This window comes from Streptomyces sp. NPDC047974 (assembly GCF_040653375.1).
Classification (GTDB): Bacteria; Actinomycetota; Actinomycetes; order Streptomycetales; family Streptomycetaceae; genus Streptomyces.
On the sequence record NZ_JBEZNU010000006.1, the window covers coordinates 29678 to 142763 of the forward strand.

The following is a 113086-nucleotide window of genomic DNA, read 5'->3' on the forward strand; positions in this document are numbered from 1 at the left end:
CACCGACGGTGGCGCGTCCACCGACGGTGGTGCCTCCACGGACGGTGGCGCTTCGACCGATGGTGGCGCGTCCACCGACGGTGGTGCCTCGACCGACGGTGGTGCCTCGACCGACGGCGGCAACTCCTCCAGCGGTTCCGGTTCCAACGGTTCCAACGGGAACGGCAACGGCTCGAACGGGAACGGCAACGGGGGCAACGACTCCGGCTCCACGTCGGACTCGGGCGCCACCAGCACCACCGGTGGTTCCTCCACGACCGGTGGCGACACCGGCAACTGCACCGTCGACCTCGACGGCGTCGAGTGCGTCGAGACCGGCACGACCGGCTCCAACGGCTCGACCGGCTCCAACAACAACACCGACACCCAGCAGGCCGGCTCCCAGCCGGTCCAGCAGGGCGAGGCCAAGGAGGAGCTCGCCGAGACCGGTGCGGCCGAGACGTCCTTCCTGATCATCGGTGCCGCCACCATGATCGCCGGTGGCATCGGCTTCCGCTTCCTGCCGCGCCTGGTGGCCGGCGGTCGCGGCGCGGCTGCCTGAGTCGCGTAGGCGCTAGCACGACGAAGGGCCGGGGAGGCTTGCTCCCCGGCCCTTCGCCCTTCCGCTTTCCGGCTCGTGCTCCGCTCAGACCGTGCGGACCGCCGCCAGCAGCGCCAGCGTGCCCAACAGGGCGATCACCAGCGTCAGCACCATCGCGGGGGACAGGCCCTGCGGTGCCAGGCGCTCACGATTGGCCCGGCAGACGGGGCAACGACCCTCGGCGACCGGGGCCGCGCAGTTGGCGCACACCAGTCGGTCGTAGGTCATACGCTCTCCTCCTCCCGCACGGGGCTCACACCAGGACAACGTCCGGCACCATCCGGACGTTCCCCCTACCACTGTGCCAGCTCCGCGGGGTTCCGGCGCGCCCCGGCCGCAAACGCCCCCGCCCCGCCCCCGAGGGCGAAAAAGGATAAAGCACGCAAGCCAGGACCGCGACTGCGCGGGGCTTCCCGGTTCGCGTAAGGTCACGCACACCTACTCCCGGCCGACCGTGGTGCATCCGTGATCCGATTCGACAACGTCTCCAAGTCCTATCCGAAGCAGAACCGCCCCGCGCTCCGGGAAGTCTCCCTGGAGATCGAGAAGGGGGAGTTCGTCTTCCTCGTCGGTTCCTCCGGCTCCGGAAAGTCGACTTTCCTCCGGCTGATCCTGCGGGAGGAGCGCGCCAGCACTGGGCAGGTGCACGTCCTCGGCAAGGACCTCGCCCGACTCTCCAACTGGAAGGTGCCGCACATGCGGCGCCAGCTCGGCACCGTCTTCCAGGACTTCCGCCTGCTGCCGAACAAGACGGTCGCGCAGAACGTCGCCTTCGCCCAGGAGGTCATCGGCAAGCCGCGCGGCGAGATCCGCAAGGCCGTCCCCCAGGTGCTCGACCTGGTCGGCCTCGGCGGCAAGGAGGACCGCATGCCGGGCGAGCTGTCCGGTGGTGAGCAGCAGCGCGTCGCGATCGCCCGCGCGTTCGTCAACCGCCCGATGCTGCTGATCGCCGACGAGCCGACCGGCAACCTCGACCCGCAGACCTCCGTCGGCATCATGAAGCTGCTCGACCGCATCAACAGGACAGGGACCACCGTCGTCATGGCGACCCACGACCAGAACATCGTCGACCAGATGCGCAAGCGCGTCATCGAGCTGGAGAAGGGCCGTCTCGTCCGCGACCAGGCGCGCGGCGTCTACGGCTACCAGCACTGACGGCGGGGGAACCAGAACACCATGCGCGCTCAGTTCGTGCTCTCCGAGATCGGCGTCGGCCTCCGGCGCAACCTGACGATGACCTTCGCCGTCATCGTCTCCGTGGCCCTGTCGCTGGCCCTCTTCGGCGGTGCCCTGCTCATGCGCGAGCAGGTCAACACGATGAAGGACTACTGGTACGACAAGGTCAACGTCTCGATCTACCTCTGCACCAAGGCCGACGCGACCAACGGGGACAAGTGCGCCAAGGGCGCGGTCACGGCGGACCAGAAGAAGCAGATCGAGGCCGATCTGAAGAAGTTGAGCATCGTCGAGAACGTCTACTACGAGTCGGCCGAGGAGGCCTTCAAGCGGTACCAGGAGCAGTACGGCGACACCGCCATCGCGTCCGTCATCACGCCGGACCAGATGCCGGAGTCGTTCCGGGTGAAGCTGAAGGACCCGGAGAAGTACAAGGTGGTCGCCACCGCCTTCGAGGGGCGCGACGGCATCGAGTCGGTCCAGGACCAGCGGAACATCCTGGAGACGCTCTTCAACATGATGCGCAGCGTCAACTACGCGGCGGTCGCGCTCATGCTCCTGATGCTGGTGATCGCGCTGATGCTGATCATCAACACGGTCCGCGTCTCGGCCTTCAGCCGCCGCCGCGAGACCGGCATCATGCGGCTCGTCGGCGCCTCCAGCTTCTACATCCAGATGCCGTTCATCATGGAGGCCGCCTTCTCGGGCCTCATCGGCGGCGCCTTCGCCTGTGTGCTGCTCGTGGCCGGCCGGTACCTCCTCGTCGACCACGGTCTGAACCTCGCCGAGCAGATGCCGCTGGTGAACTTCATCGGCTGGGACGTGGTCTTCGCCCAGCTGCCGCTGGTGATCGTCATCGGACTGCTGATGCCGTCCGTGGCCGCGTTCATCGCGCTGCGCAAGTACCTGAAGGTGTGAGAAGAGACCCCTGACGGCGGATGGCGTCCTCGGGCCAAAGCCCCTGTGGCGCCGCCGCCCTGTCCTAGAGTGGGCGCCATGCCGGCCGGCCGCGCACCCCTCTGTCTCCGGCCCCGCGGTGTCGTCCGCGGGGCCGTTCTCACGCTCGTCTTCGCCGGGGTCCTCGCGACCGGCGCCGCGACCGGCGCGCTGCCCCGGGAGGACGACGCCGGGCGGGAGCCCCGTACCGGCGCCGGGGACCGGGCCGTCTTCGACCGGGCGGCGCTGCACCGCTTCGCCGCCGAGGCCGTCGCCGACGGCAAGTCGGGCAAGCAGGCCGCCGAGGAGTTCGTCAGCCGCAGCGGCGACCGCTGGGGCGCGGTCTACGACCGGCGGGAGTACGCCGAGTTCGAGCGGTCCCTCGACGGCGCCTACACCGGCGTCGGCCTCTCCGCGGGCGCGGCGGAGGACGGGGTCCGGGTCACCCGGGTGCGGTCCGGCGGCCCCGCCGAGCGGGCCGGGGTGCGCGTCGGGGACCGGCTGCTCGCGGTCGGCGGGCGCGTCACCGACGGCCGGTCCGCCTCCGAGGTCGTCTCCCTGCTGCGCGGCGACGGCGTGCCCGGCTCCACCGTGGCCCTCCGGATCCGGCGCGGCGGCATGACCTGGACCCAGGTCCTGCGCCGGGAACGGCTCACGACCGAGCCCGTCACCGTCTCCCGGCCCGACGCCCGGACCGTCGTCATCCGGGTCGCCGCCTTCAGCAAGGGTGTCGGAGCCCGGGTGCGGGAGGCCGTCAGGGCCGCCCCGGCCGGCGCGGGCGTCCTGCTCGACCTGCGCGGCAACTCCGGCGGCCTGGTCGACGAGGCGGCCTCCGCCGCCTCCGCCTTCCTCGACGGCGGGCTCGTCGCCACCTACGACGTCGAGGGCGAGCAGCGGGCCGTGTACGCGGAGCGGGGCGGCGACACCGGCCGGCCGCTGGTGGCGCTGGTCGACGGCGGCACGATGAGCGCGGCCGAGCTGCTCACCGGGGCGCTCCAGGACCGGGGGAGGGCGGTCACCGTCGGGTCCCGGACCTTCGGCAAGGGCTCGGTGCAGATGCCGAGCACCCTCCCGGACGGTTCGGTCGCCGAGCTGACCGTGGGCCACTACCGCACCCCCGCCGGGCACGAGGTCGACGGGCGCGGCATCGCACCCGACCTGCCGGCCGGGGAGGGGGCGGAGGAGCGGGCCCGCACGGTATTGAGTGGCCTCGGAGGGGGCTCGTAGTGCGAAAATGACCGCACTATGGCTAAGGGACTCGTCAACGTGCAGGGCAAGCCTGCCAAGAAGGCCCAGGACAAGGGGCCCGAGCGCAAGCTCATCGCGCAGAACAAGAAGGCGCGCCACGACTACCTCATCCTCGACACGTACGAGGCGGGCGTGGCGCTCATGGGCACGGAGGTGAAGTCGCTCCGGATGGGGCGGGCCTCGCTCGTGGACGGCTTCGTCCAGATCGAGGGCCACGAGGCGTGGCTGTACAACATCCACGTGCCCGAGTACATGCAGGGCAGCTGGACCAACCACTCGGCGAAGCGGAAGCGGAAGCTGCTGCTGCACCGGGCGGAGATCGACAAGCTGGAGCAGAAGGCGTCGGAGACCGGTCACACGATCGTGCCGCTCGCGCTGTACTTCCTGGGCGGCCGGGTGAAGTGCGAGATCGCGCTCGCCAAGGGCAAGAAGGAGTTCGACAAGCGGCAGACGCTGCGGGAGAAGCAGGACACCCGTGAGACGGCGCGGGCGATCGCGTCGGCGAAGCGGCGCCAGCGCGCCCAGGAGCGTTAATACGCTGGCAACCGGGCCCGCCGGTCACGTACCATGGGCCACGCACCCCACCGAGGGCGCACGGATTGAAAAAACAACATGGGGATGATCGGTTTCGACAGCGGATGTCGAAGCAGGGGAAGCGTGTCGAGGAAGCGGCAATGATCTCGTAAACCACGCGCCGAAACCAATAATCGCCAACACCAAGCGCGATTCCTTCGCCCTCGCTGCCTAAGTAGCGACTTGCGAAGTGTCAGCCCGGGGCTGTTCCCGACCCGGATCCTGGCATCATGAAGGGGACTAAACCTTGATCCCGGTCACGGGGTGAAGAGGGAAATCAAACAGTGACTGAGCCCGTTCCGGACTTGTCTGGGTGATTCGGAGGGCTGAGAAAATCGCACCGGACTGCACACGGAGAAGCCCTGGTTCCGCACCGTTGGACGCGGGTTCGATTCCCGCCATCTCCACTCATCCCATGTGGGCAGAGGCCCGGTGGTCGCGCGAGCGACCGCCGGGCCTCTGTCGTGTCGGCCACCCTCGGCGTCAACCGTGAGTCGGCCGGGTGCGGCGGCCGACGCCGGTCGTCGCGCACAGGGCCAGGGCCAGGGCCGCCGCCGTCACCGGCAGGAGGAAGCCGGCGACGGGGGACGGGGCGTGGTCGGCGGTCCAGCCGGCGGTGGCCGAGCCGGCGGCGACGCCCGCCAGGAGGGCGGTCACGGCCAGCGTCATGCCCTCGTTGAGCTGGGAGGGCGGGGTGAGCCTCTGGACCAGGCCCATGCCCGTGACCATCGTCGGGGCCGTCGCCATGCCCGCCACCAGCAGACCGGCCGCCAGGGCGAGCAGGGAACCCGTCAGTGCCATCAGCAGCGGGGCCGCCATCAGCAGCGTCATCGCCGCCAGGCACAGGCGCAGGCCGGCGGTGCGGCGGGCCCGGCCGTAGAGCAGGCCGGCCGCGCAGGAGCCCGCCGCCTGGAGGGCGAGCACCGGGCCGGCGGCCGGGCCGTCGACGTACGCCAGCGCCGTCACCTCCATCGAACCGAAGATCGCGCCGGTCGCGAGGAAGACCACGAGCAGGGGGACCATCCCCGGTGCCCGCAGCGGCGAGCCCGCCGCCGTGCGCGGGGCGACCGGCGGCTCCGTCGAGCGCTGGGCGGCGAAGAGCAGGACGCCGGCCGGCAGCAGGACGGCCGCCACCAGCGTCCCCGCCTCGGGGAAGAACGCCGAGCAGGCCACCGCCGCCAGCACCGGGCCCAGCATGAAGCACAGCTCGTCGGCGGCCTGTTCGAAGGAGTTCGCGGTGTGCAGCGCGGCCGCGTCGCCGCGCAGCAGGTGCGCCCAGCGGGCCCGGGACATGCCGCCCGTGTTCGGGGTGGTCGCGGTCAGCGCGATCGCGCAGAACAGCGCCCACGCGGGCGCGTGCCCCCGGACGCACAGCAGCAGCGCCAGCTGGCCCAGGGCGGCGACGGCCGCGGCGGGGACGGCGACCCGGGCCTGACCGTGCCGGTCGATCAGCCGGGCGATCCAGGGCGCGGTCAGCGCGCCCGCCGCCAGGCCGGTCGCGGTGACCGCGCCGGCCAGGGCGTAGGAGTCGTACCCGGCCGAGATCATGATCACCGCGCTGATGCCGGACATCCCCGAGGGCAGCCGGGCGATCAGGTTCCCGGCGGTGAACGCGCGCGTACCGGGGAGGGTGAAGAGCCGCAGGTACGGATTGCGGGGCGGCGTGGCGGGGCGCTCGCGGTAGCGGGGGGCGAGGCCCGGGCCCGCCGGGGTGGGGACGAGGAGCTGAGGGGGCATGGAACCAGGCTCCGGCCCGGCCGCCCGGACCGTCCAACACCCATCGGGTCGCGATTCACGCACCCGTGTTGTTGAATGCGGCGGGTGGCCACACCGTACGACATCGAACCCCGGCTGCTGCGCGCCTTCACCGCCGTCGCCGAGGAGCTCCACTTCACCCGGGCCGCCGGCCGGCTCTTCGTGGCCCAGCAGGCCCTCAGCCGGGACGTCCGGCGCCTGGAGCGGGAGGTGGGCGCCCAGCTGTTCGTACGGACCACCCGGCAGGTCGCGCTCACCCCGGACGGCGAACGGCTCCTGCCGTACGCCCGCCGGGTCCTCGACGCCCACGACGCGCTCCGCGACGCCTTCCGGGCCGGCGCCCGCCCCCTCCTCGTCGACCTGAACTCGCCCGGCCTCGTCCAGGACCGCATCCTGCGCCGCGCCCGCGAACTCGCCCCCGACCAGGAGCTGATGGCCCGCTTCGAGTCCGGGCTCACCGGTGCCGCGCGGGAGATCCTGGCCGGCCGGCTCGACGCCTCCTTCGGCCGCTACGGCGGGCTCGCGCCCGGGCTCCGGGCCCGGCTCGACGCGCGGTTCGTGCGGTACGAGCCGATGGCCGTCGTGCTGCCCGAGGACCACCCGCTCGCCGCCCTCCCCGAGGTGCCGCTCGGCCGGCTCGCCGGCGAACGCCTCTACGCCGGCGCCGGGAACGACCGCACCCCCGAGTGGACCGACCTCGCCACCCGGCTCTTCGCCGGCCGCGGCATCCACCTCGCGCCGCCCGCGCCGCTCGCCGTCGGCAAGGAGGAGTTCCAGCGGATCATGGCCAAACACCGGCACCCGGTCCTCGCCGTCGTCGGCTTCCCGCCCATGCCCGGCTGCGTCCTGCGCCCCCTCGTCGACCCCGTGCCGCTCTCGCCCGTCAGCCTCGTCTGGCGCAAGGGCCTGCGCCACCCCGCCCTCGACGCCCTCCACGAGGCCGTCGCCGAACTGGCGCGGCGCGAGGGCTGGCACGACCGCCCGGCCGGCTCCTGGCTCCCGGAGGGGGAGCCGGGGCTGCCGCTCACAGGAACCGGGGCGGGCGGGTGAGAGCACGGTTCCGTCGGCGTCACCTCACGGCACCGGACTGAAACGAGGTACTCCTAGCGTTCGTTCCCAGGAGGATCCGGAACCGGATCCCACACCCTGGAGGTGCGAGATGGGCGGGCGCTGGATCGACGTCTGGGAGCCGGAGGACGAGACCTTCTGGCGGGAGAAGGGCGAACGGATCGCCCGGCGCAACCTCGCCTTCTCCGTCCTCTCCGAACACATCGGCTTCTCCGTCTGGAGCCTGTGGTCGGTGATGGTCCTCTTCATGGGGCCCGAATACGGCGTCGACCCCGCCGGCAAGTTCTTCCTCATCGCGACCGCCACCTTCGTCGGCGCGCTGATCCGCATCCCGTACACCTTCGTCGTCGCCCGCTTCGGCGGACGCAACTGGACGGTCTTCAGCGCCCTGCTGCTCCTCCTGCCCACCGGCTTCGCCTACGCGGTGATGGAACCGGGCACGTCCTACTCCACCTTCGTCCTGGTGGCGGCGCTCACCGGCGTCGGCGGCGGCAACTTCGCCTCCTCGATGACCAACATCAACGCCTTCTTCCCGCTCCGGAAGAAGGGCTGGGCGCTCGGCCTCAACGCCGGCGGCGGCAACATCGGCGTCCCCGTCGTCCAGCTCGTCGGCCTCCTCGTCATCGGCACCGCCGGCGCCCTGCACCCCAGGATCGTCCTCGGCGTCTACCTGCCGCTGATCGTCGTCGCCGCCGTCTGCTCCGCGCTCTTCATGGACAACCTCACGCCCGTGAAGAACGACACCGGCGCCTTCCGCGAGGCCGTGCGGGCCCGCCACACCTGGATCATGGCCTTCCTGTACATCGGGACCTTCGGTTCCTTCATCGGCTACAGCTTCGCCTTCGGCCTCGTCCTCCAGACCCAGTTCGGCCGCACGCCCCTCCAGGCGGCCTCGCTCACCTTCATCGGCCCCCTCCTCGGCTCCCTCATCCGCCCCTTCGGCGGCTCCCTCGCCGACAAGCACGGCGGCGCCCGCATCACCCTCGCCACCTTCGCCGCCATGTCCGCCGCGACCGGCATCGTCATCTGGGCCTCCGTCATCGAGTCGCTCGCCGTCTTCCTCGTCGGCTTCATCGCCCTCTTCGTCCTCAGCGGCCTCGGCAACGGCTCCACCTTCAAGATGATCCCGGCGATCTTCCTCGCCCAGGGGCACCGCAAGGGCCTGAGCGGCGAGCCCGCGGAGGCGTACGGACGGCGGCTCTCCGGCGCCTCCATGGGCCTCATCGGGGCCGTCGGCGGCCTCGGCGGCCTCGGCATCAACCTCGCCTTCCGGCAGTCCTTCCAGACCGTCGGCAGCGGCACCGCCGCCTTCGTCGCCTTCCTCGCCTTCTACGCCGCCTGCATGGCCGTCACCTGGGCGGTATACCTTCGGCGCCCGCCCGTCGTCCCCGACACCGCCGAGTCCGCCGAGGAGCCGGAGTCCCGGCCCGGATACGCGAAGGTGTGAGCGGCGGTGCAGGGCGCGTACCGTAACGGCCAGGAAATACGCGTGAACCCCGACTGTCACGCGTCCGCGCCACTCTCGATGCCCATGGACCAGCACGAACACGGACCCCTGGCCGGCTTCACGGTCGGCGTCACCGCGGCCCGGCGCGCGGACGAACTCATCGCCCTGCTGCGCCGGCGCGGCGCGGCCGTCGTGCACGGCCCCGCGCTGCGGATCGTCCCCCTCGCCGACGACACCGAACTCCTCGCCGCCACCAAGGACATCATCGGCGACACGCCGGACGTCGTCGTCGCCACCACGGCGATCGGCTTCCGCGGGTGGGTCGAGGCGGCGGAGGGCTGGGGGTACGGCTCCGAGCTCCTCGACGCGCTGCGCGGGGTCGAACTCCTCGCCCGCGGGCCCAAGGTCAAGGGCGCGGTGCGGGCCGCCGGGCTCACCGAGTCCTGGTCGCCCTCGTCCGAGTCCATGGCCGAGGTCCTCGACCGGCTCCTCGCCGAAGGCGTCGACGGGCGGCGGATCGCCGTCCAGCTCCACGGCGAACCCCTCCCCGGGTTCGTCGAGGCGCTCACCGAGGCCGGGGCGACGGTGGTGGGCGTGCCCGTCTACCGCTGGATGCCGCCGGAGGACCTCGGGCCGCTCGACCGGCTCCTCGACGCGGTCCTCTCCGGCTCCGTCGACGCGGTCGCCTTCACCAGCGCGCCGGCGGCGGCCTCGCTCTTCTCACGGGCGGCGGAGCGGGGGGTGCGGGAGCGGCTCGTGGAGGCGCTGCGGCACGAGGTGCCGGCGATGTGCGTGGGGCCCGTGACGGCACTGCCGCTGCAGGCCGAGGGCATCCCCACGCACCAGCCCGAACGGTTCCGGCTCGGGCCGCTCGTGCAGCTCCTCTGCACGGAGCTGCCCGCGCGGGCGCGGGTGCTGCCGGTCGCCGGGCACCGCGTCGAGATCCGGGGCCACGCGGTGCTCGTCGACGGCTCGCTCCGGCCCGTGCCGCCGGCCGGCATGGCCCTCCTCGGGCTGCTGGCCCGCCGCCCGGGCTGGGTCGTCTCGCGGGCGGACCTGCTGCGGGCGCTGCCGGGCGCCGGGCGGGACGAGCACGCCGTGGAGACGGCGATGGCGCGTCTCCGCGCCTCCCTGGGCACCCCCAAGCTCATCCAGACCGTCGTCAAACGCGGCTACCGCCTCTCGGTGGACCCGACCAGCTGATCCCGTCGCCCCCGGCGGGCGTCCCGCCCGGGGTACCCCCTCCGGGGGAGGAACGCGTGGCCACGACGGAACGGCGGCGGGTACCTTGCCCGGATGGATGTCGTGGTGGGGGTTCGGGCGGCGGAGGCCGAGGACGCGGGGGCGCTCGCGGAGGCGCTGGGGCGCAACCGGGGGCACATGCGGGCCACCGAGCCGTACCGGCCCGAGCGGTACTACACCGCCGAGGCGCAGGCCGAGCGGCTGGCCGACGGCGGCCGACGGTGGTTCGCCGTCGAGGGGGAGCGGATCGTCGGGGCCGCGATCCTCTCGGGCATCGTGCTGGGGCCGTTCCGGAGCGCGTCGCTCGGGTACTGGGTGGACGGGGAGCGCACCGGGCGCGGCATCGCCTCCCTCCTCGTCGCCGAGGTGCTGCGCGCCTCGCGCGACGAGCTCGGGCTGCACCGGATCGAGGCGTCCACCCTGCTCGACAACCACGCCTCCCAGCGCGTCCTCGCCAAGGCCGGGTTCGAGCGGATCGGGACCGCGCCCCGATACCTGCACATCGCCGGCGCGTGGCGCGATCACCACCTCTTCCAGCGGATCCTGCACGATCGGCCGCCGCCCCTCGCCTGACACGGCGGCCACCGGTGGCGTACCTTTGACGGCTGCCCAGTGCACGTCAGAAGGGGGCCTTAGTGGCCGCGCAGGAAGCCGTCGACACGGTCAGAGACCGTGAGATCGGCGTCGAGCAGGAACATCTGGACCAGGTCTACCGCCGCCTGGAGGAGAAGATCCACGAGGCGGAGTTCCTGATGAACGACGCCGCGCAGAAGGGACACGTCGGCACGCCCGGCGCCCTCGCCGAGCGCGACGCCCAGGTCTTCCGCGCCGGGGTCCACCTGAACCGGCTCAACAACGAGTTCGAGGACTTCCTGTTCGGGCGGATCGACCTGCTGGAGGGGAAGGACGGCGTCAAGGGGCCCGACGGGGCCTACACCTCCGTGGAGCCCGCCGACGACGCCATCCGGGCCGACGGCACCGCCGACATCGGCGAGACCCTGCACATCGGCCGCATCGGCGTGCTCGACGCCGACTACTCGCCGCTCGTCATCGACTGGCGCGCGCCCGCCGCCGCGCCCTTCTACCGGTCCACGCCCGTGGAGCCGGGCCGGGTCGTGCGCCGCCGGGTCATCCGGTCGAAGGGCCGCAGGGTCCTCGGCGTCGAGGACGACCTGATGCGCCCCGAGCTGAAGGCGAGCCTCGGCGGCGCCGAGCTGCCCGTCATCGGCGACGGCGCGCTGATGGCCGCCCTCGGGCAGGCCCGCGGCCACACCATGCGGGACATCGTCTCCTCCATCCAGGCCGAGCAGGACCTCGTCATCCGCGCGCCCGCCGCCTCCGTCACGTACGTGGAGGGCGGGCCGGGCACCGGGAAGACGGCCGTGGCGCTGCACCGGGCCGCGTACCTGCTCTACCAGGACCGCAGGCGGTACGCCGGCGGCATCCTCATCGTCTCGCCGACGCCGCTGCTCGTCTCGTACACCGAGGGCGTGCTGCCCTCCCTCGGCGAGGAGGGGCAGGTCGCCATCCGGGCGCTCGGCAACCTCGCCGAGGACGCCGCCGGAGCCGTGGCCGACGCGTACGACGAGCCCGCCGTCTCCCGCGTCAAGGGCTCCTCGCGGATGCTCGCCGTGCTCCGCAAGGCGGCCCGCGGCGCCCTGGACCGGCCCGACTCGCCGAAGCTGCTCCGCGTCGTCGCCTTCGGGCGCCGCCTCGAACTGGAGGAGGCCGACCTGCGGCGGATCCGGCAGAACGTGCTCTCCGGCACCGCCCCCGTCAACCTGCTGCGGCCCCGCGCCCGCCGGCTGCTCCTCGACGCCCTCTACTCCCGCTCGGGCGCGGCCGGCCGGCACAGCGACCCCGAGCTCGCCGCCGAGCTGCGCTCCTCCTTCGACGAGGACGTCTCCACCGAGGACTCCTTCCTCGGCTTCCTCGACGCCTGGTGGCCCGAGCTGGCGCCGCGTCAGGTCCTCGACGCCATGGCCGACGAGAAGCGGCTCGGCCGCTGGGCCCGCCGGGTGCTCAACCCGGGCGAGGTCCGCCGGGTCGCCCGCTCGCTGCGCCGCCCGGGCCTCTCCGTCCACGACGTGGCCCTCCTGGACGAGCTGCACACCCTGCTCGGCGCCCCCGCCCGGCCGAAGCGGAAGCGGGAGTACGACCCGCTGGACCAGCTCACCGGCCTGGAGGAGCTGATGCCGGTGCGCGAGGAGACCCAGCGGGAGCGGGCCGAGCGGCTCGCCGCCGAGCGCACCGAGTACGCCCACGTCATCGTCGACGAGGCGCAGGACCTGACGCCCATGCAGTGGCGGATGGTCGGCCGCCGCGGCCGGCACGCCACCTGGACGATCGTCGGCGACCCGGCGCAGTCCTCCTGGTCCGATCCGGACGAGGCGGCCGCCGCCCGCGACGAGGCGCTGGGCTCCCGGCCCCGCCGCCGCTTCGAGCTGACGGTGAACTACCGCAACCCGGCGGAGATCGCCGAGCTGGCCGCCAAGGTCCTCGCCCTGGCGATGCCGGGCAAGGAGTCGCCGAGGGCGGTCCGCTCCACCGGTGTCGAGCCCCGTTTCGTCGCCGTCGGCGCGGGCGGCGGCCTGGCCGGAGCCGTACGGTCCGAGGCGGAGCGGCTGCTCGCCGAGGTCGAGGGCACGGTCGGCGTGGTCGTCGCCATGGACCGCCGTGCGGAGGCCGCCCGCTGGCTCGACGGCCTGGGCGACCGGGTGGTCGCGCTGGGCTCGCTGGAGGCGAAGGGCCTGGAGTACGACGCCACCCTCGTCGTCTCCCCGGCCGAGATCGCGGACGAGTCCCCGGCCGGCCTGCGCGTCCTGTACGTGGCCCTCACCCGTTCGACGCAGGCGCTGACGGTGCTCTCGGGCGAGCGGGACCTGCCGGACGAGGCCGGGGTCCCGGACCTGCTGCGGGACTGAGGCCAGGCCCCTCCGGGGGTGATTTCCGGTCAACACGCGCCGGGGGAATCACCTTCGGGGAGGGTTTGTTAGCCTGGTCGTGACACCGGCTCGATCCAAGCCCCCGGGCCCAACCTTCGTCCCTCAGAGGGACCACTTGCCGCGAGGCGAGCATGGCGGGTCGGTGTCACTTAGACGTACATACGAAGTTGAGGCCCCGGTCGTCTTCCGATGACCGGGGCCTCTTCTGTTGTTCACGAGACTCTCGTATGGTGGAAACTACTTTCCGAAAACAAAATGACCGCATTACCTGCTACCCGTGGGTAGGTGCGACGATCGGAGGGCGCCGCCAGGGCAACCAGCCGGGGCGGGGTAGCAACGAAGCTAGGGAAAGCAGAGGAATCCGGCCATGGCAACGGCGCCCAGCGTCTCGTACTCGATGACGGTCCGGCTGGAGGTGCCCGCGAGCGGCACCGCGGTCTCGCAGCTCACGGCGGCGGTCGAGTCCCACGGAGGATCCGTCACCGGCCTCGACGTCACCGCTTCGGGTCACGAGAAGCTCCGGATCGACGTCACCATCGCCGCGACCTCCACCGCGCACGCCGACGAGATCGTCGAGCGGCTGCGGGACATCGAGGGCGTCGTCCTCGGCAAGGTCTCCGACCGTACGTTCCTGATGCACCTCGGCGGCAAGATCGAGATGGCGTCCAAGCACCCCATCCGCAACCGTGACGACCTGTCCATGATCTACACCCCGGGCGTCGCCCGCGTGTGCATGGCGATCGCCGAGAACCCCGAGGACGCCCGCCGCCTCACCATCAAGCGCAACACCGTCGCGGTCGTCACCGACGGCTCCGCCGTCCTCGGCCTCGGCAACATCGGCCCGATGGCCGCCATGCCGGTCATGGAGGGCAAGGCCGCCCTCTTCAAGCGCTTCGCCGACATCGACGCCTGGCCGATCTGCCTGGACACCCAGGACACCGACGAGATCGTGGCGATCGTCAAGGCCATCGCCCCCGGCTTCGCGGGCATCAACCTGGAGGACATCTCCGCGCCGCGCTGCTTCGAGATCGAGGCCCGGCTCCGCGAGGCCCTCGACATCCCGGTCTTCCACGACGACCAGCACGGCACCGCCATCGTCGTCCTCGCCGCCCTCACCAACGCCCTCCGGGTGGTCGGCAAGGGCATCGGCGACGTCAAGGTCGTCATGTCGGGCGCCGGCGCGGCCGGCACGGCCATCCTCAAGCTGCTGATCGCCGCGGGCGTCAAGCACGCGGTCGTCGCCGACATCCACGGCGTCGTGCACGCCGGCCGCGAGGACCTGGTGGCGGCCCCGGCGGACTCCCCGCTGCGCTGGATCGCCGACAACACCAACCCGGAGGGTGTCACCGGCACCCTCAAGCAGGCCGTCGTCGACGCCGACGTCTTCATCGGCGTCTCGGCCCCGAACCTGCTGGGCGCCGAGGACGTGGCCGCGATGGCCGAGGACTCCATCGTCTTCGCGCTCGCGAACCCCGACCCGGAGGTCGACCCGGCCGCCGCCCGGCAGACCGCCGCCGTGGTCGCCACCGGCCGCTCGGACTTCCCGAACCAGATCAACAACGTGCTGGTCTTCCCGGGCGTCTTCCGCGGTCTGCTCGACGCGCAGTCCCGCACGGTCAACACCGAGATGATGCTGGCCGCCGCCAGCGCCCTCGCGGACGTCGTCACCGAGGACGAGCTGAACCCGAACTACATCATCCCGTCGGTCTTCAACGACAAGGTCGCGGGCGCCGTCGCCGGGGCCGTCAGGAACGCCGCCAAGGCGGCGGCCGCGGGCGCCTGAGCGTGTCGCGATTCGCGGAGTCGTAAACCCGCCTTTAGGGTGGCTTTTCGGCTCCGCACCGTTTGCGGGGAGTCGACGCTACGTCACCACCAGGGGCCTCGGGCGCTTTTCGTGTGACCCCAGAGGGTGCCGGATTGGCGTTCCCGCCGCTGGTGGGGGCAGGATGCTCCCCCGAGGACTTCGTCCAGGGGGGAACCCCCAGGGCGCGAGGGATCCACGAGAGGCAGACCCGAGTCCGGGGACTGTCCGAGGCCCCTGGCAGCATCGGCTTCGATCTCACGCCTCACAGGCAAGAAGAACACGGGAGTAACAACATGAACCGCAGTGAGCTGGTGGCCGCGCTGGCCGACCGCGCCGAGGTGACCCGCAAGGACGCCGACGCCGTGCTGGCCGCCCTCGCCGAGACCGTCGGTGAGGTCGTCGCCAAGGGCGACGAGAAGGTCACCATCCCCGGCTTCCTGACCTTCGAGCGCACCCACCGTGCCGCTCGCACCGCTCGTAACCCGCAGACCGGCGACCCGATCAACATCCCGGCCGGCTACAGCGTGAAGGTCTCCGCGGGCTCGAAGCTCAAGGAAGCCGCCAAGGGCAAGTAAGCGGCCTGTAGGCGCACGAAAAGGGCGGCCACCCCCTCCGGGGTGGCCGCCCTTCCGTATGCCCTTCCCAGGCCCCCTGGAGGGCTCAGACGAGCGCGCTGCCCGGCAGCTCGACCTTGGCGCCGAGCTCCACGAGCTTCTCCATGAAGTTCTCGTAGCCGCGGTTGATCAGCTCGATGCCGTGGACCCGGCTGGTGCCCTGGGCGGCGAGTGCCGCGATCAGGTACGAGAAGCCGCCGCGCAGGTCGGGGATGACCAGGTCGGCGCCCTGGAGCTTCGTCGGGCCGCTGACGACCGCCGAGTGGAGGAAGTTGCGCTGGCCGAAGCGGCAGTCGGAGCCGCCGAGGCACTCGCGGTACAGCTGGATGTGGGCACCCATCTGGTTCAGCGCCGAGGTGAAGCCGAGCCGGGACTCGTACACCGTCTCGTGGACGATGGAGAGGCCGGAGGCCTGCGTCAGGGCGACGACCAGCGGCTGCTGCCAGTCGGTCTGGAAGCCGGGGTGCACGTCGGTCTCCAGGTGGATCGCGTTCAGCGAGCCGCCCGGGTGCCAGAAGCGGATGCCCTCGTCGTCGATCTCGAAGGCGCCGCCGACCTTCCGGTAGGTGTTGAGGAAGGTCATCATCGAGCGCTGCTGGGCGCCGCGCACGTAGATGTTGCCCTCGGTGGCGAGCGCCGCGGACGCCCAGGAGGCCGCCTCCAGGCGGTCCGGGAGCGCCCGGTGGGTGTAGCCGTCGAGCTTGTCGACACCGGTGATCCGGATGGTCCGGTCGGTGTCCATCGAGATGATGGCGCCCATCTTCTGCAGGACGCAGATGAGGTCCTCGATCTCCGGCTCCACGGCCGCGTTCGAGAGCTCGGTGACGCCCTCGGCGAGGACGGCGGTGAGCAGCACCTGCTCGGTCGAGCCGACCGAGGGGTACGGGAGGCGGATCTTGCAGCCGCGAAGGCGCTGCGGGGCCTCCAGGTACTGGCCGTCGGCGCGCTTCTCGATGGTCGCGCCGAACTGGCGGAGCACGTCGAAGTGGAAGTCGATGGGCCGGCCGCCGATGTCGCAGCCGCCCAGGCCCGGGATGAAGGCGTGGCCGAGGCGGTGCAGCAGCGGGCCGCAGAAGAGGATCGGGATGCGCGACGAGCCGGCGTGGGCGTCGATGTCGGCGACGTTGGCGGACTCGACGTGCGTCGGGTCGAGCACCAGCTCGCCGGGCTCCTCGCCGGGGCGGACCGTCACGCCGTGCAGCTGGAGCAGGCCGCGCACGACGCGGACGTCGCGGATGTCCGGCACGTTGCGCAGTCTGCTGGGGCCGCTGCCGAGCAGGGCGGCGACCATCGCCTTGGGCACGAGGTTCTTCGCGCCGCGAACGCGGATCTCGCCCTCCAGCGGGGTTCCGCCATGGACGAGCAGTACATCGTGACTGTCTGTGCCGGTCATGAATCTCGCGTTCCGGAGTCGTCGGTCGGGTGGCCAGAGAAAAGGGTAAGGGGCCATTGGACCCTGATCGGGCCGGTCGGGGTGCCTGTCAGATGTAATGAATTCGGCACAACACCCTCCGTTCCCGCGATCTTGCGGAGCGTCACCGTCCGGTTGTCCCGGGCGGGCGGTCCGGGCGGTCCTGTCCCGCCCCTTCCCACCTGCGAGGCTCGCCCCCGCCTTCCCCGGTTTCCCGGGATTCCGCCCGAGAACCCCCGCACGCGCCGAAGATGCGAGATCATGTGTCGCATGACCGAGGTGTCCTCGCTCACAGGACGGCTGCTCGTGGCCACGCCCGCCCTCGCGGATCCGAACTTCGACCGCGCGGTGGTGCTGCTGCTCGACCATGACGACGAGGGCTCGCTCGGCGTCGTCCTCAACCACCCGACCCCGGTCACCGTCGGCGACGTCCTCGCGCCCTGGGCCGGTCTCGCCGGCGAGCCCGGCGTCGTCTTCCAGGGCGGGCCCGTCTCCCTCGACGCGGCCCTCGGCCTCGCCGTCATCCCCGGCGACGAGGGCCCGCTCGGCTGGCGCCGGGTCTTCGGCGCGATCGGCCTCGTCGACCTGGAGGCCCCGCCCGAGCTCCTCGGACCCGCCCTCGGCGCGCTGCGCATCTTCGCCGGGTACGCGGGCTGGGGCCCCGGCCAGCTGGAGGCCGAACTCACCGAGGGGGCCTGGTACGTCGTCGAGTCCGAGCCCGGCGACGTCTCCTCGCCCACCCCCGAGACCCTCTGGCGCCAGGTGCTGCGCCGCCAGCGCGGCGACCTCGCCATGGTCGCCACCTACCCCGACGACCCTTCGCTCAACTGACGGCCCCGGGGTTCAGTACCCTTGGTTCCCATGAGCACTCTCGAGCCCGAGCGCGGGGCAGGTACGGGAACCCTCGTCGAGCCGACGCCGCAGGTGTCCCACGGTGACGGCGACCACGAGCGCTACGCCCATTACGTCCAGAAGGACAAGATCATGGCGAGTGCCCTCGACGGCACTCCCGTCGTCGCACTCTGCGGGAAGGTCTGGGTGCCCGGGCGCGACCCGAAGAAGTACCCGGTCTGCCCGATGTGCAAGGAGATCTACGAGTCCATGGGCTCGGGTGGCGACAAGGACAAGGACAAGGGCGGCAAGGGGAAGTAGTCCCGGCCCACCCTCGTCGGGGACGGCCCCCGTCGTGCGCACCAGCGGTGCGCGCGACGGGGGCCGTTCCGCGTTTCCGGGGCCCCGCGGCGGGCGCGAAGTGGTCGAGACCTCTTGTCGTGATCGCCGGGCGCGCCTAACCTCACCGCTGTTGTTGTGCAGCACGAAACGCCCGTTGCGTATGTTGCAACGCACGCTCGGAGGGGAACCGCCATGAAGCTTCCTGCCCGGATCACCGCCCCCGTCGCCCTGCCGCTCGCCGCCCTCGTCCTCGCCGCCTGCGCGCCCCAGACCTCCGCCCCCGCCGCCGGCGGGGACGAGAAGACCGGCACCCTGCGCGTCTGGCTCTTCCAGGAGGTCGCCCATCAGCCCAAGGAGAAGGTGGTCGACGCCGCCGTCGCCGCCTTCGAGAAGAAACACCCCGGCGCCGACGTCGAGGTCGAGTACATCCCCGTCGAGACCCGCGCCCAGCGCGTCAAGGCGGCCTTCAACGACCCGAAGTCCGCCCCCGACGTCATCGAGTACGGCAACACCGACACCGCCGGCTACGTGAAGGACGGCGGACTCGCCGACATCACCGCCGAGTTCACCGCCTGGGACCAGGCGAAGGACACCGACCCCACCGCCCGGAAGTCCGTCACCGTCGGCGGCAAGGTCTACGGCGCCCCGCTCTTCGTCGGCGTCCGCGCCCTCTACTACCGCACCGACGTCTTCCGGGAACTCGGCCTCGCCGCCCCCAAGAGCCAGGACGAACTCGCCGCCACCGCCCGCAAGATACGCAAGGCCAGACCCGAGCTGTACGGCATCGCCGTCGGCGGCGCCTACACCTACGGCGCCCTCCCCTTCGTCTGGGCCGCCGGCGGCGACCTCGCCACCGAGGACGGCTCCGGCGCCTACAGGGCCGCCCTCGACTCCGACGCCGCCGTCAAGGGCCTCACCGCCTACACCTCGCTCCTCCGCGACGACAACTGCCCCGCCGCCACCTGCGCCCAGATGGGCGGCAACGCCACCGTCACCGCCTTCGCCGCCGGCAAGGCCGGCATGGCCATCGTCGGCGACTTCAGCCACGCCGCCGTCGAGGCCGGACAGGTCAAGGGCAAGTACGCCGTCGTCCCGCTGCCCGGCGCCACCCCCGGCTCCGTCGCCCCCGCCTTCGCCGGCGGCAACAACATCGGCGTCCTCAGGTCCACCTCGCACCGCACCCTCGCCGTCGAACTGACCAAGGAACTCGCCGGCAAGGAGAGCCAGGCCGCGCTCTTCGACGCCATGGGCTTCCTGCCCACCTTCACCGACGTCCGCGCAGCCGCCGCCGCGCGCAAGCCCTTCGTGAAGCCCTTCATCGACACCCTCGCCGCCGGCACCAGGTTCGTGCCCGCCACCGCCGCCTGGGGCCGCATCGACTCCTCGCTCGTCGTCCCCACGATGCTCCAGGAGATCGCCAGCGGCCGGAAGGACGTACCGACCGCCGCCCGCGACGCGGCGAAGAAGATGGACGCGGCCTTCGCCGAGGCGGGCCGAGCCGGATGACGGCCACCCTCACCGAACGCCCGCCCCGGAGCCGTACCGACAAGACCGGCGGGGCCCGCACCCGCGCGTCCCGCACCGGCACCTCCGCCTGGACCCCCTGGCTCTACCTCCTGCCCGCCCTCGCCGTCCTCGGCGCCCTCCTCGTCTACCCCGTCTACCAGCTGGGCCTCATCTCCTTCCTGGAGTACACCCAGGCCCAGGTCAGCGGCGGCGAACCCACCTCCTTCCGGGGCCTCGGCAACTACACCGCCCTCCTCACCGACCCGCAGTTCCGCCAGGTCCTGCTCGCCACCGTCGTCTTCGCCGCCGCCTGCGTGGCCGGCACCCTCGCCGTCGGCTGCGCCCTCGCCGTCCTCCTCACCCGCGTCCGGGCCCTGCCCCGGCTCGCCCTGATGCTCGCCGCGCTCGGCGCCTGGGCCACCCCCGCCGTCACCGGCTCCACCGTCTGGGTCTTCCTCTTCGACGCCGACTTCGGCCCCGTCAACAAGCTCCTCGGCCTCGGCGACTTCTCCTGGACCTACGGGCGGTACAGCGCCTTCGCGCTCGTCCTCCTCGAAGTCGTCTGGTGCTCGTTCCCCTTCGTGATGGTCACCGTCTACGCCGGGATCCGGGCCGTCCCCACCGAGATCCTGGAGGCCGCGGCCCTCGACGGCGCCTCCCCGTGGCGGATCTGGCGCACCGTGACCGCGCCACTGCTCCGCCCGATCCTCGCCGTCGTCACCATCCAGTCCGTCATCTGGGACTTCAAGGTCTTCACCCAGATCTACGTCATGACCAACGGAGGCGGCATCGCCGGCCAGAACCTCGTCCTCAACGTCTACGCCTACCAGCAGGCCTTCGCCTCCTCCCAGTACAGCCTGGGCGCGGCCATCGGCGTCGTCATGCTGCTGATCCTGCTCGCGGTCACCCTGGTGTACCTGCGGATGCTGCGCCGGCAGGGGGAGGAACTGTGACCGCCTTCCGGATACCCGGCGTCCGCCGTCCCGGGCGGCTGCTCGCCGAGGCGACGGCCCTCCTGACCGCCGTCGTCGTCGCCTTCCCGCTGTACTGGATGGTGCTCTCGGCGCTCAAGCCGGCCGGCGAGATCCAGTCGACCGAGCCCCGGCCCTGGACCCTCTCCCCGTCCCTCGACTCCTTCCGGCGGGTCTTCGAGCAGCAGGACTTCGGCCGCTACTTCCTGAACAGCCTGCTGGTGGCCACCGCCGTCGTGCTCGCCTCCGCCGTCGTCGCCTTCCTCGCGGCGACCGCCGTCACCCGCTTCCGCTTCCGCTTCCGCACCACGATCCTGATCATGTTCCTGGTGGCGCAGATGGTGCCGGTCGAGGCGCTGACCATCCCGCTCTTCTTCCTCATGCGGGACGCCGGCCTCCTCAACACCCTCGGCTCGCTCGTCCTGCCCCACCTCGCCTTCTCGCTGCCCTTCGCGATCTGGATGCTGCGCGGCTTCGTCCGGGCGGTGCCGGAGGCGCTGGAGGAACAGGCCAGGATCGACGGCGCGAGCCACGCCCGCTTCCTGTGGACGATCCTCTTCCCGCTGGTCCTGCCGGGGCTCGTGGCGACCAGCGTCTTCTCGTTCATCTCGACCTGGAACGACTTCCTCTTCGCCAAGTCGTTCCTCATCAGCGACACCTCGCAGTCCACCCTCCCGATGGCGCTGCTGGTCTTCTTCAAGCCCGACGAGAACGACTGGGGGGGAATCATGGCCGGGTCGACCGTGATGACGATCCCGGTGCTCGTCTTCTTCGTACTCGTACAGCGCCGCCTGGTCTCAGGGCTGGGCGGGGCGGTGAAGGACTGACGCGATGGCAGACACGGACCTGATCCCCGCACCCCTGACGATCCGGTACGAGGGTGGCGCCCCCGGGTACGTCTCCCTCGACGAGCGGACCACCCTGGACGCCGGCCCCGGCACCGAGGGCACCGCCCGCTGGCTGCGGTCCGTCCTCGGCGCCGCCACCGGCCTCCCCTTCGCCGACGGCACCGGCCCGCACGCCATCCGGCTGCGGCTCTCCCCGGAGACGGAGGAGGAGTACGGCTCCGAGGGCTACCGGCTCTCCACCGAGGACCCGGAGGCCGCCGTCACCCTCGACGGCGGCGGGCCCGCCGGGCTCTTCTGGGGCGCCCAGACGCTGCGCCAGCTCCTCGGCCCCGACGCGTACCGGCGGGCGCCCGTCCGGCCCGGCGCGGACTGGGACCTGCCGTGCGCGACCGTCGCCGACCGCCCCCGCTTCGGCTGGCGCGGCCTCCTCCTCGACGTGGCCCGGCACTTCACCGCCAAGGAGGACGTGCTGCGGCTGCTCGACCTGATGGCCGCGCACAAGCTGAACGTCTTCCACTTCCACCTCACCGACGACCAGGGCTGGCGCATCGAGATCGAGCGGTACCCGCGCCTCACGGAGACCGGCGCCTGGCGGGCCCGCTCCAAGCGCGGCCACCGCGCCTCGCCGCTCTGGGACGACACCCCGCACGGCGGCTTCTACACGCGCGACGACATCCGCGAGATCGTCGCCTACGCCGCCGAGCGGCACATCACCGTCGTCCCGGAGATCGACCTCCCCGGCCACTCGCAGGCCGCCATCGCCGCGTACCCCTGGCTCGGCAACACCGACGTCGTCGACACCGCCGCCCTCACCGTCTGGGACACCTGGGGCGTGAACCCGAACGTCCTCGCCCCCACCGAGGAGGTGCTCCGCTTCTACGAGGGCGTCTTCGAGGAGGTCCTGGAGCTGTTCCCGGCCACCTTCGTGCACGTCGGCGGCGACGAGTGCCCCAAGGACCAGTGGAAGGAGTCCCCGGCCGCCCAGGCCCGGATCGCGGAGCTCGGCGTCGGCGACGAGGACGGGCTCCAGTCCTGGTTCATCCGCCACTTCGACCGCTGGCTCGCCGACCGGGGCCGCCGGCTCATCGGCTGGGACGAGATCCTGGAGGGCGGGAACCGAGCCGAAGGGCGCGCCGCCGCCGAGGGCGACGAGGAGGAGGGAGCGAGGCACGAGCGACCGCGCGACGAGGAGCGTCGGCGGCGGGTACGAGCGCCCGGAGGCGAGGTGACGAGGTGGGGCCTGTCCGAGGGCGCGGCCGTCTCGTCCTGGCGCGGCTACGGCGGGGGGATCGCCGCCGCCGAGGCCGGGCACGACGTCGTCATGTGCCCCGAGCAGCAGGTCTACCTCGACCACCGGCAGGACGGCGGCCCGGACGAGCCCGTGCCGATCGGTTTCGTCCGCACCCTGGAGGACGTGTACCGCTTCGAGCCCGTCCCGCCCGGCCTCTCCGAGGCCGCCGCCCGGCACGTCCTCGGCACCCAGGCCAACGTGTGGACCGAGGTCATGGAGAACCGCGACCGCGTCGACTACCAGGTCTTCCCCCGCCTCGCCGCCTTCGCCGAGGTCGCCTGGTCGGAGCTGCCCGCCCCCGACGAGCGCGACACGGCCGGATTCCTGCGCCGCATGGAGACCCACTACCGGCGCCTCGACGCCCTCGGCGTCGCCTACCGCCCGCCCACCGGACCCGAGCCCTGGCAGCGCCGCCCCGGCCTGCTCGGCCGCCCGAAGGACGGGCCGCCCCCGATCGTGTGAGCCAGGTCGCTTCCCGGGGTCACCCGGGAGCGGCGAAACGGGAGTTACCTTCTCTGTCAGGGCGTCCGGCGCGTCCGGGGTGTCCGCGGACAACCCGGACGCGCCGGGTGTCCCGGGCGGAGGGTCCTGCGCGGCCCCTCGCTCCGGACGGCTCGGAAGATGTGCCAGAGTTGCCACGTCCGGCCTGTGAGCACGTACGGTACGCCCACACACAGGCGCGCCGTGCGCCCGCTCGCACGCGCGGCGGCCGGGCACAGTCGGGGACGGACCGGGACAACCGGGAAGGGGCAGCGGGTTGACCACGCACGCACCACAGACGGCGCAGTCCGTGACGCTGCCCGCCTCGCTCGACGAGGCCGTGGCCGCGCTGACCGCCATGCCGGCGGCCGTCCCCGTCGCCGGCGGCACCGACCTCATGGCCGCCGTCAACCGCGGTCAGCTCCGCCCCGCGGGACTCGTCGGCCTCAGCCGCATCAACGAGATCCGCGGCTGGCAGTACCAGGACGGCCACGCCCTCCTCGGCGCCGGCCTCACCCACGCCCGCATGGGCCGCCCCGACTTCGCCGCCCTCATCCCGGCCCTCGCCGCCGCCTCCCGCGCGGCCGGACCGCCCCAGATCCGCAACGCCGGCACCCTCGGCGGCAACGTCGTCACGGCCGCCCCCACCGGCGACTCGCTGCCCGTCCTCGCCGCCCTGGAGGCCGACCTCGTCGTCGTCGGCCCGCTCGGCAACCGCGAGATCCCGGTCTCGCACCTCCTCGCCGGCCGTGACCTCCTCGCCCCCGGCGAGCTCGTCGCCTTCGTCCGGGTGCCGCTGCTGCACGCCCCGCAGGTCTTCCTCAAGGCCACCGGCCGCACCGGCCCGGCCCGCGCCTCCGCCTCCGTCGCCGTCGTCCTCGACCCCGCCCGGCGCGGCGTCCGCTGCGCCGTCGGCGCGGTCGCCCCGATGCCGCTGCGCCCGCTGGAGGCCGAGCGCTGGATCGCCTCCCTGGTCGACTGGGACAACGACCGGGCGCTCGCCCCGGAGGCGCTGACGGCCTTCGGCGAGTACGTGGCCGCCGCCTGCGTCCCCGATCCGCCGGGCGGGGAACAGCTGTCGCCCGCCGTCCTGCACCTGCGGCGCACCGTCGCCACTCTCGCCCGCCGGGCACTGGGGAGGGCCCTGTCGTGAACACCGGCAACAACGAGCCGAACGAGACCGTGGCACCCGCCGCGCCGGGCGGCTGGGAGCCGATCCCGCAGAGCGAGGGGTACGACGAGGGCGCGACCGCCTTCGTGCAGCTGCCGCCGGAGTTCATGCTGGACGGGATCCCGCTGGAGGCCCCCGGCCACGGCTACACGCCGCCGATGATCCTGCCGCTGCAGCCGCGCGCGGAGGGTGTGGAGTTCTTCGCGCCCGCGCCGGAGCCCGGGCCCGCGCCGGAGTCGTTGCCGCACGGGTACGGCGAGGACGGCGCGGGCGCGCCGGCGGCCCGGCCGTACATGGAGCAGCACGACCCGCACGCGACGGCGGAGTGGCACTTCGGCGCGACGGGGCAGTGGGAGGTTCCGGCGGAGGGGCTCCAGGAGTTCCCGGCGGAAGGTCTCCAGGAGTTCCGGGGGGAGGAGCTCCAGGAGCTCCACGAGTTCCCGGCCGAGCCGGTGGTGTCCGAGCCGGTCGTCCACGAGCCGGTGGTGTCCGAGCCGGTCGTGTCCGAGCCCGTCTCGTACGAGCAGGCCCCGCCGACCCTGCCGGGCGGTGCCCCGGCGCCGTGGGCGGTGCCGGACGCGATGGCGGAGCCCGTAGCCGAGGCCGTGCCGGAGCCGGAGCCGGAGCCGGAGTCCGAGCCCGAGCCCGAGCTCATCGAGGAGTCGGAACCGGAGCACGAGCCGGAGCTGATCGAGGAGCCGGAGTCCGAGCCCGCGCCCGAGGCGGTCGCGGAGCCCGCGCCCGAGGCGGTCGCGGCGGTGCCCTCGTACACCTCCGTCGACAGCGACGAGCACCCGCACACCTCCTACGTGCTGCGGGTCAACGGCGCCGACCGGCCCGTCACGGACTCCTGGATCGGCGAGTCGCTGCTCTACGTGCTGCGCGAGCGGCTCGGCCTCGCCGGGGCCAAGGACGGCTGCTCGCAGGGCGAGTGCGGGGCGTGCAACGTCCAGGTGGACGGGCGGCTCGTCGCCTCCTGCCTGGTGCCGGCCGCGACCGCCGCCGGGTCCGAGGTGCGGACCGTCGAGGGGCTCGCGGTCGACGGCGAGCCGTCGGACGTGCAGCGGGCGCTCTCCCGCTGCGGCACCGTCCAGTGCGGCTTCTGCATCCCGGGCATGTGCATGACCGTGCACGACCTGCTCGAAGGCAACCACGCCCCCACCCCGCTGGAGGCCCGCCAGGCCCTCGCCGGCAACCTCTGCCGCTGCTCCGGCTACAAGGGCGTGCTCCAGGCCGTGGAGGACGTCGTCGCCGAGCGCGCCGCCACCGCCGCCGAGCACGCCACCGCGGGCGAGGACGACGCCTCGGCCCGTATCCCGCACCAGCACGACGGAGGCTCGGCGTGAGCAGCGACGCGACGACCGCCATCCCCACCCTCCCCTTCGCGGAGGCCGCCGGGGCCGCGCCGGAACCCGAGACCCCGCGCCAGGGGCTCGGCGCCTCCCTCCCGCAGGCCGACGCGCGCGCCAAGGCCGAGGGCACCTTCCCGTACGCCTCCGACCTGTGGGCCGAGGGCCTGCTGTGGGCCGCGATCCTGCGCTCCCCGCACGCCCACGCCCGGATCGTCTCGGTCGACACCTCCGCCGCCGAGGCCATGCCCGGCGTACGGGCCGTGGTGACGGCCGCCGACGTGCCCGGCGCGGCCACCTACGGCCGGCGCGTCGCCGACCGCCCCGTCTTCGCCGACGGCCTGGTCCGCCACCACGGCGAGGCGATCGCCGCGATCGCCGCCGACCACCCCGACACCGCCCGGCTCGCCACCGCCGCCATCGTCGTCGAGTACGAGCTCCTGGAGCCCGTCACCGACCCCGAGAAGGCCTTCGCCGCCGAGGCCCTCCACCCCGACGGCAACCTGATCCGGCACATCCCGCTCTCCTTCGGCGACCCCGAGGCCACCGGCGAGGTCGTCGTCGAGGGCCTCTACCGGGTCGGCCGCCAGGACCCCGCCCCCATCGGCGCCGAGGCCGGACTCGCCGTGCCGCGGCCCGACGGCGGCGTCGAGCTGTACACCGCCTCCACCGACCCGCACACCGACCGCGACCTCGCCGCCGCCTGCTTCGGCCTCACCCCCGACCAGGTCAAGGTCGTCGTCACCGGTGTGCCCGGCGCCACCGGCGACCGCGAGGACCCCGGCTTCCAGATCCCGCTCGGCCTGCTCGCGCTGCGCACCGGCTGCCCGGTGAAGCTCACCGCCACCCGCGAGGAGTCCTTCCTCGGCCACGCCCACCGCCACCCCACCCTGCTGCGCTACCGCCACCACGCCGACGCCGAGGGCCGGCTGGTGAAGGTCGAGGCGCAGATCCTCCTCGACGCCGGCGCGTACGCCGACTCCTCCTCCGAGTCGCTCGCCGCCGCCGTCGCCTTCGCCTGCGGCCCGTACGTCGTCCCGCACGCCTTCGTCGAGGGCTGGGCCGTCCGCACCAACAACCCGCCGTCCGGCCACGTCCGCGGCGAGGGCGCGATGCAGGTGTGCGCCGCGTACGAGGCGCAGATGGACAAGCTCGCGGGCCGCATCGGCGTCGACCCGGCCGAACTGCGCATGCGGAACGTCCTGGCCACCGGCGACCTGCTGCCCACCGGCCAGACCGTCACCTGCCCGGCGCCCGTCGCCGAACTCCTCGCCGCCGTACGCGACTTCCCCCTCCCCGCCCTCCCCAAGGACACCCCCGAGGAGGACTGGCTGCTGCCCGGCGGCCCGGAGGGCGCGGGCGAACCCGGCGCCGTGCGGCGGGGCGTGGGCTACGCGCTCGGCATGGTGCACATGCTCGGCGCCGAGGGCACCGACGAGGTCTCCACGGCCACCGTCCGGGTCCTCGACGGCGTCGCGACGGTCATCTGCTCGGCGGTGGACACCGGTTCGGGCTTCTCCACCCTCGCCCGCCAGATCGTCCAGGAGACCCTCGGCCTCGACGAGGTCCACGTCGCCCCCGTCGACACCGACCAGCCCCCGGCCGGCGCCGCCACCCACGGCCGGCACACCTGGGTCTCCGGCGGCGCAGTCGAACGCGCCGCCAAGATGGTCCGCACCCAGCTCCTCCAGCCGCTGGCCCACAAGTTCGGCATGTCGACGGAGCTGCTCCAGATCAGCGACGGCAAGATCACCTCGTACGACGGCGTCCTCTCGACCACCGTCGCCGAGGAGATGAACGGCAAGGAGCTGTGGGCCACCGCCCAGTGCCGCCCGCACCCCACCGAGCCGCTCGACGAGTCCGGGCAGGGCGACGCCTTCGTCGGCCTCGCCTTCTGCGCGATCCGCGCCGTCGTGGACGTCGACATCGAACTCGGCGCCGTCCGCGTCGTGGAGATGGCCGTCGCCCAGGACGTCGGCCGGATCCTCAACCCGGCCCAGCTCGCCACCCGCATCGAGGCCGGCGTCACCCAGGGCGTCGGCGCGGCCCTCACCGAGAACCTGCGCACCGCCCGCGGCCTGGTCCGCCACCCCGACCTCACCGGCTACGCCCTGCCGACCTCCCTGGACGCCCCCGACATCCGCATCGTCAAGCTGGTGGAGGAGCGCGACGTCGTCGCCCCCTTCGGCGCGAAGGCGGCCAGCGCCGTCCCCGTCGTCACCTCCCCGGCCGCGGTCGCCGCGGCCGTCCGCGCCGCCACCGGCCGCCCGGTCAACCGCCTGCCGATCCGGCCGCAGGCGGCGGTCGCGGCGACCCCGTAGTCCCCCCCCGGGGCGTCAGGCCGTGGGCATCGCCACGATCCCGCCCCCGCTCACGAGGAAGACCCGGTTCCCGGCGGCGGCCATCGCCCAGGGGCCCGGGTCGTCCCGTTCGTAGGTCCAGAGGCGGTCCTGCCCGGACGCGGAGAAGGCCGAGACGCCGGCGTAGGAGCCGTTCCCCTCGACGATCCAGATCCAGTCGCCCTGGACGACCGGAGCCTGCCGCGACGGGGTGGGGTTGAGCAGGGGAGTGGTCCACCGGCGGGCCCGCCGGCCGTCCTTCGCGTACCGGTACACCAGGCCCTGGCAGGTGGCCGTCAGGCCGTGCGCGTCGAGCACCGGCGGTCCCCAGTCGCCGGCCCCCCGCTCCGCCTCCCAGCGCACCGCGCCGTCCGCCAGGGCGAAGGCCGTGAGCCCCGGACCGCCGGTGTACAGGGTGTCGCCCTCGACCGCCGGCTGGAGCGCGCCGTTCTGCCCCGAGACCTCCCAGGCGGTCCGGCCGTCCGCCGTGTCCAGGACGGTCAGGGAGCCGTCCGTGCCGGAGACCGCCAGCCGGCCGGGGCCGACGGCGGCCAGCGGACCCGTGGTGTCCCTCGGGTCCTCGCCCGAGTCCACCGTCCACCGGATCCGCCGCCCCGCCGTGTCCACGGCCCGCAGCTTCCCGCCGGTGGTCAGGAAGTAGATCCCCTCGGGCGCGGCGGCCAGCAGCAGCGCGACCTCCGCCCCCGGCACCGACCAGGACTCGGCGCCGGTCGAGGCGTTCCGCACGGAGAGCCCTCCGGAGGCGTCGGCGCACACGAACTCGTCCTCGTTCACCGGGAGATGGCCGGCCCGGGGGGTGAGCTCCGGCCGGGCCCACTTCATCGAACCGTCGACCACCCGCAGCGCGACGAGTCCGCCGCCCAGGGCCGCGAGGACCACCACGTCGCGCAGGACCACCGGCGTCGGGACGTGCCCCGTGGAGGCCATGGCCAGCGGTCCCCACAGCGGCGCCGGAGGGGTGCCCGCGCTCTTCCCCTCCAGGAGCGCCGCGTCCGGCGCGTCGCCCGCCGCCGCCGTGTCCGCCTCCTCCCGGCCGCGCAGCCACCAGGCCGTCCCGCCGCCCCCGGCGAGCAGCAGCGCGCCGCCCGCGCCCGCGGCGGCGAGGACGCGCCGCCGGGTCGGGCCGGTCGGCCCGGCGTCCTCGGGCGCCGCCACGACGATGCTCCCGGTGAGCCGGCGCACCTCCCGCTCCCGCCGCTCCGCCTCCTCGTGCAGCGGCCCCCGCCGCCAGGCGTTCCTCGCCCTCCGGCCCCCGGAGCCCGCCGGCGCGAACGCCCCGGCGATCTGCGCGGGCGTGGGGCGCAGCGCCGGATCGTGCCGGAAGCAGGGGGTGACCAGCGGGTGCAGCGCGGCCGGCAGCCCGCCGAGGTCCGGCTGCTCGTGCACGACGGCGTACTGCACGGCCGCCACGTGCGGCCCGTCGTAGGCGCGCCGGCCGGTGGCGGCGTACACGAGCACCGCGCCCAGCGAGAACACGTCGGCGGCGCCCGTGACCCGCCGGCCGAGGACCTGCTCGGGCGCGCCGTAGCCGGGGGTGACGGGGGTCTGGCCGGTGGTGGTGAGGGTGAGGCCGTGCTCGGGTCGGGCGATGCCGAAGTCGATCAGCCGGGGCCCTTCGGCGGTGAGCACGATGTTCGCCGGCTTCACGTCCCGGTGGACGAGTCCGGCCGCGTGGACGTCGCCGAGCGTCCGGGCGAGCGCCGCCGCCAGGAGCCGTACCGTCGGCTCGTCGAGCGGACCGTACCGGGCGACCGCCTCTTCGAGGGTCGGCCCGGGCAGGAACTCGGTGGCGATCCACGGCCGTCCGCCCTCCACCTCCGCGCCGAGGACCCGTGCCACGCCGGGGCTCTCGACGGCCCGCGCGGTGTGCGCCTCGCGGACGAAGCGGCGGCCGAGGTCCTGGTCGTGGGCGAGTTCGGGGCGGAGCACCTTCACGGCGGCGGGCCGGCCGTCCCGCCCGGCCGCGAGGTACACCTTGCCCATGCCGCCCTCGCCGAGCACGCCGACGAGGCGGTACGGCCCGAGCCGGAGCGGGTCGCCGAAGCCGAGGGGGTTCACGGGCGGTCACGTCCTGTCGTCGAGGGGCGGGGGGTGCGGAAGGGGCGGGTCACGCCAGGGGCAGGGCGATGAGGGACCCGGCGCCGACGCCGAACATGCGCTGCCGGTCCGGGAGTCCGACGACGTGGTCGGCGTCCGTCCGGTACACCCAGGCCCGGCGGCGGGTCTCCAGGTCCACCGCGGTGAGGCCGAGCCGGGACCGGTAGAACAGGTGCCCGGGGCCCAGGACCAGGGACTGCTCCGGAACGGACACCGGCGGGTTGTCCTGCTGCGGGGCCTCCTGCCACAGCGGCTTCCCGGAGTCCGCGGCGACGGCGAACGCCCCCGCGCGCGCCACCGAGTACAGGGTGCCGTCGCGGAGCTCCGGGGAGGCGTACGTCTCCAGTCCTCCACCGCTCACCCGCCACGCCTCGCGCCCGTCGTCGAGCCGGTGGGCGACGAGGTCGAGGCCGCCGGAGTAGACGTGGGTGCCGTCCAGGCAGATGCGCTCGGGCGGCAGGGCGAGCGGCTGCTTCCAGCGGACGGCGCCGGTACGGGCGTCGCGGACGACGAGCAGCACCCGGCCTTCCCCCAGCGTGTCGGCGGTCCACTCGACGGCGACGAGCCGGCCGTCGCGGACCGCCGCGGCCGTCACGGGCGGGACGTCCTCCCGCGCCGGCTCGACCGGCCGGGCCCGCCACAGCTCCCGGCCCGTGCGGAGGTCGACGGCGACGACGAGGGTCTCGCCGAGGTCCGCGCGGGTGCCGGTGGCGCCCCCGAGGTACAGGATCCCGTCGGCCGCGCACAGCAGCCGGGTCGCCGCCAGGTTGGCGTTGAGGCCCCGGACCGGGACGCCCGGCCGGCGGAGCGCGTACCGGCCCGTGTCGATCGCGTGGACGGCGAAGCCGTGGTGGTCGTCCTCCGGCTTCCGGGGGACGGCGTACACCTCGCGCCCGTCGGTGGCGAGCGCCCGCCAGGTCGTGTCGACCGTGCAGACGCCCGTCGTCGTGCCCGACGTCACGTCCGTGAAGGCGACGCCGAGCCCGGCGAGGACCGCGACCCGGTCGCCGGCGACCAGCGGGAAGGAACGTTCCTGGTAGGTCCGGGGCACCAGCATGTCGGTGCTCCAGAGCGAGTCCGGGGCGTCGCCGAGCAGCGGGGCCTTCGGCAGCCGGTCGCCGGCCGGCCCGCCGGCGTCCCGGGTCGCCGCCCAGAAGGCGACGCCCGCGCCGGCCGCGGCGAGGCCGCCGCCGAGCGCGAGGAAGCGGCGCCGGGAGGGGCGGGGCGGATCCGCGGGGCGGAGGGGCGCGGCGGTGTGGGTCTCCGCCGCGTACGGGTCCTCCGCCGGCGCCTGGAGGCGGTCCGGGGCCGGCAGCCAGACGTCGGTGGCCCGGCGCGCGATGTCGGCGAGCACCACGGGCGGCAGGTGGTCGGCGAACTCGCCCCGGCCGTCGTGCAGTCGCCCGATGAGCGCCGCCGTGGTGGGGCGGGCCGCCGGGTCCTTCGCCAGGCAGGCGGCGAGCAGGGGGTGGAGCGACGGCGGGAGTCCGGACAGGTCCGGCTCGGCGTGGCGCACCCGGTAGAGGAGGTCGGCGGGCGCGCCCGTACCGAACGGGCCGTGGCCGGCGGCCGCGAAGAGCAGCACCCCGGCGAGCGCGAACACGTCGCCGGCCGGGGTGTGTTCGAGACCGCCCGCCTGCTCCGGGGACATGTACGCGGGCGTGCCGGCCGCCGCCCCCGTGCGGGTCATCCGGTCGTCGCCGGCCGCCCGGGCGATGCCGAAGTCGATGATCTTCGGCCCGTACGCGGTGACCAGCACGTTCGAGGGCTTCAGGTCCCGGTGCACCACGTCCGAGGCGTGCAGCTGCCCGAGCGCCCCGGCGAGCGCGGCGCCCAGCGCCCGGACGGTCGGCTCCGGCAGCGGCCCGCCGAGCCGCACCGCCGTGTCGAGCGGCGGCCCGAGCACGTACTCGGTCGCCAGCCAGGGCGTCTCCGCCAGCGGATCGGCGTCGACGACGGCCGCGCCGTGCCGCCCGCCGATGATCCGCGCCGCGTCCGTCTCCAGCCGGAACCGCCCCCGGAACACCGGATCGGCGGCGAGCCGCGCGTGCAGCGTCTTCAGCGCGACGACCCGGCCACCGGGGGACCGGCCGAGGTACACCGTCCCCATGCCGCCGGAACCGAGACGGGCGAGCAGCCGGTACGTACCGATCGCGGCGGGATCGTCGTGGGCGAGGGGCGACAGCATGGCTTCAGATCCGAGGAGTGGAGGGTGCGGAGGGGAGGCCGGCGTCGGGGAGCTCGACCGCGAGGAGTTCGGCGGACTGGCGGGCGAGGGCGGCGACCACCCGGCCGGGCAGCCGGCCGGGCGCGAGCAGGGACGAGGCGGAGTCCAGCACGGTCGCGTGCCGGGCGGGCGGTGCGAGGGCGGACAGCAGGGCGGCGGCGGTGGGCCGGTGCGCGGGATCGCGGGCGAGGCAGGAGAGCACCACGGAGCGGAGGGCGGAGGGGAGTTCGGCGCCCTCCGGGGCGGTGTGGCCGGTGGCGGCGTACGCGAGCACGGCGCCGAGCGCGAAGACGTCGCCCGGAGGGCGGGGCCGCCCGCCGGCGGCCTGCTCGGGCGCGAGCGCGCCCGGGTCGAGCCCCGGAAGCCCGGCGCGCGGCACCCCGTCGGGCCCGGCGGCCCGGACGGCTCCGTGACAGGTGAGACGGGGCCCGTCGGCGGTGAGGAGCACGGCGGCGGGGGAGACCCCGGCGTGCGTCACCCCCTGCGCGTGCGCGGCGGCGAGCCCCTCGGCGAGCGCCGCCCCGACCGCCCGCACGGTCGCCTCGGGCAGCGGCCCGCCATGGACGGCGAGGGCGACGGGCAGCGGCAGCGCGGGCCGGAACGGAGCCGCGTACCAGCCCTGCCGCTCCCCCGAGACCTGCCGCACCGGCTCGAACCAGGGCGCGGGCAGCAGCCGCGCCGCCTCCGCCTCGGCGGTGAACGCGACCGGATCGCCCTCGGGCAGCGCCACGCTCAGCAGTACGGTCTCCCCGTCGGCGCCGCGCGCGACGAACCGCCGGCAGGGGAGGACGGGGGAGCCCGGCGGATCGAGCCGGGTGATCAGCCGGTACGGACCGATGCGTCCCGACGCCCCGGCACCGGGCACCTCGTGCGCGCGCGCCGTCCCCACCTGTGCGTCCCCCCGCCGTTCCCGCTGCCCGTTCCGGCTGCCCGTTCCCGCTGCTTGTTCCGGCCGCCTGTGACGGCGGCGGGACGAGCCTACCGAGGAGAGGGAACGGCCCCGGCGCCAGTCCGCCGCGATCTCCGTCCGCGAGGTCGACGGAAAGGTCGACGGAGAGGCCGACGGAGAGGCCGACGGAGAGGCGACGGCCCTAGCCGTCCGGGTCAGGAGCGCGGCCGGGGGGGGATCGTCCGAACCGGCACCCGCCCCGAGGGCCCGATGAACACGAGCCGGGCGAAAACCCCACGACTGCCTTGGAGCAGTGGAGCAGTGGAGCAGTGGAGCAGTGGAGCAGTGGAGCAATGGAGAAGTGGAGAAGTGGAGAAGTGGAGACCGTGGTCGGATTCGAACCGACGTCACTCGCTTTGCAGACGAGCCCCTGAACCACTCGGGCACACGGTCGTGTTGGTGTGGCGACAACGACGACGTTAGGGGGCCCCGGGGGAGGGCTCAAGGGGGATCGGGGTCGTGCCACGGGACTGCAATGCCGCTGCCACACGCCGTTCACGGAACGGGGAGCGGACTTGATGAACTCGGTGCGAGGGAGGGTGGCTGATAGCGGGAGTAAACGTTCCGGCGGATGCAGGGAAAGCCCTGTTGGGGCGTGGAGGCCTGGAATTCCTTACCCGGCCGGATTTCGACGCGTACGTCTGTACGTCCCTGTGTGCGTGCGTAAACTCCGGAGCCTCACTGGTGGACGGGGGGACGACGTGTCGTTCGAGGACGAGTGGGCCACGGCGAAGGGTGCGGCCGCGATGCGGCTCAACCAGGCGCCGAACGACCCGGGGCGCTGGAGTCCCGGCGTCGACCTCTCCGTGAAGCAGGACCATCTCGGTGCGATCGGGCACGCCGCGTACGAGCTGCACGGCCGGCTCGCGAAGGACGGGAACCATGCGCGGATGGACGGCTACGAGGCGGCCACCGAGCTCTCGGCCCACGGGTTCCGTACGGGAGCGGCCCTGACCACCGTCCAGGAGACCTGGGGCTTCCAGCTCCGCACGCTGCTGCACGCGGTCGCGCACATCTCCAACCACCTCGACTACAGCGTGTCCTCGCACGCGAAGGACGACGTGGAGATCGGCGCCTCCCTCTCCGTGTCCAAGATCAGCGAATACTTCAAGTAGGGGACGGGACGGACGGACGGTGCTCACTTTTGACAACGTGTACCACGCGCCCCTCGGCAAGTTGAAGGACGCGACGGACCGCTGGGCCGAGACGAAGCGCAAGCTGGACGAGCTCGCCGAGGACGCCCGCCGCACGATGGCCGACCAGACCAGGGCGGAGGACTGGCGGGGCCTGAACGCCGTGGTGACGAAGCCGTTCATCGACAAGACCGCGCAGGAGTTCAGGGACGCGGCCAAGGCGGCCGACGGAATCCGCAAGATCCTGCAGGACGGCTACGACACGTTCAAGCAGGCCCAGGGCGAACTGAAGAAGATCGTGGACGTCGAGGCGCCGGGGCAGGGGCTCGTCGTGAAGGCCGACGGGACGGTGGAAGTCCGTCATTCAGTGATGGAGGACACCACTGCCCGCAACGATCCGGAGTTCAACCAGGCTCTGCGGAACGAACGGGCCAGGATCGAAGCCATGAAGGAGCGCATCAAGGCCGTCGTCGATCGTTGCGACGACGCCGACGTGGCATGCGCGAACGCCCTGCGCGCCAACATCACGGGCGATCACCACAACTTCAGCGCTCCGAAGTACGGCAGCCTGGACGCCGAGGAGGCCGCCCGGGCCGCCGAGCTGGCCCGGAAGGGCCGGAACCTCACGCACGCGGAGCTGGAACAGCTCAACGAACTGCTCGCCGACAACCAGAAGGTGGGGGAGTTCTCCCGTACCTTCTACGACCGGCTCGGCACCAAGGGCGCGCTGGAGTTCTACGGCGATCTGGCCTCCGACACCGGCGGACAGGGCTCGGGCGAGCGGGACAAGGAGCGCCTGGCGGACGTCCAGGCCCTCCAGAAGAACCTGGGCCTCAACCTCGCGAACGCCACGCGCGGGGACGAGGGATGGGCCAAGGAGTGGTCGGCCGAGATGCGCAAGCTCGGCACCGAACGGCTCCCGCTCCCGTCACGTCCCGATGGCACCGGCCCGTACGGCTACCAGCTGCTCGGCGGCATCCTGCGGTACGGCGACTACCACCCGAAGTTCCTCGTCCCGATCGCCGAGCACGTCACCCAGCTCCACGTCAAGGAACCGGACCTCTTCAACCCCGACGGCAAGATGATGGGCCCGAGGTACCAGAACACGTACAACCCCTCCGGAGGCAATGGGCACGGCTACGACCCGGTGCTCCCCGTGCTGGAGGCGCTGGGGCACAGTCCGGAGGCGGCGAAGCAGTTCTTCTCGGCCGATCCGACGTCGTACGAGAGGGACGGGAGCGCGGGCGGGACGCTGGACCTGGGGAAGGACAAGGGCGGTGTGGACATCAAGGGCTATCTCGACGTCTTCGCCAACGAGAAGTACGCGTCCTTCTCGGACCACGTCACGGGGGACGACGCCTCGAAGGCCAAGGACTACATGCCCGACGCGCTGGGGCACGCCCTGGAGGCGGCGACCCTCGGGCACGCCTGGGACGACGCGAGTGCCGGGCTCCACCGGGACGCGACGACGGCCGAGATCATGGCGGACGTCGTGGAGACGTACGGGGGCGATGCCGAGTTCGTCAAGAAGCATCACTCGGCTCTGGCCGACAGCCTGGGCACCATGGGGGCCGGATACGTCGACGACCTGAACTGGGCGCTGAACGACAACAAGCCGGACTCCCCCTACGCGCCCGATGTCGAGGGCAAGTCGCTGAAGGACACCTCCGACATCTGGGCGAGCCACCCCGAGTTCGGCGGGAGCGGCGCGACCGATTTCCTGAGCGTCCTGGGCCAGTACCCGGACGCGTACGCCACGATGTCCACGGCAGACCGGCTCTACACCGCGAGCATGCTGGAGGCCCAGGTCGGAGCAGATGGACGGATCGACGGGCCAGGAGCCCGGGAGGTCGCGCGCACCGGGGCCCATCTTCAGGGGGTCCTCGACGAGTCGCGTGCGGGGCAGATCAAGGCCGAGGGTGAGAAGGCCATCGAGGACTACGAGAGGGCGCAGGAGGAGCGCGGCGCGTGGGTGCAGTTCGGAGCGACCGCCGCCATCGCGGCGGGCGTCGCCTTCGTCCCGGCCACCGCTGCCGCTGCGGGAGCCGCCGCGATCCTCGTCCCGCTCGCGGTCGACACGGGCGCGGGGGCCATGGAGACGCTGGCCGGCGTGGTCGTCGGCGACTGGTCCGAGAAGGCCAAGGAGGACCACAAGGACGCCACGGAGGACGGGGTCGCCGAGGACAGGAAGGCCGTCTACACGGCCGGCAGACACAGCGCCGAATCTCCGATGGAACACTTCGTCGCGCACCACAGGAACCAGGTGAGCGGAGACCTCAGGCAGGACCTCATCGAGGCCGTGGACGGTGGCTACGCCAAGGGCAACTCGCTCGCCGGACAGGTCGGCCACGGAGCGGAGACGGGGTGATCACGTGAGACTGCCGGGGATTTCCGTGGGAAGGGTGCTCAAGGGCGCCGCCTCCGGGTTGGCCGTGTGCCTCCTCGCCGCCGCCTGTGGTGGGGAGGAGGAACCGGAACCGGAGCGCGTCAGGGCTGAGCAGCAGTGTGATGACACCCTGTCGCCGGACGCGGCTCGCGCTCTGGAGACGGTGCTGAACACGAAGCGCTTTTCGCACGATCCGAGGGGTGGGCTGGAGCGGGCCACGGGCGAGCTGGTCGAGGACTACCCCGAGTCCTGGAGGAGAATGCCTGGGCATTCCCTGTGCCGTGCCTCTCCCCCGACAGGCATGGAGGAGGTCGAGATCGAGTTCCGCCTCCTCCGCCGGGACAGCGATCTTCCGGGGGACCAGCATGCGGCAAGTCTGCATCCGTACGGCATGGGAGTGGAAGCCCTGTCCGGGCCGAGAGCGGCGCAGCTCTACGTCAGGTGCTTCAGCCCTCGGCTTGAGGGGTCCGACAAGCGCCCCGCCCTCATCATGGCGGAGCTTGACTTCCGCAGGTCCAAGCTCCCCGACACCGTCCCCATCCGCGAAGCCCACCTCACCGTCCTCCACTCCGTCACCCTCGCCGTCGTCCGGAAGCTCGGCTGTGAGAACGACGCGGGGCTGACGGAGAAGCCCGTTCTCAAGCCGCTGCCCGAGTAGGGGCGTAGGACCAAAGGGGGAAGGGGGCATCCGACCCACGACAGGGGTCACCTGGTTGTACGGCCCTTACTCTGGGGGGATGAGCGCCCTTGAACCCCGTGAGGCCGGCACCGACGCCGGGACCGTAGCCGCCGTCGACGTACCCCGCGGCTCCGTCCTGGACGGGGCCCATCGCGCGCTCAGCATCGGGATCGTCTCCGTCGTGCTGCTCATCGCGTTCGAGGCGACGGCCGTCGGGACGGCGATGCCGGTGGCCGCGCGGGAGCTGGACGGCATATCCGTGTACGCCTTCGCGTTCTCCGCCTACTTCACGACCAGCCTCTTCGGGATGGTCGTGGCGGGGCAGTGGTCCGACCGGAACGGGCCGCTGGTGCCGCTGACGGCGGGGATCAGCGCCTTCGCGGCGGGGTTGCTGCTGTCGGGGACGGCGGGGGCCATGTGGGTGTTCATCCTCGGGCGGGCCGTGCAGGGGCTGGGCGGCGGGCTGGTGATCGTCGCGTTGTACGTGGTGGTCAGCCGGGCGTACGAGGAGCACCTGCGGCCCGCGATCATGGCGGCCTTCGCCGCGAGCTGGGTCGTGCCGTCGGTGGTCGGGCCGCTGGCCTCCGGGACGATCACCGAGCATCTGGGGTGGCGGTGGGTCTTCGTCGGGATCCCCGTCCTCGTCGTGCTGCCGCTGGCGCTCGCGCTGCCGGCGATCCGGCGGACCGCGTCCGGGCCCGCCGACCCGTCGGCGCCGCGCGCGCCCTGGGACCGGCGCCGGGTCCTGCTGGCGCTGGCGATATCGGCGGGCGCCGGGCTGCTCCAGTACGCGGGGCAGGAGCTGCGCTGGCTGTCGCTGCTGCCCGCCTCCGTGGGTGTGGCCCTGCTGGTGCCGGCCGTGCGGGGGCTGCTGCCGCGCGGCACGGTGCGGGCGGCGCGCGGGCTGCCGGCGGTCGTGCTGCTGCGGGGCGTGGCGGCCGGGTCCTTCATCGCCGCCGAGTCCTTCGTGCCGCTGATGCTCGTGACGCAGCGCGGGGTCAGCCCGACGCTGGCCGGGTTCTCGCTGGCCCTGGGCGGGCTGACCTGGGCGCTTGGATCCTGGATCCAGTCGCGGCCGTGGACGGAGCCGTACCGGGAACGCCTCGTCGTGCTCGGGATGCTGCTCGTCGCCCTCGCGATCGCCGCCGTGCCGAGCGTGCTGCTGCCGGCCGTGCCGGTGTGGGTGGTCGCGATCGCCTGGGGCTTCGGCTGCCTCGGCATGGGCCTGGTGATCGCCTCGACGAGCGTGCTGCTGATGAAGCTGTCGCCTCCGGAGGAGGCGGGCGCGAACTCCGCCGCGCTCCAGATCTCCGACGGCCTGTCGAACGTGCTGCTGCTCGCCGCGGGCGGCGCGGCCTTCGCCGCCCTCGGCGGCGGGGCGGTCGGGCACGCCGCCGCCTCGGTCGCGGACCAGGCCTCCCACCCCGGCGCCTTCGCCGTCGTCTTCCTGCCGATGGCGGGGGTCGCGGCGGCGGGGGCGTGGGTGGCGACGCGGCTGCGGGGAGCGATGCCGGAAAGCCCGTGACACCGCGTGGTACCACGCGGTACCATGAGGTATGGCTGGTCTGAATGTCAGGTTCACCGAGGAAGAGCTGGACGCGCTGCGCGAGCGGGCGGAGGCCGAGGGGCGCAGCATGCAGTCCTTCGCCCATGACGCTGTGATCCGGGCCGTCAACGAACACTCCCGCCTCTTCAACGAGGCGGCCGAGCACGTTCTGAAGGTCAGCGAGGAGCTGAACCGGAGGCTCGCGTGACGTACTACCTCACCCTCCCCGAGCTGCTGAACCTCGCTGCCAGGCTCGGGACGGACGAGGTGCGGGACTACGGTCTGCTCGACTCCGCCTTGGCGCGCCCGCAGTCCAGCGTGTTCGGCCAGGACGCCTACCCCGACGTGTGGCAGAAGGCCGCCGCGCTCATGGAGTCACTGGCCCGCAATCGCGCCCTCGTGGACGGCAACAAGCGCATCGCCTGGTACGCGACCTGGGTCTTCCTGCACATGAACGGGCACCCGCTCGACGCGGACTTCGATGTCGACGAGGCCGAGGCGTTCGTCCTGGACGTCTGCCAGGGGGCCCTCGACGTCCCCAAGATCGCCGCGCAGCTCCCGAGGTTCGCGCGCTGAGCCGGCGTTGAAACGGGGCTGAGTCGACGTCGAACCGCGGCCGGGCCGCCCCGCCGATGTGAGACTCGCCGCACGCCCCGAGGTCAGAGCGTCGGCCGTCCCGTGTTCGATCGAGGTTCCGTCCGCCCCGCCGGTAAGGTGGCCCGGTTGTCATATCTGGACGAGCGTCTGGACGAGCGTCGAACCGTGACCGGAGATCGTGACTACCACCACCGCCACCTCCTCTCATCACCTCTCTCCCGCCTTCCCCGGCCGTGCCCCCTGGGGCACCGCCAACAAGCTGCGAGCCTGGCAGCAGGGCGCGATGGAGAAGTACATCCAGGAACAGCCCCGTGACTTCCTCGCCGTCGCCACGCCCGGCGCCGGCAAGACCACCTTCGCCCTGACCCTCGCGTCCTGGCTGCTGCACCACCACGTCGTGCAGCAGATCACCGTCGTCGCCCCCACCGAGCACCTGAAGAAGCAGTGGGCGGCCGCCGCGGCGCGGATAGGGATCAAGCTGGACCCGGAGTACAGCGCCGGGCCGCTCAGCAAGGAGTACGACGGCGTCGCCCTCACCTACGCCGGTGTCGGCGTACGGCCCATGCTCCACCGCAACCGCTGCGAGCAGCGCAAGACCCTCGTCATCCTCGACGAGATCCACCACGCCGGTGACTCGAAGTCCTGGGGCGAGGCGTGCCTGGAGGCCTTCGACCCGGCCGCCCGCCGGCTCGCCCTCACCGGCACCCCCTTCCGCTCCGACACCAACCCGATCCCCTTCGTGACGTACGAGGAGGGCAACGACGGCATCCGCCGCTCCTCCGCCGACTACACCTACGGCTACGGGAACGCGCTCGGCGACGGCGTCGTCCGGCCGGTCATCTTCCTCTCCTACAGCGGCAACATGCGCTGGCGCACCAAGGCCGGCGACGAGATCGCCGCCCGGCTCGGCGAGCCGATGACCAAGGACGCGGTCTCGCAGGCCTGGCGCACCGCGCTCGACCCGCGCGGCGACTGGATGCCGAACGTGCTGCGCGCCGCCGACCGGCGCCTCACCGAGGTCCGGAAGTCCATCCCGGACGCGGGCGGCCTCGTCATCGCCTCCGACCAGGACTCGGCCCGCTCCTACGCCAAGCTGATCCGCGAGATCACCGGCACGAAGGCGACGATCGTCCTCTCCGACGAGGCGGCCGCCTCCGACCGCATCGACGAGTTCAGCGAGTCCACCGACCGCTGGATGGTCGCCGTCCGCATGGTGTCCGAGGGTGTCGACGTGCCCCGCCTCGCCGTCGGCGTGTACGCGACGACGATCTCGACGCCGCTGTTCTTCGCGCAGGCCGTCGGCCGCTTCGTGCGATCCCGCAGGCGCGGCGAGACCGCCTCCGTGTTCCTTCCCACCATCCCCAGCCTGCTCGGCTTCGCCAGCGAGATGGAGGTCGAGCGCGACCACGTCCTCGACAAGCCGAAGAAGGCCGGCGAGGACGAGGACCCGTACGCCGAGTCCGAGAAGGAGCTGGCGGAGGCCGAGAAGCAGCAGGACGAGGACACCGGCGAGCAGGACATGCTGCCCTTCGAGGCGCTGGAGTCCGACGCCGTCTTCGACCGCGTCCTCTACAACGCCGCCGAGTTCGGCATGCAGGCCCACCCCGGCAGCGAGGAGGAGCAGGACTACCTCGGCATCCCCGGCCTCCTCGAACCCGACCAGGTGCAGCTCCTCCTCCAGAAGCGGCAGGCCCGGCAGATCGCGCACAGCCGCAAGCGACCGGACGAGGAGGCGGACCTGCTGGAGCTTCCGGCCGAGCGGCGGCCCGTCGTTTCCCACAAGGAGCTCCTCGAACTGCGCAAGCAGCTCAACACCATGGTCGGCGCGTACGTCCACCAGAGCGGCAAGCCGCACGGCGTGATCCACACCGAGCTGCGGCGCGTCTGCGGCGGCCCGCCGAGCGCGGAGGCGACCGCCGGACAGATCCGCGAGCGGATCAAGAAGGTCCAGGAGTGGGCCACCCGGATGCGGTGAGTCCCGGTTCTCCCGGGCACGGCACAGGGCACGGCACAGGGCATGGCGCAGGGCATGAGAGAGGCCCGTACGACGGCGGTCGTACGGGCCTCTCCGCCGTTCCGTGCGAAGCGGTACGGCACCGGGGCCGGCCCCCACGGACGGCCATCCGGCACCCTCCACGCTACGGGCACGACATAGCCGTATCTGTCAGCCAAAGTCCCGAGGAGGGCCGACGAAAGTCCTGAACCGTCTGCATCCGGTCGCCCGCGCCCGGATTCTGGACGAGGTCTTCCGCTGAGCGGAGCGGGTCGCTACTGTCCCGGCACAAAGCAACCGCCCCGTGGCAGCGCCGCCGCGGAGCGCAGCCGGTGTATCCCCTTCCTGCCGGCGGCCTCTGACGTGCGTCGCCGACGGGACCGGCGCCGCGAACCCCGTGGGAGCCCGCCGCCACTTTCTCTTTCGAAGGAGAGGGCGTCGTGACCGCGGAGACCTCCCAGACGCTCGACAGGGGACTCAGAGTCCTCAAACTGCTCGCCGACACCGACCACGGCCTGACCGTCACCGAGTTGTCCAACAAACTCGGCGTCAACCGGACCGTGGTCTACCGCCTGCTCGCCACCCTGGAGCAGCACGCCCTCGTCCGCCGCGACCTCGGCGGCCGGGCCCGCGTGGGCCTCGGCGTGCTGCGCCTCGGCCGCCAGGTCCACCCCCTGGTGCGGGAGGCGGCCCTGCCCGCCCTGCGCTCGCTCGCCGAGGACATCGGCGCGACCGCGCACCTGACGCTCGTCGACGGGGCGGAGGCGCTCGCCGTCGCCGTCGTCGAGCCCACCTGGACGGACTACCACGTGGCCTACCGGGCCGGCTTCCGCCACCCGCTGGACCGGGGCGCCGCGGGCCGCGCCATCCTCGCCGCCCGCCAGGGCACCCTCATCGAACCCGGCTTCACCCTCACCCACGGGGAGCTGGAGGCCGGCGCGAGCGGGGCCGCGGCGCCGCTCGTCGGCGTGACCGGCATAGAGGGCAGCGTCGGCGTCGTCATGCTCGCGGACGCCGTACCGGAGCGCGTCGGCCCCCGCGTCGTCGACGCGGCCCGGGAAGTGGCGGACGCACTGCGCTAGCGCCCGCCCGCCGGAGGGGTACCCGTAGGACGTACGGGTACCCCTCCGGCGCGCGTCCGGTCCTACCGGAGCAGCAGCTCCGCCCCCGCCGTGCGGCCGTGGTGGACCGACCGCCGTGTGCCCCGAGACCGTGGCCGCCGCCACGCCCGGCGCCCTGGCCGGTCCGGTCGTCGTGCGCGGCGCGGGCAGGGCGCGCAGCAGCGCGGCCCTCGTCGGGCGCGAGGACGCCCGCCGGCGGCTCCTCGGGCCCGCCGGCGCCCTCCGCCACGGAAGGCGGCCCCGCGCCCGCCGGACGGGCAGCAGCACCGGCCCCGCGCCCGCCGGACGGGCGAGCACCACCGGCCTCCTCGGCCGGTCCTGCACCACCGGCCGCCCCGGCCGGCCCTGCACCGGCGGCCCGCCCCGCCGGCGGAAGGCCGGCAGCAGCACCGGCCCCCGGGCCCGAGGCGTACGTCCCCGCTTCCCGGCTTCCCCGCTTCCCGGCTTCCCGGCTTCCCGGCTTCCCGGCTTCCGGGCTTCCGGACCCGGCCGGCCAGGTCCACACCCCGCCCTCGAAGGCCGAGCCCGGCGCCAGGGCCGTCGGCGCCGCCTCCGGCCCGCCCCCGCCGGCGCCACCGCGTGCCGGGCGAACTCCGCCCGGTGCCAGATCCCGTACCCGCCCCACACGGGCGCCAGGACCGTCTCGTACGCCCCCGCCGCCCGCTCGCGAGCGTCCCCCGGCCGCAGGCCGCCGGGATCGTGCCGGACGCCCTACGGGACGGGCCCGTCGGCCCGGCGGCGCGGCGGCGTCCTGCGCGGCCGTCCGCCGCGAGCCGCGCGGCTTCCTCGGGCGGGAGCCGGGCCGCGCCCGCCGCTGAGCCCGGCCCAGTAGATTGGACGCGTGCTCTCGCGTCTCTCCCGTATGCCCCGGTCCCGTGTGCTCGCGGCGTGCGCCGTTCCCGTCGTCGCGCTGGTCGCCGTGGCGGGGCTCGCGCCGCTGCCGTTCGCCATCGCCCAGCCCGGGACCACCGCCGACGTCCTCGGCAAGGACCAGGGGCGGGAGATCATCACGATCACCGGCGCCCCGGTCCGGCCCACCAGCGGGCAGCTGCGGATGACGACGATCCTCGCCACCGGGCCCGGCACGGACGTCGACCTCGGGGACGTCGCCGACGCCTGGTTCCGCACCGACCGCGCCGTGCTGCCGCACGACTCCGTCTACCCGCCGGGGAAGTCCGACGCGGAGATCGAGAAGCGGAACCTCGGGCAGATGGAGGAGTCCCAGGACGCGGCCGCCATGGCCGCCCTGGACTACCTGGACCTCGATCCGGCGAAGGTGAAGGTGGAGCTGCACCTCGCCGACGTCGGCGGGCCCAGCGCCGGCCTGCTCTTCGCCCTCGGCGTCGTCGACAAGCTCGACGGCGACGGCGACGGCGGCGAGCTCACCGGCGGCAAGGTCGTCGCCGGTACGGGCACGATCGCGCCGGACGGGAAGGTCGGGGCGGTCGGCGGCGTCTCCCTCAAGACCCAGGCCGCGTCCCGCGACGGCGCCACCGTCTTCCTGGTCCCGAAGGACGAGTGCTCGGACGCGCGGGCCGAACTCCCGGACGGCATGCGGCTCGTGCCCGTGACCGCGCTCACCGACGCCGTGAGCTCGCTCCGGGCGCTGGGGCAGGGCCAGGAGTCGAAGGTTCCGAGCTGCTGAGGGGGACCCGGTCCATGCCGCGCCAGGCGGGGAAGACCGCCGGGGAGAGCGTCACCAGGAAGTAGAGCGCGGCGACGCCCAGCAGGGTCGCCGTCAGCCCCGCCGACTCCACCACGAGGCCCGTCACCAGGCCGCCCAGCGGCGTCGCCATCAGCACCCCGGCCGTACTGGCCCCCGCGACCCGGCTCCGCAGCTCCTCCGGCACCCGCTCGTACATCACGGTCGCCAGGACCGGGTTGAGCACCCCGGCCCCGAGCCCGGCCGCCACCGCCGTCACGAGCAGCGGCGCGAGCGTCTCCGTCGTCGCCGCCACCACGAACAGCGGGGCGCCGGTCATCAGGAACCCGACGGTGAAGACCTTCCGGCGCGGGAAGCGGTGCCCCACGGCCCCGTACAGCAGCGCCGCGGCGAGCGCGCACCCCGCGAAGACCGCGACCAGCAGGCCCTGGGCCGCCGGCCCGCCCAGGTGCTCCCGGGCGTGCAGCGGAAGCAGCACCGAACTCCAGCTCAGGGAGAGTCCGTTGGTGACCATCACCAGGAGCATGATGCCGAGCATCAGCCGGTCGCCGAAGAGGTACGCGTACCCCTCGCGCAGGTCCGCCCGGTAGCGCTCCGGGGACAGCGGCGGCCCGTCGCGCCGCGGCTCGGCCGCGGGCAGGCCGCGCAGGCCGAAGGCGACGAGCAGCGCGGAGACGCCGAAGGTCGCCGCGTCGAAGAGCAGGACGGTGTCGGCGCCGACCGTCGCCACCAGCACGCCGGCGAGCGCCGCGCCGCCCATCCTGGCCCCGCGCGACACCGCGTCGTACAGGCTCGCGGCCCGGGCCAGCGGGATCCCGGCCCGCTCCGCGAGATCCGGCACCAGGACGTAGCGGGCGGTCTCGCCGGGGGCGTGGAAGAGGCCGCTGACGGCCATCAGCGCGCAGAGCATCCAGTAGGCGAGGTGCCCGGTGTGGTGCAGCAGCGGGATCGCGGCGAGCGCGAGCGCGCAGACCAGGTCGGACGCGACGCTGACCCGCCGCCGCCCGATCCGGTCCACGAGCGGCCCGCCGGCGATCGCCGACAGGACCACCGGAAGCGCCGCGCAGAACGCGACGAACCCGGCCTTGCCGGGGCTTCCGGTGGTCTCCAGGGCGAACCACGGCACGCCGATCAGGGTGAGCGAATTCCCCGCGATCGAGATCGTGTTGGCGGCGAGGGCGGTGAACAGGGGGCGTCTGCTCTTCCGGTGCGTCGGGTGGAGGACGTCGGCGTCCATCGTCTCGCGGTCCCTTCCGTGGGAGTGGTGGCGGCGCGGTGGGGCGGGAGGCGAGCCGGTGCGGGTGCGTCGGGGTGGGGGAGGAGCCCCGCTCACCCCTCCCGCTGCGGAAACGCGTGCAGGTGGAGTCGTACGCGCCCGGCGTCCGGGGCGTCCGCCGAGGGCGAGTTCCGGTACTCGTCGATCAGCGCGTGCAGCCGCTGCCCGAGCTCGCGCGCGGCGGCGGGCGGGAGCCGCAGCGTGAAGTCGCTCATGTCGGTCGCGCCGGCCCATTCGGGCCACTCGTGTCGGGTGGCGATCCAGGTGGACAGTTCCTGGGTGTGGTTGGTCGCGACCTCGTGGAGGAGGAGGTCGGCGGCGCCCCGCACCTCGGGGTCGGTGTTCCGGTCGAGGGACGCGTCCCAGCTGATGCCCTGCTGCGCGGCCCTCCACCACCGCTCCCGCCCCTTCCCGAGGGTCGGGTCGTCCTCGACGAAGCCGTGGGCGGCGAGCTGGCGCAGGTGGTAGCTGGTGGCGCCGCTGGACTCGCCGAGGCGTTCGGCGAGCCGGGACGCGGTGGCGGGGCCGTGGTGCCGCAGGGAGCGGAGGAGCTGTATGCGCAGGGGGTGGGCGAGGCCGCGCAGGGAGCGCGGGTCGAGTACCCGGGTGACGTGCTTCTGCGGGGCCTTCGCGGCCTTCTCGGGCTCGGGCATGCCCTGAGCGTAGAGTTGCAAAGAAGTCGTTGCAAGGATTTCTTTGCAACTACTTCCCCCCGGGGGCTACTCCGGCTCCCCGCCCGCCGCCTGCTCCACCAGCGGGATGATCCGCAGGGGCACCGCGTTCTCCATCACGATCGCCGTCGACGCCCGCACGATCCCCTCGAAGGCGACCACCTTGTCGATCACCCGCTGGAGGTCCGCGTTCGACCGCGCCACCAGCCGGCACAGCATGTCCCCGTGGCCCGTCGTGGTGTGCAGTTCCAGGACCTCCGGGACCGTCGCCAGGTGCTCCCGCACGTCCGCGCCCTGGCCCTGCTTGATCTCCAGGGTCGCGAAGGCCGTCACCGGGTAGCCGAGCGCCGCCGGGTCCACCTGCGGTCCGAACCCGCGGATCACCCCGCTCGCCTGGAGCCGGTCCAGGCGCGCCTGGACGGTGCCGCGGGCCACCCCGAGCCGCCTCGACGCCTCCAGGACCCCGATGCGCGGCTCGCGCGCCAGGAGCACGATCAGCCGGCCGTCCAAATGATCGATCGCCACGACACCCTCCGAGTGGTCACGATGTACAAGTCGCCCGGCCATACTCCCTGGTCGCTGTGCAGATTGCCCACCCTGGCAGCGAACTATTGCGCACCTTGCGGGTCGGCGGGACGCTGAGGCCATGACTGAGACCCTTGACCACACCCCTTCCACCGCGCGCGAGGCCGACCCCTTCCCGGTGAAGGGCATGGACGCGGTCGTCTTCGCCGTGGGCAACGCCAAGCAGGCCGCGCACTACTACTCCACCGCCTTCGGCATGAAGCTGGTCGCCTACTCCGGACCGGAGAACGGCAGCCGGGAGACCGCCAGCTACGTCCTCACCAACGGCGCCGCCCGTTTCGTGTTCACCTCCGTCATCAAGGCGAGCACCGACTGGGGCCGCTTCCTCGACACGCACGTCGCCGAGCACGGCGACGGCGTGATCGACCTGGCCATCGAGGTCCCCGACGCCCGCGCCGCGTACGCCCACGCCGTCGCGCAGGGCGCCACCGGCCTGGTGGAGCCGTACGAGCTCAAGGACGAGCACGGCACCGTCGTCCTCGCCGCCATCGCCACCTACGGCCAGACCCGCCACACCCTCGTCGAGCGCTCGGACTACACGGGCCCGTACCTCCCCGGGTACACCGCCGCCGCCCCGATGGTCGAGCCGCCGGCCAAGCGCACCTTCCAGGCGATCGACCACTGCGTCGGCAACGTCGAGCTCGGCAAGATGAACGAGTGGGTGACGTTCTACAACGACGTCATGGGCTTCACCAACATGAAGGAGTTCGTGGGCGACGACATCGCCACCGAGTACTCCGCCCTCATGTCGAAGGTGGTCGCGGACGGCACCAAGAAGGTGAAGTTCCCGATCAACGAGCCGGCGATCGCGAAGAAGAAGTCGCAGATCGACGAGTACCTCGAGTTCTACAACGGCCCCGGCGTCCAGCACATCGCCCTCGCCACCAACGACATCGTCGCCACCGTGCGCGCGATGCGCGCCGCCGGCGTCGAGTTCCTGTCCGTCCCGGACGCCTACTACGACACCCTCGGCGAGTGGGTCGGCGACACCCGCGTGCCGATCGACGAGCTGCGCGAGCTGAAGATCCTCGCCGACCGCGACGAGGACGGCTACCTGCTGCAGATCTTCACCAAGCCGGTCCAGGACCGCCCGACCGTCTTCTTCGAGATGATCGAGCGCCACGGCTCCATGGGCTTCGGCAAGGGCAACTTCAAGGCCCTCTTCGAGGCCATCGAGCGCGAGCAGGACAAGCGCGGCAACCTGTAAGGCCGGCCGGCGCGTCCGGGACGGGGCACGGGGCCCGTCCCGGACGCGCGGTCAACTCGTCGTGTCCTTCGCCGGTCTCTCCGCGGAGTCCTTCGCCTCCGGCGAGGCCGTCCGCCCCGGAGAGTCCTGCGCGGCCTCCGTCCGAGCCGCGGGCTCCGTCCGAGGCGCGGGCTCCGTCCGAGCCGCGGGCTCCGTCCGAGCCGAGGCCTCCGTCCGAGGCGCGGCCTCCGCCCGGAGCGCGTCCTTCGCCGGCAGCGCGTCCTTCGGCACCGCATCCGGGTCCGGCTCGCCCAGCTCCGCCGACGCCGCCCGGGCCCGCGGCGCGTGCAGCGGCGAGAACGCCGGGTGGATCCGCAGCGCCTCCTCCAGGTGCCGGCGCGCCTGGCCCGTCCGTCCGAGCGCCCGCTCGATCTCGCCCAGGTGGTACATGAACGAGGCGCTCCGCAGCCCCTCGTCCGTGGCCCTGCGGGCGTACGGCAGCGCCTCCTCCGGCTCGCCCGCCCGGTGCAGCGCCCAGCCCAGCGCGTCCGCCACCGCCACCGACCGGTGGCCCTTCGCCCAGGCGCCCTTCAGCCGGGCCACCGCCGCGCCCGGATCGCCGTGGTCGGCGTCGAGCAGCCCCAGGACGACGTCCGCGGCGGCCCAGCTCCCCTCCCGCAGCCGCCGGTACGCCGCCTGCGCGTCCCCGTCCAGGCCCAGCGACTCCGCCAGCTCCCCGGACTCCAGGACGTACTCGGGCAGCGGCTGACGGGCCAGCGCCACCCGCCAGTCCCGCTGCGCCTCGTCGGTCCGGCCGAGCGCCGCGAGCGCCCGCGCCCGGCCCGCCAGCGCCGGCCCGTGGTCCGGCACGAACCGCAGCGCCGTCCCGTACCGCTCCAGGGCCTCGGCCGGCTCGCCCCGCTCCCACGAGAAGCGCCCGAGGCGCGCGTACGCCTCCGCCTTCTCCGGGTCCGTCGCCGCCAGCGCCGCCGCGTCGAGGGCCGTGGCGTCGGCGTCCTCCCGCCAGCCCCGGTCCCGGTAGACCTGCGCCGCCCGGCCCCGCACCACCGCCCCGCCGTGCAGCTCCTCCAGGCGCTCCATCGCCTTGCGGGCCGCCGCGTAGTCGCCGAGGCCGTTGTACGCGTCGATGAGGAGCGGGTACGCGTTCCACCGCTTCGGCGCCGCCTTCCCGGCCCGCTCGCCCCACTCCTTGGCGGCCTTCCAGTCGCCCCGCGCCCCCGCCAGCGCCGCGAGCCCCAACTGCGCGTCCACGTTCCCCCGCCCGGCCGGCAGCTCCGCGAGCGAACGGTTCAGCGCCCGCTCGGCCCTCGGCAGGTCCCTCGCGTCCCCGAGCCGGGTACCGCGCTCCGTGTAGGCCGCACCGAGCACCGCCCACGACGCGGCGTCGCCGGGGTGCTCCGACAGCCACGCCTCCCGGTCGCCGATCAGCGCCACGAGGTCCGGCAGCGCCGCCGGCGCCCCCGCGTGGGCCGCGCTCGCCGCCCGCTCGGCGGGCCCCGGCGGCCGCGGCGGCCCGTCCCCGCCGAGCAGCTCCGGCAGGTACAGCAGCGCCGTCGCCGCGAGCACCGCCGCCACCCCGGAGGCGAGCACCACCCGCGACACGTTCTGGCTCTTCATCGCGCTCATGCGCCTCACTGTGCGCCCGCCCGCGCTCGTACGAAGAGCACACGAGCCGCCCGTCCCGGCGGGTTCACACCATCGGCCCCCGGTGCCACGCTGGGACCATGGACGATCTCCAGACGCCCCACCCGGACACCACCCCGGATCCCCGTGCGGCCCTCCTCGCGGACCTCCGTGCCGGGCTCCCCGCCGACGCCGTCCTCACCGACCCGGACGTGACGGCCTCCTACGCCCACGACATGGCGAGCTTCTGCGCGGCCGGCACCCCCGCCGTCGTCGTGTTGCCGCGCACCGTCGAACAGGTCCGGCACGTCATGCGGACGGCGACCGGGCACCGCGTCCCGGTCGTGCCGCAGGGCGCCCGCACCGGACTCTCCGGGGGCGCCAACGCCTCCGAGGGCTGCGTCGTGCTCTCCCTCGTCAAGATGGACCGGATCCTGGAGATCGACCCGGTCGACCGCGTCGCCGTCGTCGAACCGGGCGTCGTCAACGCCGTCCTGTCCCGCGCCGTGGCCGAGCACGGCCTGTACTACCCGCCGGATCCCTCCAGTTGGGAGTCCTGCACCATCGGCGGCAACATCGGCACCGCCTCCGGAGGTCTGTGCTGCGTCAAGTACGGCGTCACCGCGGAGTACGTCCTCGGCCTGGAGGTCGTGCTCGCCGACGGGCGCCTCCTGACCACCGGGCGCCGCACCGCCAAGGGCGTCGCCGGATACGACCTCACCCGGCTCTTCGTCGGCTCCGAGGGCAGCCTCGGCGTCGTCGTGAAGGCCGTCCTCGCGCTCAAGCCGCAGCCGCCCGCCCAGCTCGTCCTCGCCGCCGAGTTCCCCTCCTCGGACGCCGCCTGCGCCGCCGTCTGCGCGATCATGGAGCGCGGCCACACCCCCTCGCTCCTCGAACTCATGGACCGCACCACCGTCCAGGCCGTCAACCGCATGGCGCGGATGGGTCTCCCCGAGACCACCGAGGCGCTCCTCCTGTGCGCCTTCGACACCCCCGACCCGGCCGCCGACCTCGCCGCCGTCGGCGCGCTCTGCACCGCCGCCGGGGCCACCGAGGTCGTCCCCGCCGCCGACGCCGCCGAGTCCGAACTCCTCCTCCAGGCCCGCCGGCTCTCCCTCACCGCCCTGGAGACCCTCAGGCCGGCCACGATGATCGACGACGTGTGCGTGCCCCGCACCCGGCTCGCCGAGATGCTCGCCGGCACCACCGCCATCGCCGAGAAGTACGCCCTCACCATCGGCGTCTGCGCGCACGCGGGCGACGGCAACACCCACCCCGTCGTCTGCTTCGACCACACCGACGAGGACGAGTCCCGGCGCGCCCGCGAGTCCTTCGACGCGATCATGGCGCTCGGCCTCTCCCTCGGCGGCACCATCACCGGCGAACACGGCGTCGGCGTCCTGAAGAAGGAGTGGCTGGCCCGCGAGCTCGGACCGGTCGGACTCGAACTCCAGCGGGAGATCAAGCGCGTCTTCGACCCGCTGGGCCTCCTCAACCCCGGAAAGCTCTTCTGAGCCCGCCGGTACGACGTCACAGCTCCCCGTCCTGAGACTCGTCCGAGCCCCACGGGTCCCGCAGCCACAGGTCGTCGCCGACCACGGTGGTCGCCAGCAGCTCCGCGAGGCCGTCGTCGATGCCGAGCCGCTCCGACTCCGTGCCCGGCGGCACCGTGCGCAGGGTCCGCTCCAGCCAGGCGGACACCTGCGCCGACGGGGCCTCCAGGAGCGCGTCGCCGTCGGGGGAGGAGAGGGCCATGAGGATGACGCTGCGGCCGTCGACCTTCGTCGGCCAGATCCGCACGTCCCCGTGGCCGCAGGCCCGGAAGACGCCCTCGACGAGCAGCTCGCGGGCGAAGGTCCAGTTCACCGGGTGCTCGGAGCCGATGTGGAAGGCCATGTGGACGGCGTACGGGTCGTCGGTGCGGTAGGCGAGCCGGGCCGGCACCGGGACCGAGCGCTCGGGGGACAGGACCAGCTTCAGCTCCAGCTCGCGCTCGACGGTGGTGTTCTCGGTGTTGTTCCGCATGACTGCTGCCTCTCGCGTGGGGCCCCGGACGGGCCTTCACCTGGAGAGAGCGCGGTCCCCGCGGTTCATTACGCGACTTCGGGAAAGTTTTTCGGGAAGTTTTTTCCGGCCTCCCCCGACGCCCCGGCCCCGGGCCCGAACCTCACGGGGAGTGAGTGATTCCGTCCTCCTTCGCGTGAAGGCGGGCTTTCTCGCGGGCTCTTTCCTCCCTCGCGGAGGTTCTTCGTTACTGTGCCTCCTTAGTGTGGTGACGGAACGTTGTGACTGAACGGAGTCGGGGCAGTGGCTACTCCTCCCGGAGGCGGCGGCGAGGTACCGCAGGCGGGGTACTACCCGGACCCGTCGATCCCCGGATACATCCGGTACTGGAACGGCGGCTCCTGGGTACCCGGCACGAGCCGGCCCGCCCCCAAGGACGGCGAGGGCGCGCCGATGCCGCCCGCCTCGGCCATGCCGGCCGGGCCGGTCCTCGCGCCGAGCCCCGCGCCCGCGCCGGCCGTGCCGGCCCCGGCCGTGGCGCCCGAGCCCGCCCCGGCGCCCGTCCCCGAGCCCGCCCCGGCGGCCGTGGCCCCCGCGCGGGCCGCCGTCGACGAGACCGGGCCCGTCTTCTTCGACGAGGAGCCGGGCGCCTGGGAGGCCCCCGCGGCCGCCGTGCCCGATCCGCGCTCCCCGGTCGAGTGGCCGACCGCCCCCGCGCAGGCCGAGGCGCCCGCCGCCGACCCCCGCGTCCCGAGCGCCCCCGCCCGCCTCGGCGGCATGCCCGTCACCCCGGCGCCGGCGCCCGCCCCGGCCCCGGCGCCTGCCCCGGCCCCGGCGCCCGTCCACGAGGCCCCGGCGCCCGTCCACGAGGCCCCGGCGCCCGCGCCCGTACAGCCGCAGCCCCAGCCCGCCCCCGTACAGGCACAGGTACAGGCACAGGCGCAGGCACAGGCCCCGGTCCCGGCTCCCGCGCCCGCGGCGCCCTCCTGGGCCCACCCCCATCCCCAGCCGGCGCAGCTGCAGCCCCAGCCGCAGCCGCAGCCTCAGGCGCAACAGCCCCAGCAGGCCCAGCAGGCCCAGCAGCCCGTGGTCCCGTGGAAGCCGCCGGTCGAGGACCCCTTCCTCGCGGCCGTCCGCGAGCAGTCGTCCGCGCCGCCGGCCGGGCTCGGGCGCCGGCTGTTCGCCCGGGTGATCGACACCGTCCTGCTCGGCGCGATGGCGGCCGGCGCCGCCTTCCCCTTCGTCACCTCCGCCCTGGACCACATCCAGGCCAAGATCGACGCGGCCGAGCGCTCCGGCGTCACCGTGCAGGTGTGGCTGGTCGACGGCACCACCTCCGTCCAGTTCGGCATCGCGCTCGGCCTGTTCCTCGTCCTCGGCGTGCTGTACGAGGCGCTGCCCACCGCCAAGTGGGGCCGCACGCTCGGCAAGAAGCTGTGCGGCGTCCAGGTCAGGGACATCGAGGCGCACGAGCCGCCGTCCTTCGGGCGGTCCCTGCGCCGCTGGTTCCTGTACACCTTCCTGGGCCTGCTGGTGATCGGCGTCCTCAACGTGGTCTGGTGCGTCTTCGACCGTCCGTGGCGCCAGTGCTGGCACGACAAGGCGGCCGGCACCTTCGTCGCGAAGGCCTGACCGGGGGCGGGCGACGGTCCCCCGAACGGGGGTCCATCCGTTGCGGCCCCCGGGCCGCCGGGATGCGATGCCCCCATGAGCACCGACCAGCCGCCGCCCGGACCGCCCCCCGACGACGACCCCTTCGCCAAGCGGCCCCAGGAGCCGCCCAGGGAGCCGCCCCAGGGCCCGCCGCCCGGGCCTCCGCCGCCCGGGAGCCCGTACGACTCGCCGTACCCGCCACCGCCCCCGTACGGCGGCTACGGCGGGGGGTACGGCGGCACCGACCCGCTCTCCGGGATGCCGCCGCTCGCCGAGACCGGGCGCCGGGTCCTGGCACGGCTCGTCGACTGGGTGATCATCGCGGTGCCGCTCGCGATCATCGGCATCCCGTTCGACGTCTACGACCGGGCGACCGTCGACGGCGACGACTTCCAGGCCACCTGGACCGGCGGCGGGCAACTGGTCTTCCAGCTCCTGACGATCGTCGCGTACGTCGCGTACGACACCGTGCTCACGGCGAAGAACGGGCAGACCCTCGGCAAGCGGCTGATGAAGCTGCGCGTCGCCATGCTCAACGACGGCACCACGCCCCTGATGAGCCAGTCGCTGCTGCGGGCCGTCGTCCTCTGGCTGCCGGCGCTGGTCTGCTGCGCCTGCCTGTGGCCGCTGCTCATCCTGGTCCTCATCCTGGTCGACAAGCCCTACAAGCAGGGCCTGCACGACAAGGCGGCGAAGACGGTGGTCGTCACCGTGCCGCAGTAGCGTCCGGCGGAACGGACGGGCTCACCGACCGGTCCGGGTATCGGCTCCCGCGCCCACCTGCGCGGCCGGTACCCGGACCGCGTCGTTCCCGGCGGCGGGCGCCGGGCCGTCGGGGGTCTTGACGGGCCGCGCCGCCGAGGGCATCGTCACCGCCACGAGCACGCCGAGCACCAGTCCGGCGAGACAGACCGCGGCGACGGCCGGCGGACCGGTCGCGCCGGTCAGCAGCAGGAGCGCGGCGGTCGCGAGGACCACGACGGCCGAACCGTAGGCGTACTGCGCTGCGTTCGGACGCTGCATGACGGATACCGCCCCTCCGGACTCCCGGTCGACTCTACGACGCTCGATGCCCGCCCGGGACGGCGGGTAAGCGTGACCTGACCCACGGTGCCGGAGCACGGGGGGCGCACGGGAGGCACGACCGGCCCGGAGAGGGCCCGGGAGCCGGACTCGGAGGCGGACCCGGAGTCGGACCCGGAGTCGGACCCGGAGTCGGCCCCGGAGACCGTCCCGAGGCGGTCCCGAGGTGGTCCGGCACCCGAACTTCCGTTTTCTTTACCCTTCCTGACCGTCCGCATATCGGATTTCGACACCCGCATAGTGCACTTGGTGTGTGCAAGTCAAGATCTGTCTTTTCTGCGTTCTCTCCGGTCGAATGTCGTCACTTGTGACGCGCGACCCCGCCCGGACGGACACCCCACCTTCCTGGTCCGAGGGCGTGGGCGCCGGGGAGGAACGACACCAAGTGACCAACAGACGACGGGCGATTCGGGCGTCCGCGGTCGTCGTGGCGCTCGCGGCCACGGCCGCCACCGCCTCGACCTTCACCACCGCGTGGGCGAACGAGGACGGCAGGATCGCGGCGGCGGACGTCCGCCACGACCCGGCTCCGGGCCACGACCACGGCCAGGACAAGACCACGGTCGACCACGACCTCGACGGCCCGTTCAGCAAGCAGCAGGCGGCGCAGCGCAAGGCCGCCCTGGAGCAGGTGCTCAGCGGCGAGGCCAAGATCGAGCGCCGCGGCGGTTCGCAGGTCGTGAAGCTCGACGCCAAGAAGTACGTCGAGCTGGGCCGCGAGAAGACCGACAAGATCTTCACGATCCTCGTCGAGTTCGGCGACCAGGTCGACACCACCACCCTCGTCGACCGCAAGGACGACGACACGGACGAGCTGAAGCCGAAGTACGGCGGCAAGCCCGGCCCGCTGCACAACCAGATAGCCCAGCCGGACCGCAAGAAGGACAACTCGACGGCCTGGCAGGCGGACTACAACCAGAAGCACTTCGAGGACCTGTACTTCGGCACCGGCAAGGACAAGAAGACCGGTCAGCAGAAGCACTCCCTGAAGACCTACTACGAGCGCACCTCGTCCGGCCGCTACTCGGTCGACGGCGCGGTCTCCGACTGGGTCAAGGTCCCGTACAACGAGGCCCGCTACGGCTCCAACTACTGCGGCCAGACCAACTGCGCCAACGTGTGGGACACCGTCCGCGACGGCGTCAACGCCTGGGTCGCCGACCAGAAGGCCAAGGGCAAGACCGACGCCCAGATCAAGGCCGACCTGGCGTCCTACGACCAGTGGGACCGCTACGACTTCGACGCCGACGGCAACTTCAACGAGTCCGACGGCTACATCGACCACTTCCAGATCGTCCACGCGGGCGAGGACGAGTCGGCCGGCGGCGGCGTCCAGGAGACCGACGCCCTGTGGGCGCACCGCTGGTACGCCTACGGCACCAGCGCGGGCAAGGCCGGCCCGGAGAACAACAAGGCCGGCGGCACCCCGATCGGCGACACCGGCATCTGGGTCGGCGACTACACGATGCAGCCCGAGAACGGCGGCCTCGGCGTCTTCGCCCACGAGTACGGCCACGACCTCGGCCTGCCGGACCTGTACGACACCGCGGGCGGCGAGAACTCGACCGGCTACTGGTCCCTGATGTCCTCCGGCTCCTGGCTCGGCCTGGGCAAGGAGTCCATCGGCGACATGCCCGGCGACATGAACGCCTGGGACAAGCTCCAGCTCGGCTGGCTCAACTACACCAAGGTGAGCGACGAGCAGCGCGCCGAGAAGTCCACCCACAAGCTGGGCGTGGCGGAGTACAACACCAAGAACCCGCAGGCGCTCCTCGTCGAGCTGCCGAAGAAGGCCGTCACCACCGACATCGTGGAGCCCGCCGAGGGCGCCACGCAGTGGTGGAGCGGCATGGGCGACGACCTCAAGAACACCCTGACCCGCCCGGTCGACCTCACCGGCAAGTCGTCCGCCACCCTGAACCTCAAGGGCTGGTACGACATCGAGGCCGAGTACGACTACCTCTACACCGAGGTGTCGACGGACGGCGGCGCCAACTGGACCGCGCTGGACGGCACGGCCGACGGCAAGCCGATCGACCGCGACGCGGCCGGCACCCCGGCGCTCTCCAGCGTCTCCGGCGCCTACAAGTCGCTCTCGTTCGACCTCTCGGCCTACGCGGGCAAGAAGTTCGACCTCCGCTTCCGCTACCAGACGGACGGCGGCCTCGCGCTCAAGGGCTTCGCGGCCGACTCCATCTCGCTGACCGCCGACGGCGCCACCGTCTTCTCGGACGACGCCGAGAACGGTGACAACGGCTGGACGGCCAAGGGCTTCACGCGGATGGGCAAGGGCTTCACCAACGAGTACGAGCAGTACTACATCGCCGAGAACCGCCAGTACGTCTCGTACGACGCCACCCTCAAGGTCGGCCCGTACAACTTCGGCTTCACCGGCGACAAGGCGAGCTGGGTCGAGCACTACCCGTACCAGAACGGTCTGCTCATCTGGAAGTGGGACCTGTCCCAGAAGGACAACAACACCTCCCAGCACCCGGGCCAGGGCCTGATCCTCCCGATCGACGCCCACCCGACCCCGCTGAAGTACGGCGACGGCAGCCTGATGCGCAACCGTGTCCAGGCGTACGACTCCACCTTCGGAACGTACCGGACGGACGCTTTCCAGCTGCACCTGAAGGACGTCCCGACCTGGATCCGCTCGCAGCCGGGCAACCCGGTCTTCGACGACCGCAAGGGCACCTACTGGTTCCAGGAGACCGAGCGCGCCGGCGTCAAGGTCACTGACACCAACACCAAGATCCAGGTCGTCAAGGAGCCGAAGAACGGCCAGACGGTCACGGTCCAGGTGGGCCCGTCGACTCGTTGATCGACTAGCGATCCGGTAAAACAGCAGGTCAAAGCGTGATCGGCCGTCGCCCCCTAGCGGGCGACGGCCGATCGTGTTTAGGTGCAGCTGACCGAGTTCTCATGGACTCCTTATTGACAGTCGGCTCACGGGGGAGTGGTTCCGCATGCCCGGTGGCGGGTTCTGCAAGTTGCCGGGAGGCAGTGTGGTGGTGGCGATAGGACTGCCCAGTCCGGCCGGCGACGGCGCCACGGTGCGCTTCCTCGTCCACGCCGCGAACCGCGCCCGCGCCCTGACCAGGCTGCGAAACCTGGGCCTGCGGTCGGTTTATCTGCGGGGGAACGCCGAGCCGCCCACCGGGGACGAGATCACCGCCGTCCTCCACCACCCGGACGGCCTGCTGTGGAGGTCCACGCCGGGCGCCGCCCAGGAGCTGTGGCACCCGGCCAGGGCACTGCCGAAGGCCCCGGCGGCCTGAGCCGGGGCCCTCGGGACGCGCCGACCGGGGTCAGGCGACGACCGGCTCGCCGGTGAGCTCGACGCCCGCCTCGCGCAGCTCGGTGAGCGCCCGGTCGGTGGTCTCGCGGGCGACGCCCGCCGTGAGGTCGAGCAGGACCCGGGTGTGGAAGCCCTCGCGGGCCGCGTCCAGGGCGGTGGCCCGCACGCAGTGGTCGGTGGCGATGCCGACCACGTCGACCTCGGTCACCTCCCGCTCGCGCAGCCACCCGGCCAGCGTCCCGCCGTTCTCGTCCCGCCCCTCGAAGCCGCTGTACGCGGCCTCGTAGGCGCCCTTGTCGAAGACGGCCTGCACCGCGCCGCCGGCGACCGCAGGGGCGAAGTTCGGGTGGAAGCCGACGCCCTCCGTGCCGGCCACGCAGTGCCGCGGCCAGGAGGTGACGTAGTCGGGCGCCTCGCCGGCCGGGGCGAAGTGCGCGCCCGGGTCGATGTGGTGGTCGCGGGTGGCGACGACGTGCCGGTAGACGCTGCCCGCCGCCTCGCCCACCAGCTCGGTGATGGCGGCGGCGACGTCCGCGCCGCCCGTCACCGCGAGGCTGCCGCCCTCGCAGAAGTCGTTCTGTACGTCCACGACGATCAATGCGCGGTGCATGGCGGGTGTCCTCGGGTGGTCGGGGCGGTGGGGTGAGGCCGAGCCTAGAGACTTCCCCTCCGGTCCGGGAGGGGAAGCCCCGGGCTCTGGACGTATCTCCAGATGTACGCGTCCGGCTCGCCTGCCGCACGCGGTCGGCGGAGGCTACGCGTACTCGGTCGGCAGCACCGGCTCGCCGCGCGACAGCTGGATGGCCGACATCGGCAGCCCGGCGCGGGCCGCGATGTGCCGGGCCCGGGCCGTCTCCAGCGGCTCCCTGGCCACCACCTCGCCGCCCTTGACCAGCTCGACCAGGAGCTGGTCGGCGGCGAGCGCGTCGGGGACCGGCCCGGTGCCGACGACCTCGGCCTCGGCGACCCCGTGGGCGTCCTTGCGGCGCGCGGCCCACTTGCGGCCGCCGATGGACGCCTTGCCGCCCAGGGACTTCTTGGCGACCGGCACGAGGGGTGCCCTGCGGTCGTCGGAGGAGGCGCGGGCGACCAGCTTGTAGACCATCGAGCAGGTCGGGTGGCCGCTGCCGGTGACCAGCTGGGTGCCGACGCCGTACGCGTCCACCGGCGCGGCGGCCAGCGAGGCGATGGCGTACTCGTCGAGGTCGGAGGTGACCACGATCTTGGTGTCCCGGGCGCCCAGCTCGTCCAGCTGCGCCCGCACCCGGTGGGCGACGAGCAGCAGGTCGCCGGAGTCGATGCGGACGGCTCCGAGCTCGGGGCCGGCGATCTCGACGGCGGTGCGGACCGCCTCGGCGACGTCGTAGGTGTCGACGAGGAGGGTGGTGCCCCGGCCCAGGCTGTCGACCTGGGCCCGGAAGGCGTCCCGCTCGGTGTCGTGCAGCAGGGTGAAGGCGTGCGCGGAGGTGCCGACGGTCGGGATGTTGTAGCGGAAGCCGGCGGCGAGGTCGGAGGTGGCCTCGAAGCCGCCGACGTAGGCGGCGCGGGAGGCGGCGACGGCGGCCAGCTCGTGGGTGCGGCGGGCGCCCATCTCGATGAGCCGCCGTCCGCCGGCGGCGGCCGACATGCGGGAGGCGGCCGCGGCGATGGCCGAGTCGTGGTTGAGGATCGAGAGGACGACCGTCTCCAGGAGCACGCACTCGGCGAAGGAGCCCTCGACGCGCAGGACGGGGGAGCCGGGGAAGTACACCTCACCCTCGGGGTAGCCCCAGATGTCCCCGGAGAAGCGGTATCCGGCGAGCCACTTCAGGGTCGGCTCGTCGACGATTCCCCGCTCCCGCAGGAAGCCCAGGACGGCCGGGTCGAAGCGGAAGTTCTCGACGGCGTCCAGGACCCGGCCGACGCCCGCGAGGACGCCGTACCGCCGCCCCTCGGGCAGCCGCCGGGTGAACACCTCGAAGACGGAGTGCCGGTCGGCGGTGCCGGCCCTGAGGGCCGCCTGGAGCATGGTCAGCTCGTACTGGTCGGTGAAGAGCGCGGTCGACGGCACGTCCACCGGGAGCCCAAGGTCCGCAGCGTTCATGGGGATGATGCTAGCGCAGAAATCGTCAGTTTGACGAATAGTCCTGCGTGAGGTGCCCTCGACGGCCCCCCGTTTGTGCGACAGGGGGTCCCGGGTGGCAGCATGGGGTAAGTGAGCATCGCGCCTATCGAGATCGAACGGACCGAGTCGGCCGAGGAGGTCTCCGCGGTCGTCGAGCCCGACGTCCCCTGGGTCACCCTCGTGCACAACGACCCGGTGAACCTGATGAGCTATGTCAGTTACGTCTTCCAGGCGTACTTCGGCTACTCCAAGGACAAGGCGCACAAACTGATGCTCGACGTGCACAACAAGGGCCGCGCGGTGGTCTCCAGCGGCACCCGCGAGGAGATGGAACGGGACGTGCAGGCGATGCACGGCTACGGACTGTGGGCCACGCTCTCCCAGGACCGCGGCTGATGGCCGGCCACTTCGAGGCCGTGCCCGGCGGCGGAGCGGCCGTCGCGCTCGACGAGGTCGAGGTCTCCATCCTGCGCTCCCTCACCGTCCAGCTCCTGGAGCTGATCGGCCCGGGCGACGAGCCCGGCGCGGACGCCGACCCGTTGGCCGCCCTCTTCGCCGAGGGCCCCACCGAGCCGCCCTCCGACCCCGCCCTGCGCCGGCTCTTCCCCGACGCGTACGGGGACGACACCGAGGAGCTGCGGGCGGCCGCGGCCGACTTCCGCCGCTACACCGAGAACGACCTGCGGGCCCGCAAGCGCGAGGACGCCCTCGCCGTGGTGCGCGCCCTGGACGGGATGGCGAGCGAGGGCCAGGAGGAGTCGGCGGTCCTGAAGCTGACCCCGGACGAGTCCCGCGCCTGGCTCGGCACCCTCAACGACCTGCGGCTCACCATCGCCACCCGCCTCGACATCACCGAGGACGAGGAGAGCGAGCGGCTCTACCGGCTGCCGGACAGCGATCCGCGCAAGCCGATGGTGATGGCGTACCTCTGGCTGGGAGCCCTTCAGGAGTCATTGGTCGAGACGCTGATGTCCTGACGGGCGGGCGTCACGAGGTGTTCGCTCAGCGGACGCTCAAATCCGGATAACGAACTCGTTATCTGGGCGGACATCTCGTCCTCTTGAATTCCTTTTGTCCGTATTTTTTAGTGGCGTGCGCCACATCTATCTCCGTCGATCACCCCCCACCCCGTGATAAATCTTCACGACCGCTCGGGGACGCCACCCCTGTTCCCGAGGGCGCTTCGGCCGGCTGACCGCCGGTGGCACTCCATCCACATCCGGGGGGATCAGGACCTGATCCGCAGCAGACTCAGTCGCGCGGATCAGCATGGAGAAAGGCGCACCACCATGACCTCAGTGCGGGTCGACAAGCAGCACGACGGCAGTGAGGCCGCGGACTCCGCCTCCGGCGAGGGTTACCACCGGGCACTCGGCGCCCGCCAGATCCAGATGATCGCGATCGGCGGCGCCATCGGCACCGGCCTCTTCCTCGGAGCGGGCAAGGGCATCTCCAAGGCGGGACCCAGCCTGATCCTCGCGTACGCCCTCGCGGGCCTCGTCATCTTCTTCATCATGCGGGCGCTCGGCGAGCTCCTCATGTACCGCCCCGTCTCCGGTTCCTTCTCGGAGTACGCGCGCGAGTTCATCGGCCCCTTCGCGGGCTTCGTGACCGGCTGGACGTACTGGCTCTTCTGGGTCGTCACCGGCATCACCGAAGTCACCGCGGCGGCCACCTACATGACCTATTGGTGGGACATCCCGCAGTGGCTGTCCGCCCTGGTCTTCACGATCATCCTGTACGGCGCCAACCTGATCTCCGTGAAGCTCTTCGGCGAGCTGGAGTTCTGGTTCTCCATGGTCAAGGTCACCGCCATCGTCGGCATGATCCTGATCTGCGCCGGCATCCTCACCCTCGGCTTCTCCGACGCCGGTGACACCGCCTCGATCACCCACCTGTGGGACCTCGGCGGCTTCTTCGCCGGGGAGAACGGCATCGGCTCCACCCTCATGACCCTCCAGATGGTCATGTTCGCCTTCCTCGCGGTCGAGCTGGTCGGCGTCACCGCCGGCGAGTCGAAGGACCCGAAGACCGTCCTGCCCAAGGCCATCAACACCGTGCCGTGGCGCATCGCCGTCTTCTACGTCGGCGCGCTGATCATGATCCTGTCGGTCGTGCCGTGGACCGAGTTCCAGCCGGGCGTCTCGCCGTTCGTCGCCGCCTTCGAGAAGATGGGCCTCGGCGTCGGCGCCGCGATCGTCAACTTCGTCGTCCTGACCGCGGCCCTGTCCTCCTGCAACTCGGGCATGTACTCCACCGGCCGCATGCTGCGCGACCTCGCGCTCAACGGCCAGGGCCCGAAGGTCTTCACCCGGCTCACCGAGAGCGGCACCCCGCTCGTCGGCACCACCTTCTCCGCCGCGCTGATGATGGTCGGCGTCTGGATCAACTACCAGTGGCCCGGCGAGGCGTTCAACTACGTCGTCTCCTTCGCCACCATCTCCGGCATGTGGGCCTGGATCATGATCCTGGTCTGCCAGATCCGCTACCGCCTCAAGGCCGACCGCGGCGAACTGCCCCAGTCCTCCTTCAAGGCCCCCGGCGGCATCTGGGCCAGCGTCTTCGCCCTCGCCTTCATCGGCCTGGTCGTCGTCACCATGGGCATGGACGCCGGCAACCGCGTCGCCCTCTACGGCGCCCCCGTCTGGGGCCTGCTGCTCGCCGTGTCCTACCTGGTGCTCAAGGCCCGCAACCCCGAGGGCGCCGCCTTCGCCAAGCGTTCCTGACCAGCGCCGTCCCGGCATCCGGGCCGCTCCGTACCACTCCTCGGTACGGGGCGGCCCGTCTGCTTATCCTGTCGGCATGCTGACCCTCACCCGAGACCTGTACGACCGGATTGTGGAACACGCCCGGGCGGACCACCCCGACGAGGCCTGCGGCGTGGTCGCGGGCCCGGTCGGCTCCGGCCGCCCCGAGCGGTTCATCCCGATGCTCAACGCGGCCCGCTCGCCCACCTTCTACGAGTTCGACTCCGCCGACCTCCTCAAGCTCTACCGCGAGATGGACGACCGGGACGAGGAGCCCGTGATCATCTACCACTCGCACACCGCGACCGAGGCGTACCCGTCCCGCACCGACATCACCTACGCCAACGAGCCCGGCGCCCACTACGTCCTGGTCTCCACGGCCGACACCGACGCCGCCGGCCCCTTCCAGTTCCGCTCGTACACGATCGTCGACGGCGTCGTGACGGAGGAGGAGGTCAAGGTCGTGGAGGCGTACGAGTAGGCCCGACGCGGGGCCTCCACGCGGCTCCCGCGCCGCTCCTGCGCCGGTTCAGTCCGACAGGCGGTCGGAAATCATCCACCATCTGAGATCACATTCCGGAACCCGGACCGGGAATCGATACGATGAACCCATGGTTTCCCACGACGTGAGCGAAGAGACTCCGGGCACCCCGCTGCTCGTGGCGCGCCTGCACGTCGACCTGTGCCGTGTCGCCGGCGCGATCTGTACGTCCCGCGCCGCGCTCTGACCGACCGGCCGAGCGCACCTCACCGTACGACCCCCCTCCGCGCGGGGGCCCCAGCAGCGCGCCCACCACGTCACGTACGAGTCCTTCCGACAGGAGCCCACGCCCATGGCCATCGAGGTCCGCATCCCGACCATCCTCCGCACCTACACCGACGGCGAGAAGGCCGTCGAGGGCAGCGGGGCGACCCTCGCCGAGCTCTTCGCCGACCTGGAGACCCGCCACACCGGCATCGAGGCCCGCATCGTGGACGCCGGCAAGCTCCGCCGCTTCGTCAACGTCTACCTGAACGACGAGGACGTCCGCTTCCTGGACGGCATCGAGACCAAGCTGACCGACGGCGACAGCGTCACGATCCTGCCGGCGGTCGCCGGCGGCATGGTCTGATCCGATGCGCTACGACTCCCCGCTGGCGGCGGTCGGCAACACGCCGCTCGTCCGCCTCCCCCGGCTCTCGCCCTCGGACTCCGTCCGCATCTGGGCGAAGCTGGAGGACCGCAACCCGACCGGCTCGGTCAAGGACCGCCCCGCGCTCCACATGATCGAGCAGGCGGAGAAGGACGGCCGGCTCACCCCCGGCTGCACCATCCTGGAGCCGACCAGCGGCAACACCGGCATCTCGCTGGCCATGGCCGCCCGGCTCAAGGGCTACCGCATCGTCTGCGTCATGCCCGAGAACACCAGCGAGGAGCGTCGGCAGCTGCTCGCCATGTGGGGCGCGGAGATCGTCTCGTCCCCCGCGGCGGGCGGCTCCAACACTGCGGTGCGCGTCGCCAAGGAGCTCGCCGCGGAGAACCCGACCTGGGTGATGCTCTACCAGTACGGCAACCCGCACAACGCGGGCGCCCACTACGCCACCACGGGCCCGGAGATCCTCGCGGACCTCCCGTCCATCACCCACTTCGTGGCGGGCCTGGGCACGACCGGCACCCTCATGGGCGTCGGCCGCTACCTGCGCGAGCACAAGCCCGACGTCAAGATCGTCGCCGCGGAGCCCCGCTACGACGACCTCGTCTACGGCCTCCGCAACCTCGACGAGGGCTTCGTCCCCGAGCTGTACGACGCCTCCGTCCTCACCACCCGCTTCTCCGTCGGCTCCGCCGACGCCGTCACCCGCACCCGCGAACTCCTCCAGCAGGAGGGCATCTTCGCGGGCGTCTCCACCGGCGCGGCCCTCCACGCCGCGATCGGCGTGGGCAACAAGGCCGTCAAGGCCGGCGAGAGCGCCGACATCGCGTTCGTCGTCGCCGACGGCGGCTGGAAGTACCTCTCGACGGGCCTCTACACGGCGAAGACCACCGAGGAAGCCATCGCCACGGTCCAGGGCCAGCTCTGGGCGTAGCCCCGTCGCGGGCACACCGGACGGCGCGCCGGGCCGCGCCCGGGCGCAGGCCGCCCGCGCCCGAAGGCCCCGCGCACCGCTAACGCGCGAGGTGGCGGACCTGGTCCCACACGACCGGGTCCGCCTCGCCCACCCGCCGCCGGAACTCCCCGAGCGGTACGTCCCGCAGCTCGTCCGTCTCCAGGAAACTGGCCCGCCCCCGCGCGTCCCCGACCGCCCCCGGCGGCAGGGCGATGACCCCGGGCCGCTCGTCGTGGTACTTGCTGGTGATCTTCGCGACGAGCGCACGGTCCCCGCGTACGGACAGCACGAGACACGGCCGGTCCTTCGACCCCGGCCCGTCCTCGAAGGGCACCTCGGCCCACCAGATCTCCCGCGCCCGCGGCTCCCGCACGCCGGGCCCCCGCGCGGGCGGCCGGGTCCTCCCCGAAGGGCGCCCCGGCGGCCGGGTCCGCACGGAGTTCCGCGTCCTGCCACCCGCGACCGCCACCACCAGCGCGATCACCACGACCGCGACCAGCGCGGGCCACCACGACGTGTCCATACCCCATGACGTTACCGGCGCCGACCGGGCCGCGCCGCCGCGCCCCGCCGTCCATCCGAACCGGTGACAGAGCCCGTGAGTTGCCCCACAACGGGACGCCACGAAGGAGCGACGGGCCCCCGTGCGCCTTACGCTCGTCTGACCGCACGGCCTCCCCTCCCCTCTTCTGCGTGCCTGACCGCACCCGTCCACGGAGGTTCACGCCCCTATGAAGCTCACCGTCGTCGGCTGCTCCGGGTCGTTCCCGTCCGCGGAATCGGCCTGTTCGAGCTACCTCGTCGAGGCCGACGGCTTCCGGCTGCTCCTCGACATGGGCAACGGCGCCCTCGGCGAGCTGCAGCGCCACATCGGCCTGTACGACCTGGACGCGATCTTCCTCAGCCATCTCCACGCGGACCACTGCATCGACATGTGCGGCTACTTCGTCGCCCGCTACTACCGCCACGAGGGCGGCCGCTGCGACGCCCTCCCGGTGTACGCCCCCGAGGGCGCCGAACAGCGCCTGACCACGGCGTACGCCGACACCCCCTCGCCGACGGCGATGAGCGAGGTCTTCGACTTCCGCACCCTGAGCACCGGCAGCTTCGAGCTGGGCCCCTTCACGATCCGCACCGCGAAGGTGTGCCACCCGGTGGAGGCGTACGGCATCCGCGTCGAGCACGGCGGCCGCGCCCTCGCGTACTCCGGCGACACCGGCGTCTGCGACGCCCTGCACGCGCTCGCCGACGGCGTGGACCTCTTCCTCTGCGAGGCCTCCTTCACCCACGGCAAGGAGGACATCCCGGAGCTCCACCTCAACGGCCGCGAGGCCGGCGCCCAGGCGGAACGGGCCCGGGTCGGCCGCCTCGTCCTCACCCACATCCCGCCGTGGACGGACGGCGAGCGCAACCTCGCCGACGCCCGCGAGGTGTACGGGGGCCCGGCGGAGCTGGCGAAGGCGGGCGCGGTCTACGAGGTCTGAACGCACGGGAAGGGCCCCGGAACCAACCGGTTCCGGGGCCCTTCCGTCGTACGGGGGAGGGGCTCACGCCTTGGTGAGGTCCTCGAGCTCCTCCTCGGGCTCGCGGCCCGGGGTGGGGAGGTTGAACTTGGTGATGGCGAAGCGGAAGAGCACGTAGTAGATCGCCGCGAAGACGAGGCCGATCGGGATGATCATCCACGGCTTGGTCGCGAGGTTCCAGTTCAGCAGGTAGTCGATGCCGCCCGCGGAGAACGTGAAGCCGGCGTGGACGCCGAACGCCCAGGTGACGGCCATCGAGATCGCGGTGAGGACCGCGTGGATCGCGTACAGGACCGGCGCGATGAACATGAAGGTGAACTCGATCGGCTCGGTGATACCGGTGACGAAGGAGGTCAGCGCGAGCGAGAGCATCATGCCCATGACGGCCTTGCGGCGCTCCGGGCGGGCGGCGTGCGCGATGGCGATCGCGGCGGCCGGGAGGCCGAACATCATGATCGGGAAGAAGCCCGACATGAAGATTCCGGCGCTCGGGTCACCGGCGAAGAAGCGGTTGAGGTCACCGTGGACGATCTCGCCGGCGGCGTTGGTGAAGTCACCGATCTGGAACCAGGAGACGGTGTTCACGAACTGGTGCATGCCGACCGGGATCAGCGCGCGGTTGATGAGGCCGAAGAGGCCGGCGCCACCGGCGCCCAGGCCGGTCATCCACTCGCCGAAGTTGGAGATGCCGTTGCCGATCGGCTCCCAGACCAGGCCGAAGACGACGCCGACGGCGGTGCCGACGAAGGCCATGATGATCGGGACGAGACGGCGGCCGTTGAAGAAGCCGAGCCAGTCGACCAGCTTCGTGCGGTGGAACTTCTGCCACAGGACCGCGGAGAGCAGACCCATGAGGATGCCGCCGAGGACGCCGGGGTTGTTGTAGGTCGCGGCGACGTCGACACCCTTGTTGGCGGTGGTGTTGACCACGGCCTCGGTGACGGGGAAGGCCTTCAGCACGTTGCTGTAGACCAGGAAGCCGACCAGGGCGGCGAGGGCGGTGGAGCCGTCCGCCTTCTTGGCGAAGCCGATGGCGACGCCGATGCAGAAGAGCAGGGGCAGGTTGTCGAAGACCGCTCCGCCGGCGGTGGCGAAGACGGACGCGACCTTGTCCCAGCCGAGGCCGTCCTTGCCGAAGACGTCGGGCTGGCCGAGACGGAGCAGAATACCCGCGGCCGGCAGCACGGCGATCGGCAGCTGCAGGCTGCGACCGACCTTCTGCAGGCCCTGGAACAGGCCGGATCCGCGCTTCTTCGCGGGAGCGGCGGCCTGGGCGGTGGCCGTACTCATCAACTTCCTCCAGTAGGCAAGGCGCCGCCAGAGGACAGTGATACGGGGGGACGGCGGCGTCTCGTGGAACGCGGTGGTCTGGACCGCGTGGTCTACACCAATGAGTGGTGTAGACCAGTTTTAGCACGTGAGACTTAGATAAGGAACCTGCGAATTTTCGGTGCGGGGCCATAGTGATGAAGGCGTGACAAAAGGCCCCCGGACCAGGAGGTCCAGGGGCCCTGCCGGCCGTCCGCGAAGGCCCCGAAGGGCCCGGAACGGACGGGTCCGATCGGTCTACTTCACGTTGTCCCGCTCCAGCTCCTCCTGGAGCTCCTCGGGCTCGCGGCCCGGGGTGGGGAGGTTGAACTTGGTGATCGCGAACCGGAAGATCGCGTAGTACACCACCGCGAAGCCCAGGCCGATCGGGATGATCAGCCACGGCTTCGTCGCCAGGTTCCAGTTGATGACGTAGTCGATGAGACCCGCCGAGAAGCTGAAGCCGTCCTTCACGCCCAGCGCCCACGTCACGCCCATCGACACGCCCGTCAGCACCGCGTGGATGCCGTACAGCACCGGCGCGATGAAGAGGAACGAGTACTCCAGCGGCTCCGTGATGCCCGTGACGAACGAGGTCAGCGCCACCGACAGCATCAGACCGCCCACCTCCTTGCGGCGGTTCGGGCGCGCGCAGTGGGTGATCGCCAGGGCCGCCGCGGGCAGCGCGAACATCATGATCGGGAAGAAGCCCGTCAGGAACTGGCCCGCCTCCGGGTCGCCCGCCAGGAACATGCTGATGTCACCGTGGACCACCGTGCCGTCCGGCTTCGTGTACGAGCCGAACTGGAACCAGATGGGCACGTTCAGGAACTGGTGCAGGCCGATCACCAGCAGCGCGCGGTTCGCCACGCCGAAGATGCCCGAACCCCAGGAACCGAGCCCGACCAGCCAGTCGCTGAAGCTCTCCAGCGCGTCGCCGATCGGCGGCCAGATCCACAGGCAGAGCGCGGCGAAGAGGATGCCGACGAAGGACATGATGATCGGGACGAGCCGGCGGCCGTTGAAGAAGCCCAGCCAGTCGACCAGCTTGGTGCGGTGGTACCGCTGCCACAGATAGGCGGTCAGCAGGCCCATGATGATGCCGCCGAAGACACCCGGGTTCTGGTACGTGTACCCCGCGAAGGAGTCGTCCGCGCCGAGGCAGCCGCCGCCGATGTCCGTCGTCCCCGTCGGGCAGTCCTTCGGGAACTGGCGCAGCACCGTGTAGTAGACGAGGAAGCCGACCACCGCGGCGAGGGCGGTCGAACCGTCCGACTTCTTCGCCATGCCGATCGCGACACCGATGCAGAACAGCAGCGGCAGGCCGAGACTGCCGTCGAGCAGCGCGCCGCCCGCGCCGGCCATCACCTTGGCGACGTTGTCCCAGCCGAGGCCGTCCGCGCCGAAGACGTCCGGCTGGCCCAGCCGGTTGATGATGCCCGCGGCGGGGAGCACGGCGATGGGCAGCTGCAGGCTGCGGCCCATCTTCTGCAGCCCCTGGAAGAAGCCTCCCCACGAGACCTTCCTGGAGCCGGCTGCTGCGCTGTCGGTACTCATCGGCGACCTCCCTGTCCCGGAACAACCCGGGGCCGCGTCTCGTTGCACACTGGTGTAGACCACTTGCGATAGGCTCCGGGAGCCCGCTGAGGACAGGCCGCCGGTGATCGTCATCATTCGGCAGAACGGCGGCACTCGCTCGCGAAGTTGGGCCAACCGTGGGTTACCGTGACAAAGCGGACCGTCGGTGCGCCGAGATTCGCGTGTCCCGCGAACAGAGACGGACAGGGAGAAACACATGGCCAGCAAGGCTGAGAAGATCGTCGCCGGGCTCGGCGGCATCGACAACATCGAAGAGGTCGAGGGCTGCATCACCCGCCTGCGCACCGAGGTCGCCGACGCCAGCCTCGTCGACGACGCCGCCCTCAAGGCCGCCGGCGCCCACGGCGTCGTGAAGATGGGCACCGCCATCCAGGTCGTCATCGGCACCGACGCGGACCCGATCGCCGCCGAGATCGAAGACATGATGTGAGCAGCTGACACCAGCTGACGAGGGCCCGTTCCGGCAGGGGAACGGGCCCTCGTGCGTACCCCGGGACCGGTCGGCCCCTCCCCTCCAGGGGGCTAGGCTCGTCCCATGTCTCGCATCGACGGCCGTACCCCCGAACAGCTCCGCCCCGTCACCATCGAACGCGGCTGGAGCAAGCACGCCGAGGGCTCCGTCCTCATCTCCTTCGGCGACACCAAGGTCTTCTGCACCGCCTCCGTCACCGAGGGCGTCCCCCGCTGGCGCAAGGGCAGCGGCGAGGGCTGGGTCACCGGCGAGTACTCCATGCTCCCGCGCTCCACCAACACCCGCGGCGACCGCGAGTCCGTCCGCGGCAAGATCGGCGGCCGCACCCACGAGATCTCCCGCCTCATCGGCCGCTCGCTGCGCGCCGTCATCGACTACAAGGCGCTCGGCGAGAACACCATCGTCCTCGACTGCGACGTCCTCCAGGCCGACGGCGGCACCCGCACCGCCGCCATCACCGGCGCGTACGTCGCCCTCGCCGACGCCGTCGCCTGGGCGCAGAACAAGAAGCTCGTCAAGCCCGGCCGCAAGCCCCTCACCGGCACGGTCTCCGCGGTCTCCGTCGGCATCGTCGGCGGCGTCCCGCTCCTCGACCTCTGCTACGAGGAGGACGTCCGCGCCGACACCGACATGAACGTCGTCTGCACCGGCGACGGCCGCTTCGTCGAGGTCCAGGGCACCGCCGAGGCCGAGCCCTTCGACCGCGCCGAACTCAACGCCCTCCTCGACCTGGCCGCCGGAGGCTGCGCCGACCTGGCCGACCTCCAGCGCAAGGCGCTCGACGCCACCCTCTGAGGAACTCCCCGCCCCCGAGCTGCGTCCTTTACTCCAAGGGGCGCTCGGCCGTACCGTGCGCCCCGTCGATATGTACGCAGCCCGGGGAGGACCCGAACAGTGAAGCGCCGCCGCACCCTAGCCCTCGCCGTCGCCACGGCGGCAGCAGTCGCCACCGTCCTGACGGGCTGCGGAGCCCTCGACAAGGCGATGGACTGCGTGAAGACCGCCGACGCGATAGCCACCTCGGTCGGCAACCTCCAGCAGGCCGTCTCCAACGCCTCCGGCGACGTCACGCAGATCGAGGAGTCCCTGAACTCCATCTCCACGGAGCTCGGCAACCTCAAGAACACCACGGACAACGCCGACCTCTCCAAGGCGGTCGACGACCTGACCAAGGGCGTCGAGTCGGTCCGCACGGCGGTCAAGGAGGGCGACACGACCCCCGACATCACCCCGATCACCGACGCGGCCTCCGAGATCGGCAAGGTCTGCACCCCGTAGATACTGGGGGCATGACCGGACAGCGCCTGATCCTCGCCACCCGCAACGCGGGAAAGATCACCGAACTCCACGCGATCCTCGCCGACGCGGGCCTCGACCTCGAACTCGTCGGCGCGGACGCGTACCCCGAGATCCCCGACGTGAAGGAGACGGGCGTCACCTTCGCGGAGAACGCCCTCCTCAAGGCCCACGCCCTGGCCCAGGCGACGGGCCTCCCGGCGGTCGCCGACGACTCCGGCCTCTGCGTGGACGTCCTGAACGGCGCCCCCGGCATCTTCTCCGCCCGCTGGTCCGGCACCCACGGCGACGACAAGGCCAACCTGGACCTGCTCCTGGCCCAGCTCTCCGACATCGCCGGGGAGCACCGAGGAGCCCACTTCGCCTGCGCCGCCGCCCTGGCCCTCCCCGACGGCACGGAACGCGTCGTCGAAGGCCGCCTGGAAGGCACCCTCCGCCACGCCCCCGTGGGCACCAACGGCTTCGGCTACGACCCCATCCTCCAGCCGGCCGGCCACGCCGTGACCTGCGCGGAGCTGACCCCGGCGGAGAAGAACGCCATCAGCCACCGGGGCCAGGCGTTCCGCGCCCTGGCGCCGGTGGTGCGGGAGCTGCTGGGCTGAGGCCCGCTGCCGGAACGAAGGGCCGCCCGATGCGGACGACCCTTCGTGCACGTGCGGCCGGTGGGATTCGAACCCACACGGGTGTTACCCCACTGGGACCTAAACCCAGCTCGGCTGCCAGTTACGACACGGCCGCCAGTACGGCCATCGTAGCGGTCACACGCTCTCCGCCTGCAGGGTGCGCCGATGTCACGGAACGGGGACGGGCCCGCACCCCTGTCGTGAGGGGATGCGGGCCCGTCGGGGCGGCCTCGGGGTCAGATGCCCAGGTCGCGGATGATCTTGGCTACGTGGCCCGTGGCCTTGACGTTGTAGAAGGCGTGCTCGACCTTGCCTTCCTCGTCGACGACGACCGTGGAGCGGATGACGCCCGTGACGACCTTGCCGTAGAGCTTCTTCTCGCCGAAGGCGCCGTAGGACTCCAGGACCTCCTTGGACGGGTCGCCCACCAGGGTGACCTTGAGGTTCTCCTTCTCGCGGAACTTCGCGAGCTTCTCCGGCTTGTCGGGGGAGACGCCGATGACGTCGTAGCCGGCGGCGGCCAGGACGTCGAGGTTGTCGGTGAAGTCGCAGGCCTGCTTGGTGCAGCCGGGGGTGAGCGCGGCCGGGTAGAAGTAGACGATGACCTTGCGGCCCTTGTGGTCCGCGAGGGAGACCTCGTTGCCGTCCGCGTCCGGCAGGGTGAAGGCGGGGGCGGTGTCGCCGGGCTGCAGTCGCTCGCTCATGGCTCGCTCTCCTCGGGGGGTGTGCGCGTACGCGATGAGCCTAATGGGGGTCGGGGACAGCCTCCCGGCGGCGGAACTGACAGACTGTCCACCAACGACCGGAATACGACTACGGAGGCAGCGCGGTGTCGGACGCCAGGACCCCTGCGCAGATCGAGGCGGACATCGTCCGCCGGCGCGAGCAGCTCGCCGTCACGCTCGACGAGATCGGCATTCGGATGCACCCGAAGACGATCATCGGGGACGCCAAGGCCAGGGTCGCCTCGACCGTGGACGAGACGGCCGGACGGGCGTTCGTCGCCGTGAACCGTGTCGTCTCCGACGTGAAGGCACGTTTCACCGACGAGGAGGGCGCGCCCCGCCTGGAGCGGGTCGTCCCGGCCGCCCTCGTGGCCGTCGCCGTGGTCGGGCTGCTGCTGAGCTCGTCCCGGAAGCACAAGGGCTGAGCCGGGCCGGTAGGTTCGTTCCCGTGAGCGAGAACACCCACGACAAGCTGCCCATCCGGATGCTCCACGACCGGGTCCTGGTCCGCACCGACTCCCCGGAGGGGGAGCGGCGCTCCGGCGGCGGGATCCTGATCCCGGCGACCGCCGCGGTCGGCCGCCGCCTGGCCTGGGCCGAGGTGGTCGCGGTCGGGCAGAACGTCCGGACCGTCGAGATCGGCGACCGGGTGCTGTACGACCCCGAGGACCGGGCCGAGGTGGAGGTGCGGGGCATCGCCTACGTGCTGATGCGGGAGCGGGACCTGCACGCGGTGGCGGCGGACCGGTTCCAGAGCTCGGACTCGACCGGGCTGTACCTGTAGGACGCTTGCGGCAAAGGCCCTGGTGAGACCGGTGGTGACCGGTCTCACCAGGGCCTTTGCCCGTTTTTTGCTAGGCTGGAGCCACCCCGACGAGACGCGCCGTACCGGGTCATCGGAAAAGACGACGCACCTTTCCTGTTCCGTCTCGCGGAGGTGTCTCGTCATGGCCTGGGTTCTTCTCGTCGTCGCCGGTCTGCTCGAAGTCGGCTGGTCGATCGGGATGAAGTACACCGAGGGCTTCACCCGTCTCTGGCCCAGCGTCTTCACCGCGGCCGGGATCGTCGCCTCGATGGTGCTGCTGTCGCAGGCCGCGAAGTCCCTCCCCATCGGTACCGCCTACGGCGTCTGGGTCGGCATCGGCGCGGCCGGTGCGGCGGTGCTCGGCATGGTGGTGCTCGGCGAGCCGGCGACCGCCGCCCGGATCTTCTTCGTCGTCCTGCTGCTCGTCGCGGTGGTCGGACTGAAGGCGACCTCGGGGCACTAACGGTCCTGCCCGCGGGGCTTCGCGGGCCGCGCGGGCCGTTCGGGCTTCGCCGGTCCCGGGCCCGCCTCGCCCGTCTCGTACCAGTCCTCCTCCTCCGTGTCGTCCCCGGGGCCGTCCGGTGTCGGCGGTACCTCGGGGAGTTCGGCGCCCGGCATCAGCCGCAGGTCGAAGTCGCGTACGGGGGTGTCCGCGAGGGCCTCGCGGGTGAAGCGGGCCCAGATCTCGGCCGGCGGGCCGCCGCCGTTGCCCCGCGGCAGGCCGAGCGCGCCGTACAGCGGCTCCTGGCGGCCCGACTCGGGGTCCTGGCCCATCAGCGCGACGACGGTGGCGAGTTCGGGGGTGTAGCCGGCGAACCACGCCGCCTTGTCGTCCTCCGCCGTGCCCGTCTTGCCGGCCGCCGGGCGTCCGGCGGCCTGCGCGGCCGTGCCCGTACCGGACTCGACGACGCCCCGCAGCACGGCGGTCGTCGTGTCGGCGGCCTCGCGGCCCACGGCCTGCCGGGGTTCGGTGGCGGGCAGCGGCAGCTGCTCCCCGTCCCGGGAGACCGCCGCGACCAGGGTGTGGTCGCCGCGCCGGCCGTGCGCGGCGAGCGTCGCGTACGCCCGGGCCATGTCGAGGACGCTGGCGGTGGCCGGGCCGAGCGCGATCGAGGGGGAGGCGGTGAGGTCGGGGGTGGTGGCCGGCAGGCCGAGGGCGACGGCGGTGCGGCGCACGTGCGCGGGGCCGACGTCGACGGCCATCTGGGCGTAGACGGCGTTCACGGAGAGGTCGGTGGCGGCGGTCACGGGGATCTCGCCGTAGCTCTCGCCGTCCTCGTTGGCGGGGTCGTACGGCGCCCCGGGCCACCCCTCGACGGGCCGCCGGTCGGTGCCGTCGTAGACGGTGTACGGGGTGATCGGCTCGCCGTACTGCGTCTGCGCGCCGCTCTGGACGGCGGCGGTGAAGACGAACGGCTTGAACGTGGAGCCGACCTGGTAGTCGCGCCGGGTGGCGTTGTTGACGTACTGCCGGGTGTAGTCGACGCCGCCGTAGAGGGCGACGACGCGGCCGGTGGCCGGTTCGACGGCGGCGGCCCCGGCCCGTACGTACCGGTCGGCGGGGTTGGCGGCCGGGTCGAGGCGGTGGGTGACCCGGTCCTCGACGGCGCGGACGAGCGCGGCCTGCCGGTCGGGGTCGAGGGTGGTGACGATCCGGAAGCCGCCGCCGGCGAGGGTCTTCTCGTCGACGATCCCGCGGCCGGTGAGGTACTCCTCGACGGCCTGCACGAGGTAGCCGCGCTGGCCGGAGAGGCCGGTGGCGGGGCGGGCGGTCTGCGGGTCGGGGAAGCGGAGGGCGGCGCGCTCGGCGGCGGTGAGCCAGCCTTCCTTGACCATGCCGTCGAGGACGTATCCCCAGCGGGCGAGGACGGCGGGGCGGTTCTCGGGGTGGGTGGTGACGTCGTAGGCGCTGGGGGCCTTGAGGAGGGCGGCGAGGTAGGCGCCCTCGGCGGTGCCGAGGCGGGCGGCGTCCTTGCCGTAGTAGGCGTGCGCGGCGGCCTGGATCCCGTAGGCGTTGCGGCCGAAGTAGCTGGTGTTGAGGTAGCCCTGGAGGATCTCGTCCTTGGTCTTCTCGCGCTCCAGCTTGATCGCGATGAAGAACTCCTTGGCCTTGCGGGTGAGGGTCTGCTCCTGGCCCAGGTAGTAGTTCTTCACGTACTGCTGGGTGATGGTGGAGCCGGACTGGCGGCCCTTGCCGGTGACGGTGTTCCAGGCGGCGCGGAGCATCGCCTTGGGGTCGACCGCGCGCGAGGTGTGGAAGTCGCGGTCCTCGGCGGCGAGGACGGCCTGCCGGACGGTCGGCGGGATCCGGTCGAGGCGCACGTTCTCCCGGTTCACCTCGCCGTCGCGGGCGAGGACGGTGCCGTCGCGGTACAGGTACAGGTTGGACTGGGCGACGGCGGCGGCGTTGGCAGCCGGGATGGACACCAGCAGGTACCCGGCGGTGAAGGCTCCGGCGAGGAGCAGTCCGCCGAGCAGGAGCAGCCAGGCGGTGGCGCGCAGGAGACGGCGGGGGAGCGGGGCGCGGGGGCGCGCGCCGGCGCGCGGGGCGGGGAGGGTGGGGTCCCTCGGTGCCCAGCCCGGATCGTCCGGTGGCGGCGCGGCGGGCGAGGCGGAACGTACAGAAGGGGACATGGCATCACATAGTGCACATAAAGCGGGCGAAACTCCCGAAGGTGAGGGGTGGGGGAGCGGAAATCGCCCGGGAGATCGTCGGTGGACCGGTGGGGAGCCGTCCGGGGACCGCCCGGGGACCGCCCGGGAAAACCGCTCGCGGCGGGGTGCGGGGGGCCACTAGGGTCGTGCGCTTCGCCCGTTTCCGCATGTCCTGCCTCCGCATGCGCCGCCTCCGCATGCCTCTGTCTCTGACGCCTTCTCACGCCTCCCGACGCCTCCTGCGCCTTCCCTGACGCCTCCTGACGTCTCCTTCCCTGACGCCTCCTTCCCTTACGTCTTCTCTCCGCACGTCTTCTCTCCGTACGCCCTCAGAAGGGACAGCTCCATGCTGCGGCTGTACGCGACCGTGGCCGCGGGTGGCTTCCGGCGGTACGCCACCTACCGGGTGGCCACGCTGGCAGGCCTCTTCACCAACACGGTCTTCGGATTCGTCTTCTCCTACACCTACATCGCCCTGTGGGCCGAACGGCCCTCACTCGGCGGCTACTCCATGGCCGACGCCCTCGCCTACGTCTGGATCGGCCAGGCCCTCATCACCGTCTGCGGCATGATGGGCGGCGGCTTCGAGGACGAGCTGATCGAACGGATCAGGACCGGCGACATCGCCGTCGACCTGTACCGCCCCGCCGACCTCCAGGGCTGGTGGTGCGCGGCCAACGCGGGCCGCGCCGCCTACCAGTTGCTCGGCCGCGGCGCCGTCCCGCTGCTCGTCGGCGCGCTCGCCTTCGGGTTCACCCTTCCGGCCGATCCGGCCGGCTGGGCCGCCTTCCTGCTCGCGGTGGCCCTCGGCTCGTTCGTGTCGTTCGCGCTCTGGTACCTCGTGGCGATGAGCGCGTTCTGGCTGCTCGACGGGCAGGGCGTGGTCCAGGTGGCCTGGCTGACCGGCCTCTTCTTCTCCGGGATGCTGCTCCCGCTGAACGTCTTCCCCGGCACGCTCGGCGAGGTGGCCCGCGCGCTGCCGTGGGCGGCCCTGCTCCAGGTCCCGGCGGACGTCTACCTCGGCCGCTACGGCGACGGCTGGGGCCTCGTCCGCGCGTACGGCTTCCAGCTCGGCTGGCTCGTGCTGCTCCTCGCGGCGGGGCGGGCGGCGCAGGCGGCGGCGACCCGGAAGGTGGTGGTCCAGGGTGGCTGAGCCGCTCCGTACGGACGACGTCCACGGCTCCGGCGCGGGGGAGGTCCTGCGTACGTACCGCCTGGTCGCCGCCATGTGGATCCGGTCGACGATGACGTACCGGACCTCCTTCGCCCTGACCCTCGTGACGTCCTTCTGCGTCACCTTCTTCGACTTCGTCGTGATCCTGCTGATGTTCGGTCAGGTCCGGGGCCTCGGCGGCTTCTCCTTCGCGGAGGTCGCCTTCCTGTACGGCACCACCGGCACCGCCTTCGGGCTCGCCGACCTGACGCTGGGCTCGCTCCAGCGGATGGGGCGCCGGATCAGGGACGGCTCGCTCGACGTGTTCCTGCTGCGGCCGGTGCCGCTGCTCGCGCAGGTCGCGGCGGACAAGTTCGCGCTGCGCCGGCTCGGGCGGGTGCTCCAGGGGCTGATGGTGCTGGTGTGGAGCCTGGTGCTGCTGCGCGACGAGGTGGCGTGGACCTGGGGGAAGGCCGCGACGGTGCCCGCGATGGTGGTCTGCGGGGCGGTGATCTTCATGGCGGTGATGGTGCTCGGCGCGGCCGCGCTGTTCTGGCTCCAGGACGCCGCCGAGGTCACCAACTCGTTCACGTACGGCGGGAACACGCTGCTCCAGTACCCGCCGACGGTCTTCGCGCAGGACCTCGTGAAGGGCGTGGTGTTCGTGGTCCCGCTGGCCTTCGTGAACTGGCTGCCCGCCCTGTACGTCCTCGGCCGCCCCGCCCCGGCGGGGGTGCCGTCCTGGGCGGCCTTCGCCTCCCCGCTCGTCGCCCTGGTCTGCTGCGCGGTCGCGGGCCTCGCGTGGCGGGCGGGCGTCCGCTCGTACCGATCGACAGGAAGCTGAGAGCAGATGTCCCTCACCGAATCCTTCATCGAACTGGACGGTCTGGAGAAGACCTTCACCGTCCGCCGCAGGACCGGCCTCCTCCGCCGCGAGAAGCGGGAGGTCCGGGCCGTCGACGGCATCTCCTTCACCGTGGACCGGGGCGAGATGGTCGGCTACATCGGCCCGAACGGCGCCGGGAAGTCCACGACCATCAAGATGCTCACCGGCATCCTCACCCCCAGCGGCGGCCGGCTCCGCGTCGCCGGCATCGACCCTTCCCCGAGTTCTCGGCTTCGCTCGAACAGGGGAGGCCCCTCTCGCGAGCGCATCCGCCTCGCCCGGCGGATCGGCGTCGTCTTCGGCCAGCGCACCACCCTCTGGTGGGACCTGCCGCTGCGGGACTCGTACCGCCTGGTGCACCGCATGTACCGGATCCCCGACGACCGCTACCGGGAGAACCTCGCCCGCTGCGTGGACCTCCTCGACCTCGGCGACCTCCTCGACGTCCCCGTACGCCAGCTCTCCCTCGGCCAGCGGATGCGCGGCGACATCGCCGCCGCGCTCCTCCACGACCCGGAGGTGCTGTACCTGGACGAGCCGACGATCGGCCTGGACGTCGTCTCGAAGTCCCGGGTGCGGGAGTTCCTCCGCGAACTGAACACGACGCGCGGCACCACGGTCCTCCTCACCACCCACGACCTCACCGACATCGAGCAGCTCTGCTCGCGGGTGATGGTCATCGACCACGGGCGGCTGATGTACGACGGCGATCTCCCCGGCCTGCACGAGGCCGGCGACGGCGAGCGGATGCTCGTGGTGGACCTGGCGCGGGAGCTCCCGCCGATCGAGGACGTCCCCGGCGCCCGCTTCGTCAGGGCCGACGGGCCGCGCCAGTACCTCGCCTTCCCGGCCTCCGCGTCGGCCGCGCCCCTGGTCGCGGCGGTGGCGGCGGCGTACCCGCTGGTGGACCTCTCGGTGCGGGAACCGGACATCGAGTCCGTGATCGCGAAGATGTACGGGGGAGCGTCCGGGGAACTCACGAGGAGCGCCGGGAGTCCCTGAGGTGAGGATGTGAGGAGGTCTGGCGGATGGTGAGCTTCACGTACACGGCGGCGGACGAGGAACGGAACCGCGGCGTCCGCCGCATGAAGGCCCTGGCGACGGCGCTGCTGGCCCTCGTCGCGGTGGTCTACGCCCTGGCGACCTGGGCGGAGAACGCCGGCGCGGGCGCCTGGGCGGGCTACGTCGCCGCGGCGGCCGAGGCGGGCATGGTCGGCGCGCTCGCGGACTGGTTCGCGGTCACGGCCCTCTTCCGCCACCCGCTGGGCCTGCCCATCCCGCACACGGCGATCATCCCGACCAAGAAGGACCAGCTGGGCGCCTCGCTGGGCTCCTTCGTCGGCGAGAACTTCCTCTCCGCGGACGTCGTACGGGGCCGCCTGCGCGCCCTGGGCGTGGCGCGCCGCCTGGGCACCTGGCTGTCGGACCCGGCGCACGCGGACCGGGTCACGGAGGAGGCGGCCACGGCCCTCCGAGGCGCGCTCACCGTCCTGCGCGACGCGGACGTCCAGGCGGTGGTCGGCGAGGCGATCACCCGGCGCGCGGAGGCGGCCGAGATCGCACCGGGCCTGGGCAAGACCCTGGAACGCATGGTGGCGGACGGCGCCCACAGCCGCGCCGTCGACCTGGTCTGCACCCGCGCCCACGACTGGCTCGTCACCCACGGCGACTCGGTCATGGACGCGGTCCAGGGCGGCGCCCCGGGCTGGACGCCCCGCTTCGTGGACCGCAAGGTCGGCGAACGGGTCTACAAGGAGCTGCTCCGCTTCGTCACCGAGATGCGCGACATGCCGACGCACCCCGCCCGGGGCGCCATCGACCGCTTCCTCACCGACTTCGCCGCCGACCTCCAGGCCGACACGGACACCCGCGCCCGCGTCGAACGCCTCAAGTCCGACCTGCTGGCCCGCCCCGAGGTCCAGGACGTCATCGCCTCCGCCTGGGCCTCGGTCCGTGCCCTGATCATCGCCGCGGCCGAGGACGACCAGAGCCAGCTCCGCCTCCGCGCCCGCGCCTCCCTGATCTCCCTGGGCAAGCGCCTCGCCTCGGACTCCCGCCTCCAGTCCAAGGTCGACGGCTGGCTGGAGACGGCGGTCATCCACCTGGTCACCACCTACCGCCCCGAGATCACCTCCCTGATCACGGAAACGGTCGCCGGCTGGGACGCCGACCAGACCTCCCGGAAGATCGAGGCCAACATCGGCCGCGACCTCCAGTTCATCCGCATCAACGGCACGGTGGTCGGCGCCCTGGCGGGCCTCCTGATCTACACGGTGAGCCACGCGGTGGGCGGGTGACGGAACGGGCCTCAGCCCCGCTCGCGGGTGACCCCCGGAGGGGGGGAAGCTCAGCCCCGCTCGCGGTGGCCCCGGAGGGGAAACTCAGCCCCGGTCGCGGTGGCCCCGGAACGGAAAAGCTCAGCCCCGCTCGCGCGTCACCGCCCAGGAAGCCACCCCCATGGCCCCCGCCACGGAGAACACCGCCGGCCAGGCCCCGATCTTCTTGGCGAGCGGATGCGACCCACCAAAGGCCGCCACGTAAGCGGCGGACAAGCCGACGGCCGCCTTGGCCCCACCCACCCGCTGCCACTCCCGCGCGGCCGCCCCACCGGCCACCGCCAGCACCACCCCACCCAGCGGCCGCTTCTTGGTCCACCGGGCGACGGCGTATCCGCCCACGAGCCCGGCGGCGGCGATGGCGGGGGAGGGGATGCGGGGCATGGCGGGGCCTACTTCCGGTCGGGGTCGTCTTCGTCGAGCCTAGGCCACGGCCTTCCTCCGGCCGAGGGGACTCCTCACCCTCGCCCACACGTCACAATGGCGGACATGAGGGTGCTCGACACGAACGAGTCCACGAGATCCCGGATGAGCCGGCAGCGCAGCCGGGACACCGGCGTGGAGATGGCACTTCGCCGAGCCCTGCACGCGTCCGGCCTCCGTTACCGGGTCCACCGCCGCCCGCTCAAGGGTGTGCGGCGGGAGGCGGACATCGTGTTCGGTCCTGCCAAGGTCGCGATCTTCGTCGACGGCTGCTTCTGGCACGGCTGCCCTGAGCACGCCACCTGGCCGAAGCGCAATTCGGCCTTCTGGCGGGAGAAGATCGAGAAGAATCGGGCTCGGGACCGGGATACCGATGTCCGTCTGAAGGAGGCGGGCTGGGCCTCCGTTCGGGTATGGGAGCACGAGAGCGCGATCGAGGCCGCCGTGCGGGTGGCGGCGATCGTCGAGGCGCGCCGCCCCGGGCGTCCCCGAGTGATCCGGAGTCTCTGAACTTCGGTTCGCCCAGCGAAATTTGACAGACCGTGCGCCGTCAAATCCTTGGTGGTAGCCTGTTCGCCGTGCGGCCGTGGACGCCTTTGCCCGGGTGCCGCACGGCCACCGAGTGAGTCCTTGGGGGGACGCGAGTGACGGACACGCAAGGCGAGGAGTTCGGTACCTGGCTGGAGCGTCAGCTCGCCAGGGCGGACATGCGGCAGGTCGACCTCGCGACACGACTGGGGCTCACGAGGGCCGCCGTGTCCGCGTGGATCACGGGACGGGCGGAGCCCCGCGAGGAGACCATGCACGCCATCGCCGCGGTCTTCGACATAGACGCCGCGTCGGTCCACAACCGCACGACGGACATCGCCTCCCCGCTGCCCCGCCGGTGGCACCACAGGCCGGCCCATGCGGACGGCGGGCGGGAGTACGGCAACGCCGCAGCCTTCGCCTTCGACGCCGACCTCTCCGTCCTCGCCCGCGAGGCCACCCAGAACTCGCTCGACGAGCGCCACGATCCCACGGCGCCGGTCCGCGTCCGCTACGTTCTGCACGAACTCACCGGGGAGCACCTCGACGCCTTCCTCGCGGCCATGCGGTGGGACGAACTGCGGCCCCACTACGAGGCGGCGGCGGTGGGCGGACAGAAGGTCTCCCGCAGCCTCAGGGCGGCCCTCGACGACCTCGACGAGCAGCGTTCGCTGCTGCTGCTCCGCGTCGAGGACTACAACGCGGCGGGCCTCACCGGTCCCGAGTACAGCGACGGGCGCTACGCCGCCGTCGTGCGCCGTCAGCTCGACAGCCACAAACAGGTGGGCGGACGGGCCGGCGGCTCGTACGGACTGGGCAAGGCCACCCTGTGGGCCACGAGTCGCCTGGGCCTCGTCCTCGTCAACTCCACCCTCTCGGAGCCGCACGAAGGGCGTGTCGAACGTCGGGTCGTGGGACGCCTCGACCTGCCGTGGCACGAACTGGACGGCGAGGCCTACGCAGGCCCCGCCTGGCTCGGAGAACCGGAGCCCGGAGCGCTTCACCGAGGCGTGTCCCGGTCCTGGTGGGCCGGCGACGAGGAGGTCCGCGCCCTCCACCTCGAGCGCTCGAAACCCGACCCCGGTACGTCCTTCCTCATCGTCGGGGCCCACGACGCCTCGGGCGACGCCGAGACCCTCCAGGAGATGCACGACAAGCTCGTCCGTGCACTCGCCGACGGCTTCTGGGCGACCATGATCGGCGGCAGAACGGCCGGAGCGCTCATGGAGGCGAGCGTCACGACCCTGCGGAACGGGCACGTGTTCATTCCGGAGGAGCGCGTCGATCCCCACGCCTTCCACCCCGCACTCGGTCGTGCCCTGCAGTCCTACCTCGACGGCGCGACGGTTACCGAGCTCACCTCCGGCGACCAGGTGGCGCTCGCGGAGGTCCCGCTCGTCGTCTCCCCGCTCAGGGGGCGCGGTCGAGCCCGGGACAAGGGGCGTGAGCACCGTGCCGTCCTCCTGCTGACCAGCGCGGCCGACCAGGACGAGCGGCACAACAGGGTCGTCTGCATGCGCGGCAACAGGATGACCATCACCGAGCAGCGACCGCGTGAGCTTCCCCTCGGCACGGCGCCCTTCCAGGCCGTCCTGCTCGCGGGCTTCGCGACCGGTCGCGAAGGAGAGGACGTCGAACTCGCCGAAGCCTTCCTGCGGGCCTCCGAGCCGCCCGAGCACGACCGATGGGACCGTACCGAGGAACTCACCTCCCTCTACGAGCGCGGTGCCCTCACCCGACTCAAGGAGTTCCGGGCCGAGATCGACAAAGCGGTCCGGAGCCTGGTCGGACGCCGTGAGAGCGTGCGCTCGGAAGGGCCCGCGGCCCTCCGCGAGCTGCTCAGGTTCGATGTCGGGACCACCGGCGCAGGGGGTGGTCGGCGGGCCCAGGGCTTCCCGGTCGTCCGCAGTGTGCAGGCGCGGGTCGAGGCCGACGGCGCCTGGAACGTCACCGTGGGCCTGAAGCTTCCCGACGCCGAGGACCCGTGGATCCTGGCGCCCGTCGCGAAGTTCGACGTACGGTCCGGCGGTCGCCCCGCAGTGGGCTGGTCGACGCTCGCCGCATCCGACAACTGTCGGGTGGAGAACGGCCTCCTCGTCGTCGCCCCCGGTGTGCGCAACGCCGTCTTCACCGGCGTCACCGACCCCGCCACCCACCCGGTCCAGAGCGCACTCGCCCGGCTCGTCGTCGACATCCAGAAGGCCCGCGGAGGAGCGGCATGAAGTCCGTCTACCCGTACCCGACCCTCTTCGGCGACATCGACCTCGACGTCCTGTCGATCACCGTCGACGGAACGTCTCCCCTCCCGTACTCGCACGTCTCCAAGCCCCAGAAGACGGTGGCACTCCACCGGGCCGGCCGGGAGAACTGGGAGTACTGCACGCTCCACCTGCGTGCCACCCTCCCCGAAGCGGAGCTCTCCGAGGGGTCCTGGACCGACGCCGTCTGCCTGGCCGCCCTGACCGAGAAGGCCACGAACACCCGCTCGACCACGCGTCTCGTGCGCGCGGCCGACGGCACGTGGAACGGCACCATCGATCTCCACAGGAGTCGCCATCTCGAGCGGGCGACGCTCGGCCTGACCGTCGTCGCCACCGTGGACGGGGTCCCGGGCCGGATGATCGGTACGACGGAGCAGGACTGGTACGTGGACCTCAAGGGGGCCACCCCCGTACGCCAGCGTGAGATCGAGATCGTGGAGGAGGACTTCGGCAACGGGCCACAGGATTGGCTCCGCCCGTACAAGGACGCCCCCTGGATCGTGGAGACGACGGGCGAGATCCCCACCGTCTACCTCAACACCGGGGCGGTCGACGGGTTCGTCGACCTGCTCGACGGCAGTGGGGGAGGTCCTGCCGAGCGGCTGCTGCGGGACGTCCTCGTCGGCCAGATCGCGCAGGACGCGTGGACCGCCATGTTCCACACGGCCGTCAGCGATCTCGACACGGACGAGGACGGCACCCCCGTCATGCCGACGGGCTGGCGCGAGTCCGTCCTCCGGGCCATGCTTCCCGACGTGTTGCCCGGGCGACAACTCACCGACGTGCTCTACGACATACAGGAACGGCGGACGAAGGGGTTCGGCTGGGCCGAGCTGCAGACGACCATCCAGTACGCGGCCGGCAAGCGCAGCCGGATCGCGAAGAAGCTGACCAACGCGGTACGCGCCGTCGACGCGGCGGACAGGAGCGGTACCCGATGAGCCCGGTCGCCCCCACGGACCTGCCTTCCGTGTTCGCCCTGCTGCCCGACGCGGCGGTCACCAAGTATCTCGGCCGCGGCATCCAGTCGGGCCTCGAGTCGCCACCACAGGTCGCCTTGGCCCGTGCCTGCGTCGACTTCGACGCCAGGACGGCCGAGCGCCGGCGCACCGCACCGGTCCGTGAACTCCTCGACGAGGCCATGAAGCGCTTCGCGGCCGACAGGTACGCGGCCGATGGCTGGTTGGCTCCCCGCCTGCACGCGACCCTGCGTCTGACGCGGGCGGAGGCAGCCGACAGGCGCCTCTGGAACCATCTGGCCATGATCGTCGCCCCCGACTACGTCGTCTGGCGTCACAAGGGCGCCGACACGGCTGACGGACGGGGCATCGCCCAGGCGGCCCGGTTCAGCGGTATCCACTACACGCAGGCCTTCTCCCGCCTCTGGTGGGCGGCCGAGCTCTTCCGTGACGGTCCCGACTACCGTCCCGTCGTCACGGCCTGCCGCGTCCAGGACGTTCTCAACACCACGATGCGCCTGGACGTCATCGACCACCGACCCACCGCACAAGCCGTGATCCGGATCGTCGAGGGCCTGCTCGATTCGGGCGTTCCCCGAGTCGGCGACCGGGTCAACTCCTTCTCCGCGGCCGTGAACGCGGCCGGAAGCACCTTGATGTATGACGTCCTGGCCGAGGAATCCGAACCCGACCTCGACGAACTGCACGACTGGATCGAGGCCGGCGTCCGCGAGGGTGTGTACTTCGATCGGCTTCCCGAGGGGCCTCACGACGGGCGCGTTCGAGTGAGTGCCGTCGACGCCCTGCTGCCCCTCTTCGAGAAGCTGCGGGCCGAGGCGCCCGTGCGCAAGCGGAAGCCGACCGAGGGAGACCACGAGGCCGACGCCACGGTTCCTTCGCCCAGAGTTCCGGGCGTCAGCCTCGCGAAGCCGTCGGACGCCGTCTGACCAGGGGCCTCAGCTGTCGGCCGCGTACCGATCCGCCGGGCCGAGCACGGCGTTCAGGACCGCCTTGCCCAGCAGCGGGGGGATGGCGTTGCCGATCTGCTGGGCCACGGCCCGTCCCGCCCAGGGGTACCCGCCGGGGAAGGTCTGCAGGAGCCCGGCCTCGGATTCGCTGAAGCGGGGGAGCTCGGTGCCGTCCGTGCCGACCACACGATTGCGGGAGACCTTGCCGGTGACGGTGAAGGCAGGCTCCTCGGAGGTGCGGCGGCCGCGGCTCTTGGGATCGCCGCCGGTCCCGTAGTTCGAGATCACCTCGAACGCGTCGGAGCGGTCGAGCACCGCGGACATCGGCACCCACGGCTTCTGGTCCGGATTGCCCTGGTCGCGGGGGACGCCCTTGCGGTACAGGCGATGCGTGGGGTCGGGCAGCTTGGCCTCGGCGTTGAGTCGGGCCACGAGGATGGCACGGCGTCGGGTCTGAGGGACTCCGTACTGCTCCGTGTGCAGCACCTGGGGCATGGCCACCGAGTAGCCCTTCGCCAGGAGGACCTCCCTGTACTCCTTCCAGACAGGGAGCACGGCGGGTACCTGCTCGAGGACGATCGCCTCGTACGGCCGGCCGTCCTTGAGAGCCTCGAGGGCCCAGCGCAGTGGCTCCAGGACGAGACCGGTGCGTTCGTCGTCGAGGACGGCGAGCTTGGAGCGGACATCCTCGCCCCGCGCCATGCGCTTGACGAAGCCGATCACCTCGTCCAGCGCGCGCCTGCCCGCGCCGCCGCCCGCCACGGTGAAGGTCTGGCACGGGGGGCCGCCAGCGAGCACCGTGGCGTTCGGGAACTTGTGGGGGCCGAAATCGCGCACGTCACCCTGCAGGGTGGCGAGCCGGGCCTCGGTGCGGGTCGCGCAGGCGTCGTCGTCGTACTCGATCCCCGTCACCTCGTAGCCGAGATCCCGGGCCGCCACGTCGAGTCCGCCCGGTCCGGCGAACAAGTCGACAATCTCGGGGCGTGGCACGTGATCTCCAGGAGGGTGGTGTGTCCGTCGGGGAACGGGGCGACCCCGGCAGCGCTCCAGACTACCGGGCGCCGCCGTGGGGGCTGCCAGGCCTTCGGCCGTGGTTCCCGATCGGTCGAAGGCGACGGGATTCGTCCGCGGAGGTCAGGCGTCCAAGGCCGCTCGGATCGCTTCGCCCAGGGCTCGCCCGACCGGCGGCGGGGTGGCGTGTCCCACCTGTCGGTACCGCACGGTCTTCCCGCCGGCGAATTCCCACTCGGGCGGGAAGCCCTGGAGCGTGGCCGCCTGGCGCACGGTGAGCGGCATCATCCCCGGACGGCCGAGCGAGGGGTCCCAGTCGAAGTCCGGACCGGGCACCTCGTCGGCCACGGTGCCGCCGTCCACTCCCATGCGCGCCCAGGCGCGCTTGCTGCCCGTCGGACCCAGGTCGGGTCCGCCCCGGTTCCAGGAACCCCCGACCAGGGTGGGGGCCGGTCGGTCGGCCTGCGTGGCCCAGTGCGCTGCGCCGGGCCACCCCCGGGCTCCCATCGACGGGCCCAAGGCCTCGCCCACCGTCCGGTGACGGGTGACCGAGGGAACCGGAGGCGTGAAGGAGTCCAGCCGCCCGTCCCTGAAGGCGACGACGACGCCCTGCTTCCGATCCTGTGCCACCCCGAAATCGGCAGCGTTGAGCACGAACCATCGGATGTCGTAGCCGAGGTGGACGAGCTCCTCGGTGATGTACGCGCGGATGGGCCCGTACGTGGACTTCGTGACGAGGTCGGGAACGTTCTCGATCAGCAGCGCGCGCGGGCGGATGCCGTGCATGAGCATGATCGCGGCCTCGAGTACCTCCAGCTCGTCGTCCCGCTCGCCCCGGTGCACGGACGCGGTGGCCTTGACCCGGGGCAGCCCGGCCGCGACCAGATCCACGTCGTAGGTCTGCTGGTGTTCGACGGGGTCGAATTCGCGCAGGTCGAGATCGAGGACGTGCCAGGCCGGCCTGTTCGCCCGGAGGGTCTCACAGGCGACGGCTCTGTTGTCGAGGAGCAGTACGGGGTCGAAGCCCGCCTGTTCCAGGCCCAGCGCGAGCCCTCCGGCGCCGGCGCAGATGCCGACGCTTCGCAGGCGGGCCTCGGTGGTCGTGGACTGCCCGGTCCTCATGCGGTGCCCGGTCCGGAGGCCGTGTCGATGATGGCGACGCCCTCCTTGGACGAGTCGACGGTCGTGAATCGCAGGACCCGGCCGTCGTCGCTGCGCGCCGAGGCAGGGGCGACGAAACCGAAGGCCATGACGACGTGGCTCGGATCGACGGCGTCGCCGTCCGTCAGGCCGGCCCGGTGCACCGACTCGATGATCGGGTAGAGGACGATCACACCGCGCCGAGGAGAGACGAGGCCTTCCACGGTCGCGTCGCCGGAACCGGCGAGGGCGCCCGCGATCCGCAGCGCCGCGGCGCGGTGCTTGAGGTCGCTGATGGCACCGAAGAGCGGGTCACGCCGGCGGTCACGTGCGAAGTAGGAGTGGGTGCGTCCCTCGCCCCCGATCCGGATCCGCCGGCCCGGCTGGGCGTGCTGCGGGGCGAGGACGAGCCAGTCGTCCACCTGGGCGGGGCCGCTCGTGGTGATCTCGTGCAGGTAGTCCAGGTGCGGGGCGAACTGGGAAGGAGCTCCCCATCGCACGTCCGACACGAGGCTCAGGAGCCTGTTCGGTTCCAGGCTGCCGGTGAGCGCGGCGAACCGGTGGGTGACCCCCGACTCGGTGAAATGGTACGCAAGGGACGTCGGCTCGGCCGACAGCGAGGTCAGGATCGGTGTCCACAGGTTCGTGTTGTGGCGCAGGTCCGTCGCCTTCGTCGGGTAGGCGGTGGGTTCCTGCCATTCGCCGGGAGAGCGGACCGTGACCAGCCGGGAGTTGTACATCTTGCTCGGGCTGGTGGGCTTGAGCCACGGGATGTGCTGCCAGACGAGCGGCGGGACCCTGTCCGGAGTGACCTGCGGGCGCCCGTCGACGGTCACGCTGTACTGGGCCAGCTCGGCCCGGAAGGCCTCCTCGTCCCGGCAGATCGCCTCGAAGCCCTCGTACAGGTCGATCTCCTTCTTGCCCATGGCCTCCTGACGGCCCAGGTAGAGGCGGACGAGGTCCCGGTATCCCTTGCGGAATCCGAACCACCGACCCATCTGCATGAGGGTCGACGCGTTTCCGGCGCGACGCCGGAAGTACGAGACGGTCAATCCCTCCACGGTGAAGCCACGGGCCAGCTTCTGGCCGCCGATGAGGATCTTCCAGATGGACCGCTTGTCGAAGTCGGCCTCGCCGGTCTCGATGTCCTTGTCGCCGTTGACCACGATGATCGGTTTGTCGTCGCCGCCGATCCGGATGGCGGCGGGACCGATGTAGGGGGCGAGCTCGTCGAACGAGGCGGGTACGGCCTGGCCGTCGGCGCGCACGGCGGAGACCGGGGCGACATCGTTCTCGAAGAGCGTGCGCAGCCGCTCGCGGCCCGCGGCACCGAGGTAGCCGGCGTTCCACCACAGCCCGGTCACGCGGCCGAGCAGCTGGCGGTGGTCGTCCTGTCGGACGGACTCGTGGATCAGCATCGTGTGGTGCTGGAAGTAGCGGTCGCCGAGACCGCCCTTGTCCTCTCGGTAGAGCTTCATCGCGGCTGTGAGGACGAACATGTCCATGGCGCGTTCGAGGCAGGTGTCGTCCTCGTCGTCCTCGACGACGATCGAGCGGACGTGCGCCATCTCGTTCGAGTTCGCGTACGTGGGTTCCTCGTCGGTCGGATCGGTGTCGAGGTCGTGGAAGTCACGGGCTCCCATGTACCCGTCCGGGCGGGGCAGGGAAATGATGAAGTCCTTCGGGAAGATGTCCTCGGTGTCGCTGGGGTCGATGAAGACGTTGGCGAACGGCGTCGCCGTATAGCCGACGTACTGCGCCCGCGGGAGCATCCGCAGCAGTTCGGAGATCTTCTTGTTGATCGCGGTCCGCTCGGTGTTCGGCTTGGCCAGGTCGGACGTGTTCACCGACGCCTCGTCGGACTCGTCGTCGATGATCAGCACCGGGATCTCGGAGAGCGGGGTCTGGATCTTCTGGAGGTCCTTGACCAGCTTGCCCAGGACCAGCTTGTTCTTCTTCACGACCATCAGGCGGGCCGCGGCCCGGTGGAGGTTGCGCGGGTCGTACAGCGGGAGGCCGGGTTCCTGCTTGTCGGATTCCAGGGCGGCGATTCCCATGTGGAGGCTCTGGTAGTCCACGTCGCGCGTCGTCATCCGGTGGATGTCGAATGCGCCGAGAGCGGAGGGCATCGCGCCGAAGGTGGCGAATCTGCCCTGGCTCCAGGCAGGGTCGTCGGCGTAGTCGGACTCGTATTCGCTCGCACCGCGCATGATGTTCTCGCGGCCCACGAGCTCCATGTCCAGGCGGCGCTGGGTCTGCGCCCGCAGCATGTTCAGCGTGCCGCCCAGGACGATGACCAGCCGGTAGCCGGCGTCGATCGCCTTGGCGATGACACCGGCGAAGTTGGCGGTCTTGCCGGACTGCACGTAGCCGACGACGAGACCCTTCGACTGGTACGCCTCGGGTGAGGTCGGGTCGGCCAGACGTTCCACGACGCGGTCGGTCGCCTCGTCGAGTCCCGCGACGACGTCCTCGGGCCAGCCCTTCTCCGCCAGCAGCTTGCGGTACGCGGGCCAGTACCACGGGCGGCCCTGAAGGGACTGCGGGGTGTACCAGGCCTTGTGCTCGGTGCTGATGACGACGGCGCCCGCCGCCTTGGAGACGGGGACGAGGGAGTCGAGCAGCTTGCCGGTCTCCGCTCCGATGCCGAGCAGGGCATAGACGTCGGCCCGGCGGGCATCCGTGCGGGGAGCGTGGTCGGACCAGGAGACGCTCTCGTTGTAGTCCCAGCGGGTGAGCTGCTTGCGCCACATCTCCACCAGCCGGTCCGTGGCCCGAGCCTCGCGCAGCACGGACAGGAAGTCGGCTTCGGTGGCGAGGCCCATGGCCTCCGCCGAGAGGTCCTCGGCCTGGTATTCGAGGGCTCGTACGAGTCGCTTCGGCTTCCCGGAACTCATGTCTCCGAGGACCTGGGCGTGGAGGTCGAGTCGGAGGGCGGCGGCCGAGTCGGAGAAGGGCATTGGTTCCTCGAAGGTCGGGACGATGAGTGGTGGGGACGTGGGGGAGGCGGTGGTCACGGAAGGCGCAGGCCGGAGAAGTCCACGGGGGCTCCGGGAGTGGGGGCGAGACCTGTCACGTCCGTCTCGTAGCGGACGGCCGAGATCCGTTCGAGGGAGGCGGCCGCCAGGATCCCGGGTGTGAGGCGGGGAACGGACTCGGCGGAGAGGAGGAGGGCCTCGTCGCGGGGCGCCCACCGCTCGTCGTCCTCTCGTCCCGGGGACCAACCACAGCGTTCCAGGGCGGAGTTCAGTCGACTCAGGGCTGCCGGAGCCCGGTCGGCGACGATCCCGCGGACCGCGTCGACCGACTCGGTGAGCGTGCGGCCGCCCGCCCCGCCCCGGGTGAAACGCAGTGACGCGAACCAGAGAGGCCGGTCGGGGGCGGGTTCGAGCTGCTCCAGCCCGTGGATGACGTGGCGTCGACGTTCCGTCACGGTCGTCTTCACCTCGATGTCGAAGTCCACGAGCGCGAAGTCGTGCTCCTCGCCGTACGGCCCGGTCCACGCGTCGACGGCGGAGTCCCAGCCGTACGACTCGGCGAGTCGAGCCAGTATCGCCAGCTCGCCCAGCAGCCCGATGCGTCGTTCGACGCTCATGGTCCCGGGGCGGTCGAGGAGGGAACTCCAGTTGTCGACGGTCTCGTGGAAGGCACGGTCCAGCGATCGGTCCTGCGTGACGATCCGGTCCGCGATGGCGAGTGCCAGGTCGTGGAAGTCGCGCATCAGGTCGGTCTGCGTGGTCCGGATGCGGGCCATGCGCAGTCCCCCGCCGACGGCCACCTGGTCGATGTCGACGGCCGGGAGGGGGGAGCGAGGCGGCCGCTGGTGCCTTTCGAGCTCGACGAAGAGGGCGATGTCCGCACCGCCGTGCCCAATCTCGTACGAGACGACGGGATGGCCGTCGGCGGGCGAGAGGCGGTAGCTCGCGCCCAGCCCTTCTCCCAGGTAGTCCTCGACCGTCGACCAGGCGAGCACGGGACCGCGCTCCGCGTCAGTCATCCTCGGCCACCCGGTTCAGCTCGGCGCGGGCGGCCGCCACGAGTACGGACTGCCACAACTGGAGGTTGTCCTTCTCCCTGCTGCCGCTGTACTCCTTCTCGAAGACCCCGTGGAGCAGCAGGTACATGAGCGACTTGAGGGTCGGGGCGTCGTTGAGGCCGCCGCGACGGCCGCCCAGGATCGCGCCACGGTAGTGGTGGTTGAGGATGATGGTCCGAGTCTCGCGGTCGATCTCGAAGAAGGTGCTGTTGTCGATCTTCTGCCACCGGACGGAGATCGGTTCCTCGCCCGGGATGATCGGCAGTTCGTCCTCGATGGCCTCACGGACGGACGATTCGAATCCCTTGCCCGCGGCGATCACCGGCTTGCGTGTCGTGCCGGTGCGCTTGCGGGCGTCCCGATAGGTCGTGTCGGCGTCCGCCACGTACTGGGCGAAGGTGCGACCGTCGGTGTCGGTCGCGGATTCCAGGGCGGTGACGAACTCGGGAGAGGTGTCGACGCCGTCCTTCTTCACCGTCAGGCGGAACACCTTCGCGGCGGCCGTGTCGTCCGGAAGGTCGACGGCGACCCGGGCCAGGGCGAGGTGCTGCTCGGGCTGCCGGAAGTTGTTCCAGCCGCCGGCCTGGACGAGGCGGTCGTGTCGGTAGAAGTAGAAGCCCTGGCGGTCGAGACCGGTACCCACCGCCTTGAACTCGTCGAGGTTGGACTTCGGCGGCCATATGTGGGCCGTCAGCGTGACGGGTCCGATCGAGGGGATGTCCGCGACGAAGTCGCGCGCGTAGTCCGGATGCCCGCTGATCGGGTAGGCGAAGGGATCGAGGGGTTGCACGCCGAAGTTCATGTACTCGACGCCGGTGGAGACGTCTTCCACCGCGATGGTGATGTTGAAGTCGTCGCGTGCCAGGAATCGGTGCAGGTGCAGGCCGAGGTGGAGCCCCAACTTGTTGATGGTGCGGTGCAGGTAGCGGTCGGTCTGACCGCCGCCGCCGGTGTGCGGGAAGTCCTTCACGGCGTCCCAGCGGACGATCGTGCCCTGCCAGACGATCGGGCAGTCGTAGTAGCGGTCGATGAGCTGCTGGGCGTAGGCCGGGGCGACGATGTCGCACTGGTAGCCGGTCACCGCCCGTTCCATCGTCCAGCGCCGGCCGACGGGGGCCGCGGCCCGGGTGCGGCGCACCTTGCTGACGACGGTGACGGCCCCCGCGTGGCTGAGGGAGGCGGACTTCAGACCGGTGCCGAACATGCCGAGCGCCTGGGCGTCGTAGTCCCGGCGACCGCCCACGGTCATCGCGACGTCCAGCTCCTCCTCGTCCATGCCCTTCCCGTCATCGACGATGAGGAGGCTGACGAGCCCGTCCCCGTCACGAAGGAAATGGATGACGACGTCCTTGGCACCGGCGTCGATCGAGTTGTCCACCAGGTCCGCGACGGCAGCCTCGAAGCCGTAACCCTGACTGCTGAGCGCCTCCATGTAGCGCGCGTCCGGGGGCAGGTGCTTGCTGCCGGTCGTCGGTACCTCGAACTGCCACTCAGTCGTCATGTCGGCCTTGGGTTCTGCACTGGCTACATCAGGTCGATGTGACCCTAACGGACGCCACCGACAACGAACCGGGGAATCCGAATGTCGGGAATCGCATGACACGTGCATGCCCTGACGGGACGACGCCTGGGTGCTCGATCCGATCGTGGGGTGCTACTCCGCCCCGTGGCACTCCCCGTACGCCTTCTCCGAGCCGCACCAGCAGGCCTCCGTGCGCAGTGGGGGCCACGGGGTGGCTCGGGAGCGGGCGGCGAGGGTGGTGGCGTATTGGGGGAGGAGGGCGGCTTGGGAGGGGTGGGTGGCTTCGGAGGCGGCGAAGGCTTCGTAGGAGGGGACGGTGGCTCGGACGATGCCGAGGTTGGGGGTGCCGGCCGTGGAGAGTTCGCGGAGGGAGGCTTCGATGTCCGTCAGGTGGGCTCGGTAGGTGGGGTATTCCGTTTCGAGCTCCGGGTAGGCCGTGAGGAGTTCCGTGAGCTCCTGGGCCGGCCAGTGGAGGACCGCTACCGGGAAGGGGCGGGAGAGGGCCGTGCGGTAGGTGCCCAGTTCGGAGCGGAGGCGGGCGATCTCGGCCTGGAGTTCGGTGGGGTCGGAGGAGCCCAGGGACCAGAGGCGCTTCGGGTCGTGGAGTTCGTCCAGGGGGATCCTGCCCTGGTGGAGGCGGTCCGCCCGGGTGTCCCAGTCGTCGTGGGGGCGGGCCAGCATGCGGCGGATGCGGTGGCGGGTGGTGAGGAGGGAGCGGGTGGTGTGGGGGAGTTCCGGGTCGGGCGGGGTGGCCAGGAGGGTCGCCGCTTCCGTGAGGGTCTCCTCCGCCGCCTCCAGTTCGTCGTGGGCCTCCAGGGTCTCCGCGGCGATCTCCCACGGGGGTGCCTCCGTCGGGCGTGAGCGGCGTACGCCTTCGATGATGGCTCGCGCTTCGGCCTCGTGGCCGTACTCCCACAGGTTCGACGCCTTCAGGGCGCGGATCAGGTGGGGGTCCGCCGGGCTGCCGGACAGGAGGGCGTCGTAGAGGGCCGTCGCGCCCGGGCGGTCGTCCGCGAGTTCCAGGTGGGCGGCGGCCCGGAGCAGCAGCGGTTCACGGTCGCCGGGGTACTGCTCGGCGGTGCGCAGCAGACGCTCGGCTTCGGCGGTGTGGGCGGCAGGCGTGTCGGGGCGCATGGCTTCACCGTACTGCTGTACGGCCCTGGAGAGTTGGCGCCGCAGCCCTTATCGTGCCCGGCGTGCGGGACAGGGGAGGCAGGGGACGGGAGCGGGTGCCGGTCGTCGTTCAGGGGCGTGCCGGGCGCTCCGGGCTCGGTCGTGTGCTCTGGTTCGGGGCCGAGACCGTCGTCACCTGCGGTGTTCTCGTCCTGCTGCTCGTCGCGCACCAGCTGTGGTGGACCAATCAGCAGGCGCGCGCCGAGGCCGGTGAGCAGGTGGCCGTGCTGGAGCGCGAGTGGGAGGGCGAGTGGGGGATCTCTCCTCCGGAGGGGACTCCTCCCGCGCCTTCCCCTTCCGGGGCGGCGGGTGGGGGCGGCGGCTCCGCTTCTCCCTCCGCTCCCGCTTCCGCCTCGCCTTCCTCCGCGCCCTCCGGTGGAACCGCCGGGGCCGCGCGTCCCCGGCCTTCGCCCGCCCGTACGTCCTCCGGTTCCGCCTTCGCCGTGCTGCGGATTCCGCGGATCGGGCTGACCGTGCCCGTCGCCCACGGGATCTCCAAGAGCAAGGTGCTCGACAAGGGGTACGTGGGGCACTATCCGGGTACCGCCGCGCCCGGGGAGGCCGGGAACGTGGCGCTGGCCGGGCACCGGAACACGCACGGCGAGCCGTTCCGGTACGTGAACCGGCTGCGCGAGGGGGACGAGATCACGCTGCGGACGCGGGAGGGGACGTACACCTATCTCGTCGACCGGATCCTGCCGGTGACCTCTCCGCGCGACACCGGAGTCATCCAGCCGGTGCCACGGTCGATCGTCAAGCCCTCGTACGGGTACTCCGAGGCCGGGTCCTACCTCACCCTCACCACCTGCACGCCCGAGTTCACCTCCCGCTACCGGCTCATCGTCTGGGCGACCCTGCGACGGTGAGCGCGGCGCCGCCCACGGCCAGGGCCGCCGAGGCCGCCAGGGCCGCGTCCGGGGTGGCCGCCGACAGGGCCATCATCAGCGACACGCCGGCCGCCGAGCCGATGTAGCGGGCGGTGTTGTTCGCGCCCGAGCCCATCGCCGCGCGCTCCGGCGGGACGGAGTCGACGGCGAGGCGGGGGAGCGCGGCGTTCAGGAGACCGCTGCCCGCGCCCGCCACCGCCAGGCCGGCGATCAGGCGCGGCCAGGGGAGGGCCGGGGACTGCGTGGTGCCGAGGAGGAGCAGGACGCCCGCCGCCGACAGCCCGAAGCCGAAGGCCAGTTGGTACGGGGCCGAGAGCCTGCCCGCGAGCCGTCGGGCCTGCAGCGCGACCACGAACGCCGAACCCGACCAGAGGGCGAAGAGGGCCGCCGCCGTCAGCGCCGTCAGCCCGGCCCCGCGCTGGAACAGTGCCGGCATCACGCTGAACATGCCGATCACGGACAGGCCGGTGAAGAGCGCCCCCACCGTCGACGCCCGGAACGCCGGCCTCCGCCACATCCCCGGGTCGATCATCGGGGCCTTCGCCCGCCGCTCCACCAGCAGGAACAGCGCCGTGAGCGCTACCGCCGCCAGGAGCAGCAGGCCGGGCGCCGGGCGCAGCCAGCCGTCCCGGCCCAGCGTCAGGGCCGTCAGCAGGGCGCCGAGTGCCAGCGCCAGGGTCGTCGCGCCCACCAGGTCCGGGCGGCGGTGGCCGCCACCGGAGGGGCGTATCGCCGTGAGGGCGCGGGCTCCGAGCGCCGCCGTCGCCAGGGCCGCCGCGCCGAGCACCGCGTACGCCGACCGCCAGTCCACCAGGGCGAGCGCCCCCGCGAGCAGCGGGCCGAGCGCGATCCCGCCGCTCACCGACGCACCCCAGACGCCGGTGGCCCGGATCCGGTCGCGGCCCGAGGGGTACGCGTCGGCCAGCAGGCCCAGGCTGCCCGCCAGGACCGCCGCGCTCGCCGCGCCCTGCGCGATCCGCGCCGCCGTGAAGAGCACCGTCGAGCCCGCGAAGGCGCCGAGCGCCGTCGTCACGCCCAGCGCCAGGGTCCCGAGCAGGAACACCCGCCGCCTGCCGTGCGCGTCGGCCAGCGCGCCCGCGACCAGGAGCAGGACGGCGAGGCCGAGCGGGGTGCCGTTGAGCAGCCAGGCCTGCGCCGAGGCCGGCGTCCCGAACGCCTCCGCCATCTCCGGGAGCGTCGCCATCGGTGCCGTGTAGTTCATGAGCGCGACGCCGGTGGCGAGGGCGGTGACGGCGAGCGTGGCGGGGGAGGGGGCGGGGGAGGGAGCGGTGGGTGGTGTGGTGGTGGGGGTCGTGGGCGTGGTGCGTGAGTCGGCTGTACTCATGGGGCCTCCGCCCGGTCGTCGTGTGCTTGGGTCGGCTGGATCGAACACGTCGGTTCGTTCATTGAACTCATACCCTACTCCGGTCGGTTCGTTCAATGAACCCCCTTTGTTACGCTGGTTCCCATGGCCCTCGGCAAGGACTACGCCCAGCAGCAGTGCTCCATCGCCCGCGCCCTGGAGATCGTCGGCGAGCGCTGGACGCTCCTCATCGTGCGCGACGCCTTCTACGGTGTCCGCCGTTACAGCGATTTCCTCGCCCACCTCGGCGCCCCCCGCGCCGTCCTCGCCGCCCGGCTCCAGGCGCTCGTCGACGCCGGCGTCCTCGACCGCCGCCGCTACCAGGAGTCCCCGCCCCGCGACGAGTACGTCCTCACCGGGCGCGGCCTCGCCCTCTGGCCCGTCCTGTGGGCCCTCGGCGCCTGGGGGAGGGCGGAGGTGCCCGGCACCCTGCCCATGCGCGACTTCCACCACGCCGACTGCGGTACGGAACTGGGCCCGTCCGGCGAGTGCCCCGCCTGCCGCGTCCCGGTCGGGCCCGCCGACGTGGAGATGAGGCCCGGCGCCGGGCTCGACCCCGAGCCCGCCGAGCCCGTCGCCCGGGCGCTCCTCGCGCCGCGCCGGCTGCTCACGCCCCTGGAGCCGGCGGCCCACCACGAAGCCCGGGAACCATCTCGTACGGCCGTTCGTCCTAGGTGACGGACAGTGAAGTTCAGGGAACGGGGGGCGTGATGAGCGGGAGTCTGGTCCTGCGGCGAGTCGCGCCCCTCGTCCTGCTTCCGGTGCTGCTCGTGATCGCCTTCGCGGGGCTGGTCCTCGCGGACGGCTCCGTCGGCTCCGCCGTCGTCCTCGCCGTCTCCGCCGTCGCCTGCGGTTTCCTCGGGGTCCGTACGGCTCCGGCCGTGCCGCCCACACGGATACGCACCGCGCTGCGCGACCGGGCCCGCCGCACGGCCTTCCTCCCGCAGCGCGACCCCGACGCCGCGGGCCGCCGCCGGCCCCGGGCGCCGGGGCTCCCCCTCCCGACGACCGCGTAGGCGCTCCCGCACCCGCACACCTCCACGTGCGTCCCGCCCGTACACGTACGCACCCGTACGCCGTACCGGCGGCGCGCACCCGTGTGCCGTGAACCCCACCCCCGCGAGACGCCTTCGCGCGGTCCGTCATGCCGAGAAGCACCACTCCGTCCCCGGCACGACGAACCCCGGAGGGTTCCCTTGTCCTTCTTCCCGTCCCCGCTCCTCGACGCCTTCTCCACGCTCGTCGACCGGCTCGCCGCGCTGCTCCAGCCGCTCGCCGCCGACGCCTCGACCGCCCTCGCCGTCGTCCTCTTCACCGTGCTCGTCCGGCTCGCCGTCCACCCCCTCTCCCGCGCCGCGGTGCGGGGGCAGCAGGCCCGGGTGCGGCTCGCGCCCCGGATCGCCGCGCTCCAGGAGAAGCACAAGCGCCGGCCCGAGCGGCTCCAGCGGGCGATCCTGGACCTGCACGCCGAGGAGAAGGTCTCGCCGTTCGCGGGGATCCTGCCGGGCCTGCTCCAGGCGCCCGCGTTCCTCCTCCTGTACGCGCTCTTCTCCTCCGGCGACCGGATGGGCGGGCACGGGCTCTTCGCCGCGCCGCTCGACGGCCGCTGGACCGGGGCCCTCGGCGACGGCGGACCGTTCGGGCCGGCCGGGCTCGTCTACCTCGCCCTCTTCGCGGTGGCCCTCGCCGTCGCCGCGTACCAGTACCTCAGGACCCGCCGGGAGGCACGGCAGGCCCGGGCCCTGGCCCCGTCCACGGCGCCGGCCCAGGGGCCCGCGGCGGCCGTGGGGCGGATCCTTCCGCTGCTCTCCTTCGGGACGGTCGTGACCGTCGCGTTCGTGCCGCTCGCCGTCGCGCTCTACCTCGTCACCAGCACCACCTGGGCCGTCGTCGAGCGCGCGCTACTCATGCGTAAGGGTCCGCAGGCTGAACGGGGTCTTGCGGGCTGAACGCGAGTCTTGGAGGATCGGACGATCCTCCGATGGCCGCACTCCATCGGCCGGGGCACCGAAGGGCCTCCCCCCGGGCCCACCTCGACCACAGGGAGAAGACCATGAAGCTGCTGCGAGTCGGCCCGCCGGGCGCCGAGCGTCCCGCCCTCCTCGACGGGGACGGGACCCTCCGTGACCTGTCCACCTTCACCGACGACGTCGACGGCAGTCTGCTCTCCGACACCGCCACGCTCGACCGGATCCGCGCCGCCGCCGAGGCCGGCGTGCTGCCCGCGTTCGGCGGCTCCGGCGACCCCACCGGGCTGCGCGTCGGCCCGCCGGTCGGCCGGATCGGCAAGGTCGTGTGCATCGGGCTGAACTACCACGGCCACGCCGCCGAGACCGGCCAGGCCACCCCGGCCGAGCCGGTCGTCTTCCTCAAGGCCGCCGACACCGTCGTCGGCCCGGACGACACCGTGCTCGTGCCGCGCGGCTCGGTGAAGACCGACTGGGAGGTCGAGCTGGCGATCGTCATCGGCCGGACCGCCCGCTACCTGGAGACCGACGAGGAGGCCCTGGCCCACGTCGCCGGCTACGCGCTCGCGCACGACGTCTCCGAGCGCGAGTTCCAGATCGAGCGCGGCGGCACGTGGGACAAGGGCAAGAACTGCGAGACCTTCAACCCGCTCGGGCCCTGGCTGGTCACCGCCGACGAGGTGCCCGACCCGCAGGACCTCACCCTGCGCCTCTGGGTCAACGGCGAGCTGAAGCAGGAGGGGAGCACCTCCGACCAGATCTTCCCGGTCGCCGAGGTCGTCCGGTACGTGAGCCGGTTCATGACGCTCTACCCGGGCGACATCATCAACACCGGCACGCCCGCCGGTGTCGCCATGGGGCAGCCCGAGCCCAAGCCGTACCTCCGGCCCGGCGACGTCGTCGAGCTGGAGATCGAGGGCCTGGGCCGCCAGCGGCAGGAACTGAAGAGCGCCTGACGGGCCGCGCTTCCCGACGGTCCGTCACGCACGCGGCGCCGTCGGGCCGCGCGGTCGGCGATTCTGGCGGCACCCCGCGTGGGCTGCCGCCATTTTCGTCACTTTTTATGCATATTGCCGCGTATGGAACCCGTGAAGACCGACCGCGTCCCTCGCCGCAGGGCCCGTCTCGCCCTCTCCGCCGCGACGGCGGTCCTCGCCGCCGGCGCCCTCGTCGGCGGGCTCGCCGTCACCGGCGTCGCCGATCCGCTCCCCGGCGGCCTCGGCCCCTGCAAGCCGGGCAAGTGCCCGCCCACGTACCCCGACATCAACAACGGCGACGTCGTGTGGCGCGACAACGCCGTCAACGTCTACGTCGGCGGCGACTTCCTCGTCCGGGAGGCCGCCGCCGAGGCCGAGGGCAAGGTCGTCGTCCTCGGCAACGTCGACCAGTCCAAGCGGGCGGACGTCTCCCAGGTCTACAACGTCGGCATCGCCGGCGTCGGCTCGCGCGTCGTGCCCGACGACGACGAACCCTTCCTCAACGTCGGCGGGAACATCACCGTCGCCACCGGCCAGCGCCTCCTGACCGAGGAGGGTGCGATCAGCGGCGAGACGCTGTACGCGGGCACCGTCACCGGCACCGTGGTCCCGACGCCCGTCAAGAGCGCCTCCGCCGTCACCCCGTACCTCGCGCTGCGCGACCGGCTGACCGACGCCAGCCAGTGCTACGCGTACGTCGACGGGGCCTCCCGCACCGCCACCGGAACGGCTGTCGACAACGGGTCCGAGACCGTCTTCACCGGCGACGGCACCTCCGCGCTCCAGGTCTTCAACGTCGACTTCGACCTGGAGACGGCGGGCGGAGGCCAGCAGGGCATCGTCTTCGCGAACATCCCCGCGAACGCGACGGTCCTCGTCAACGTCCTCGGCGACGACCGCACCATCGACACCTACATCAACGGCCTGCCGGGGCTCCGCGACCGGCTGCTGTGGAACTTCCCCGACGCGACCCGGGTGAAGTTCGAGGGCACCGCGCAGTTCGCGGGCAGCGTCCTCGTCGGCAACCAGGCCAGCACCGCGACGATCACGATGCCGGGCATGAACGGCCGGTTCTTCACGACCGGCAACCTGACCCACGCCTCCGAACCGGGCGGGGGCGGCGGCCAGGAGATCCACAACTACCCGTTCGACGGCGACCTGCCGTCCTGCGACGAGGACCCCACCCCCACGGAACCCACTCCCACGGAGCCGACTCCGACGGAACCCACTCCGACGGAACCCACTCCGACGGAGCCGACTCCCACGGAGCCGACGCCGACGGAGCCGACCCCCACGGAGCCGACGCCGACCGAGCCGACCCCGACCGAGCCCACCCCCACCGAGCCCACCCCCACCGAGCCCACGCCCAGCCCGACCGACTCCGCCGACGGCGGCACGACGGACGGCGGCGGGTCGGACGGCGGAATGACGGACGGCGGCGGGTCCGACGGTGGCGGGTCCGACGGTGGCTACGGTGACGACACCGGCGGCCACCACGGCTCCGGCCCCGGTGGCGGCGGGGAACTCCCCGAGACCGGAGCAGGCACCGGGAAGATCGTCATGGGGGTGACGGCGGCCGGCCTCGCCCTCGGCGGCGGCCTCCTCGTCGCCGTCAGCCGCCGGCGCCGTCGGTCGAGCGGCGCAGCCTGACGGTGACGCCCTCGCGGGCCGACCGCCGCGCCGCCTCCAGGACGTCCAGGGCCGCTGCGGCCTCGTGCGCGGTGACCGGGTTCGGCCCGGTGCCGCGTACGGCGGCGGCGACGGCCGCGTAGTACGCCGGGTAGTCCCCCGGCACCGACTCGACCGGCGTCCCGCCGCCGGTCAGCGGGGACTCCCCGGAGCCGATCCGGCCCCACAGCGCCTCGGGCTCCACGCCCCAGGCGGTGCCGGGGCCGGGTCGCAGCCCCTCGCGCAGCGCCGCCTCCTGCGGGTCGAGGCCGTACGTCACGAAGCCGGCGCGCTGCCCGAGCACCCGGAAGCGGGGGCCGAGCTGGGCGGTGGTGGCGCTCACGTACAGGTGGGAGCGGACGCCGTTCGCATGGGTGAGCGCGACGAAGGTGTCGTCGTCGGCCTCGGCGCCCGGACGGCGCACGTCCGCCTCGGCGTACACGGAGACGGCCGGGCCGAAGAGGACCAGGGCCTGGTCGACGACGTGGCTGCCGAGGTCGTAGAGCAGACCGCCGACCTCCTCCGGGGCGCCGGACTCGCGCCAGCCGCCCTTCAGGCGCGGCCGCCACCGCTCGAAGCGGGACTCGAAGCGCTGGACCTCGCCGAGCTCGCCCTCGTCCAGGAGGCGGCGGAGCGTGAGGAAGTCGCTGTCCCAGCGCCGGTTCTGGAAGACGGAGAGCAGCAGGCCGCGCTCCTCGGCGAGCGCGGCGAGGGCGCGGGCCTCGGCGGCGGTCGGGGCGAGCGGCTTGTCGACGACGACGGGCAGGCCGGCCCTCAGGGCGGCCTCGGCGAGCGGGACGTGGGTCTTGTTGGGGGAGGCGACCACGACCAGGTCCAGCTCGGGGGCCCCGTCCGCCCAGAGGTCCTCGGGCCGGGCGAGCACGTCGACGCCGGGGTACGCGGCCCGCGCCTCGGCGGCGCGCTCGGGGTCGCCGGTGGTGACGGCGGCGAGGGTCAGGTCGGGGGTGGCGGCGACGAGCGGGGCGTGGAAGACGGAGCCCGCGACGCCGTAGCCGATGAGGCCGACGCGGAGGGGGAGGGGGGTGGTCGTCATGGTCGCCACTTAAGCAACACTGTTGCCGAAGTGCAAACAGGGGGGAGAATGGGCCGGTGACAGTGATGAGCGGAGACCCCGGCGGCGGCGCCAACCTGACGGCGCTGCGCGGCCACAACGCGGCGCTCGTCCTCGACCTGCTGCGGACGGCGGGGGAGGAGGGCATCAGCCGCCTCGAACTGGCCGCCCGCACCGGCCTCACCCCGCAGGCCGTCAGCAAGATCACCGCCCGGCTGCGCGCGGAGGGCCTGGCGGCGGAGGCCGGCCGCCGCGCCTCGACCGGCGGCAAGCCCCGTACGGTCCTCCGTCTGGTCCCCGGGGCCGCGCACGCGATCGGCGTCCACCTCGACCGCGACGAACTCACCGTCGCCCTCACGGACCTCACCGGCGCCCCGCTCGCCGTCCGCCACCACTCCGTCACCCTGTCCGACGGCCCGCCCCGGGTCCTGGAGACCCTGGTCCAGGCCGTGCGAGCCCTCTTGGCGGAGACGGCTCCGCCCGCACCGGAGGCGGCTCCGCCCGCACCGGAGGCGGCTCCGCCGGCACCGGAGGCGGCTCAGCCCGCGCCGGAGGCGGCTCCGCCCCGGCTTCGTGTCCTCGGGGTCGGGGTGGCGATGCCCGGGCCGCTGGAGCACCGGAGCGGGGTGGCGGGGCGGGTCACCGGGGCGGCGGTGTGGGACGGGTCCCCGGTGCGGGAGGTGCTGGAGGGGCGGCTCGGCCTGCCGGTCGTGCTCGACAAGGACACGAACGCCGCCGCCCTCGACCTCGCCGTCCGGCCCGGCGCGCCGCGCTCGTTCGCGTACGTCCACCTCGGTACGGGGCTCGGCGCCGGGCTCGTCGTGGGCGGGGTCCCGCTGCGGGGCGAGCGGACCGGGGCGGGCGAGCTCGGGCACCAGACCGTGCAGCTCGACGGGCCCCGCTGTGACTGCGGGGCGCGCGGCTGCCTGGAGGTGCTGTGCCTCGCGGCGGTGGCGCGGGGCGAGCTGGCCGAGGCCGCCCGGATCCTCGGCGCCGGCGCGGCCAACCTGGTCCGGCTCCTCGACATCGACAGGGTCCTGCTCGGCGGCCGGGTGGTGCTCGGGGCGCCGGACGTCTTCGAGGACGGCGTCGCCGCCGTCCTCGCCGACCGGCGGCTCCCGACCCCGGTCGAGGTGACGGCCGTCCCGCACGCCGTGGCCCGCGGAGCCGCCCAGCTGGTCCTCGCTCCCGTCTTCGGCCTGGCCCCGCCGGCGCACCCGCGGTCCCGTTCGTCGGAAGAGCGGACCATACGCTGATCGGGCGGATCCGGTGGGCCGGGCGGTGTCGCCGGGGAGTTCCGCGCCCGCCCTGTGGCAGCGTCGCGGGCGAGACGTACGTCCGCGAGCAGCAAAGGCAACCGCACATGGCATCCGCCCCCCGGCCCCTGCGCAGCGCCCGTGCCTTCGCCGCCGCGGCCGTCGCGCTGACGGGCACCCTGCTCCCCGCCCCCGCCGCCTCGGCGGCCCCCGCTCCGGCGCCCGTCTGCGGCGCCGACTCCGGGTCCGGCTTCCCGCTCGAAACCCGGATCCGGGACGACGGCTCCGCCGACTACCCGGCCGGCGGGGCCTTCCGGAGCTGGGAGCTGGAGGTGCGCAACACCACCGGGCGGGCCTGCGCGCGGGTCCATCCGGTGCTCGTCCTCACCGACGAGAAGCGGGTGCTGCGGCCCGAGCAGATCCGGCTGGAGTTCTACGACGCGGAGGGCGCCCGCTGGCGGCCCGTCGCCTTCGAGGCGACCGAGGAGGCGGAGAGCGTCGGCGCGTTCACCGGAGCCGAAGACGCGGACGGCGGCTCCGCGGGCACGGACGGCGTCGGCGGCTCCGCCGGAGCGGACGGCACCGAAGAAGCCGGACCCACCACCGGACCCACCACCGGACCCACCACCGGACCCACCACCGGCACCACCACCGGACCCACCACCGGCACCACCACCGGTACCGCCGACGGAACCCCCGCCCCCGCCCGCGACTTCGACGGATTCGCCGTTCCCGCCCGCCGTACCGTCACCGTCCCCGTCCGGCTCGCCTTCCGCGCGGACGCCGTGCCCGACGAGGTCGTCGTCAACGCCGCGCTCGTCCAGCGCCGGGGCGCCGACGGCGACTGGGTCGGACGCTCCGACGACTACCGCCTCACGATCGGGCCGCCCGTCCCCGGCACCGCCCCCACCCCCGCCGTGCCGACCGCGCCCGCCGAGCCCCCGGCGTCCCCGTCCGCCGCCCCCACCCCCGTACCCGACCGGTCCCCCCTCCCCCCGCCGTCGTCCACCGGCGCGGACCCCGCCGCGCCCTCCCGTCCCGAACTCGCCCGCACGGGACGGGAGGAGGCCGTCCGCCTGGCCCCCTGGGCGGCGGTCCTCGCCCTCGCCGGCGCCCTCCTCGTCCGCGCCGGGCGCCGCCTGAGCGGCCGCTGACGCGCCGAACCGGCAGGTCATCCTCCGTACACCTTCCCGTTCACCCCCGTCTGCGACGATCGCCGGATGAACCACCACCACGCCCCCAGCGCCCCCGGCGCCCCCGTCCGCTCCGGTGTCCCGGAGCACGGCCGGGTGCCCAAGTACTACGCGGTGAAGGCGCGACTCGCCCTGCTCGTCGACGAGTTGGGGGAGGGGGGTGCGCTGCCGACCGAACGCGACCTCGCCGTGCGCTACGAGGTGTCCCGGGAGACCGTCCGCCAGGCCCTGCGCGAGCTCCTCCTGGAGGGCAGGCTCCGCCGGAGGGGGCGGGGCACGGTCGTCGCCGGACCCAAGCTCGAACAGCCGCTCTCCCTCGCGAGCTACACCGAGGGCGTCCGCCGCCAGGGCCGCCGCCCGGGCCGCGCCGTCGTCTCCCTCGACCGCTTCCCCTGCACCGAGGCGCTCGCCCCCGAGGTCGGCGTGGCGCCCGGCGAGCCCGTCTGGCACATGGAGCGGGTGCTGCTCGCCGACGACGAGCGGGTCGGCCTGGAGAGCACGTACGTCTCCGAGGCCCGCGTCCCCGGCCTCGACACCGACTTCGACCCGGACTCCTCCTTCTACGGTTACCTCCGCGACCGGCTCGGCATCTCCTTCGGCGACGCCGACGAGCGGATCGAGACCGTGCTCGCCACCCCGCGCGAGGCCCTCCTCATCGGCACCCCGCCCGCCCTCCCGATGCTGCTCCTGCACCGCCTCTCCCGCGACGAGGACGGCCGCCCCCTGGAGCGGGTCCGCACCCTCTACCGAGGCGACCGCTTCAGCTTCACCACCCACCTCGGCCGCCAGGACTGAACGGACACGATCCGATGCCCCCCGCCCTCCCCATCACGGAAAGGTAACGGGTCTAGTCCAAGCTTGTCGGGCCGTTCACCGTCCCGTCGCCCACGCGACCGGAGCAGGCCACCCGCCGCCCCGACCGTGGACGGCATGAAGGTGATCGTCGTAGGAGCAGGCGTGGTGGGAACCATGCACGCCTGGCAGGCAGTGGAACGCGGCCACGAGGTCGTACACATCGAGCGCGAGGCCGAGGCGCGCGGAGCCTCCCTGAGGAACTTCGGCCAGATCTGGGTCAGCGGACGCGCGGGCGGCGAGGAGCTCGACACCGCCCTGCGCGCCCGCGAACTGTGGGAGGGGATCGGCGCCCGCGTCCCCGGCCTCGGCTTCCGGGCCATCGGCTCCCTCACCCCCGTCCGGGGCGAGCTGGAGCTGGCCGTCGCCGAGGCGGCCGTGGCCCGCCCGGACGCCCCCGCCCGCGGCTACAAGCTGCTCACCCCCGAGGAGGCGCGGGCGGTCAACCCGGCCCTGCGCGGCGCCTTCGACGCCGCCCTGTGGTGCGAGCGGGACGCCGCCGTCGAGCCGCGCACCGCGCAGCTCGCCCTCCGCGAGGCCCTCCTCGCCACCGGCCGCTACACCTTCCTCCCGAACCGCGAGGTCCGCGAGGTCGTCGGCGAGCACGCCGTCCGCGACGACCACGGCGACCTGCACAGCGGCGACGCCGTCGTCCTGTGCACCGGCGCCTGGCTCTCCGGCCTGGTCCGCGAGGTCGCGGGGCCGGTACCCGTCCGCCGCGTCCGCCTCCAGATGATGCAGACCGCCCCGCTCGGCGAGCCGCTGACCACCTCCGTCGCCGACGCGGACTCCTTCCGCTACTACCCGGCCTACGCCTCCGAGGCCCTCGACGCGCTCAACGCCGGCCAGGCGCAGGACCCGACCGCCGCCGCCCACAGGATGCAGCTGCTCATGGTGCAGCGCCTCGACGGCGGGCTGACCATCGGCGACACCCACGAGTACGAGCACCCCTTCGCCTTCGACACCGTCGAGGACCCCTACGAGCACCTCGTCCGCGTCGTCGAGTCCCTGCTCGGCCGCCCGCTGCCGGCGATCCACCGCCGCTGGGCCGGGGTGTACGCGCAGTGCGTGGACACCACCCGGGTCGTCCACCGCCAGCGGGTACGGGACGGGGTCTGGCTCGTGACCGGACCCGGCGGCCGCGGCATGACCTGCTCGCCCGCCATCGCCGAGAAGACCGCGAACGAACTGGGCTGGTGACACACATGACCACGAAGAACACCCTCGACCTGGTCGTCCTCGACATGGCCGGCACCACCGTCGCCGACGACGGCCTCGTCGAGCGCGCCTTCACGGCCGCCGCCGAACGCCTCGGCGAGGACCCGGCCACGATGATCGACCACGTCCGCGCCACCATGGGCGAGTCCAAGATCTCCGTCTTCCGCCACCTCCTCGGCGGCGACGAGACCCGCGCCCGGCAGGCCAACACGGCCTTCGAGGAGGCGTACGGGGAGCTGGTCTCCGAGGGCCTGATCGCCCCGGTCCCCGGCGCCGCCGAGACCATCGGGGAACTCCGCGGGCAGGGCCGTACCGTCGTCCTCACCACCGGCTTCGCCCGCGTCACCCAGGACGCCATCCTCGACGCCCTCGGCTGGCGGGACCTCGCCGACCTCACCCTCTGCCCGGCCGACGCCGGCGGCCGCGGCCGCCCGTACCCGGACCTGGTCCTCGCCGCCCTCCTGCGCACCGGAGCCGTCGACGACGTGCGCCGGACCGCGGTCGCCGGCGACACCTCGTACGACATGCTCACCGGCGCCCGCTCCGGCGCCGGGATCGTCGCCGGCGTCCTCACCGGCGCCCACGGCGAGCACGCCCTGAAGGAGCACGGCGCCACCCACGTCCTCGCCTCCGTCGCCGATCTCCCCGCCGCGATACGGGAGTACGAGTCGTGACCAGCGGCATCCGCTTCGACGGTGTCTCCGTCGCCTACGGGGACACCACCGTCCTCGACGCGCTCACCCTCACCGTCGCACCCGGCGAGGTGATGGCCCTCCTCGGCCCCTCCGGCTCCGGCAAGACCACCGCCCTGCGGACCGTCGCCGGCTTCGTCCGGCCCTCCGCCGGCCGCGTGTACATCGGCGACCGGGACGTCACCGACCTCCCGCCGTACAAGCGGGGCATCGGGATGGTCGTCCAGCAGTACGCCCTCTTCCCGCACCTGCGCGTCGACGAGAACGTCGCCTTCGGGCTCAAGGCCCGCAAGCACCCCAAGGCCGAGATCCCCGGCCGGGTCGCCGAGGCCCTGGAGATGACCGGGATGGCGGCGTACGCCAGGCGCCACCCCCGCGAGCTCTCCGGCGGCCAGCAGCAGCGCGTCGCCATCGCCCGCGCCCTCGCCATCCGCCCCGACGTCCTCCTCCTCGACGAACCGCTCTCCGCGCTCGACGCGCAGCTCCGCTCAGGGATGCTCGCCGAGCTGGCCCGGCTCCACCGCGAACTCCCCGACGTCTCCGTCCTGTACGTCACCCACGACCAGGTCGAGGCGCTCACCCTCGCCGACCGGATCGCCGTCATGGACAAGGCGCGGCTCCAGGACTGCGGCACCCCGCAGGAGCTGTACCGGCGGCCCCGCACCGAGTTCACCGCCTCCTTCGTCGGCAACGCCAACCTGCTGCCGGTCCGCGTCGGCTCCGACGGCGTCGAGTTCGCCGGCGCCGCCCTGAAGGTCCCGGTCGGCGACGCGGCCCCCGGCGCCACCGCCACCCTCTGCGTCCGCCCCCACCTCATCGGCCTCGGCGACGGCCCCAACGCCCTGCGCGGCCGGATCGCCGAGGTCCAGTGGCGGGGCGCCACCCACCGGCTGTACGTCGACGTCGACGGGCACCGCGTGAAGGCCGACGTGCGGGAGCTGCGGGACACGCCGCCGCTGGGCCAGGAGATCACCCTGCACTTCGCGCCGGAGGACGCGGTGCTGCTGGCGGCGGGGGTGAACGATGGCTAGCGCCTCGACGGCCTCGGCCACCGCGCCGCCCGCCGTCACGGCGGCCCGCCGCTCCCGGAGCCGTACGGTCCCCACCTGGGTCTGGGCCCTGCCGCCCGTCGCCGTCCTCGGGCTGGTCTTCCTCTACCCGCTGGGGCTCGTCGTCCAGGAGTCGCTCGCGCCCGGCGCGTACGCCGACGTCTTCGCCTCCGCCTCCTTCCGGGACGCGCTGGTCACCACCGTGTGGCTCGCGGTCGGCGCCACCGTCGGCTGCCTCGTCCTCGGCTTCGTCCTCGCGCTGATCGTCGCCTTCGTGCCCTTCCCCGGGGCGAAGGCGGTCTCCCGCTTCATCGACGTCTTCCTCTCCTTCCCGTCCTTCCTCATCACCCTCGCCCTGCTGTTCGTGTACGGCACGGTCGGCATGGCCAACGGACTGTGGACGGGCGCCACGGGAGCCGCCGAGGGGCCGTTCCGGTTCCTCACCACCCCGTGGGGCGTGCTCCTCGCCGAGATCACGTACTTCACGCCCTTCGTGATGCGGCCGCTGCTCGCCGCCTTCTCCCAGCTGGACACCGCCCAGCTGGAGGTGGCGTCCTCGCTCGGCGCCCGGCCCGCGCGGATCGTGCGGAAGGTGATCCTCCCCGAGGCGCTGCCCGCGCTCGCGGCCGGCGGCAGCCTCGTCCTCGTCATGTGCCTCAACGAGTTCGGCATCGTCCTCTTCACCGGCGCCAAGGGCGTCACGACCCTCCCGATGCTCGTCTACTCCAAGGCCATCCTCGAATCCGACTACGCCGCCGCCTGTGTCGTCGCCGTCGTCAACGTCGCGATCTCCGTCGGTCTCTACGCGGTCTACCGGGGGGTGAGCCGTCGTGCTGGTGCATAGCCGTACCGGACGGTGGGCGTCCTGGCTCGCCTTCGCGGTCCTCTTCGTGCCGCTCTTCGCCGTCCCCCTCCTCGTCATCGTCGCCGCCTCCCTCTCCACCCACTGGTCCGGCGCCTTCCCCTCCGGACCGACCACCGAGCACTACGCGGCGGCCGTCCGCGGCGAGTCCCTCCAGGCCCTGACGACCAGCCTCGTCACCGCCGTCGCCGCGAGCCTCCTCGCCCTCGCCCTCGGCACCTGGGCGGCGCTCACCGCCGCCGCCCTGCGCGGCAGGGGCCGCCGGATCCTGGACGCGCTGTTCGTGCTGCCGCTCGCCGTGCCGTCGGTGGTGGTCGGCCTCGCCGTCCTGGTGGCCTTCTCCCGGCCGCCGCTGCTCCTCAACGGCACCCGCTGGATCGTGATCCTGGCCCACACGGTCCTGGTCACGGCCTTCGCCCACCAGTCGGTCTCGGCGGCCATCCGCCGCCTCGACCCCATGTACGAGCAGGCGGCGGCCGGACTCGGCGCCCGCCCCTCGTACGTCCTGTTCCGGGTCAAGCTGCCCCTGCTGCTGCCCTCGCTGAGCGCCGCCGCCGGGCTCTGCTTCGCCCTGTCCATGGGAGAGCTGAGCGCCACGATGATGCTCTACCCGCCGGACTGGATGCCGCTGCCGGTGCTGGTCTTCACCGCCACCGACCGCGGGTCCCTCTTCACCGGATCGGCGCTGGCCGTGGTCCTCATGGCCACGACCCTGCTGGTCCTGCTCGCCGTCTCCCGTATCCGCACCAGAGCGTCCTACCGATAACCCTCACGCAGGAGAAGAACGACGTTATGCGCATGTACGCCAAGCCGGTCGCCGCCGTCACCGGAGCCCTCGCCCTCGCCGCCTCCCTCACCGCCTGCGGCGGCTCCTCCGCCGCCTCCGATGAGAAGGTCGTCACCGTCTACAGCGCCGACGGCCTCAAGGGCGAGAAGGGCGACGGCTGGTACGACAAGGTCTTCGCCGACTTCGAGAAGGAGACCGGCATCAAGGTGAAGTACGTCGAGGGCGGCTCCGGGGAGATGGTCCAGCGGGCCCTCCGCGAGAAGTCCAACACGCAGGCCGACGTCATCGTCACCCTCCCGCCCTTCATCCAGCAGGCCGGCTCCAAGGGCCTCCTCCAGAAGTACACGCCGAAGGGCGCCGACCAGGTCGACGGCGCCGACAAGGCCGCCGACGGCTCCTGGACGTCCGTCGTCAACAACTACTTCGGCTTCATCCACAACAAGAAGGAACTGCCCGAGGCCCCCGGCACCTGGGAGGCCCTCCTCGACGGGAAGTTCAGGAACAGGCTCCAGTACTCCACCCCCGGCGTCGCCGGCGACGGCACCGCCGTCCTCATCAAGGCCATGCACGACTTCGGCGGCCAGGCGCCCGCCATGGAGTACCTGAAGAAGCTCCAGGCCAACAACGTCGGCCCGTCCTCCTCCACCTCCAAGCTCGCCCCCAAGGTCGACAAGGGCGAGCTCCTCGTCGCCAACGGCGACGTGCAGATGAACTTCGCCCAGGCCAAGTCCATGCCGAACCTCGCCATCTGGTTCCCGGCCAAGGAGGGCGGCAAGCCCACCACCTTCGCCCTGCCCTACGCCGCCGGACTCGTCGACAAGGCCCCGCACACCGAGAACGGCAAGAAGCTCCTCGACTTCATGCTGAGCGAGGGCGCCCAGCGCGAGGTCAGCGCCGTCGGCGGCGGCTTCCCCGCCCGCAAGGACATCAAGGCCACCGACGCCAACGCCATCGAGCTGGCGAAGCTGATCGAGGGCGTCGAGATCTTCGAGCCGGACTGGGCCGACATCGACACGAACCTGTCGTCCTACGTGGACGCGTGGAAGTCCGCGACCGGCAGCTGAGAGTTCACCGCACGTCCCTCGACCCGCTCCGAAGATAGCGGAAAGATAACGGGTACGGACCAACGCCCCTGGAAAATCAGGGGCGTTGGTGTGCGTATCCACCCCCTTCCCCCTCTCGTGGAGGACACCGACATGCCGCTCCCCGGCATCTCCCGCCGCACCGTGCTCGCCGCCGGCGCCGCCGGTACGGCCCTCGCCGCCACCGGCCTCGCCACCGCCCCCGCCGCCCAGGCCGCCGCCGCCCCGACGCTCCCGAACGGCACGAGCCTCGACAAGGTCCTCGTCGTCGGCATGGACGGCCTGCGGTACGACCGCATCGACGCCGCGAACGCCCCCACCCTCAAGTCCCTGATGGCGAACGGCACCTACGGCCGCTCCCTGCTCTACGCCAACCCGATGGCCGCGACCTCCTCCGGCCCCGGCTGGTCGACCATCTCCACCGGCGTCTGGCCCGACAAGCACGGCGTCAAGGACAACACCTTCGCCGGCAAGAACTACGCCAAGTACCCGGGATTCCTGGCCCGGTTGAACCAGGTCCGCCCCGGCCTCTCGCTCTTCGCCGCGGTCGACTGGCCCGAGCTCGACACGCACGGCACCGTCACCCCCGGCGCCGACGCCAAGCTGGTCTACGACAACAACTACGTCGTCAACGACGCCGTCATCACCGACCTCACCGAGCAGGTCCTGCGCGACCAGAACCCGGACGTCCTCTTCGTCTACTTCGGCGAGACCGACGAGATCGGCCACAACCACGGCGCCGCCAGCCAGAAGTACCTCGACGCCATCGCCGTCCAGGACGGCTACCTCGGCCGCCTCCTCGCCGCGATCAAGGCCCGTCCCACGTACGCCTCCGAGCGCTGGACCGTCCTCGTCACCACCGACCACGGCCACACCGACGCCGGCGGCCACGGCGGCTCCGCCATCGAGGAGCGCCGCACCTTCGTCCTCGCCCAGGGCCCCGGCATCGCCGCCGGCGCCCGCCCGATCGACACCCGGCTCGTCGACGTCGCCGCCACCGTCTTCCGCCAGCTCGGCATCGTCCCCGACCCGTCCTGGGGCCTCGACGGCAAGCCGATCCAGGAGCGCTCCACCGACCCCTTCGACGCCCTGTACGGCTCGCTGGGCGGCCGGGTCGACGAGACCGGCATCCCCGCCGGGGTCCTCGGCTTCACCCACACCCCGCCCGCCGGCTGGTCCGTCATCAACAGCGCCATGGGCACCGGCGGCGTGACCGAGTGGCGCGGCTGGTCCTTCGCCACCGACGAGTTCTGGTCCCGCGCCCAGCGCGACCAGTCCCGCGAACTCAACGTCCGCGCCCGCGGCGTCTTCGCCGTCGCCGACTCCGACGAGTGGGCGGACAAGTCCTTCTCCGGCGCGTACGACACGACCCTGGTCACCCCGGCGTACGCGGTCGCCGGCGCCGCCCGCGTCACCCTCGGCTTCACCACCCTCTACCGCCAGGAGGGCTCCCAGGTCGCCCAGGTGCTCGCCTCCTTCAACGGCGGCACCCCGACCGTCGTCAAGAGCTACACCGCCGACGTGGTCTCCCAGCCCCAGTCCCTCTCCGTCCCGGTCCCCGCCGGCGCCTCGAACGTCAGCTTCCGCTTCCGCTACACCGGCTCCAACAACTGGTACTGGACGATCGACGGGGTCACCGTGACCACTTCCTGACCTACGCTGGGGGCGTCGCCACAGCGCAGTCGCGTCGCCCCCAGCACACGCACGACTTGTACGGCAGGAGTCCCGCACCCATGGCAGAGCGCAAGCCGATCGAATCCTGGCTCACCGACATGGACGGCGTCCTCATCCACGAGGGCGTTCCGATCCCCGGCGCCGACGCGTTCATCACGAAGCTGCGGGATACCGGGAAGCCCTTCCTGGTCCTCACCAACAACTCGATCTACACCGCCCGGGACCTGCACGCCCGCCTGGCCCGCATGGGCCTGAACGTCCCCGTCGAGAACATCTGGACCTCGGCGCTCGCCACCGCGAAGTTCCTCGACGACCAGCGCCCCGGCGGCACCGCGTACGTCATCGGCGAGGCCGGCCTCACCACCGCCCTCCACGACATCGGCTACGTCCTCACCGACCACGAC

The 113086-nt window shown here is 72.5% G+C and carries 103 protein-coding genes, 2 tRNA genes, 1 other RNA gene, 1 pseudogene and 1 riboswitch (1 of these 108 only partly in view); of the genes and pseudogenes, 77 read left to right on the plus strand and 30 right to left on the minus strand.

From position 1 onward, the window contains the following. A pseudogene (locus tag AB0E19_RS10980) lies at positions 1-541 on the plus strand (hypothetical protein); the annotation flags it as partial. Between the two features lie 84 nt (positions 542-625). On the opposite strand, the gene AB0E19_RS10985 reads toward AB0E19_RS10980, so the two are convergent. Then, a complete protein-coding gene (locus tag AB0E19_RS10985; protein ID WP_362176677.1) occupies positions 626-808 on the minus strand; it encodes a hypothetical protein in 183 nt (60 codons plus the stop codon). 237 nt (positions 809-1045) lie between these two features. On the opposite strand from AB0E19_RS10985, the gene ftsE reads away from it, so the two are divergent. The 5 genes from ftsE to ssrA all read left to right on the plus strand — a co-directional run bounded on the left by ftsE (position 1046) and on the right by ssrA (position 4923). Beyond that, entirely contained in the window at positions 1046-1735 is a 690-nt protein-coding gene (ftsE, locus tag AB0E19_RS10990; RefSeq protein ID WP_031008389.1) for a cell division ATP-binding protein FtsE, read from the plus strand. A gap of 21 nt (positions 1736-1756) precedes the next feature. Further along, positions 1757-2674: a permease-like cell division protein FtsX gene (gene ftsX / locus AB0E19_RS10995; RefSeq protein ID WP_362176681.1), complete on the plus strand. Its 918-nt coding sequence runs from the start codon at positions 1757-1759 to the stop codon at positions 2672-2674. Between the two features lie 78 nt (positions 2675-2752). Beyond that, complete coding sequence (locus AB0E19_RS11000; RefSeq protein WP_362176684.1) at positions 2753-3919, plus strand: S41 family peptidase; 1167 nt, start codon at positions 2753-2755, stop codon at positions 3917-3919. Positions 3920-3937: 18 nt separating this feature from the next. After that, positions 3938-4474, plus strand: coding sequence for an SsrA-binding protein SmpB (gene smpB / locus AB0E19_RS11005; protein ID WP_360610701.1), 537 nt, complete (start codon positions 3938-3940; stop codon positions 4472-4474). Positions 4475-4554: 80 nt separating this feature from the next. Then, positions 4555-4923, plus strand: a transfer-messenger RNA (tmRNA) gene (gene ssrA, locus AB0E19_RS11010). A 73-nt stretch (positions 4924-4996) separates the two neighbouring features. Here ssrA and AB0E19_RS11015 read toward each other — a convergent pair. After that, positions 4997-6250, minus strand: a complete 1254-nt coding sequence (locus AB0E19_RS11015; protein WP_362176688.1) for an MFS transporter — start codon at positions 6248-6250, stop codon at positions 4997-4999. An 84-nt stretch (positions 6251-6334) separates the two neighbouring features. Between AB0E19_RS11015 and AB0E19_RS11020 the strand changes: the two genes are divergently transcribed. From AB0E19_RS11020 to AB0E19_RS11050, 7 genes are all read left to right on the plus strand, one after another. Then, entirely contained in the window at positions 6335-7318 is a 984-nt protein-coding gene (locus tag AB0E19_RS11020) for a LysR family transcriptional regulator (RefSeq protein ID WP_362176691.1), read from the plus strand. 109 nt (positions 7319-7427) lie between these two features. Beyond that, on the plus strand, positions 7428-8783 hold the full coding sequence (locus AB0E19_RS11025; protein ID WP_362176694.1) for a nitrate/nitrite transporter: 1356 nt from the start codon (positions 7428-7430) through the stop codon (positions 8781-8783). An 84-nt stretch (positions 8784-8867) separates the two neighbouring features. Beyond that, entirely contained in the window at positions 8868-9986 is a 1119-nt protein-coding gene (locus tag AB0E19_RS11030) for a uroporphyrinogen-III synthase (RefSeq protein ID WP_362176697.1), read from the plus strand. Positions 9987-10079: 93 nt separating this feature from the next. Then, entirely contained in the window at positions 10080-10598 is a 519-nt protein-coding gene (locus AB0E19_RS11035; RefSeq protein WP_362176700.1) for a GNAT family protein, read from the plus strand. A gap of 62 nt (positions 10599-10660) precedes the next feature. After that, a complete protein-coding gene (locus tag AB0E19_RS11040) occupies positions 10661-12949 on the plus strand; it encodes a UvrD-helicase domain-containing protein (RefSeq protein WP_362176703.1) in 2289 nt (762 codons plus the stop codon). A gap of 388 nt (positions 12950-13337) precedes the next feature. After that, on the plus strand, positions 13338-14753 hold the full coding sequence (locus AB0E19_RS11045) for an NAD-dependent malic enzyme (RefSeq protein ID WP_362176706.1): 1416 nt from the start codon (positions 13338-13340) through the stop codon (positions 14751-14753). 314 nt (positions 14754-15067) lie between these two features. Next, positions 15068-15349, plus strand: coding sequence for an HU family DNA-binding protein (locus AB0E19_RS11050; protein ID WP_017237029.1), 282 nt, complete (start codon positions 15068-15070; stop codon positions 15347-15349). A gap of 85 nt (positions 15350-15434) precedes the next feature. On the opposite strand, the gene murA is transcribed toward AB0E19_RS11050, so the two are convergent. Continuing rightward, positions 15435-16781, minus strand: a complete 1347-nt coding sequence (murA, locus tag AB0E19_RS11055) for a UDP-N-acetylglucosamine 1-carboxyvinyltransferase (RefSeq protein WP_362176710.1) — start codon at positions 16779-16781, stop codon at positions 15435-15437. Positions 16782-17069: 288 nt separating this feature from the next. Between murA and AB0E19_RS11060 the strand changes: the two genes are divergently transcribed. The 9 genes from AB0E19_RS11060 (at position 17070) to AB0E19_RS11100 (ending at position 27909) form a co-directional block, all read left to right on the plus strand. Next, positions 17070-17630 (plus strand): YqgE/AlgH family protein, encoded by a 561-nt coding sequence (locus tag AB0E19_RS11060; RefSeq protein ID WP_360610682.1) that lies wholly within the window; start codon positions 17070-17072, stop codon positions 17628-17630. 30 nt (positions 17631-17660) lie between these two features. After that, the gene (locus tag AB0E19_RS11065) at positions 17661-17951 is read left to right on the plus strand and encodes a DUF3039 domain-containing protein (protein WP_037879418.1); all 291 of its coding nucleotides are present in this window, start codon (positions 17661-17663) and stop codon (positions 17949-17951) included. A gap of 213 nt (positions 17952-18164) precedes the next feature. Next, positions 18165-19478 carry an extracellular solute-binding protein gene (locus AB0E19_RS11070; RefSeq protein WP_362176715.1) on the plus strand — a complete coding sequence of 438 codons (1314 nt, stop codon included), beginning with the start codon at positions 18165-18167 and terminating at the stop codon, positions 19476-19478. Next, complete coding sequence (locus AB0E19_RS11075; protein ID WP_362176719.1) at positions 19475-20431, plus strand: sugar ABC transporter permease; 957 nt, start codon at positions 19475-19477, stop codon at positions 20429-20431. Before AB0E19_RS11070 ends, AB0E19_RS11075 begins: the two co-directional genes overlap by 4 nt. Continuing rightward, positions 20428-21276, plus strand: coding sequence for a carbohydrate ABC transporter permease (locus AB0E19_RS11080; protein WP_362176723.1), 849 nt, complete (start codon positions 20428-20430; stop codon positions 21274-21276). Before AB0E19_RS11075 ends, AB0E19_RS11080 begins: the two co-directional genes overlap by 4 nt. Before the next feature lie 4 nt (positions 21277-21280). Next, positions 21281-23050, plus strand: coding sequence for a beta-N-acetylhexosaminidase (locus tag AB0E19_RS11085; protein ID WP_362176726.1), 1770 nt, complete (start codon positions 21281-21283; stop codon positions 23048-23050). A gap of 295 nt (positions 23051-23345) precedes the next feature. Next, positions 23346-24221, plus strand: a complete 876-nt coding sequence (locus AB0E19_RS11090) for an FAD binding domain-containing protein (RefSeq protein WP_362176729.1) — start codon at positions 23346-23348, stop codon at positions 24219-24221. Next, positions 24218-25585: a (2Fe-2S)-binding protein gene (locus tag AB0E19_RS11095; protein WP_362176733.1), complete on the plus strand. Its 1368-nt coding sequence runs from the start codon at positions 24218-24220 to the stop codon at positions 25583-25585. The genes AB0E19_RS11090 and AB0E19_RS11095 overlap by 4 nt, the downstream gene beginning before the upstream one ends. Further along, on the plus strand, positions 25582-27909 hold the full coding sequence (locus AB0E19_RS11100; RefSeq protein WP_362176736.1) for a xanthine dehydrogenase family protein molybdopterin-binding subunit: 2328 nt from the start codon (positions 25582-25584) through the stop codon (positions 27907-27909). Before AB0E19_RS11095 ends, AB0E19_RS11100 begins: the two co-directional genes overlap by 4 nt. A 15-nt stretch (positions 27910-27924) precedes the next feature. Here AB0E19_RS11100 and AB0E19_RS11105 read toward each other — a convergent pair whose 3' ends face one another. The 4 genes from AB0E19_RS11105 to AB0E19_RS11120 form a co-directional block, all read right to left on the minus strand. Further along, positions 27925-30006 (minus strand): protein kinase, encoded by a 2082-nt coding sequence (locus AB0E19_RS11105; protein ID WP_362176739.1) that lies wholly within the window; start codon positions 30004-30006, stop codon positions 27925-27927. A 49-nt stretch (positions 30007-30055) separates the two neighbouring features. Then, the gene (locus tag AB0E19_RS11110; protein ID WP_362176743.1) at positions 30056-32233 is read right to left on the minus strand and encodes a protein kinase; all 2178 of its coding nucleotides are present in this window, start codon (positions 32231-32233) and stop codon (positions 30056-30058) included. 4 nt (positions 32234-32237) lie between these two features. Continuing rightward, complete coding sequence (locus AB0E19_RS11115; protein WP_362176746.1) at positions 32238-33161, minus strand: serine/threonine protein kinase; 924 nt, start codon at positions 33159-33161, stop codon at positions 32238-32240. Between the two features lie 378 nt (positions 33162-33539). Further along, positions 33540-33614: transfer RNA gene (locus tag AB0E19_RS11120), tRNA-Cys, on the minus strand. 308 nt (positions 33615-33922) lie between these two features. Between AB0E19_RS11120 and AB0E19_RS11125 the strand changes: the two genes are divergently transcribed. The 9 genes from AB0E19_RS11125 (at position 33923) to AB0E19_RS11165 (ending at position 44321) form a co-directional block, all read left to right on the plus strand. Continuing rightward, positions 33923-34336, plus strand: coding sequence for a hypothetical protein (locus AB0E19_RS11125; protein WP_362176749.1), 414 nt, complete (start codon positions 33923-33925; stop codon positions 34334-34336). 37 nt (positions 34337-34373) lie between these two features. Next, positions 34374-36722, plus strand: a complete 2349-nt coding sequence (locus tag AB0E19_RS11130; RefSeq protein WP_362176752.1) for a hypothetical protein — start codon at positions 34374-34376, stop codon at positions 36720-36722. Between the two features lie 34 nt (positions 36723-36756). Continuing rightward, positions 36757-37398 carry a hypothetical protein gene (locus tag AB0E19_RS11135; protein WP_362176755.1) on the plus strand — a complete coding sequence of 214 codons (642 nt, stop codon included), beginning with the start codon at positions 36757-36759 and terminating at the stop codon, positions 37396-37398. A gap of 79 nt (positions 37399-37477) precedes the next feature. Then, positions 37478-38944 carry an MFS transporter gene (locus AB0E19_RS11140; RefSeq protein ID WP_362176758.1) on the plus strand — a complete coding sequence of 489 codons (1467 nt, stop codon included), beginning with the start codon at positions 37478-37480 and terminating at the stop codon, positions 38942-38944. Between the two features lie 31 nt (positions 38945-38975). Continuing rightward, the gene (locus tag AB0E19_RS11145; protein WP_121833496.1) at positions 38976-39173 is read left to right on the plus strand and encodes an Arc family DNA-binding protein; all 198 of its coding nucleotides are present in this window, start codon (positions 38976-38978) and stop codon (positions 39171-39173) included. Then, positions 39170-39541 (plus strand): Fic family protein, encoded by a 372-nt coding sequence (locus AB0E19_RS11150; RefSeq protein ID WP_362176762.1) that lies wholly within the window; start codon positions 39170-39172, stop codon positions 39539-39541. The genes AB0E19_RS11145 and AB0E19_RS11150 overlap by 4 nt, the downstream gene beginning before the upstream one ends. 199 nt (positions 39542-39740) lie before the next feature. Then, positions 39741-41537 (plus strand): DEAD/DEAH box helicase, encoded by a 1797-nt coding sequence (locus tag AB0E19_RS11155; protein WP_362176765.1) that lies wholly within the window; start codon positions 39741-39743, stop codon positions 41535-41537. A 458-nt stretch (positions 41538-41995) separates the two neighbouring features. Then, entirely contained in the window at positions 41996-42637 is a 642-nt protein-coding gene (locus AB0E19_RS11160; protein ID WP_169084335.1) for a helix-turn-helix domain-containing protein, read from the plus strand. Positions 42638-43538: 901 nt separating this feature from the next. Continuing rightward, positions 43539-44321, plus strand: coding sequence for a S16 family serine protease (locus tag AB0E19_RS11165; protein WP_362177285.1), 783 nt, complete (start codon positions 43539-43541; stop codon positions 44319-44321). Here AB0E19_RS11165 and AB0E19_RS11170 read toward each other — a convergent pair. The 3 genes from AB0E19_RS11170 to AB0E19_RS11180 all read right to left on the minus strand — a co-directional run bounded on the left by AB0E19_RS11170 (position 44254) and on the right by AB0E19_RS11180 (position 46811). Further along, entirely contained in the window at positions 44254-45576 is a 1323-nt protein-coding gene (locus tag AB0E19_RS11170; protein WP_362176769.1) for an MFS transporter, read from the minus strand. The genes AB0E19_RS11165 and AB0E19_RS11170 overlap by 68 nt on opposite strands. Before the next feature lie 92 nt (positions 45577-45668). After that, positions 45669-46268 (minus strand): winged helix-turn-helix domain-containing protein, encoded by a 600-nt coding sequence (locus AB0E19_RS11175; RefSeq protein ID WP_362176772.1) that lies wholly within the window; start codon positions 46266-46268, stop codon positions 45669-45671. Between the two features lie 66 nt (positions 46269-46334). Continuing rightward, on the minus strand, positions 46335-46811 hold the full coding sequence (locus AB0E19_RS11180; RefSeq protein ID WP_043228120.1) for an Lrp/AsnC family transcriptional regulator: 477 nt from the start codon (positions 46809-46811) through the stop codon (positions 46335-46337). 121 nt (positions 46812-46932) lie between these two features. Here AB0E19_RS11180 and hppD point away from each other — a divergent pair, with 121 nt between their 5' ends. Further along, a complete protein-coding gene (gene hppD / locus AB0E19_RS11185; RefSeq protein WP_362176777.1) occupies positions 46933-48078 on the plus strand; it encodes a 4-hydroxyphenylpyruvate dioxygenase in 1146 nt (381 codons plus the stop codon). A gap of 51 nt (positions 48079-48129) precedes the next feature. Here hppD and AB0E19_RS11190 read toward each other — a convergent pair whose 3' ends face one another. After that, positions 48130-49704, minus strand: coding sequence for a tetratricopeptide repeat protein (locus tag AB0E19_RS11190; protein ID WP_362176780.1), 1575 nt, complete (start codon positions 49702-49704; stop codon positions 48130-48132). A gap of 98 nt (positions 49705-49802) precedes the next feature. On the opposite strand from AB0E19_RS11190, the gene AB0E19_RS11195 reads away from it, so the two are divergent. Next, complete coding sequence (locus AB0E19_RS11195; RefSeq protein ID WP_362176783.1) at positions 49803-51215, plus strand: FAD-linked oxidase C-terminal domain-containing protein; 1413 nt, start codon at positions 49803-49805, stop codon at positions 51213-51215. 16 nt (positions 51216-51231) lie between these two features. Here AB0E19_RS11195 and AB0E19_RS11200 read toward each other — a convergent pair whose 3' ends face one another. Beyond that, positions 51232-51726: an SsgA family sporulation/cell division regulator gene (locus AB0E19_RS11200; protein WP_362176786.1), complete on the minus strand. Its 495-nt coding sequence runs from the start codon at positions 51724-51726 to the stop codon at positions 51232-51234. Between the two features lie 282 nt (positions 51727-52008). On the opposite strand from AB0E19_RS11200, the gene AB0E19_RS11205 reads away from it, so the two are divergent. After that, a complete protein-coding gene (locus AB0E19_RS11205; protein WP_362176789.1) occupies positions 52009-53337 on the plus strand; it encodes an RDD family protein in 1329 nt (442 codons plus the stop codon). 75 nt (positions 53338-53412) lie between these two features. Further along, complete coding sequence (locus AB0E19_RS11210; protein ID WP_362176792.1) at positions 53413-54081, plus strand: RDD family protein; 669 nt, start codon at positions 53413-53415, stop codon at positions 54079-54081. A gap of 21 nt (positions 54082-54102) precedes the next feature. Here AB0E19_RS11210 and AB0E19_RS11215 read toward each other — a convergent pair whose 3' ends face one another. Further along, positions 54103-54381: a hypothetical protein gene (locus AB0E19_RS11215; RefSeq protein WP_362176795.1), complete on the minus strand. Its 279-nt coding sequence runs from the start codon at positions 54379-54381 to the stop codon at positions 54103-54105. Positions 54382-54826: 445 nt separating this feature from the next. On the opposite strand from AB0E19_RS11215, the gene AB0E19_RS11220 reads away from it, so the two are divergent. Then, on the plus strand, positions 54827-57265 hold the full coding sequence (locus tag AB0E19_RS11220; protein ID WP_362176798.1) for an immune inhibitor A domain-containing protein: 2439 nt from the start codon (positions 54827-54829) through the stop codon (positions 57263-57265). 145 nt (positions 57266-57410) lie between these two features. After that, positions 57411-57722 (plus strand): hypothetical protein, encoded by a 312-nt coding sequence (locus AB0E19_RS11225; RefSeq protein ID WP_031011690.1) that lies wholly within the window; start codon positions 57411-57413, stop codon positions 57720-57722. 30 nt (positions 57723-57752) lie between these two features. On the opposite strand, the gene AB0E19_RS11230 is transcribed toward AB0E19_RS11225, so the two are convergent. Both AB0E19_RS11230 and AB0E19_RS11235 read right to left on the minus strand, forming a co-directional pair. Then, a complete protein-coding gene (locus AB0E19_RS11230) occupies positions 57753-58352 on the minus strand; it encodes a nicotinamidase (RefSeq protein WP_362176803.1) in 600 nt (199 codons plus the stop codon). A 144-nt stretch (positions 58353-58496) separates the two neighbouring features. Next, a complete protein-coding gene (locus tag AB0E19_RS11235; protein ID WP_362176806.1) occupies positions 58497-59825 on the minus strand; it encodes a nicotinate phosphoribosyltransferase in 1329 nt (442 codons plus the stop codon). A gap of 111 nt (positions 59826-59936) precedes the next feature. Between AB0E19_RS11235 and clpS the strand changes: the two genes are divergently transcribed. From clpS to AB0E19_RS11270, 7 genes are all read left to right on the plus strand, one after another. Continuing rightward, positions 59937-60242: an ATP-dependent Clp protease adapter ClpS gene (gene clpS / locus AB0E19_RS11240; RefSeq protein WP_360603479.1), complete on the plus strand. Its 306-nt coding sequence runs from the start codon at positions 59937-59939 to the stop codon at positions 60240-60242. Next, positions 60242-60823: a DUF2017 domain-containing protein gene (locus AB0E19_RS11245; protein WP_362176811.1), complete on the plus strand. Its 582-nt coding sequence runs from the start codon at positions 60242-60244 to the stop codon at positions 60821-60823. The genes clpS and AB0E19_RS11245 overlap by 1 nt, the downstream gene beginning before the upstream one ends. A gap of 312 nt (positions 60824-61135) precedes the next feature. Further along, positions 61136-62572 carry an amino acid permease gene (locus AB0E19_RS11250; protein ID WP_362176814.1) on the plus strand — a complete coding sequence of 479 codons (1437 nt, stop codon included), beginning with the start codon at positions 61136-61138 and terminating at the stop codon, positions 62570-62572. 76 nt (positions 62573-62648) lie between these two features. Beyond that, the gene (locus tag AB0E19_RS11255) at positions 62649-63074 is read left to right on the plus strand and encodes a M67 family metallopeptidase (protein ID WP_169084374.1); all 426 of its coding nucleotides are present in this window, start codon (positions 62649-62651) and stop codon (positions 63072-63074) included. Between the two features lie 130 nt (positions 63075-63204). Continuing rightward, positions 63205-63321, plus strand: a complete 117-nt coding sequence (locus AB0E19_RS11260) for a putative leader peptide (RefSeq protein ID WP_360603473.1) — start codon at positions 63205-63207, stop codon at positions 63319-63321. Between the two features lie 105 nt (positions 63322-63426). Next, the gene (locus AB0E19_RS11265; protein ID WP_362176819.1) at positions 63427-63705 is read left to right on the plus strand and encodes a MoaD/ThiS family protein; all 279 of its coding nucleotides are present in this window, start codon (positions 63427-63429) and stop codon (positions 63703-63705) included. A gap of 4 nt (positions 63706-63709) precedes the next feature. Further along, entirely contained in the window at positions 63710-64660 is a 951-nt protein-coding gene (locus AB0E19_RS11270; protein WP_362176822.1) for a cysteine synthase, read from the plus strand. A 79-nt stretch (positions 64661-64739) separates the two neighbouring features. Here the strand turns inward: AB0E19_RS11270 and AB0E19_RS11275 are convergent, their stop codons facing one another. Beyond that, complete coding sequence (locus AB0E19_RS11275; RefSeq protein WP_362176825.1) at positions 64740-65204, minus strand: type II toxin-antitoxin system PemK/MazF family toxin; 465 nt, start codon at positions 65202-65204, stop codon at positions 64740-64742. A 208-nt stretch (positions 65205-65412) separates the two neighbouring features. Here AB0E19_RS11275 and AB0E19_RS11280 point away from each other — a divergent pair, with 208 nt between their 5' ends. Then, positions 65413-66165, plus strand: coding sequence for an MBL fold metallo-hydrolase (locus AB0E19_RS11280; protein ID WP_362176828.1), 753 nt, complete (start codon positions 65413-65415; stop codon positions 66163-66165). A 63-nt stretch (positions 66166-66228) separates the two neighbouring features. On the opposite strand, the gene AB0E19_RS11285 is transcribed toward AB0E19_RS11280, so the two are convergent. Both AB0E19_RS11285 and AB0E19_RS11290 read right to left on the minus strand, forming a co-directional pair. After that, entirely contained in the window at positions 66229-67494 is a 1266-nt protein-coding gene (locus AB0E19_RS11285) for a PTS transporter subunit EIIC (protein ID WP_362176831.1), read from the minus strand. Between the two features lie 276 nt (positions 67495-67770). Beyond that, a complete protein-coding gene (locus tag AB0E19_RS11290) occupies positions 67771-69069 on the minus strand; it encodes a PTS transporter subunit EIIC (RefSeq protein ID WP_362176834.1) in 1299 nt (432 codons plus the stop codon). Positions 69070-69256: 187 nt separating this feature from the next. Here AB0E19_RS11290 and AB0E19_RS11295 point away from each other — a divergent pair, with 187 nt between their 5' ends. The 4 genes from AB0E19_RS11295 (at position 69257) to rdgB (ending at position 71481) form a co-directional block, all read left to right on the plus strand. Further along, the gene (locus AB0E19_RS11295) at positions 69257-69541 is read left to right on the plus strand and encodes a PTS glucose/sucrose transporter subunit IIB (RefSeq protein WP_362176837.1); all 285 of its coding nucleotides are present in this window, start codon (positions 69257-69259) and stop codon (positions 69539-69541) included. A gap of 105 nt (positions 69542-69646) precedes the next feature. Further along, positions 69647-70378 carry a ribonuclease PH gene (gene rph / locus AB0E19_RS11300; RefSeq protein ID WP_360603453.1) on the plus strand — a complete coding sequence of 244 codons (732 nt, stop codon included), beginning with the start codon at positions 69647-69649 and terminating at the stop codon, positions 70376-70378. A 159-nt stretch (positions 70379-70537) separates the two neighbouring features. Further along, complete coding sequence (locus tag AB0E19_RS11305) at positions 70538-70861, plus strand: hypothetical protein (RefSeq protein ID WP_362177288.1); 324 nt, start codon at positions 70538-70540, stop codon at positions 70859-70861. Between the two features lie 11 nt (positions 70862-70872). After that, positions 70873-71481, plus strand: a complete 609-nt coding sequence (gene rdgB / locus AB0E19_RS11310) for an RdgB/HAM1 family non-canonical purine NTP pyrophosphatase (RefSeq protein ID WP_362176842.1) — start codon at positions 70873-70875, stop codon at positions 71479-71481. A gap of 52 nt (positions 71482-71533) precedes the next feature. Here rdgB and AB0E19_RS11315 read toward each other — a convergent pair. Beyond that, positions 71534-71617 (minus strand) — tRNA-Leu (locus tag AB0E19_RS11315). 121 nt (positions 71618-71738) lie between these two features. After that, on the minus strand, positions 71739-72206 hold the full coding sequence (bcp, locus tag AB0E19_RS11320) for a thioredoxin-dependent thiol peroxidase (protein WP_362176845.1): 468 nt from the start codon (positions 72204-72206) through the stop codon (positions 71739-71741). Between the two features lie 125 nt (positions 72207-72331). Here bcp and AB0E19_RS11325 point away from each other — a divergent pair, with 125 nt between their 5' ends. From AB0E19_RS11325 to AB0E19_RS11335, 3 genes are all read left to right on the plus strand, one after another. Continuing rightward, complete coding sequence (locus tag AB0E19_RS11325; protein WP_169084396.1) at positions 72332-72652, plus strand: DUF3618 domain-containing protein; 321 nt, start codon at positions 72332-72334, stop codon at positions 72650-72652. Between the two features lie 23 nt (positions 72653-72675). Continuing rightward, positions 72676-73011 (plus strand): co-chaperone GroES, encoded by a 336-nt coding sequence (locus AB0E19_RS11330; RefSeq protein WP_362176849.1) that lies wholly within the window; start codon positions 72676-72678, stop codon positions 73009-73011. 68 nt (positions 73012-73079) lie between these two features. Then, a riboswitch (guanidine-III (ykkC-III) riboswitch) is annotated at positions 73080-73142 on the plus strand. 32 nt (positions 73143-73174) lie between these two features. After that, positions 73175-73495: a multidrug efflux SMR transporter gene (locus AB0E19_RS11335; RefSeq protein ID WP_362176852.1), complete on the plus strand. Its 321-nt coding sequence runs from the start codon at positions 73175-73177 to the stop codon at positions 73493-73495. Here the strand turns inward: AB0E19_RS11335 and AB0E19_RS11340 are convergent. Then, positions 73492-75666: a transglycosylase domain-containing protein gene (locus AB0E19_RS11340; protein WP_362176855.1), complete on the minus strand. Its 2175-nt coding sequence runs from the start codon at positions 75664-75666 to the stop codon at positions 73492-73494. The genes AB0E19_RS11335 and AB0E19_RS11340 overlap by 4 nt on opposite strands. A 370-nt stretch (positions 75667-76036) precedes the next feature. Between AB0E19_RS11340 and AB0E19_RS11345 the strand changes: the two genes are divergently transcribed. From AB0E19_RS11345 to AB0E19_RS11360, 4 genes are all read left to right on the plus strand, one after another. Further along, positions 76037-76840 carry an ABC-2 family transporter protein gene (locus tag AB0E19_RS11345; protein WP_362177291.1) on the plus strand — a complete coding sequence of 268 codons (804 nt, stop codon included), beginning with the start codon at positions 76037-76039 and terminating at the stop codon, positions 76838-76840. Positions 76841-76913: 73 nt separating this feature from the next. Next, positions 76914-77684 (plus strand): ABC transporter permease, encoded by a 771-nt coding sequence (locus AB0E19_RS11350; protein WP_362177294.1) that lies wholly within the window; start codon positions 76914-76916, stop codon positions 77682-77684. Positions 77685-77690: 6 nt separating this feature from the next. Next, positions 77691-78728 (plus strand): ATP-binding cassette domain-containing protein, encoded by a 1038-nt coding sequence (locus tag AB0E19_RS11355; protein WP_362176858.1) that lies wholly within the window; start codon positions 77691-77693, stop codon positions 78726-78728. A 26-nt stretch (positions 78729-78754) separates the two neighbouring features. Beyond that, positions 78755-80023 carry a DUF445 domain-containing protein gene (locus AB0E19_RS11360; RefSeq protein ID WP_362176861.1) on the plus strand — a complete coding sequence of 423 codons (1269 nt, stop codon included), beginning with the start codon at positions 78755-78757 and terminating at the stop codon, positions 80021-80023. A gap of 120 nt (positions 80024-80143) precedes the next feature. Here the strand turns inward: AB0E19_RS11360 and AB0E19_RS11365 are convergent, their stop codons facing one another. Further along, positions 80144-80446, minus strand: a complete 303-nt coding sequence (locus AB0E19_RS11365; RefSeq protein ID WP_362176864.1) for a hypothetical protein — start codon at positions 80444-80446, stop codon at positions 80144-80146. Between the two features lie 105 nt (positions 80447-80551). Between AB0E19_RS11365 and AB0E19_RS11370 the strand changes: the two genes are divergently transcribed. The 4 genes from AB0E19_RS11370 to AB0E19_RS11385 all read left to right on the plus strand — a co-directional run bounded on the left by AB0E19_RS11370 (position 80552) and on the right by AB0E19_RS11385 (position 85180). After that, positions 80552-80995: a very short patch repair endonuclease gene (locus AB0E19_RS11370; protein WP_362176867.1), complete on the plus strand. Its 444-nt coding sequence runs from the start codon at positions 80552-80554 to the stop codon at positions 80993-80995. A 134-nt stretch (positions 80996-81129) separates the two neighbouring features. Next, positions 81130-83235, plus strand: coding sequence for a helix-turn-helix transcriptional regulator (locus tag AB0E19_RS11375; RefSeq protein ID WP_362176870.1), 2106 nt, complete (start codon positions 81130-81132; stop codon positions 83233-83235). Then, on the plus strand, positions 83232-84215 hold the full coding sequence (locus tag AB0E19_RS11380; RefSeq protein ID WP_362176873.1) for a hypothetical protein: 984 nt from the start codon (positions 83232-83234) through the stop codon (positions 84213-84215). The genes AB0E19_RS11375 and AB0E19_RS11380 overlap by 4 nt, the downstream gene beginning before the upstream one ends. Continuing rightward, positions 84212-85180, plus strand: a complete 969-nt coding sequence (locus AB0E19_RS11385) for a DUF6339 family protein (RefSeq protein ID WP_362176876.1) — start codon at positions 84212-84214, stop codon at positions 85178-85180. Before AB0E19_RS11380 ends, AB0E19_RS11385 begins: the two co-directional genes overlap by 4 nt. A 9-nt stretch (positions 85181-85189) precedes the next feature. Here the strand turns inward: AB0E19_RS11385 and AB0E19_RS11390 are convergent, their stop codons facing one another. From AB0E19_RS11390 to AB0E19_RS11415, 6 genes are all read right to left on the minus strand, one after another. Next, positions 85190-86167 (minus strand): DNA cytosine methyltransferase, encoded by a 978-nt coding sequence (locus AB0E19_RS11390; protein WP_362176879.1) that lies wholly within the window; start codon positions 86165-86167, stop codon positions 85190-85192. A gap of 168 nt (positions 86168-86335) precedes the next feature. Beyond that, positions 86336-87334 carry a DNA cytosine methyltransferase gene (locus tag AB0E19_RS11395; RefSeq protein ID WP_362176882.1) on the minus strand — a complete coding sequence of 333 codons (999 nt, stop codon included), beginning with the start codon at positions 87332-87334 and terminating at the stop codon, positions 86336-86338. Beyond that, a complete protein-coding gene (locus AB0E19_RS11400) occupies positions 87331-90312 on the minus strand; it encodes a Z1 domain-containing protein (RefSeq protein WP_362176885.1) in 2982 nt (993 codons plus the stop codon). Before AB0E19_RS11400 ends, AB0E19_RS11395 begins: the two co-directional genes overlap by 4 nt. Positions 90313-90365: 53 nt before the next feature. Then, positions 90366-91349 (minus strand): PD-(D/E)XK motif protein, encoded by a 984-nt coding sequence (locus tag AB0E19_RS11405; protein ID WP_362176888.1) that lies wholly within the window; start codon positions 91347-91349, stop codon positions 90366-90368. Continuing rightward, complete coding sequence (locus tag AB0E19_RS11410; RefSeq protein ID WP_362176891.1) at positions 91342-92889, minus strand: ATP-binding protein; 1548 nt, start codon at positions 92887-92889, stop codon at positions 91342-91344. Before AB0E19_RS11410 ends, AB0E19_RS11405 begins: the two co-directional genes overlap by 8 nt. Positions 92890-93042: 153 nt before the next feature. Then, entirely contained in the window at positions 93043-94044 is a 1002-nt protein-coding gene (locus tag AB0E19_RS11415) for an SEC-C domain-containing protein (RefSeq protein ID WP_362176894.1), read from the minus strand. Positions 94045-94106: 62 nt separating this feature from the next. Between AB0E19_RS11415 and AB0E19_RS11420 the strand changes: the two genes are divergently transcribed. Further along, complete coding sequence (locus AB0E19_RS11420) at positions 94107-94949, plus strand: class E sortase (protein WP_362176897.1); 843 nt, start codon at positions 94107-94109, stop codon at positions 94947-94949. Here AB0E19_RS11420 and AB0E19_RS11425 read toward each other — a convergent pair. After that, entirely contained in the window at positions 94921-96315 is a 1395-nt protein-coding gene (locus AB0E19_RS11425) for an MFS transporter (RefSeq protein WP_362176900.1), read from the minus strand. The two genes, AB0E19_RS11420 and AB0E19_RS11425, sit on opposite strands and share 29 nt — an antisense overlap. 123 nt (positions 96316-96438) lie before the next feature. Between AB0E19_RS11425 and AB0E19_RS11430 the strand changes: the two genes are divergently transcribed. The 5 genes from AB0E19_RS11430 to AB0E19_RS11450 all read left to right on the plus strand — a co-directional run bounded on the left by AB0E19_RS11430 (position 96439) and on the right by AB0E19_RS11450 (position 100927). Continuing rightward, a complete protein-coding gene (locus AB0E19_RS11430; RefSeq protein WP_362176903.1) occupies positions 96439-97011 on the plus strand; it encodes a helix-turn-helix domain-containing protein in 573 nt (190 codons plus the stop codon). A 32-nt stretch (positions 97012-97043) separates the two neighbouring features. Next, positions 97044-97349, plus strand: a complete 306-nt coding sequence (locus AB0E19_RS11435) for a DUF6412 domain-containing protein (RefSeq protein WP_362176906.1) — start codon at positions 97044-97046, stop codon at positions 97347-97349. A gap of 180 nt (positions 97350-97529) precedes the next feature. Beyond that, on the plus strand, positions 97530-98282 hold the full coding sequence (locus tag AB0E19_RS11440) for a membrane protein insertase YidC (protein ID WP_362176909.1): 753 nt from the start codon (positions 97530-97532) through the stop codon (positions 98280-98282). A 104-nt stretch (positions 98283-98386) separates the two neighbouring features. Continuing rightward, positions 98387-99256, plus strand: coding sequence for a fumarylacetoacetate hydrolase family protein (locus AB0E19_RS11445; protein WP_362176912.1), 870 nt, complete (start codon positions 98387-98389; stop codon positions 99254-99256). Positions 99257-99379: 123 nt separating this feature from the next. Continuing rightward, positions 99380-100927: a choice-of-anchor A family protein gene (locus tag AB0E19_RS11450; RefSeq protein ID WP_362176915.1), complete on the plus strand. Its 1548-nt coding sequence runs from the start codon at positions 99380-99382 to the stop codon at positions 100925-100927. Here the strand turns inward: AB0E19_RS11450 and AB0E19_RS11455 are convergent. Then, positions 100890-101999, minus strand: a complete 1110-nt coding sequence (locus tag AB0E19_RS11455; protein WP_362176920.1) for a Gfo/Idh/MocA family oxidoreductase — start codon at positions 101997-101999, stop codon at positions 100890-100892. The two genes, AB0E19_RS11450 and AB0E19_RS11455, sit on opposite strands and share 38 nt — an antisense overlap. A gap of 65 nt (positions 102000-102064) precedes the next feature. On the opposite strand from AB0E19_RS11455, the gene AB0E19_RS11460 reads away from it, so the two are divergent. The 11 genes from AB0E19_RS11460 to AB0E19_RS11510 form a co-directional block, all read left to right on the plus strand. Then, positions 102065-103273, plus strand: coding sequence for an ROK family transcriptional regulator (locus AB0E19_RS11460; RefSeq protein WP_362176923.1), 1209 nt, complete (start codon positions 102065-102067; stop codon positions 103271-103273). A gap of 107 nt (positions 103274-103380) precedes the next feature. Beyond that, the gene (locus tag AB0E19_RS11465; RefSeq protein WP_362176926.1) at positions 103381-104427 is read left to right on the plus strand and encodes a hypothetical protein; all 1047 of its coding nucleotides are present in this window, start codon (positions 103381-103383) and stop codon (positions 104425-104427) included. 66 nt (positions 104428-104493) lie between these two features. Further along, entirely contained in the window at positions 104494-105261 is a 768-nt protein-coding gene (locus AB0E19_RS11470) for a GntR family transcriptional regulator (protein ID WP_362176929.1), read from the plus strand. Positions 105262-105396: 135 nt separating this feature from the next. Continuing rightward, positions 105397-106518 carry a TIGR03364 family FAD-dependent oxidoreductase gene (locus AB0E19_RS11475; RefSeq protein ID WP_362176932.1) on the plus strand — a complete coding sequence of 374 codons (1122 nt, stop codon included), beginning with the start codon at positions 105397-105399 and terminating at the stop codon, positions 106516-106518. Positions 106519-106523: 5 nt separating this feature from the next. After that, a complete protein-coding gene (locus AB0E19_RS11480; protein ID WP_362176935.1) occupies positions 106524-107210 on the plus strand; it encodes a phosphonatase-like hydrolase in 687 nt (228 codons plus the stop codon). Next, positions 107207-108259 carry an ABC transporter ATP-binding protein gene (locus AB0E19_RS11485; protein WP_362176938.1) on the plus strand — a complete coding sequence of 351 codons (1053 nt, stop codon included), beginning with the start codon at positions 107207-107209 and terminating at the stop codon, positions 108257-108259. The genes AB0E19_RS11480 and AB0E19_RS11485 overlap by 4 nt, the downstream gene beginning before the upstream one ends. After that, positions 108252-109121 carry a 2-aminoethylphosphonate ABC transporter permease subunit gene (locus AB0E19_RS11490; RefSeq protein ID WP_362176941.1) on the plus strand — a complete coding sequence of 290 codons (870 nt, stop codon included), beginning with the start codon at positions 108252-108254 and terminating at the stop codon, positions 109119-109121. The genes AB0E19_RS11485 and AB0E19_RS11490 overlap by 8 nt, the downstream gene beginning before the upstream one ends. After that, entirely contained in the window at positions 109108-109905 is a 798-nt protein-coding gene (locus AB0E19_RS11495; protein ID WP_362176944.1) for an ABC transporter permease subunit, read from the plus strand. Before AB0E19_RS11490 ends, AB0E19_RS11495 begins: the two co-directional genes overlap by 14 nt. A 26-nt stretch (positions 109906-109931) precedes the next feature. After that, complete coding sequence (locus AB0E19_RS11500) at positions 109932-110990, plus strand: 2-aminoethylphosphonate ABC transporter substrate-binding protein (protein ID WP_362176947.1); 1059 nt, start codon at positions 109932-109934, stop codon at positions 110988-110990. A gap of 132 nt (positions 110991-111122) precedes the next feature. Then, positions 111123-112661, plus strand: a complete 1539-nt coding sequence (locus AB0E19_RS11505; protein WP_362176949.1) for an alkaline phosphatase family protein — start codon at positions 111123-111125, stop codon at positions 112659-112661. Between the two features lie 80 nt (positions 112662-112741). Next, on the plus strand, positions 112742-113086 hold the 5' end (the start) of the coding sequence (locus AB0E19_RS11510; RefSeq protein WP_362176952.1) for an HAD-IIA family hydrolase. 435 nt of this gene lie beyond the right edge of the window; 345 of the gene's 780 nt are visible here — the first part of the coding sequence; its start codon is at positions 112742-112744; the stop codon falls past the right edge of the window.

What these genes read in the sequence shown, in the direction of transcription:
- AB0E19_RS11235 (WP_362176806.1), bottom strand. Translation starts at nt 59,825, where the DNA reads ATGAACGCTGCGGACCTTGGGCTCCCGGTGGACGTGCCGTCGACCGCG.
- AB0E19_RS11000 (WP_362176684.1), top strand. Translation starts at nt 2,753, where the DNA reads ATGCCGGCCGGCCGCGCACCCCTCTGTCTCCGGCCCCGCGGTGTCGTC.
- AB0E19_RS11260 (WP_360603473.1), top strand. Translation starts at nt 63,205, where the DNA reads ATGGTTTCCCACGACGTGAGCGAAGAGACTCCGGGCACCCCGCTGCTC.
- smpB (WP_360610701.1), top strand. Translation starts at nt 3,938, where the DNA reads ATGGCTAAGGGACTCGTCAACGTGCAGGGCAAGCCTGCCAAGAAGGCC.
- AB0E19_RS11465 (WP_362176926.1), top strand. Translation starts at nt 103,381, where the DNA reads ATGGCATCCGCCCCCCGGCCCCTGCGCAGCGCCCGTGCCTTCGCCGCC.
- AB0E19_RS11340 (WP_362176855.1), bottom strand. Translation starts at nt 75,666, where the DNA reads ATGTCCCCTTCTGTACGTTCCGCCTCGCCCGCCGCGCCGCCACCGGAC.
- AB0E19_RS11275 (WP_362176825.1), bottom strand. Translation starts at nt 65,204, where the DNA reads ATGGACACGTCGTGGTGGCCCGCGCTGGTCGCGGTCGTGGTGATCGCG.
- AB0E19_RS11025 (WP_362176694.1), top strand. Translation starts at nt 7,428, where the DNA reads ATGGGCGGGCGCTGGATCGACGTCTGGGAGCCGGAGGACGAGACCTTC.
- AB0E19_RS11045 (WP_362176706.1), top strand. Translation starts at nt 13,338, where the DNA reads ATGGCAACGGCGCCCAGCGTCTCGTACTCGATGACGGTCCGGCTGGAG.
- AB0E19_RS11335 (WP_362176852.1), top strand. Translation starts at nt 73,175, where the DNA reads ATGGCCTGGGTTCTTCTCGTCGTCGCCGGTCTGCTCGAAGTCGGCTGG.
- AB0E19_RS11400 (WP_362176885.1), bottom strand. Translation starts at nt 90,312, where the DNA reads ATGCCCTTCTCCGACTCGGCCGCCGCCCTCCGACTCGACCTCCACGCC.
- AB0E19_RS11225 (WP_031011690.1), top strand. Translation starts at nt 57,411, where the DNA reads ATGCCCGGTGGCGGGTTCTGCAAGTTGCCGGGAGGCAGTGTGGTGGTG.
- AB0E19_RS11445 (WP_362176912.1), top strand. Translation starts at nt 98,387, where the DNA reads ATGAAGCTGCTGCGAGTCGGCCCGCCGGGCGCCGAGCGTCCCGCCCTC.
- AB0E19_RS11245 (WP_362176811.1), top strand. Translation starts at nt 60,242, where the DNA reads ATGGCCGGCCACTTCGAGGCCGTGCCCGGCGGCGGAGCGGCCGTCGCG.
- AB0E19_RS11290 (WP_362176834.1), bottom strand. Translation starts at nt 69,069, where the DNA reads ATGAGTACCGACAGCGCAGCAGCCGGCTCCAGGAAGGTCTCGTGGGGA.
- AB0E19_RS11370 (WP_362176867.1), top strand. Translation starts at nt 80,552, where the DNA reads ATGAGGGTGCTCGACACGAACGAGTCCACGAGATCCCGGATGAGCCGG.
- AB0E19_RS11270 (WP_362176822.1), top strand. Translation starts at nt 63,710, where the DNA reads ATGCGCTACGACTCCCCGCTGGCGGCGGTCGGCAACACGCCGCTCGTC.
- AB0E19_RS11175 (WP_362176772.1), bottom strand. Translation starts at nt 46,268, where the DNA reads ATGCCCGAGCCCGAGAAGGCCGCGAAGGCCCCGCAGAAGCACGTCACC.
- AB0E19_RS11450 (WP_362176915.1), top strand. Translation starts at nt 99,380, where the DNA reads ATGGAACCCGTGAAGACCGACCGCGTCCCTCGCCGCAGGGCCCGTCTC.
- hppD (WP_362176777.1), top strand. Translation starts at nt 46,933, where the DNA reads ATGACTGAGACCCTTGACCACACCCCTTCCACCGCGCGCGAGGCCGAC.
- AB0E19_RS11415 (WP_362176894.1), bottom strand. Translation starts at nt 94,044, where the DNA reads ATGCGCCCCGACACGCCTGCCGCCCACACCGCCGAAGCCGAGCGTCTG.
- AB0E19_RS11255 (WP_169084374.1), top strand. Translation starts at nt 62,649, where the DNA reads ATGCTGACCCTCACCCGAGACCTGTACGACCGGATTGTGGAACACGCC.
- AB0E19_RS11360 (WP_362176861.1), top strand. Translation starts at nt 78,755, where the DNA reads ATGGTGAGCTTCACGTACACGGCGGCGGACGAGGAACGGAACCGCGGC.
- AB0E19_RS11110 (WP_362176743.1), bottom strand. Translation starts at nt 32,233, where the DNA reads ATGCTGTCGCCCCTCGCCCACGACGATCCCGCCGCGATCGGTACGTAC.
- AB0E19_RS11085 (WP_362176726.1), top strand. Translation starts at nt 21,281, where the DNA reads ATGGCAGACACGGACCTGATCCCCGCACCCCTGACGATCCGGTACGAG.
- rdgB (WP_362176842.1), top strand. Translation starts at nt 70,873, where the DNA reads ATGACCGGACAGCGCCTGATCCTCGCCACCCGCAACGCGGGAAAGATC.
- AB0E19_RS11385 (WP_362176876.1), top strand. Translation starts at nt 84,212, where the DNA reads ATGAGCCCGGTCGCCCCCACGGACCTGCCTTCCGTGTTCGCCCTGCTG.
- AB0E19_RS11410 (WP_362176891.1), bottom strand. Translation starts at nt 92,889, where the DNA reads ATGACGACTGAGTGGCAGTTCGAGGTACCGACGACCGGCAGCAAGCAC.
- AB0E19_RS11200 (WP_362176786.1), bottom strand. Translation starts at nt 51,726, where the DNA reads ATGCGGAACAACACCGAGAACACCACCGTCGAGCGCGAGCTGGAGCTG.
- AB0E19_RS11190 (WP_362176780.1), bottom strand. Translation starts at nt 49,704, where the DNA reads ATGAGCGCGATGAAGAGCCAGAACGTGTCGCGGGTGGTGCTCGCCTCC.
- AB0E19_RS11435 (WP_362176906.1), top strand. Translation starts at nt 97,044, where the DNA reads ATGAGCGGGAGTCTGGTCCTGCGGCGAGTCGCGCCCCTCGTCCTGCTT.
- ftsX (WP_362176681.1), top strand. Translation starts at nt 1,757, where the DNA reads ATGCGCGCTCAGTTCGTGCTCTCCGAGATCGGCGTCGGCCTCCGGCGC.
- AB0E19_RS11170 (WP_362176769.1), bottom strand. Translation starts at nt 45,576, where the DNA reads ATGGACGCCGACGTCCTCCACCCGACGCACCGGAAGAGCAGACGCCCC.
- AB0E19_RS11165 (WP_362177285.1), top strand. Translation starts at nt 43,539, where the DNA reads ATGCCCCGGTCCCGTGTGCTCGCGGCGTGCGCCGTTCCCGTCGTCGCG.
- rph (WP_360603453.1), top strand. Translation starts at nt 69,647, where the DNA reads ATGTCTCGCATCGACGGCCGTACCCCCGAACAGCTCCGCCCCGTCACC.
- AB0E19_RS11210 (WP_362176792.1), top strand. Translation starts at nt 53,413, where the DNA reads ATGAGCACCGACCAGCCGCCGCCCGGACCGCCCCCCGACGACGACCCC.
- AB0E19_RS11145 (WP_121833496.1), top strand. Translation starts at nt 38,976, where the DNA reads ATGGCTGGTCTGAATGTCAGGTTCACCGAGGAAGAGCTGGACGCGCTG.
- AB0E19_RS11355 (WP_362176858.1), top strand. Translation starts at nt 77,691, where the DNA reads ATGTCCCTCACCGAATCCTTCATCGAACTGGACGGTCTGGAGAAGACC.
- AB0E19_RS11470 (WP_362176929.1), top strand. Translation starts at nt 104,494, where the DNA reads ATGAACCACCACCACGCCCCCAGCGCCCCCGGCGCCCCCGTCCGCTCC.
- AB0E19_RS10985 (WP_362176677.1), bottom strand. Translation starts at nt 808, where the DNA reads ATGACCTACGACCGACTGGTGTGCGCCAACTGCGCGGCCCCGGTCGCC.
- AB0E19_RS11140 (WP_362176758.1), top strand. Translation starts at nt 37,478, where the DNA reads ATGAGCGCCCTTGAACCCCGTGAGGCCGGCACCGACGCCGGGACCGTA.
- AB0E19_RS11230 (WP_362176803.1), bottom strand. Translation starts at nt 58,352, where the DNA reads ATGCACCGCGCATTGATCGTCGTGGACGTACAGAACGACTTCTGCGAG.
- AB0E19_RS11500 (WP_362176947.1), top strand. Translation starts at nt 109,932, where the DNA reads ATGCGCATGTACGCCAAGCCGGTCGCCGCCGTCACCGGAGCCCTCGCC.
- AB0E19_RS11050 (WP_017237029.1), top strand. Translation starts at nt 15,068, where the DNA reads ATGAACCGCAGTGAGCTGGTGGCCGCGCTGGCCGACCGCGCCGAGGTG.
- AB0E19_RS11405 (WP_362176888.1), bottom strand. Translation starts at nt 91,349, where the DNA reads ATGACTGACGCGGAGCGCGGTCCCGTGCTCGCCTGGTCGACGGTCGAG.
- AB0E19_RS11065 (WP_037879418.1), top strand. Translation starts at nt 17,661, where the DNA reads ATGAGCACTCTCGAGCCCGAGCGCGGGGCAGGTACGGGAACCCTCGTC.
- AB0E19_RS11075 (WP_362176719.1), top strand. Translation starts at nt 19,475, where the DNA reads ATGACGGCCACCCTCACCGAACGCCCGCCCCGGAGCCGTACCGACAAG.
- AB0E19_RS11280 (WP_362176828.1), top strand. Translation starts at nt 65,413, where the DNA reads ATGAAGCTCACCGTCGTCGGCTGCTCCGGGTCGTTCCCGTCCGCGGAA.
- AB0E19_RS11475 (WP_362176932.1), top strand. Translation starts at nt 105,397, where the DNA reads ATGAAGGTGATCGTCGTAGGAGCAGGCGTGGTGGGAACCATGCACGCC.
- bcp (WP_362176845.1), bottom strand. Translation starts at nt 72,206, where the DNA reads ATGAGCGAGCGACTGCAGCCCGGCGACACCGCCCCCGCCTTCACCCTG.
- AB0E19_RS11350 (WP_362177294.1), top strand. Translation starts at nt 76,914, where the DNA reads ATGTGGATCCGGTCGACGATGACGTACCGGACCTCCTTCGCCCTGACC.
- AB0E19_RS11030 (WP_362176697.1), top strand. Translation starts at nt 8,868, where the DNA reads ATGGACCAGCACGAACACGGACCCCTGGCCGGCTTCACGGTCGGCGTC.
- AB0E19_RS11195 (WP_362176783.1), top strand. Translation starts at nt 49,803, where the DNA reads ATGGACGATCTCCAGACGCCCCACCCGGACACCACCCCGGATCCCCGT.
- AB0E19_RS11505 (WP_362176949.1), top strand. Translation starts at nt 111,123, where the DNA reads ATGCCGCTCCCCGGCATCTCCCGCCGCACCGTGCTCGCCGCCGGCGCC.
- AB0E19_RS11395 (WP_362176882.1), bottom strand. Translation starts at nt 87,334, where the DNA reads ATGAGGACCGGGCAGTCCACGACCACCGAGGCCCGCCTGCGAAGCGTC.
- murA (WP_362176710.1), bottom strand. Translation starts at nt 16,781, where the DNA reads ATGACCGGCACAGACAGTCACGATGTACTGCTCGTCCATGGCGGAACC.
- AB0E19_RS11250 (WP_362176814.1), top strand. Translation starts at nt 61,136, where the DNA reads ATGACCTCAGTGCGGGTCGACAAGCAGCACGACGGCAGTGAGGCCGCG.
- AB0E19_RS11380 (WP_362176873.1), top strand. Translation starts at nt 83,232, where the DNA reads ATGAAGTCCGTCTACCCGTACCCGACCCTCTTCGGCGACATCGACCTC.
- AB0E19_RS11365 (WP_362176864.1), bottom strand. Translation starts at nt 80,446, where the DNA reads ATGCCCCGCATCCCCTCCCCCGCCATCGCCGCCGCCGGGCTCGTGGGC.
- AB0E19_RS11425 (WP_362176900.1), bottom strand. Translation starts at nt 96,315, where the DNA reads ATGAGTACAGCCGACTCACGCACCACGCCCACGACCCCCACCACCACA.
- AB0E19_RS11215 (WP_362176795.1), bottom strand. Translation starts at nt 54,381, where the DNA reads ATGCAGCGTCCGAACGCAGCGCAGTACGCCTACGGTTCGGCCGTCGTG.
- AB0E19_RS11460 (WP_362176923.1), top strand. Translation starts at nt 102,065, where the DNA reads ATGAGCGGAGACCCCGGCGGCGGCGCCAACCTGACGGCGCTGCGCGGC.
- AB0E19_RS11015 (WP_362176688.1), bottom strand. Translation starts at nt 6,250, where the DNA reads ATGCCCCCTCAGCTCCTCGTCCCCACCCCGGCGGGCCCGGGCCTCGCC.
- AB0E19_RS11070 (WP_362176715.1), top strand. Translation starts at nt 18,165, where the DNA reads ATGAAGCTTCCTGCCCGGATCACCGCCCCCGTCGCCCTGCCGCTCGCC.
- AB0E19_RS11480 (WP_362176935.1), top strand. Translation starts at nt 106,524, where the DNA reads ATGACCACGAAGAACACCCTCGACCTGGTCGTCCTCGACATGGCCGGC.
- AB0E19_RS11060 (WP_360610682.1), top strand. Translation starts at nt 17,070, where the DNA reads ATGACCGAGGTGTCCTCGCTCACAGGACGGCTGCTCGTGGCCACGCCC.
- AB0E19_RS11285 (WP_362176831.1), bottom strand. Translation starts at nt 67,494, where the DNA reads ATGAGTACGGCCACCGCCCAGGCCGCCGCTCCCGCGAAGAAGCGCGGA.
- AB0E19_RS11430 (WP_362176903.1), top strand. Translation starts at nt 96,439, where the DNA reads ATGGCCCTCGGCAAGGACTACGCCCAGCAGCAGTGCTCCATCGCCCGC.
- AB0E19_RS11265 (WP_362176819.1), top strand. Translation starts at nt 63,427, where the DNA reads ATGGCCATCGAGGTCCGCATCCCGACCATCCTCCGCACCTACACCGAC.
- AB0E19_RS11455 (WP_362176920.1), bottom strand. Translation starts at nt 101,999, where the DNA reads ATGACGACCACCCCCCTCCCCCTCCGCGTCGGCCTCATCGGCTACGGC.
- AB0E19_RS11035 (WP_362176700.1), top strand. Translation starts at nt 10,080, where the DNA reads ATGGATGTCGTGGTGGGGGTTCGGGCGGCGGAGGCCGAGGACGCGGGG.
- AB0E19_RS11490 (WP_362176941.1), top strand. Translation starts at nt 108,252, where the DNA reads ATGGCTAGCGCCTCGACGGCCTCGGCCACCGCGCCGCCCGCCGTCACG.